Genomic DNA, 112,631 nt, shown 5'->3' on the forward strand with positions numbered 1-112,631 from the left:
TGGCCTGCTTTTACTCCGCCACGATGGCCTGGAATCCGACCGCCGTTGACAGGCGACATCGATCAAGCTTTCGAGCTCGGCCGTCCGGGCCGTCAACTGCTCGATCCGGCCCAGCCTGAAGGCCTCGGCCTGCCGGTCGAGATCGGTCTCCGCGGCTTGCGCGGCGGCGAGCTTGGTGTTCAGCGTCTCCCGTTGGCTCGCCAGCTTGGCGAGCGCCTGTTCCAGTTCGTCGAGCCGGCCGCGATCGGCTCGTGCGTTGACGATGCGGAGCAGGGTCGAGCCTTGCGGGAGAGCGTCGGAAGCGGCCAGTTCCGCCGGTGACGCGACGACCTCTCCCGCGATCGGCGAGCGCAGCGTCATCAGGCGCGCATTGACGACAGCTTCGACACTGGATGTCTGGAGCAGCGTACGCAACGGTACCAGTCCGAAGGTGGCGACAACGGCTGCTCCCAGCAAAACCTTGCTCACCCGCCGGACGGTGGGCGTCAGTACAGGACGCTTGACCGTCTGGGGCACGACGGTTTCGGTCTCGGGCTTGGACACGCCGCCGTCGACATATTGTTTCAGCCGGCTTTGCAGCGCACGCGCGTCCTCAGGTTGCGGGCGGCTGGCTGTGGCTGCCGGAGAAGCCCCCTGGTGAAGCTCGGCTGAAGCCAAATCAGACTTCGCGTCGCCTGTTGTGAGTTCCGCGTCGGATTTCTCGGGCTGCAGAGCTTGATGGGCCATTTTTTACGTCCCGGTTGTCGAACGGAACGATTGGCCAGAGCGATTTCCCAAGGCTTAAACGGGCGGGAGCCAGAGGGATAAGTCAAGAACAGCGGAAACAAACGATGAAGCGAAGGTATTAAACTGTCGATACGAAAGATTTACGCTGTCGCCTCTGATGTCCGTGCCGAAATGGCCGATGTCGCCCAGGCGAGGTCGGCTTTCTAAATCGGCCAGCCGGTGAGGGGGCATCGGTGCAGCTCGTTTTGAAGCGCGGATAAGAAATTCAGATAGGCTCGCAATCATCTGCGGGCGGTCAGTCACCGAAGCATCTCCACATGATCTGATTGCGTCGTCTCGTCTCCGTTTGCTCTGCGGCAAATGCACTTCTCGTTCTCCCGGGTTGCATCCGGCAGATGCTGTGTTCTCCCGTCGGACCTGCTAGGGGAAGGATATTCTCCGTGTTAGCCGGCAGGGTCTCATGCAGCTTTCTCACAATTTCGACGAGCGGATCGATCGCCGCGGCACCCATTCGGCCAAATGGGACAAGATGGAAACCGTCTATGGCGTGCCGGCCGATGGCGGCATCGCGATGTGGGTCGCGGATATGGATTTCCGCCCGCCGGCCTGCGTGCAGAGCGCTCTCGATGGCATGAATGCCCACGGCGTCTACGGCTATTTCGGCGATGACCGCGCCTATCTCGCCGCGATCCGCTGGTGGATGTCGAACCGGCATGGCTGGGAGGTCGAGCCTGCCTCGGTCTTCACGACGCATGGCCTCGTCAACGGCACGGCGCTCTGCGTCGAGGCCTATACCAAGCCGGGCGACGGCGTCGTCCTGATGACCCCGGTCTACCATGCCTTCGCGCGCATCGTGACCGCGTCGGGCCGCCAGGTCGTCGAATGCCCGCTGGCGCAGGAGCATGGACGCTACGTCCTCGACATCCCTGCCTGGGATGCCGCGATGACCGGCAAGGAGCGCATGCTGATCCTCTGCTCGCCGCATAATCCGGGCGGGCGCGTCTGGACCCGCGACGAGCTCCGCGCGATCGCCGATTTCTGCAAGCGCCACGACCTCATCCTTGTCTCGGACGAGATCCACCACGACCTCGTCATGCCCGGCCAGAAGCACACGGTGATGCCGGTCGCCGCGCCCGAGATCATGGACCGCCTGGTCATGATGACGGCGACGACCAAGACCTTCAACATCGCCGGTGCCCATATCGGCAACGTCATCATCCCCGACGAGCGGCTGCGCGAACTCTTCCGCGGGCGCATGGATGCGCTCGGCATCTCCCCGAACTCCTTCGGCATGGCGATGGCCACCGCCGCCTACAGCCCCGAGGGCGCGGCCTGGGTCGATGCGCTCAACCTCTATCTCGACGGCAACCGCCGCATCTTCGATGCCGGAGTCGATGCGATCCCCGGCGTTCGTTCGATGCCGCTGGAATCGACCTATCTCGCCTGGGCGGATTTCTCGGGGACGGGGATGGAGCCGGCCGAGTTCACCGCGCGCATCGAGAAGCAGGCGAAGATCGCCGTCAATCACGGCCCGACCTTCGGCAAGGGCGGCGAGAGCTTCCTGCGCTTCAACCTGGCGACGCCGCGCTGTGTCGTCGAGGAAGCCGTCGCGCGCCTGAAGCTGGCTTTCGCGGATCTGCAATAGGCGGGGCCGCCGCCTCGGCAGGGAAAGGCCTGCGCTGCCGATTGACGGGAGCCGGGCCGCGTGGAACATCGTCGGCACTATTGTAATATGGGGATGGAATGATGAAGCTTACCCTGGCGCTTGCCGCTGCTGTCGTTTGCGCCGTTTCGGTTTCGGCGGAAGCGCAGACCTTGAAGACCATCCAGTCGCGTGGCGTCCTGAATTGCGGGACCGGCGCGAATCTCGCGGGCTTCGCCGTTCCCGACGCGAATGGCGTCCTAACCGGCATCAATGCCGATTATTGCCGAGCGCTCGCTGCGGCGGTCTTCGGCGACAAGTCCAAGGTCAAGTTCATCCAGCTGCCGTCGAAGGACCGGATCACCGCGCTGCAGTCGGGCGAGACCGATCTCATCGCCGCGACCACGACATGGACCATGAGCCGCGACACAACGCTCGGCCAGAACTTCCGTCCGATCTACTACTATGACGGCCAGGGCTTCATGGTGAAGAAGTCGATGAACATCAAATCGGCGAAGGAGCTCAGCGGCGCCTCGATCTGCATCCAGCAGGGCACCACGACAGAACTCAATACGGCGGACTATTTCCGCAAGAACAACATGAAGTTCGAGCCGGTGACCTTCGCCACCAACAACGAGGCGACCGAGGCCTATGAGAGCGGCCGCTGCGACGCCTTCACCACCGATGCGTCCGGCCTCTATTCCGAGCGCATGCGCTTCAAGTCGCCGGGCGACCACATCGTCCTGCCGGAAACGATCTCGAAGGAGCCCCTGGGCTACGTCACCCGCCACGGCGACGACCAGTGGTTCGATATCGTCACTTGGGTCCATTTCGCGCAGATCACGGCCGAGGAGCTCGGCGTGACCCAGGCCAATGTCGACGAGATGCGCGAGAAGTCGGACAATCCTGAGATCAAGCGCCTGCTCGGCAAGGAAGGCACTTTCGGCGAGGGGCTCGGCCTCAAGAACGATTGGGCCTATAACGCCATCAAGGCCGTCGGCAACTACGGCGAGATGTTCGAGCGCAATCTCGGCGGGGGCTCGTTGCTCAAGATCGCGCGCGGCCAGAACGCGCTGTGGAGCAATGGTGGCCTGATGTACGCGGCGCCGATCCGTTAAGCGCGGCACGGTCCGTCGACTGACATGCAGAAGGGCCCGGCTGCGACAAGCAGCCGGGCCCTTCTGCATTCCGTCCCGCGCGTTACGCCTGCCGGCAATCCGCCAGAACCCCTTGCGATCCGCAGCGGACAGGCGGATTGAGGGGAGAGGCTGTTCGAGTCCGAAAGATGAGGGTGAAGGCGATGGCGGCTCCGATCGTTCCGGCAAGCGAAGCTGTGACGGAAAGCGAGGCTTTTCGCCCGCATACCTCGCATTGGGGCGTGTTCTCGGCCCGCATGAAAGGCGGGGAGCTCGAAGTCCGCCCGCATCCGGTCGATCCCGACCCCAACGAAATCATCCAGAATTTCCCGGCGGCCCTGCGCCATCGCGCCCGCATTGCCCAGCCAATGGTCCGTCGCGGCTGGCTGGAGAATGGCCCCGGCCCCGACAGCCGCCGCGGCAGCGACGACTATGTGCCGATGTCCTGGTCAGCGGTGCTCGATAAGCTCGCCGCCGAACTGCGCCGCGTGCGTGACGATCACGGCCCCGGCGCCATCTTCGGCGGCTCCTACGGCTGGGCCAGCGCCGGCCGCTTCCACCACGCCCAGAGCCAGATCCACCGCTTCCTCAACACCTCGACCGGTGGCTATGTGAAGTCGGTCAACAGCTATTCCTCGGGCGCCTCCTCCGTCCTCGTGCCGCATATCATCGGCGATTACGAGGATCTGGTGAAGCGCAACGTCTCCTGGGAGCAGATCGCCGATCACAGCGAGATCGTGCTCGCCTTCGGCGGCATGGCCCTGAAGAACAGCATGGTCGCAGGCGGCGGCACCAGCCGCCATGTCGAGCGCGGCGCGATGGAGCGGGCGCAGGAGCGCGGCTGCGAGTTCGTCCTGGTCAGCCCGCTGCGCAGCGACCTGCCTGCCGAGGCCAGCGCCGAATGGGTAGCCAACGTTCCCGGCAGCGATACCGCGCTGATGCTGGCGCTGGTCCATACGCTCGTCGTCAACGGCCTGCATGACCGCGCCTTCCTCGACCGCTACACCGTCGGCTGGCCGGTCTTCGAGCGCTATCTGCTTGGCGAGACCGACGGGCAGCCCAAGGATGCTGCCTGGGCCGCTCCGATCGCCGGCATGCCCACCGACGAGATCGAGGCGCTGGCGAAGCGGCTGCATGGCAAGCGTGCGCTCGTTGTCGTGGCCCATGCCCTGCAGCGCGCCGCCCATGGCGAGCAGCCGGTCTGGATGGGCATGGTGCTCGCGGCGGCGCTCGGCCAGATCGGCCTGCCCGGCGGCGGTTATGGCTACGGGCTCGGCGCCATCGCCTATTACGGCCGGCGCTACAATGCCGTGCCGATGCCGACCTTCTCGCAGGGCAAGAACCCGATCAGCGATTACATCCCGGTCGCGCGCATCTCAGACATGCTGCTCAACCCGGGCACGACCTATCGCTACAATGGCCAGACCCGGACCTATCCCGAGATCAAGCTGGTCTACTGGGCGGGCGGCAATCCGTTCCATCATCACCAGGACCTGAATCGCCTGCGCGAGGCCTTCGCCCGCATCGATACGCTGGTCGTGCACGAGCTCGCCTGGACCGCGACGGCCCGCCATGCCGATATCGTGCTGCCCTGCACGATGACGCTGGAGCGCGAGGATATCGGCGGCAATCCCAACGACCCGCTTCTGGTGCCGATGCATCCGGTGGTCGCACCCTATGGCGAGGCTCGCGACGACTACGCGATCTTCGCCGACCTTGCCGAGCGCCTCGGCACGGGCGAGGCCTTCACCGAAGGCCGTACCACCAGGCAATGGCTGGAGCATCTCTACGAGCCCACCCGCAAGGCGCTGGCGGCAAAGGGGCTCCCGGCACCGAGCTTCGCCGAGTTCTGGGCGAGCGAGGGCTTCGACCTGCCGCAGCAGCCGGACGACGGCGGCAACCTGCGCGCCTTCCGGGCCGATCCGGATGCTTCGCCGCTGCCGACGCCATCGGGCAAGCTCGAGATCTTCTCGCAGACGATCGCCGGCTTCGGCGAGGCCGATTGCCCCGGCCATCCGACCTGGCTCGGCGCCAGCAACGTGCCGGATGACGCGAACCCTTACGTGCTCGTCGCCAACCAGCCGCGCACCCGGCTGCACAGCCAGTTCGATTTCGGCGGCCATAGCAGCGAGGGCAAGCTCCGCGGCCGCGAGGTCGCGCGCATGCACCCGGAAGATGCTGCGGCGCGCGGCCTCGTCGATGGCGACATCATCCGTATCTCGAACGAGCGCGGGGCTTGTCTTGCCGGCGTCATCATCACCGACGGTATCCGCAAGGGCGTCGTGCAATTGCCGACCGGTGCCTGGTACGACCCGGTCGATCCGACCGAGGACAAGCCGCTCTGCGTCCACGGCAATCCGAACGTCCTGACCCGCGATATCGGCACCTCGGCGCTGGCGCAGGGCTGCACCGGGCAGCTCACGACGGTCCAGGTCATGCGCTTCGACGGCAACCTGCCGCCGATCCAGGCCTTCGATCCGCCGGGTTCGCGTACGGCCGAAGCCGCCGAATAAGCCGTTCCGATACAGGAACCCGCGATCCGCCGCTCCGGAAACCGGCGGCGGATCGCGTGAGAGCCGTTACGCCCGACTATCCGCTGCCTGTCCTTCGCGAGACCGCATGTCCTCCTCCTATATCGATACCTATTATCGCCGCACGCTCGCGACGCAGGAGAGCTATCCGCCGGCCGAAGGCACGCTGAAGACGGATATCTGCATCGTCGGTGGCGGCCTCGCCGGCCTGACCGCCGCGCTCGATCTGGCTCGCGCCGGGCGCTCCGTCCTGCTGTTGGAGGCCGAACGCGTCGCCTGGGGCGCCTCAGGCCGCAATGGCGGCTTCGTCAGCCCGGGCTATGCGACCTCGCTCGCTGCGATCGAGCGTCAGACCAACCGCGACCATGCCGACGAGCTCTATCGCCTGACGATGGAGGGGGTGGAGATCGTCCGCGGCAATATCGAAAGCCTTGCCATCACCGAAGCCGCGCCGTCGCCGGGCATCATGAAGGTTGTCCGCTATGACGGCGGCGCCGGGCTGCAAGTGGTGCGCGACACGCAGGAGAAGCGCTTCGGTCGGAAGCTCCGCTATCTCGGCCGCGACGAGACGCGCGCGCTGCTCAATTCGCCGAAATACCACGCCTCGCTGACGGCCGACGATTCCTTCCATTTCCACCCGCTGAACTATGCCCGCGCGCTCGCCCGCGAGATTGTCCGGCTCGGCGGCAAGATCCACGAGGGCTCATCGGTCGTCTCCTGCGAGCTCGACGGCGCGGTGAAGCGCCTGAAGACCGCCAAGGCGACGATCGAGGCCGATCAGGTGCTGTTCACGACCGGCGGCTATACCGGCTCCGTGCTGCCGGCGCTGCGCCGGGCCTATATCCCGATCGCGACCTATGTGCTGCTGACCGAAGCCGCGCCCGATCTGATCCGCTCGGCGATCCGCATCGGCACCGGCGTCGGCGACGACCGTCGCGCGGGCGACTACTATCGCACCGTCGAAGGCGGCTCGCGCATCCTCTGGGGCGGGCGCATTACCACGCGCACGACCGAGCCGAGCGACGTCGCCGCGATCCTGCGCCACGAGATGGTCACGACCTATCCGCAGCTCGCCGAGCTCAAGATCGAGACCGCGTGGTCGGGCCTGATGTCCTATGCCCGCCACCTCATGCCGCAGATCGGCCAGTATCGGCCGGGCGTCTGGTATTGCACGGCCTTCGGCGGACACGGCATGAACACCACCGCGATCGGCGGCACCGTCATCGCGGAGGCGATCCGCGGCGCCAGCGACCGTTACAAGCTGTTCGCGCCCTTCGGCCTGGTCTGGAATGGTGGCCCCTTCGGCACGGCAGCGGTCCAAATGACCTATTGGAGCTATCAGGCGGCCGACCTGATCCGGGGGCGATAAGCCTTCGATCGCCGCAGCGTCGCACCCACGTTGTCATTCCGGGGCGCGCCGCAGGCGCGAGCCCGGAGCCCACGACTGGGTGAGACTCTTGATGCCGGGCTGCCAGCCGCTCGCCCGGTCGTAGGTTCCGGGTTCTTCGCTGCGCGAAGCCCCGGAATGACAACGTGCGGTGGTTCCAGTCGGTTAGATCAGCGCCAGCAGGTGCAGTCCGACGAAACAGCCGGCCCCGCCAGCGATCAGCAGCAGCGGGTTGACCGGCGTCAGCATCAGCAGGGCCGTCGAGACGAGCGCGATGCTCCGGCCGAGCCACCCGCTGTCGAGGGACTGGATCAGCACGTAGCTTGCCGCCAGGATCATGCCCGCCGCGACCGGCCGTAAGCCCTTTTCGAGGGCGCGCAGCGGGCGGGCGCCCTCGTAGCGCGACCAGATATGGGCAACGCCGTAGATCAGGAAGGCGGTCGGCCCGAAGATGCCGACGGTTGCGGCGAGCGCGCCCCAGAAGCCTGCGATTTGCCAGCCGATCAGCGTCGCCAGCAGCGAGCCCGGCCCGGGCGCCAGGCGCGCGATCGCGAAGGCGTCGACGAATTGCGAGGCGCTCATCCACTGATGCAGATCGACGATCTGGCGGTGCATGTCGGCGATGGCGCTCTGACCGCCGCCGATGGTCACCAGCGAGAGTGGCAGGAAGACGAGGAGGATGCTGAAAGGTAGCGACGGCATCGTGTGACTCAACCGTCCCGATAGGTTACGGCGACGCTGAGCGAGCCGGCGCCGAGCACCGTCCAAAGCAGCGGCCATTTCAGGATTGCGACAGCTACGAAGGTCGCTGCCATGATTGCGAGCGGGAACGCGCGACGCGGTACCCGTCGCGCGGCGGTCAGCCCCATAGCCAGCGACAGGCCGATCGCCGCCGAGGCTGCGCCGCCGAGCGCGACATGTGTGATCTCGTAGCCGCCGAGCGAGGCGAAGAGGCTGCCGATCAGGACGATGACGAAGGCGGCGGGCACGACGATGCCGAGCCAGGAAGCGATGGCGCCGCTGCGCCCGCCGAGCTTGTAGCCGATCCAGATCGCCATGTTGGTGACGTTGACGCCGGGCAGGGCCTGCGCGACCGAAAGCCCGTTGAGGAAGTCCTCCTCGCTCATCAGGCGCCGCCGCTGGACGAATTCCCGGAGCATCCAGCCGCTCAGGCCGCCGCCGAAGCTGGTCAGCCCGATCCGCGCGAAGATCAGGAAGAGTTGCAGCGCGCTCGGGCGCTCGGCGAAGGCATCCGGCATCTGATTCTGCGTCCTGAGACGGCTGACGAATTCAGAAAGCAGGCTTCACGGGAATTGACCAGCACCGAAGCGCATTGCCGGCATGAAGCCATGCTTTGATCGTCGGCAAATCTGAGCGGTCTTCAGCGGGAGGGCGCGTCCGGGCGTCGCAAGGTGCGCCTGACAGCACGTTTCAGCTGGTCGCCGGCCTTGCGCACGAGTTCGCGATTGCCACGCTCGCGCCCGTTGCCGGGCGGCATCGCGGGGAGCGGCAAGGAGGATTCCTTGTCACGCGCCGCTGTGGAACCGGAGGATGCAGCCTCGGCCGGAATGAGCACGAAATCGGGGCCGCTCACCGGCAGCGCTGCCAAGGCCGGATCGACGAAGGCCTTGATCGGCAGATGGTCGGAGGCGACGCGCGCCAGTGGCGTGTCGTGAACCGCGACCGCCGACAGGATTTCCGGGCGGTTGGCGATGATCCGATCCAGCGCCAGCAGAGGTAGCCCGGCCGGGAAGCTCGGCACCGGCACCGGCATCTTGCCGAAGGCCGCATCGAGCGCGCTTAGCGCCGAGCGGCCGCCGAGGCGCCATTCGTTGAGGTCGCCGAGCAGGAGGGTGGGGCGCTCGTCCCGGCTACGCATCAATTCGATGATCATGCGGGCCTGTTGCGAGCGCGAGCGCCTGAGCAGACCGAGATGCGCCGCGACGATGCGCAATGCCGCGCCGCTTTCCAGGTCGATATCGACCACCAGCGCGCCGCGTGGCTCCAGCCCCGGCAACGTGACCTGATGGACATCGCGAACGAGCCCCTGCCGGAACAGCACGACATTGCCATGCCAGCCATGAGCCGCGGCATTGGCGCTTGCGACCGGAACCGGGACGAGCCCGGTTTCTTCCTTCAGCCGGGCGAGATCGAGCAGGCCGTGGCGGGCGCCGAAGCGCTTGTCGGCCTCCTGCAGGGCGATGACGTCAGGCGCGATCTCGCGGATGACATGCCCGATCCGGCCGGGATCGAAGCGGCCGTCGACGCCGACGCATTTATGGACGTTGTAGGATGCGACCAGCGTACCGCCGGCGCGGCCGTCCGCGCCCGCCGGCGCGGTGCCGGTGCGGTTCTTGCGCTGGCGCAGCGAGGCGATGATGCTGGCGGGCAGGCTCTGGTTCTTCTTCTGCATCGCTCCGCCGGCTCGTGCTCCGGACCCGCTCTCATCGAACGGGTTGACGGCTTAGGCGCCTGTGGCGTCAGGGAGATGACCGTGCCGGCTCACAGATAGGGCGAGCCAAGCCAGATCAACCTGTCGATCAGACGCATGACATAGGGCCGGGCGCGCAGGCCGGCAAGCGTAACCGGGCTCGCGCTCGCCATCACCGTCTCGATCCGACGCTCGATCTCGCGGGTGAAACCGTGATCGAGAACTTCGAGATCGATCTCGAAATTCAGGCGCAGCGAGCGCGGGTCGAGATTGGAGGAGCCGACATAGGCCCAGCTGCCGTCGACGGCGAGGAGCTTGGAATGGTCGAACGCCCCGGTGGAGCGCCAGATTCGGCAGTAATTCTTGAGGATCTGGTCGAATTGCGCAGTCATCGCGCGGTCGACCAGCACGAGATTGTTGACCGAAGGCACGACGATGTCGATGGCGACGCCGCGCCGTGCCGCGGTGACGAGCGCGCTGATCAGTTCCTGGTCGGGCAGGAAATACGGTGACATGATTTTCACGGAATCGCGCGCGACCGACAGCGCGCCCATCAAGAGCTTGTGATTGGTTTCGAGATAGGCATCGGGCCCCGAGGGCACCGCGCGCGCCAGCACCGGCATGCCGCTGCGCGCGCCAATCGGAATCTCCCAGGCGGGGCCAGCGAGCGCCTCTCCGGTGGCAAAGCACCAGTCCTCGGCGGCCACTGCGAAGAGATCGGCGACGACCGGGCCTTCGACCTTGAAATGCGTGTCATGGGCGAAGGCGTCGCCGGCGAATTCGCGGGTAAAGCCCTCGCGGATGTTCATGCCGCCCATGAAGCCGACGATGCCGTCTACGACGATGATCTTCCGGTGCGTCCTGAGATTGGCATAGGGCAGCCTCAGCCCCACGATGATGTTGCCGTTGAAGACGCTGACGGCGACCCCACCCTCGCGCAGATGCCCGGCGATGCTGGGTACGGAATAGCGTGCGCCTACCGCATCGATGAGCACGCGCACCGCAATGCCGCGCTTATGGGCCGCGATCAGGGCATCGGCGATGCGCAGGCCAATCGGGTCGCGGTCGAAGATGTAGCTTTCCAGGATGATGCTGCGCTCGGCCGCCGCGATGGCCGCGAGCATCGCGGCATAGGCCTCGTCGCCGGTCTCCAGTACGTCGATGCGGTTGCCGGTGGTCAGTGGATGGCGGGCGACGCGGTCGCCGAGCGTCTTGAGCGCGAGGAAGCGCCGGCCGAAATGCGTCTCGACCGCCTCGTCCTCGACATGGAAATCGGCCGCCGCCATGCCGTGGCCCGGCCGCTGGGCCAGGATCGAGGCGCGGCGAATGCGATTGATCCCGGCGATGGCGTAGAGCAGCGGTCCGACGATCGGCGAGAGAATGATGACGCCGACCCAGCCAATGGCGGCGCGCACCTCGTCCTTCGTCATCACCGCATGCGCGCCGGCGACCGTCGACGTCACGATGGTGATGACGGCGAGGATATGCGGCCAATAGGTCGAGAGAATCCCCCACATGCGGCTGAGGCTAACCCGCGGTGGCGCGATCCGCTATCTCAACCGGATTTGGCCGCCCCGCTGCTCTGCGGATGCATGATCTTCGCCTGTGCGAGCATCTTGACCGTCGCGATCACGGCGATGGCGGAGATCGCGGTCGCCAGCGAGAACAGAACGCCGTAGCCCATCGCGTCGGCGAGCTTGCCGGCCAGCATCGAGCCAGCGAGATAGACCAGCAATTGCGCGCAGGCGAGGATGGTGAAGTTGGTGCCGGGCTGGGCCGAGGTCGTCACCGCCATGAACAGCGAATAGAGCGCGACGATCTCCATGTAGCGGATCAGCGTCTGGAAGCCGGCGGCGCCGAACAGCGGCCAGACGCCGACGACGACCCCGAGCGCATGCGCCGCGAAGAGCGCGAAGCAGATCGTCCGCATGCCTCCCAGCAAGGCGAGTACGAAGGACAGCCCCTGCCGCTTCACCATCCAGGCGGCGATCGCCGAGCCCGCAAGCCCCGCCGTCGTCGCCGAGAGGCCGGAGAGATAGCCGATCTGGTCGAGCGGGATACCGGCATCGACCAGGTAGGAGCCCTCCATTGCCTTCACGAGCCCCTCGCTCGCCCGATAGGTCAGGGCGATCCAGAGGATCTGGCGTGCTTCCGGGCGATCCAGGAAGGCGCGAATCGACGGGCGCGGCGCAGGAGCGGCGCCCGGCACGGGATCATCCTCGCGCATCATTGCAGCCGCGATCAGGGGCAGGAGCGAGATCGCGGCGATGGTCACCAGCATCCCGGTCCAGCCGATATGGTGGTAGAGTACGAGCCCGAGCGTGCCGCCGATCACCACGCCGAAGGCGACCGAGCCACCCTGGATGGCATTGCCGACGGCACGGTCTTCTTCGGGCAGGTATTTCGCGGCATAGCCGTCCGTCGCGATGTCCTGCGTCGAGATCAGCAGCGAGGCGACGAAGCCGATCGCGATGATCGCGTTGACCTCGGTCGGCCCGACCATGATCAGGGCGAGAATGGCGAGGATCGTCAGGCTCTGGGTGATCAAGACCCAGCCGGCCCGATGCGCCCGCGCGAAGGGGCGGATGCGGTCGACCCAGGGCGCCCAGAGGAATTTCAGGACGAGCGGCAGCAGCAGGATGCTCATCGCGCCGATGGCGGTGCGGGAGACGCCGAGCTCGCGCATGATCGGCGGCAGCGCCGCGACGAAGAGATAGGACGGGATCGCCTGCGCCAGATACAAGCCGCCCAGCACGGCGAAGAGCCGATAGCGCTGGCTCGGTGCGAGCGCGGCCGATGGGCAAGCGGGCTCGATGACGCTGCTCATGACTTGGCCCCGTTATACTGGCTGAGCAGGAAGGCGCGCCCGATCGCCTCCTCGCGCTCGGCGACGATCGGGAAGGGCCAAAGCCGGCGGAAAGTCTCCGCCGTCTTCTCGCTGGCATCGGGCCGCACGATCGCGCAGGCGCGGCAGGCGCGCGAAACCCGGTCCCGCGTCGCCTTGAACCAGAGCGCCTGCTCGCGCTCGCCCGCCTGCGAGAGGGCCCGCCCGCCGCCGAAGATCGTCAGCAGCGTATAGGGCTCCTCGCGCTGGCCGATCTGATGGAGCGCGTCGAGATAGGCGCGCTCGTCCTCCGGCTGATAGGGCGGCATGAAGCGCAGCGTCACCACAGCGTCCGCGTCGATCTGAAGGCTGACCATGACTGGGAATGCGTCTCAGAAGGTCTTGCGGAAGCCGACGGTCATCGTGCGGCCCCAACCGTAGTTCGGCAGATTGCGGACCGAGGTCGCGGTCGGGTTCTGGTAAGCACGGTCGAACAGGTTGTTGACCGCGACATAGGCCTCGCCCTCCCAGACCGGCGCGGTGAGTGCGACGTTCATCGTCGCCGCACCCTTCAGCTTGTAGCGGGTGCCACGCAGGTCGATCGCGACGTCGCGGTCCGAGAAGGCCTCGCCCTCGACGCGCAGCTGCATGCCGTTCACGAAGCGGTAGCTGCCATAGAGCATCCCGCGCCACGGCGAACCGATACGATTGTTCGGCAGGTTGCTGTCGAGCTTGCCGTCGCCATTGGTGTCGTAGCGGCCCTCGCGATAGGACAGGACCGTGCCCATGGTGAAGGCGTCGGTGATTGTGACGTCGCCGGTCGCCTCGACGCCCCAGATCCGCTCCTTCTGCTGCGACATGGTGTTGGTGACGGAATCGAAGGTGACGCCGTCGTCGGAGGTGCTGATGAAGCCGGTCAGCGAGCCCTTGAAGCGGTCATAGCTGCCGCGGATGCCGAGCTCGTAATTGTTCACGATCTGCGCCTTCGGCGCGATCGCCGAATAGCTCACCGTCTGCCGGTTTGCCGGCAGGCAGTTCGGAAGCTGGACGGGGCAGGCATATTGCGTCGAGATGCCGGCGCGGCGGGTGAAGGCTCCGACATCCGGCAGCGCGAAACCCTGCGAGAAGCCGCCGAAAATCTCGCTCGTTTCGGAAAGCTTGATCGTCGCGCCGAGATTGGCGGTCACTGCCGAATAGTCGAAATCGCCGCCGACCACCCGCAGAGCCGGCAGCACGAAGGCCTGGTAGCCCTGCGCATTGTTGGCGGCGACGGCAGCGTAAGCCGCCGGGCGGGTATAGTCGCTGACCGAGAGCGAGAAATGCTCGTAGCGCAGGCCGCCGCGCAGCACGACGCGCTCGCCGATCGGGATCTGAAGCTGGCCGAAGCCGGCGGCCGTCGTCTGCTTCAGCGGCGTGAAGACATTCTGCCCATTGGTCAGGGTCTGCCAGGTCTTCTCCTGGATCAGGTCGCCGCCCCAGGTCAGCTTGGCGCCGGGCAGGATGCGGTCGAGCGGGGTGTCGACCGTGACGTTCAGGCCGCCGCGCTGCGAATAGAGCGTGGTCTGGTTGTCCCGGCTCGTCGGCGAGAGCGGGTTGAACGAGTAGTAGACCTGCGAATTGTAGGGGTAGGAAAAGGTCGAGTAATTGAAGCGCTTCTTGATGTCGTTGTAGTAGCCGAGCACGCTGAGCTTGCCGAGCGCGAAATCGGCGTCGCTATAGCGCAGCGACACGGACTTGGTATCCTCCAGCACGCTCTGGCCGTTATAGAGCTGCGTCCGATCCGGCCGCGCGAAGGGCGCGGCGTAGTTGGTGAGGTATTTCGGGTCCTGGTCGAAGCCGATCCAGGAGGCGTTGAACTCGATGCGCTTGCCCCCGGCGAAATCGTAGCCGAGCTTGGCAAGCAAGTTGCCCGCCTTGTAGCGGTCGCCGCCGCCCTGGCCGAGCAGGCCGTCGGAGGGCAGTTCGCGGCCGGCGCCGTCATAGGTGCGGCCTGCGCCGCGGATCTGGCCGGAGAACAGGTAGTCGATCCCGTCAGGCACCTTGCCGGAGACCGTGACCGAGGCTTCCGGCGCCAGCGAGCGGCCGATATTCTGGGTGAAGCCGCGGATCGCGGTATTGACCGTGACGCGCGGCTTGCCCTCGGCCGCCTTCTTCGTGATGAAATTGACCGTGCCGCCGGTGGCACCCGCGCCATAGAGGCTGGAGGCGCCGGCAACGAGCTCGATCCGCTCCACCGTGGTGAGGTCGATCAGCGAAAGGATGCGCGAGACATCGCGCAGCGGCGTGTTCATCGGCACGCCGTCGATCATCACCAGGAGGTCGCGGCCGCGATAGTTCTCCGAGGCGCTGGAGACCGTCTGCGTCGACATCGAATAGCCCGGCACCAGCTTGCCGAGCGCGGCAGCGGCATTCGGGCTGAACTTGAGCTGCTGCTCGATCTCCGTCCGGTCGATGACCTGGATGGATTGCGGCGTCTCGGCCGAGCTGCGTTCGGCGCGGGCGGCGGTCACCGTGATCGTGTCGAGATCGATCGTGGTCGGCGCGGTTGCTGTGCGGCCCGATGCGGCAGAGCTGCCGGACTGTGGCGAAACCTGCGCGACCGCCATCGAGGAGGCGAGGAGGGCCACGAGGCTGGTGGCGAGGCTGATCGGTCTGGTCATGGTTCTACCTGGTGGCGCCGGCAGCGGCTCTGCTCATGTCTTGGGCAGGGTGTCGTTGCCGTTCTGGTGGTTGTTTACTTGGTTTGTTTCAGAATTCGCTCTTTAGAATTATAGTAAGGTGGTTCGATTTCATCGTGGATTTGGTCTTTCGTGGCCGTCGAGATCAATTTCAGTTGTTGCTGTAATGATGTTTCTGCGTTCTAAGCTTGGACATCAGCGAACGCGTTATAGGACTGAGACGAATCCAGTGTCGAAAACGGGAGATGTGGCTGTCGCGACACGCCCCGGACGGGAGACGGTTGCAGAAACGCGGAATTTCGTGCCGTTCTGGCTGGTCTCTGCCGATGTCGGTCGCGACGAGGCGAGCACGCTGTCGCGGCGCATCCTCGGACGCACCGTTGCCCGCGAAGCCGCGGCGCCGGACCTGCCTCTGCCCTTCGCAGCCCGCTGCATCCTGACGACGCGCCCCGATATCGGCCTGCGCTCCTGTTTCGCTCCGGCGGCGCACTGGGTTTGGTCGCGGAGCGGGGGCGGAGGGGGCGTGCGCTACATCCTCGTCCGGCCGGCCGAGGGGCGCGTCGTGATCCGCCAGGGTGACAGGCGCATCGCCTTGCGGGCCCGCGAGGCGGCGGCGCTGGCCCTCGATCAGTCGACCGAGTTCGTCCTGGCTCAGCCCGGCCGCATCGACGTGATCGAGCTCGACCCGGCCCTGCTGCCGTTATTGGCTAAGGAGGGGGCCGCGCTGATGCAGGCCATTCCGCGCTCGAACCCGGGCTTGCAGGCGCTGGCACATTACGGCGCGCTTCTGCTGCGCGGTCTGCTGCCTTTGAACTCGGCCGAGCTGCAGGCCCTCGCCAGGGCCCATGTCCATGATCTCATCGGCGCAGCGCTCATGGATCGCGAGTCGGCGGCACCGGCCGCAACGGCCGACCGGCGGGCCGGCCGCCTCGCCGCGATCAAGGCCGATATCGAAGCCCGGTTGGAGCGGCGCGAACTCGGCGTCGAGATGATCGCGAACTTGCATGGCGTCAGCGCCCGCGTCGTCCAGAAGCTGTTCGAGACGGAGGGCCGGACCTTTTCCGACTATGTGCTGGAGCGCCGGCTCGACCGTGCCTGGCATCGCCTCGTCACGGCCGAGGCTGCGACCCTGACCATCAGCGCTGTCGCCTATGAAGTCGGTTTCGGCGATCTCTCCTATTTCAACCGCTGCTTCCGCAAGCGCTTCGGCCGCCCGCCCTCGCAGATCAAGGCGCAGGCCGTCAGCGGCGAGGCCTGAGAGTCCGTTGGGAACTCAGCTCTCATCCAATCATCTTCGGCTGCTGGAGCCTATTGGCAACATCCCGCCGGCCGAAGCCGAGCAACGCCATTTTCGATGCTGGACGAGCCAGCAATCGCAGCCAGACGCAAACCGAACGGCCTCCGGCAAAACCGGCGCGGTTCATGCGGTCCATGCGAGTGATCATCCCAGAGGACAGAAATAGCCCCGCTTCGCCGGATGAGGCGAGCCGTTTGGCGCAGGATGGTCTTCAGGCTTTCGCCTCGTCATCCGGATGGGGCATTTCGCAGAACTTTCCGCCGAGATAGCGCCCTGCGGGCGACAGCGGATCCAGGGCCGGGGAGCTCGTTTCGACCTTTGCTCGAAACGGCTCCGAACTGTCTTGCGGGTGATAGCCGAGATGGACAGCACCGCCATTATCCACCGCCTTCACCGCGTTGTCGGAGGTGCCGAAGGCGATCGTGTGCCCGACGAAGGGCGCGGTCAGCGCCGCCGTGACGAGCCGCACGCAATCAGCAAAGGACAGATAGGACCAGAGCATCCGGCGATCGGCGGGCTCGGGAAATGACGAGAAGATGCGCAGGCATGCGGTCTCGATGCCGTACTTGTCCCAGTAGAGCCGGCTGAGGCTCTCCACGAAAGTCTTACCGACGCCATAGAGGCAATCGGGCCGGACCGGCGCATCGACCGGAATATGCGCTCCGATCTCATGGAAGCCGATCGCGTGGACGGACGAGGCGTAGATGACGCGCTTGATCCCATGTTTCCGCGCGCCCTCGTAGATGTGATAGGAGCCGCGGATACTGGAGTCGAGGATAACCTGCCATTCGCGTTCGGTCGGTGCTCCCCCGAAATGGACGATGGCATCGCAGCCTTCCGTCGCTGCGATCGTCGCCTCCATGTCGGCGAGATCGAAGATCGCCTCTTCCTCATGTGCGGCGAGCGTGCCGAGCGGCTCGCGATCGGCCAGGCGTATCACCTGTGCGAGCGGTGCAAGGCCGTTACGAAGCTGCGTGCCCAGGCGTCCGGCTGCGCCGGTGATCAGGATGCGGTTGTAGTGGGGCATGCAATCCTCGTTTCAAACGGCCGCATCGCGATGATGCGGCCGTGCTCAGGCCATCAGCATCCAAGGGCGCAATGAGGCATCGACCGGCAATGCTGGCAAGCGGCTGTGCTGCCCTGCACAAGCCACATGCCGCCGGGCGTCAGGCTCACCGTTGACGAGGCAATTCACCGCGCCGGGACGTGGCCAGCACTTCGGCCACGCGATCCTCGGAGAGGCCATAATCGGTGCGTGCCGCCTCTGCCGAGACATAGCCCAGCGCGAGATCGCGCTCCACGCGGTTTGCGGCCCTGTTGGCAGCCGCGCCATAGCCGGCGCCGCCCGGAAAGGCCATCACGACCTTGCGGCCATGCGGCACGAACTGCTTGCCCTTGCCCTTCATCGCCGTGCCGTCGTCGAGCGCGATCGTCGTCGGGGCGCCGCCGCCGCCGCCGCGCCGACCGCGGGCAGGGTGATGGACGCGATCGAACATCGCCTGGATGTCGAACTCGTAGCCCTCCCAGGCGCCGACCTCCATGTGCTGGCCGAGGCCGCCGCGATGCTGGCCCTTGCCGCCGGAATCGGGCCGGAGCTCCTTGCGCCAGACGATGACAGGGCCGACCTGCTCGGTCGCCTCGACCGGCATCGTCATCACGCCGGAAGGGAAGGCCGTAGCATTCATGCCGTCGAGCGCGGGCCGTGCACCGGAGCCGCCCGAGTTAAATGTGAGCACTTCGGCGCGCACGGGATCGGCCGGCCAGGGGCCGTCGCTGCGCGGACGGAGCGAGACCTGGAAGTTGCAGAGGCTGCCGGCGCCCTCAGCCGGAACGAGGCCGGGCAGGAGCTTGTCGAGCGCGTCGTAGATCGTATCCGGCACCATATGGCCGATGATGTGGCGCAGCGCCACCGGCGCCGGCCAGACCGCATTCACGATGGTGTGCTCCGGCGCGGTGATGCGGAACGGCTCCAGCGAGGCCGCGTTGTTCGGGATTTCCGGCGCGATCGCGCATTTCAGCGCATAGCAGGTATAGGCCTTCGTATAGACCAGCGGCACATTGATGCCGTTCTTGTCGACGCCCGAGGTGCCGGTCCAGTCGCAGAGCACGCCATCCGGCTCGATCGAGATCTTCACCTTGAGGTCGATCGGCCGGCTGTAACCGTCGATCCGCATATGGCCGTCTGCCGCGCCCCGCGGCAGCGCCGCGATCTTGTCGAGCGTCGCCTGGCGCGAGTTGGTCAGGATGAAGTCGGAGATACCGGCAAGATCGGCGAGCTTGAACTCGACCATCATGTCGATCAGCCGGCGATGGCCGATCTCGTTGCAGGTCGCGAGCGCATAGATGTCGCCGACGAGCTGGTCGGGCTCGCGGACATTGCCGCGGATGATCGTGACCAGAGTCTCGTTGACCGTGCCACGGTCGACGAATTTCATGATCGGGATATGCAGGCCTTCCTCATAGACCGAGTTGGCATCGGCGCCGAAGCCGCGTCCGCCGATATCGACGATATGGGCCGTGCAGGCGAAGAAGCTGACATGATGTCCATTGTGGAAGGAGGGCGTGACGACGGTGATGTCGTGGAGGTGGCCAGTGCCTTCCCAGGGATTGTTGGTGATGTAGACATCGCCCTCGGCGATGTTGTCACGCCCGATGCGGCGGATGAAATGAGCGACGGCATCGGCCATGGCGTTGACGTGGCCGGGCGTGCCAGTCACGGCCTGTGCCAGCATCTCGCCTTTCTCGTTGTAGACGCCGGCCGAGAGGTCGCCGGCCTCGCGCACCGAGGTCGAGAAGGATGTGCGGATCAACGCCTGCGCCTGCTCTTCGACGACCGAGATCAGGCGGTTCCACATGACCTGATGGGCGACCTTGGAGATCTCAGGCATGGGCGGGCTCCTTCCGCGCGGCGACGGCAGCGGCGGGTGCGGCTTCTGAAAGGCGGATATCGATGCAGCCGTCGTTGAGCGTGACGGCGAAGCGGCTCGACGGCAGGACGATGGTGGTCTCGTCCTCGGTGACGATGCCGGGGCCGTTGATCCGGCTGCCGGCGGGCAGGGCGGTGCGGCTATGGGCTTGCGCCTCCACGCGCCGGCCGAGACCGGCATCGAAGACCGAGCGGCTGCCTTCGGCAGGCGCGTCGCGCACCTGCGAGACCGGCGCGACCGGAGCGACGGCCTCCTGCGGCGTGTGGGCGTTGACCGACCAGACGGTGATCTCGGCGGCGAGGCCCTTCACGGTGCGGCCGAACAGGTTGGCGTATTCATGCTCGAAGCGCCGGAGGATGGCGGTTGGGTCGGCGGCGCGAGCTTCTTCCGGCGTTAGCGTGACCGGGATTTCCCAGCCCTGGCCGGCATAGCGCATATAGATCTTGTATTCGGCCTCGATCACGCCGGCCCAGCCGCAGGAGCGGACGACGCGGGTCGCTTCCTCTTCCATCTCGTCGAAGAGTTTCGTGACGCGTGCCGTGTCGAACTGGGCCAGCCGCATGAACAGCGTGCGGTTGGCCTCGAAGCTGAACGGCGCCCTGAGGAAGCCGATGGCCGAGCCGACACCGGCGCCGGGCGGCACGAGGCATCTGATAATGCCGAGCTTCTCGCACAAGCGGCCGGCATGGAGAGGCGCGGCACCGCCGAAAGCGATCATCGTGTATTCCGACAGGTCTTCGCCGTTCTCGACGGCGTGGACGCGTGCGGCATTGGCCATGTTCTCGTCGACGACCTCGGCCACGCCCCAGGCGCTTTCCTCGGCCGCCATGCCGAGCTTGTCGCCGATCTCCGTTTCCAGTGCGGCAGCCGACTCGTCGGCGAAGAGCGGGATCGTGCCGGCCGCGAAATTATCCGGATCGATCTTGCCGAGTATGACGTCGGCATCGGTGACAGCCGGGCGCTTGCCGCCGCGGCCATAGCAGGCCGGGCCGGGCTCGGAGCCCGCGCTTTCAGGCCCGACGCGGATCTGCTTCATCGAGTCGACATGGGCGAGGCTGCCGCCGCCGGCCCCGATCTCGACCATGTCGATCACGGGGATCGAAATCGGCATGCCCGAGCCCTTCTTGAAGCGATAGGTCCGGGCGACCTCGAAGACGCGGGCGGTCTTCGGCGTATAGTTCTTGATCAGGCAGATTTTTGCGGTGGTGCCACCCATGTCGAAGGAGAGCACCTTCTTCAGCCCGTGCCGCGCCGCGATGTAAGCGGCGAAGACCGCGCCGCCCGCCGGACCGGATTCGACGAGGCGCACCGGGAATTCCGAAGCGCTTTCCAGTGAGATGATGCCGCCGCCGGAATGCATCAGGAAGATCGGACAGGCGGCGCCTTCCGCCGCGAGCCGCCCCTTCAGCCGGACGAGATAGCTCTTCATCAGCGGCTTGATATAGGCGTTGGCGATCGTCGTATTGAAGCGCTCGTATTCCCGCATCTGCGGCGAGACTTCCGAGGAGAGCGAGACCATCGCGCCCGGCAGACGCTTGGTCAGCACCTCTTGGATCAGGCGCTCATGCGCGTCGTTGACATAGGAATGCAGCAGCCCGACCGCGACGCTCTCGTAGCCGGCTTCGCGCAGTTCATCGACCAGGGTTTCGACGGCGGCGCGATCCAGCGGAACCAGGACCTTGCCGCGCGCATCCATGCGTTCCTTGACGGTATAGCGCCGATTGCGTGGCAATAGCGGCTCCGGCAGCGTCAGGTTGAGGTCGTATTGCTCGAAGCGGCTCTCGGTCCGCATCTCGATGACGTCGCGGAAGCCCTCGGTGGTGATGAGCGCGGTCTTGGCGCCGCGCCGCTCGATCAACGCATTGGTCGCCAGCGTCGTGCCATGGATGATCTGCCCGATCGCGGCGGCCGCGATGCCGGCCTTCTCGCAGACGCGGTGCATGCCTTCGATGATCGCATCCTCGGGCGCGGCGTAAGTCGTCAGGACCTTTGTGGAGAACCGCTGCCCACCCTGCTCCAGCACGACGTCCGTGAAGGTTCCCCCGATATCGACGCCCAGGCGGGCCCCGAGAATGGACATGGCTTACGCGCCTCCGTTGTCTGAGAAGCGGAAGATGGAGTGCGCGGCCGATGCCGTCGAATTATTATTTTCTATGTAATTCGATATGGAATATTTATCGCTGCAGTGGAGGCCCGACCACCTCTGCGAGCCGTCGCGCGTCGCGAGCTGGGTCGATGCGATGCATCTGTCGCCCTATGCATTGCTGGCGGTGCTGGCCGTGTTCATGCTGATCCTCGGCTGCTTCCTCGAGGGCATCTCGATCATCGTGCTGACCTCCTCGGTGATGCTGCCGATGGTGCAGGCGGCCGGCATCGACCTGCTCTGGTTCGGCATCTTCGTGGTGATCCTGATCGAAGCGGCGCAGATCACCCCGCCGGTCGGGTTCAACCTGTTCGTGCTGCAGAGCATCACCGGCAAGGACATCCTGGCGGTGACGAAGGCGGCGATCCCCTATTTCTTCATGCTGATGCTGCTGCTGGTCCTGATCACGGCTTTTCCGCAGATCGTCACCATCCTGCCGAAGATGATGGCGGGTTGAATCCAGCGCAAACTCGACGATCTGATGCTTGGTGGCTTCTTATTGCCCGCCGCAGCAACACAACTCATGGAAGCTGGCACGAATGAAACGCCTATTTCGGCGGGGACGAGATTGATTACCGATCCGATCTGGGGGCAACTGGCCCAGGCGGGGCTCTAAGCCTGCCTCGTGACGTACTTTTCGGATTTCTTTGAGAAGGACCGGCCCGGCTTTTGCCGGCGGCAAAATGAAATGGTCGTCCTTCAAGTCTGACAGGTTGAGCGTTGCTCGACGGGTCCGCGCGTGAGAAGCGGGCATCACGGCCACCATGCCTTCTTCGACGAGTGGTCGCGCTTGCACGTTTTCGCCGTACGGGAAGCCACGGCGCCGGAAGGCGACGTCGTATATGCCATCCAGCACTCGCATTCGTCCGGGTGGTCAGGATTGCCGGCTTGGCCCGGGGACGGACGGCCTCGACCTCAACGGCTTAGTCGTTAGGAACCCGAAGACGTCGATCGTCTCCATCCCGTTCTTGACCTGGCGGGCGCTGGTCTACCGAGGGCAGCAGGTGCCGGCAGACATGCCGATTAGTCGAATTCCTTGCGGAACTTGTCGCTGACCGTCGGCCCAGAGCGAAAGCGCCCGATCGAGAAGGGGCCGAGCGGCGTCTGCGTTGCGCCGTCGACGATCATTTCGCTCAGGCACAGGCCCACGCCGGGGCCGATCTGGAAGCCGTGGCCACAAAAGCCGAAGGCGTGAAAGAGCCCGGGCGTCGTCTCACTCGGCCCGATCACCGGGATCATGTCCGGCAGATAGGCCTCGATTCCCGACCAGACGCGGATGACATGGCATTGCGCCAGCATCGGCGCGACGCGCGCCAAGGCCTTCATCGCCGCGAGCGTCTTGACCGGCGGCACCGGGGCCCGGTTGGCCTGCGGATCGGCGGCGGTGCGCGGATAGCCTGCCAGGATGATGTTGCCCCGCGGAATCTGACGAAAGATCACCGAGCCGTCGATAGCCTGCACGGAAGGGCCGATCCGGTAGGGAAAGGGCTCGGTCACGAATTGGGGCGGGCCGGCGGGGAAGAGCGGCGCGGTCTCGCCGAAGCGCTCGGCGATCTCCAGCGCCCAGGCTCCGGCGCAGTTCACCAGCGCACCGCAGCTCAACAGGTCGCCATCCGCCAGTGTCAGGATGAAGCCGCTCCCGGCATTCTCGACCGCGGTAACGCGGGTGTTCTCGCGGATGTCGGCGCCTTGTCTCGCCGCAGCACGCGCGACGGCCGGCGTGGCTAGCCGTGGATTGGCGGTCGCATCGCGCGCCGAATAAGTGGCTGCGATCGCGCGTTCGCCGAGCCAGGGCCAGCGCCGCCTGAGATCGGTGAGGCCGACGCGTTCGATGGAGAGGCCGTAGGACTCGGAAACCTGCGCATAGCTTTCGAGCTTCGTGCGCTCGTCTTCGTCATAGGCGAGATAGAGATGCCCGGTCTGCTCGAACTCGCAATCCTCGCCGATCAGCGCCTCGAAATCCTCCCAGAGCTCCTGGGAACGCAGCGAAAGCGGATACTGGCCGGGAAAGCGGCCCTGCAGACGCAAGTTTCCGAAGTTGACGCCGCTCGACTGCGCGCCGACGACGCCCTTCTCGATCAATGTCACTTTTTGGCCCCGCCGGGCGAGAAAGAAGGCGGTCCAGGCTCCGATCAGCCCGCCACCAACGATGGCGACATCCGTGCTGGCGCGGCTCATGCCGGGTCTCCGGCCGCTGCGAGGGCGATCGGCTTGACCGGGGCCTGGCCGCGCAGCCTTCCAGCGGCCGCGCCGTCATTTCCGGCGCCTGCCGCGACGATTTCCTGAAGCGCAGGCCCGCAGACGCGGCCCTGGCACCGGCCCATGCCGCAGCGTGTCATCGCCTTGACGCGGTTGACTTCGGTCGGCCCGAGTTCCCTGGCCATTGCGGCGCGAACCTCGCCGACCGACACGTTCTCGCAACGGCAGAGCGTGACGGTGTCCGGCAGTGAGGCGATCTGCGCTTTCGGCCAGGCGAAGGCGCTGGCCAGCCCGCGTTGAAATTGGCGCAGCCGCTGTACTCGCCTTGCCAGGTTTCGCGTCGAGGCGACATCCTGCATCTGCCCGAGATCGGCAAGGATCGCGTGGGCGGCGAGCAGGCCGCTGGCTTCCGCCGCATCGGCGCCGCCGATCCTGGCGCCGTCTCCCGCCAGATAGAGGCCAGGTCGCGCCCGGCCCATGCCGTCGATGACAGGCAGGAACAGCCGGAAATCGGCGTCGTAGGCGAATTGCGCTCCGGCGAGATCGGCAAGCTGGGTTTCGGGTTTCAGGCCGTAGCCGAGCGCGATCGCGTCGCAGGCGAAGCGGCGTTCGCAACCCTGGCTGTCACGCAGCACCAACGCTTCGACCCGGTTCGTGCCCTCGATGGCGATGGGCGCGACGCCGTGCAGCAATCTGGTCCCGGCGCGCAGCAAGGCGCCCATATACCAGAGGCCGCGAAACAGCGTGCGCGGCGCAGCCAGGAGCGCGGGCAGGGCCGCTGCCTTGGCCATAAGCGGCGTGGTGTCGGCGAGCACGGCAATCTCGGCACCCATGTCGCGATATTGCTTGGCGGCCAGCGACAGCAGCGGCGACGAGCCCAGGAATGCGACCCGGTTTCCGATCAGGCAGCCCTGGTCCTTCAGCGCGACCTGGGCGCCGCCGAGCGTGAACACGCCGGGCAGCGCCCAGCCGGGCAGCGGAGCGACCCTGTCCATCGCGCCGCTGGCGATGAGCAGCTTGTCGAAGGCAATGGTCTCGGCCCGCCCTTCGCGCAGGAGATGCAGTGTGTTGCCGTCGATCGCCCAGACGAGCGTGCCGGGGCGATAGTCGATATGCGCGACCAGCGCGTCGAAGCGACGATGAAGCGAGGCGTATTTCTTCGCTTCGGAGCCCATCAGGCGATTCATGTCGAGCGCAAGGTCGTCAGCCGGTCGACGATAGCCCTGGCCGCCGGGCCGCGCGCCTTCGTCGATCAAGGTGGGCTTCAGGCCTTTCGCCAAGAGAAGCTCGGCGGCAGCGATGCCGGCCGGGCCGGCGCCGACAATGACGACCTCAGTCATGAGCGGCGGCCGGCAGCTGTGGCTCGGCGAAAAGCACCATCCCGTCAGAAACCGGGGTGGTGCAGGCTCTGATCCGGCCGCCTGCGGCGCTCCAGACCCAGCAATCCTGGCATGCGCCCATCAGGCAGAAGCCGGCGCGTGGTTCGCCTCCGAATTCCAGGCGACGGACGAGGGCACCATCTTGCAGGAGTGCGGCAAGGACGCTGTCGCCGATCGTCGCCCGAATGGCCGTGCCGTCGAAACTGAATGTCGCCGCTGCTCCGTTGCGGACGGCGACGCGGCGGAACAGGGCTTTTGACGGCTCCATGCAGATTCTCGAATTATCTCTATACGATAAAACTTTGCGTATTTTGATAAGTCGTGAGAAAGCTTGTCAAGGCGGCGTGTCGGGGATCAGACCCGCGAAATGGCGTGGGCGGCGGCGATGACCAGGGACGAGAAGCGCGAAACCACTTCTTCGTGGCTGAAGCGCGACGTCGAGGTTGCGATGTTGACGGCCGCCTCCGGCCGGCCGTGGTGGTCGACGATCGGCGCCGCGATCGACGCATCGCCGAGATAGACTTCCTCGAAGGCGGTGGCATAGCCCTGTGCCGCAGACTGGCGCAGCTTTTCGCGCAGCGCGTCGCGCTGCCAGGTGGTCGAGGGCGTATGAGGCTTCGGGTCGGACGCGTCGATGATCGCCATCGCCTCGTCCTCGGGCAGGCGTGACAGCATCGCGATGCCGGGAGCCGTGGCGTAGGCCGGCATGCGGGTACCGATGATCACGTCGGTGTTGAGGACGTGGCGGCTGAGGAAGCGCGAGACGAAGATGATCTGCGTACCCTCGCGCACGGTCAGGTTGACCGTCTCCTCCGTCTGCTTGCTGAGATGCATCAGATAGGGCATCGCCCGGTCCAGCAGGCGGCTGCTGCGCACGAAATGGTAGCCGAGATCCAGCGTCTTCGCGGTCAGCTCGAAGCGTTTGGTCTGCGCATCCTTGTGGAGATAGCCGAGCTTGGTGAGGGTGTGGGTGAAGCGCTGCGCGGCGCTGACGTCCATGCCGGTTTCCGAGGCGACCTGCGAAAGATTCAGCGTCTGGTGTTGCCGGCCGAAGGCTGAGAGCACCCGAAACGCCTTCTCGACGGAATTGACCATCAAGGCGTCGTCCTTCCGCCCCGGCCGCTCGGCCGGCGGTGCTGCGCTCTTGCGGCCGTTCTGTCGCGATTCAGGCATCGTCATCGGTGGCTCTTCTCCTCATCCGTCAATGGCTGGACGCGGCGACCTTGACAAGGTGAGCCGGTCGCGCAGAATATTCAATAGAATTTATCGCATTGCAATAAATACTCATCGGAGAGTGGTAATGAAGGATTCGGTTCTGATCGAGGTGCGCGGCGCAGTCGGCATCCTCACCCTCAACCGCCCCCAGATCCTCAATGCCTGGAACGCCCCGATGCGCTCGCGGCTCGTCGAGTGCTTCGACGAGCTGGAGGCGAACGAGGCGGTGCGGGCCATCATCCTGACGGGCGCCGGCGACCGCGCCTTCGGAGCCGGCCAGGACCTCAACGAGACCAAGACCTTCGATTCCGATCGGGCCGAGGCCTGGATGGGGGAGTGGGAGCGCCTCTACGACCGGATCCGCTCGCTCTCGAAGCCGGTCATCGCCGCGCTGAACGGCGTCGCGGCGGGCTCGGCCTTCCAGGTTGCGCTGCTCTGCGATCTGCGGATCGGGCATGAGGGCGTCACGATGGGGCAGCCCGAGATCAATTCCGGCATCGCTTCGGTGACCGGTCCCTGGATCATGCGCGAGATGATCGGCATCGCCCGCACGATCGATCTGACCCTGACCGGGCGGATGATGGATGCCGACGAGTGTTTCCGTATCGGCCTGATCAACCGCATCGTGCCGAAGGAGAAGGTGATGGAGGCTTCGCTGGCACTGGCTGGCGAGCTCGCGGCCAAGCCTCCGGTCGCCATGCGCCTCAACAAGGCCCGCTTCCGCGAGGTCACGGAGGAGAGCTTCCGCGAATGCCTCGCCGCCGGCATCCGCAACCAGCGCGAAGCCTATGGCACCGGAGAGCCGGCGCGGATGATGGAGGAATTCCTGGCCAAGCGCGCCGCGCGCAAGAGCGCCTGAGGCCGAAAATACCCGACTGACCGACCATCCACGGGGAAATGCGGAAAACCGCTTGAAGGGGAGACCAAGATGACGAGCAGAATCGAGAAGCCGACGAGGCGTACCCTGCTGCAGCTTGCCGGCGGTGCTACCGCCGGTGCGATCACCGCGCCCTATCTGGTCGGCACAGTGCGCGCGGCCACGCAGATCACGGTGGCCGATCCCGGCGGCCCGTTCGGCCCGGCCTTCCGCAAGGCCTTCTACGATCCCTTCGAGAAGGCGACCGGCAACAAGGTGGTCAATGTCGCCCGCGAGGCCGAGCCGACCGCGCAGTTCAAGGCGATGGTCGAGACCAAGTCTTACACCTGGGACGTTTGCACGCTGACGCTGTCGGCCCGCGACATCCTGAAGGCGCAAGGCCTGCTCGATCCGATCGGCTTTACGCATGCCGACGTGCCGAAGCTGATGCCGGAGGCGATCTCGCCGGAATTCATGGGCACGGACGTCTATTCTACGATCTTCGCCTACCGGACCGACAAGGTGAAGAACGCGCCCGCGAGCTGGACGGATTTCTTCAATGTCGAGAAGTTTCCGGGCCGCCGCTCGATGCGAAAGAACCCGATCGACAGCCTCGAACAGGCTCTGCTCGCCGACGGCGTGCCGCTCGACAAGCTCTATCCGCTCGATGTCGAGCGGGCCTTCAAGGTGCTCGACAAGATCAAGCCGCATATCTCGGTCTGGTGGACGGGCGGCGCCCAGTCGACGCAGCTTCTCCAGAGCGGCGAGGTCGACATGACGACGGGCTGGAATGCCCGTCTCCAGGCTGCGATCGATGGCGGCGCGCCGGCCAAGATCATCTGGAACCAGGGTCTGTATTCGATCGAGGGTTGGGGTCTGCCGAAGGGCGGACCGAAAGCGGATGTCGCCCGCCAGTTCATCCGCTTCTGCTCCGATCCGAAGGCCCAGGCAGCCTATACCGATGCACTCGCCTATGGGCCGACGAATCTCGACGCCTATCAGACCATCTCCGCCGAGCGCGCCAAGCTGCTGCCGACCTCGCCAGAGAACCTGAAACAGATGGCGATCGCCAATGAGACCTGGTGGAGCGCCAACCGGGCGAAGGTGACCGAGCGCTTCAACGCCTGGCTCCTGACCTGAGGCTGATGGTGACGAGTGCCGGAATGACCGCTACCGAACCGAAAGCGGCCAAGCTGATTGTGGAAGGCCTGTGCAAGCGTTATGGCGCGACCACGGCCCTCCAGCCCAGCTCGCTCAGCGTCGCCGAGGGCGAGTTCCTCACCTTGCTGGGGCCTTCGGGCTCCGGCAAGACGACGCTGCTGCAGCTCATCTGCGGCCTGGTCGATGCGAGCGAGGGCAGGGTCGTCATCGACGGCCGCGATCAGTCGAGCACGCCTGTGCATCAGCGTGATATCGGCCTCGTCTTCCAGCATTACGCGCTGTTCCCCCACCTGACGGTGGCGGAGAACATCGCCTTTCCGCTCAAGATGCGCGGGCAGCCGGGCGCCGAGATCGCAAAGCGGGTCTCGGGGGCCTTGGACATGGTGCATCTCGGCCATCTCGCCGGGCGCTTTCCGCGTGAATTGTCCGGCGGCCAGCAGCAACGCGTCGCGCTGGCGCGCTGCTTCGTCTACCAGCCCTCGATCATCCTGATGGACGAGCCGCTCGGCGCCCTCGACAAGAAGCTGCGCGAGCACATGCAGATCGAGATCAAGCGGCTGCACCGGGAGAGCGGCGCCACGATCGTCTATGTCACGCATGATCAGGAGGAGGCGCTCGCCATGTCCGACCGGATCTGCCTGATGAATCATGCCAAGATCGAGCAGCTCGGCACGCCGCGCGAGATCTACGAGCGCCCGCGCACCGCTTTCGCCGCCGATTTTATCGGTATTTCCAACATCTTCCGCGGTCGCTGGGATGGCAACGGCTCTCTCGACACGGCCCATGGCCGGTTCGCGCTGCCGCAGGGCGCGCGCTGCGAGACCAAGGATGCGGCACTGGTGATCCGGCCCGAAAACCTCCGCATCGGCGCGCAGGACGGCAATATGGTGAGCGGCCGCGTCAGCGAGATCGTCTATGCCGGCTCCGAGACTCGCGTCATCGCCGCGCTGCAGGACGGCAGCCAGCTCGTGCTGCGCCTGGGCCCCGACGATGCCGTGCCCGCGATCGATGAGGCGATCGTCGCCGGCTGGCCACGCGACAAGGCGGTCCTCGTCGCATGAGCGCGGTCAAAATCGGCAGCGCGCCGGCGCGCGCAATGAGCAGGTTGCGGCCTAATGCGCTCTGGCTGGCGGCGCCCGGCCTGCTTTTCCTCGCGGTCTTCTTCGTCTGGCCGGTCGCACAATTGCTCGGCCTGAGCGCCGTCGACCCCGACAGCGGGGCGCTTTCCGCAAGCTCCTATCAGCGCATCGCCGCGACCGACGTCTATCTGCGCGTTCTCGGCATCACCTTCCGCATCGCCGGCTGGACGGCGCTCTGGTCTCTGTTGGTCGCCTATCCGCTGGCTTATTGGCTGGCGCGCCTGCCGGACATGTTCCGTGGCCGCATGCTGCTCTTCGTCATGGTGCCGTTCTGGACGAGCTATCTCGTCAAGACCTTCGCCTGGATGCTGATCCTCGGCCGTACCGGCGTCATCAACTCGCTGCTGACGGGAGCAGGCGTCGCGGACCAGCCGCTTTCGCTGATCAACAACCAGTTCGGCGTCATGGTCGGCATGGTCCATGCCATGGTGCCCTTGGCGGTGATGACCATGCTGCCGGTGATGACAGGCATCGACCGGCGGTTGGTCCAGGCGGCGCAGACGCTGGGCGCCGCGCCGGTGCGCGCCTTCTGGCTCGTCTATTTCAAGCTCTCCCTGCCGGGCGTCGCCGCGGCCGGGTTGCTCGTCTTCATCTCCTCGCTCGGCTTCTTCATCGTACCGGCCTTCCTCGGCGGGCGGCAGGAAACCATGCTGGCTCAGCTCATCATCACGCAGGTGCAGGAGCTGCTGAACTGGTCTTTCGCAGGCGCCCTCTCGGCGATGATGCTGGCGGCGGCGCTCGTCTCCTGCGTCGTTTACGACCGTGTTTTCGGGCTCTCGACCATCGCGGGCGGTGCGGCCCAGGTCGGGACGGGCCGCATCCGCGATCTTGGGCTGGCGATCCTCTCGGTTGTTGCCGGCGCTGCGGCCAAGCTGGCGGATGTCGTGCGCGCTGTGCTCGGCAAGACGATCTGCGCCAGGCTGCTGCCCGGCTTCTGCTGGCTCGTCATCGCCTTCCTGGTGCTGCCGACGCTGCTCGTCATCCCGATCGCCTTCACCTCGTCGCAATTCCTGCAGTTCCCGCCGCCCGGTTACGGTCTGTCCTGGTTCGAGACCTATTTCAGTTCCCCGCTCTGGATCCAGGCGACGATCCGCTCCTTCATCGTCGCCTTCGTCACGGCGCTGGCCGCGACGGCGATCGGCGGCTTCACGGCGCTGGCGCTGGCGAACAGTCGCACGCGCTGGGGTGGGCTGATCTTCGCTTTCTTCCTCGCCCCGATGATCGTGCCGCGCATCGTCATCGCAGTCGGGCTGTTCTACCTCTTCGCCCGGATGGGCCTGATCGCGACCGATGTCGGCCTCGTCATCGGCCATACGGTCCTGGCGATTCCCTTCACGCTGGTCACTATCGCAGCGGTGCTGAAGACCTATGACCAGCGTCTCGACCAGGCGGCCGCGACGCTCGGCGCCAATCGGGTGCGGACGCTGACCGGCATCACCATCCCGCTGGTCAAGGGCGGCCTCGTCGCCGCCTTCCTCTTCGCCTTCATCACCTCCTTCGACGAACTGACCATTGCGATCTTCGTCTCGGGCGGCATCAAGACCACGCTGCCCAAGCAAATGTGGGACGACATGATCCTGCAGCTCAACCCGACGCTGGCGGCGGTCTCGGTCGTCGTCCTGGTGATCGTGACGGCGATGTTGCTTGTCGCGGAGCGCTTCCGCTCCTCACCTTCCTCCCGTTCCTGACGACCGAAGATCAGCCATGGCCTCCTTCGACGATGATGGTTTTGTCGGCCTCCTGACCGCGCGCGCTGCGGCGGAGCCGGACCGGACCTACGCTCGCTTCTGCGGCGAGCCGGTGAGCTATGCCGAGATCGAGCGGCGCTCGGCGGCTTTCGCTGCCCATCTACGCTCTCAAGGGATCGTAGCGGGCGACCGCGTCGCGGTGATGATGCGCAACTCGATCGCTACGATCGCTGTGGTCTTCGGCCTGGCGCGGGCCGGTGTCGCCTGGGTGCCGGTCAATGCCCAGCAGCGCGGCGAGGGGCTGCGCTACCTCCTGACTCATTCGCATCCGCGCCTCGTGGTCGCCGATGCCGATCTCGCGCCGCAGATCGCAGAGGCGATGGGCGCGAACAGCGCGCTGCCGGTTCTGCTGCATGAGGCGAACGGCGCGCTCGACGCCGTTCTGGCCGGCCACAAGCGGTTCGACGAACCGGTGCCCACGCCGGATGCGGTTTTCGCGATCATGTACACCTCCGGCACCACGGGGCGGCCGAAAGGCGTCATTGTTTCTCATCGGATGCTGCGGCTCGCGGCCGAGAGCGTCGCATTGCTGTCCGAGGCCAAGGCCGGCGAGACTTTCTTCGTCTGGGAGCCGCTCTACCACATCGGTGGAGCGCAGCTCCTGCCGCTGCCGATGATCCGCGACATCACGCTGGCCATGGTCGAACGCTTCAGCGCCAGCCGCTTCTGGGAGCAGATCGTCGAGACAGGTGCGAGCCGCATCCATTATCTCGGCGGCATCCTGCAGATTCTGCTCAAGCAGCCGCCGTCCCCGCTCGACCGGGCGCATGGCGTCAGCATTGCGTGGGGCGGTGGCTGCCCGCCCGAAATCTGGCCGCAATTCCGCGAGCGCTTCGGTATCGAGATCCGCGAGTGCTACGGCATGACCGAGGCCTCCAGCCTGACGACCTGCAACCTCACGGGCGTCCTGGGCTCCGTTGGTCGGCCGATGCCTTGGTTCACGGTCAGGTTGCTCGATAGCGAGGGCAAGCTGGTCGCGACCGGTGAGCGCGGCGAGATCGTGGTCGAAACGAGTATCCCCGGCGCGATCTTCCCTGGCTATCTCGACAATCCCGAGGCGACCGCCAAGGCATTGCGCTACGGCAGGCTCCACACGGGCGATCTCGGTTCCTTCGACGCCGAGGGCAATCTCTATTTCCATGGCCGCATGACCGACAGTGTGCGCTGCAAGGGCGAGAACGTCTCGGCCTGGGAGGTCGAGCATGTCGCGGCCGAACACGATGCAGTCGAGGACTGCGCGATGATCGGCGTTGCGGCCGATGTCGGCGAGCAGGATATCAAGCTCTTCGTCAAGCCGCGCGAGGGCGCTACCATCGACCCGCAGGTGCTGTCCGGTTGGCTCGGCCTGCGCCTCGCGCCCTATCAGAACCCGCGCTACATCGCCGTCGTCGACGAGTTCGAGCGTACGGCGAGCCAGCGCATCATGAAGCACAAGCTCTCGCCCCGGCTCGACGATTGTTGGGACCGGGCAGCGATGACGACGGGGCGCTGACATGACCGGCTGCGACATCCTGGTTTCCGGAACCGGGGGCTTTGCCGCGCGCATCGCCTTCGACATTGCCGCCACGGCCGAACAGCCGGTCGAGGTCGTCATCGCCGGCCGCAACCGCGAGCGGCTGAACTGGCTGCGCACGGCAGCCAATGCCCGCGCTGCGCTGTTCGGCAGGAAGGCTCGCTTCATAACCCACGCGGTCGATCTGCTTGCTCCGGGCGCCTCCGACGAGATGCTCGCTGCGACAGGGCCGCGCATCGTCGTGCAGGGGGCCTCGATCCAGACCTCGCAGGTGATCGCCCAGTCCGGCAACGCGTGGACGCAGCTCGTTGCCGAAGGGGGCCTGAGCGCCACCGCGGTGTTTCAGGCGCTGCTCTCGTCGCGCGTTGCCTCTGCGATCACGCGTGCCGGCAAGCCGGTGACACTGATCAATTGCGGCTTTCCTGATGTGGTCAACGGCATGATCCGCGCCATGGGCCACGACGTCGCCTGCGGCATGGGCAATGTCGCGATCCTGTCGAATGTCTTCGCCGGCTCCGCCGCAACGCCTCCGGGGGCGGACGTCAAGGTCCTCGCCCATTACCAGAACCTCGCCGCCTGGCGCCGTCGGCCGGACGAGCGCGGCGGGCGCGCGCCGCGGGTCTGGCTCGATGGCGTCGAGGTTGCGGATGTCTATGCGCGTTTCGAGGATATCCAGCTCACGCCGGAGCCGGTGATCGAGATTTCGGGCGCGAGCGGCGTTCCGATGATGCTTGCCATGGCTGCAGGGCGTTCCTGGAAGGGCCATGTGCCGGGGCCGAACGGATTGCCCGGAGGCTATCCGGTCCGATTGGTGGGAGAGAGGCTGGACCTCGACTTGCCGCCGGGCCTGGGCCGCGAAGAGGCTATCGCCTGGAACGCCTCCTTCGAGGCCCGGAACGGCCTCGTCGTTTCCGCCGAGGGCAAAGCAAGCTTCACCGGAATCCTCGGCGACAGGATCGCCGGCCACGTTCCAGCGCTACGCGACGGCTTCGACGTCCGCGATCTCGAGGCTGTTTGCGAGACCCTTCTTGAGCTGCGCTCGGCCCTCATGCAGCAGGCTTAGCTGGCCGGTTCAGTGCCCAATCGCCCCAGGCGTTGCCTTCTCTCGCTTTGGTCTGTGGCTCGAAAGACCCGATGTCGCGGGGTGGCACCCACGAGCACAATGAGCAGACCGGTGTGCTGAGAAGGCATGAAGCGATGAGCTGGGCGTAGCGGAGCTTGTGGGATCAGCGACATTCGCAGCAATTTCGCAATTCAAACCGTGAAGGATCATGGTTTGCTACCGCTCGATCATCTGCCCTAGGCGGTCTCGACATCGGCCACGATTCTGTTCGCAAAACGTGGTCGGCTGCGTGACCGGCATTCGTTCGCTTCTCTGGACCCCGCATGATCGGCCCCCGCAGCTCCTTGTTCAGTGAGCTCAGGCCTTGCTCGTGACCGGTGCGGAATTTGTACAATGGCAAGCGACACTTTCTGTCGCCTCCAAAAATCGTTTGCGGCGGCATCCTTTCAATCTTTCGAAAGCACGCAACCCTACCTTGTTCGGCGCTAGGGGGCTGGCAAGGGATTGACGCTTGACGACCGAGTCCGCGATCCGATCGTTTACCGTCGACAGTGTTCTACTGAACGCTGTCCTTGAGCATGTGGATCAAGGGATCCTCATGGTCGATGCCAATGGCTACGTCGCCGTTTGCAATCAACGCGCGATGGATCTGCTAGGCCTGCCTTCCGACCTTATGCACTCGAACCCGTCGTTCGAGGCGGTCAAGCGTTGGCAAATGGAGCAGGGGGAGTTCGGAACGGTCACCGACAAGCTGCTCCGAGCGATCAAGTACGAAGGGATAAACGTCGAGATATTGGACTATGAACGCCAGCGGCCCGACGGAACGGTGCTGGAAATTCGAACCAATCGCCTCCCTAACGGCGGTATGGTGCGCACCTTCACCGATATCACCATACGCAAGGCCGCAGAGACTGCGATCCGCGTGAGCGAGGAGCGCTTGCGGCTCGCGCTTAAAGCTAGCCGGATGGCAGCTTGGGAACTCGACCTTGAGACCAAGTGGGTCGATAGGTCAGAAAATTCCATGACGTTGCTGGGACTGTCGTCGGGTCCATCAGCCGATTTCATGGCGCGGGTGCCGGCGGACGATCATGAACGCATTGCAACCTTTTGGCAGGCTGTCATGGCGGACGGCAGCGGCGCAACAGAGGTGCGCTACCTGCTCCCCACGGGCGTACAAACCTGGCTTGCACTGCGGGCGGAGCGAAAGGACGAGAAGCGGCTTATCGGCCTGACCTTCGACATCGCGGATCGCAAGGCCGCAGAGGGTGCAATCTGGCAAACTGCCAACCACGATCCCCTAACGGGACTTGCGAACCGAGCACTCTTCCAGGTTTGCCTAAACGAGGCGCTGGAGCGAGCTGAGGCCTCCGGATCAGGCGTAGGCCTGCTTCTGCTCGATCTCGATGATTTCAAAGACGTCAACGACACGCTTGGTCATGCAGTGGGGGACCTGTTGCTGCAGGAGACGGCGCTCAGGCTCAGGACATTTGTAGGGGAAGGCGATACGGTCGCTCGCCTCGGCGGCGATGAGTTCGCGATCGTCCTCGCTGGCATAGAGTCTGGCCGGGAGGCGGTCTCGCGGGCGGCAGAGATCGTGGAGGCGTTACGCGCTCCGTTCCAGCACGAGACGCGGGCGCTCTCGACGACGGTCAGCATTGGGTTGGCTTCCTTCCCCGAGCATCATCGTGATCCCGTTGAGCTGATGAAGGATGCCGACATCGCGCTTTACCGGGCTAAGGAACAAGGGCGTTGCCAGGCGGTGGTCTATACGAGCGCTGCTCGCGAGACGATGGAACAGCGCGTCACCATTGCTCACGACGTGCGTATTGGCATCGCGGCTCAGCAGTTCGTTCCGTTCTATCAGCCGAAGGTGTCGCTGACGGGAGGCGGGATCGTCGGGTTCGAGGCGCTGGCGCGCTGGAAGCACCACGTCAAAGGCATACTCACGCCCGCATATTTTGGTTCGGTGTTTTCGGAGCAGGCCATCTCGCTCGCTCTGGGAGAGCAGATGATCCGCCAGGTGGCCGGCGATATCCGATCCTGGCTGGATCTCGGGCTGGAATGCGGCCGCGTCGCCGTGAACTTGTCGACCGCTGAGATCGCAGATCCGAAGCTCGCAAGAAGGATCCTGCACATTCTGGAGGATGCGCATGTCCCGACTGCCCACTTCGAGGTTGAAGTTACGGAAACGGCCTTCCTCGGGCGTAGGACGGCAGTAGCCTCATCGGTGCTCAACGAATTGCACGAAGCCGGCGTTTCGATCGCGCTTGACGATTTTGGGACAGGTTTTGCGTCGCTGCTTCATCTGAAGCAGTTCCCCGTCGACCACATCAAGATCGACCAGAGCTTCGTGCGTAACGTGATAACCAATGGCAGCGACACCGCGATCGTGACGGCGATCGTCAGTCTCGGTCACGCTATGGGGATGCGCACGACGGCAGAAGGCGTCGAGACTATCGAGCAGGCCGCTCGCCTTCGCGATACGGGGTGCGACTCCGCGCAAGGCTATCTCTATGAAAAGCCCCTGGAAGGGGCTCGTGTTCCGGCAATCATGCGGGATTGGGATAAGGCTCAGGCGGGCATCCTGTCGCGGCAGAGAAACTCAATGCCACCAGGCAGCTCGGAAGTTCCGACAAAACGTAGGTCTGCATTGCCTCCCCACTAGCTTACACTGGCAGTTCTCGCACTGAACGTCCGTGAACCGTGGACGACAGACTAGGCTCCAACGTCGCGGGATCGACCTCGTCGAAGGCTGATCTGCTCGTCGTCGGCTCCGGCGTGGGCCTCAATTCTCAGGAGCGCGGTCAGCGTGGGGTTCAGGGGCTCGACGAGGGTGGCTGGCTCGGTCGGGTATGCGTTTGAAGCCCGAAAAAGCCTGAGCCGACACACTGTGGGTCCAATTGCCGACAAGCTGCCCACTCGACAAACTTTGCGATTTCCACACAGGGGCATGGGACGGCCGGAAGACTCGACTCGCCTTCCGATCGGGAGCGTTCTATAAAAGAACAAAGAGAGAACAGTTGCCGTGCCCCATGCCCGAGACCGCTCCCACCCTGTCCGATCTGCGTCGCAGCCTTACTGAGGCCGCTCTTCGGAGCGGCCCGGCAGCGGCCGGTCGGATCGGCTTGGGCGTGCCCGGCTTGGACGAGGTCCTGAACGGCGGGCTCGCGCGGGCGGCTTTGCATGAAGTCTACGCCGCGGAGGTGGCCGATCTCGCCGCCGCGACCGGTTTCGCGCTCGGCCTCGCATTGCGGGCCGGACAAACGGAGGAGAAGCCCGCCGAGCGGCCCATCCTCTGGGTGCGGCAGGATTTCGTCGACGCCGAAGCCGGGAGGCTCCATGCGCCGGGGCTGAACGAGCTTGGCCTTGATCCGGCGCGCCTGCTGTTGGTGCGGGCGCGCGACGGCGAGGGCGTGCTGCGGGCGGGCGCGGAAGGCGCGCGCTGCCCGGCATTGGGCGCCGTGCTGATCGAGCCCTGGGGCGAGCCGCGCCCTTTCGACCTGACGGCAAGCCGGCGCCTCGCTTTGGCGGCGGAAGCCTCGGGCGTGCCGGTGCTGCTGTTGCGCGTCGCGGCCGCCGAGGCGCCGAGCGCGGCGCGCACGCGCTGGCAGGTGAGGGCGCTCGCCTCGCGGGCGCTGGAGGCGAATGCGCCGGGTGCCCCGGCCTTTGCCCTGAGATTGCTGCGCCAGCGCGGCGGCGCGGCCGAGCGTGAGTGGCGTGTGGAGTGGGACCGTGACCGACATTGCTTTGCGGAACACAGCCTTTTCGACCGAGCTTCCCGGACAGACCATGTCGCGCCGCTATCTCGCCCTCTGGTTCCCCTTTCTGGCGACGGACAGGTTGCGGCGGACGGGCGCGATTCCGGCCTCCGGCGCGCCGGCTGAGAAGCCGCATGTTCTGACCGAGATGCGGGGCAATGCCTTGCGCATCGTCGATTGCGATAAGCGCGCCGTCGATCTGGGCCTGACGCGGGATATGACGCTGGCCGATGCCCGTGCCCGCATCCCCGATCTCGTCGCGCTGGAGACGCAAGCCCAGGCCGACCACGAGTTCCTCGAAGCGCTCGCCGGTTTTTGCGACCGCTTCACGCCGCTGGTCGCGCTGGACGAACCGGATGGCCTGATGCTCGACATCACCGGCTGCGCCCATCTCTTCGGTGGCGAGACCGGGCTCGGCAATCTTGCCGGGCGCTCCATGCAGCGCATTGGCCTCAAGCTGAAAGCCGCCATCGCCGGCACGCCCGACGCCGCCCGCGCCTGTGCTCGTCATGGCCGGGGCGGCATCGTCCCGCCCGGCCAGGAGGAGGCGTGGCTCCGTCCGCTGCCGACTGCCGCGCTCGATACCGACGCCGAGACCGTGATCGCGCTCTCCCGCGCCGGCTTGAAGACGCTCGACCATCTCGCGGAACGGCCTTCGGAAACGCTTTCCGCCCGATTCGGCGAGGCGTTGGCGGTCAAGCTCCGGCGCATCCTTGGTCACGAGGACCGCCGCATCACGCCGTTGCGCCCGCCGCCCGATTGCGTGGTCGAGCGCCATTTCGCCGAGCCCTTCGCCGATACCGCGAGCCTCGAGGCCGTCGTCGTCAGGCTGATAGGGGAAGCGGCGCGGGTGCTCGAAGCGCGTGGCGAGGGCGGGCGCGTCTTCGAACTCGGTTTCTTCCGCAGCGACGGCGCGGTGCGCCGCCTCGCCATCGAGACCGGCCGCCCGTCGCGCGACGCCAAGGCGCTGCTCCGGCTCTATCGCGAGCGCGTCGAGGCGCTGACCGACCCGCTTGATCCCGGCTTCGGCTTCGATGCGATCAAGCTCGGCGTGCCGCTTTGCGAACCGCTCGACACGTCCCAGCACAGCCTCGACGGCCGCGCCATCGAGGAGGAGGCGGTGGCCGATCTCGTCGACCGGCTCGTCACCCGCTTCGGCCGCGACCGGGTGCTGCGCTTCGTGGCGCAGGATACCCATCACCCCGTCAGGGCGGCGAAAGCGCTTTCCGCAGCTGCGCCGTTGTCGGAGGCCGAATGGTCTGCACCCGAACCGCAGGAGCCACCAGTCCGCCCGCTCCAGCTCTTCGAGCCGCCTCAGCCGGTCGAGGCCATTGCGGAAGTGCCTGACGGGCCGCCGATCCGCTTCCGCTGGCGGCGCCTCATCCATGACGTCGCCCGCGCCGAAGGTCCCGAGCGCATCGCCCCCGAATGGTGGCGCGATGGCTCGGACGAGCCGATGCGCGACTATTACCGCGTCGAGGATGCGCAAGGCCGCCGCTTCTGGCTCTACCGCATCGGCTTCTACGAGGCCGATAGCGCCCCGCCGCGCTGGTTCCTGCATGGGCTCTTCGCATGAATCAGATTGGGAATACCTTCGCCGAACCTGTTGCCGCTACGCATTTTTCCTTCCTGCGCGGTGCCTCGCCGGGACCGCATATGGTGCTGACGGCGCTGCTGCTCGGCTATTCCGGCATCGGCATCGCCGACCGCAACACGGTGGCGGGCGTCGTGCGGGCCTGGGCGGCGCTGAAGCAGTTGCGCGAGGATGGCCTGCCGGCGCCCGACAAGGTCCGGGAAGGCGGCAGCCCCGGAGAGTATTACTGGGCCGAGAATCCCGAATTCGCCGCCCTGCCTTTCTCGCCGGCGCAGATGAAGGCGAAGGCGGAGCGCTTCAAGCTCGCGACCGGCACCCGCCTCGTCTTCGCCGACGGCACGCCCGACATCGTCGTTTATCCCGTCAATCGCGCCGGCTGGGGCCGGCTCTGCCGCCTGCTCAGCCACGGCAACCTCAAGGATGGCGTGAAGAAGGGCGAGTGCCACCTCGTTCTCGATGATCTCCTGAACGATGCCCGCGACCTGCTGCTGATCCTGATGCCCGCGCGCAGCCTCGATGGCCTGTCCGCATTGCTCGCCCGGCTCGACGATGCCGCTCCCGGCGCGGTCTGGCTTGCTGCCAGCATGCACCGGCGCGGCGACGATCGCCGCCGCCTCGCGCGGCTCAAGGCGATCGCGGCAGCGACCCGCACGCCGCTGATCGCGACCAATGACGCGCTCTACGATTCCATTGGTCAGCGCGACCTGCAGGACGTGCTGACCTGCATCCGCGAGGGCACCCCCATCGAGCGGGCCGGACGCCTGCTCGAATCCAATGCCGAGCGCCATCTCAAGCTGCCGCAGGAGATGGCTCGCCTCTTCCGCGACGCGCCCGAGGCCATTGCCGAGGCGCAAGCCTTGTTCTCCCGCATCGAGTTCGATCTCGGCCAGCTGAAGTATGAGTATCCCGACGAGCCGATTCCGCCCGGCTGGAAGGATCAGGATTGGCTGGTAGAGCTGGTCCGCCGCTGCTGTCTGATCCGCTATCCTGACGGCATTTCGGACAAGGTTCAGGGCTTGCTGGCGAAGGAGCTCGCCCTCATCGAGAAGCTCGAATACGCCCGCTATTTCCTGACGATCCGCCAGATCGTCGAATTCGCCAACAGCAAGGGCATCCTCTGCCAGGGCCGTGGCTCGGCCGCCAACTCCGCCGTCTGCTACGTGCTTGGCATCACCGCCGTCGATCCGGACGAGAACGACGTGCTGTTCGAACGCTTCATCTCCACCGAGCGCAAGGAGCCCCCCGATATCGACGTCGATTTCGAGCATGAGCGGCGCGAGGAGGTGATCCAGTGGATCTATGAGAAATATGGCCGCCATCGCGCCGGAATCGCCGCGACTGTGATCCATTACCGGCCCCGCAGCGCCATCCGCGAGGCCGGCAAGGTGCTGGGCCTGACCGAGGACGTTACTGCCCGCATCGCCGATACGAATTGGGGGAGCTGGGGCAGCGAGATCGGTGATGCCCGCGTCCGCCAGGCCGGGCTCGATCCGACGAACCCGACGATCCGTCGCGCTGTCGACTTCGCCACCCGCCTGCTCGGCTATCCCCGTCATCTCTCGCAGCATGTCGGCGGCTTCGTCCTGTCGCGCGGGCGCCTCGACGAGACCGTCCCGATCGGCAATGCCGCGATGGATGACCGCACCTTCATCGAATGGGACCGCGACGACATCGACGAGCTCGGGCTGATGAAGGTCGATGTGCTCGCGCTCGGCATGCTGACCTGTATCCGCAAGGCGTTCGATCTGATCAGAGAGAACGGGGGACAGGATTACGCGCTCGCCGATCTCAAGGATGGCGACGAAGCGACCTACGACATGCTCTGCGAAGGCAAGTCGCTCGGCGTCTTCCAGGTCGAGAGCCGCGCCCAGATGAACATGCTGCCGCGGCTCAGGCCGCGGGAGTTCTACGATCTCGTCATTCAGGTCGCGATCGTTCGCCCCGGCCCGATCCAGGGCAATATGGTCCACCCTTACTTGAAGCGGCGGGTGGGGATCGAGAAAGTCGTGTTTCCATCACCGAAGCCGCCCCATCCTGAGAACGAGCTTTATGAGGTTCTGAAGAAAACCGAGGGCGTGCCGCTCTTTCAGGAGCAGGCCATGCGGCTCGCCATGGTCGCCGCCAAGTTCTCCGACATCGAAGCCAATGGCCTGCGCAAGGCGATGGCGACCTTCCGCAATGCCGGAACCATCGGCAATTACGAGACGATGATGGTCGAGCGCATGGTGGAGCGCGGCTATGAGCGCGATTTCGCCCAGCGTTGTTTCGAACAGATCAAGGGCTTCGGCAGCTACGGCTTCCCGGAAAGCCACGCGGCTTCCTTTGCCAAGCTGGTCTACATCTCCTCTTTCCTGAAGAAGCATTATCCGGCCGCTTTCGCCGCCGCACTGCTGAATTCCCAGCCGATGGGTTTTTACGCTCCCGCTCAGATCGTCCGCGAGGCGGAGGAGAACGGCGGCGTCGAGGCGAGGCAGGCCGAAGTCAATTCCAGCTTTTTGGACAACAGCTTGGAAGCCGTTTCGGAATCAAGTTCTTACCGCGATCGGCCGCACCGGGAGGGCGGGAGAGATCCCTTCGCACTGCGCCTCGGCTTCCGCCAGATCGACGGCTTCAAGGATGAGTGGGGCAAGGCCATCGTGAAGGAACGGGAAGCCGGTGGTCCTTATCGCGACGTCGAGGAGTTGATGCGGCGCGCCGATCTCCCCGCCCGCGCCATGCGCCTGCTCGCCGATGCCGATGCCTTCCGTTCGCTCGGCCTCGATCGTCGCGAGGCTCTCTGGGCGGTGCGCCGCCTGCCGGAAGATCCCGTTCTGCCACTCTTCCAGGCTGCACAGGCCCGCGAACTGGGTACGGAGCGGAGCATGGCGCTGCCGGTCATGCCGCTGGCCGAGCATATCGTCGCCGACTACCAGACCGTCCGGCTCTCGCTGAAGGGGCATCCAATGCAACTCCTGCGCCCGCGCTTCCGGCGCGAGGACGTGCTGAGCTGCGCCGAAACCGAGGCGAAGCCCGATGCCGCCTTCGTTCGCACGGCCGGCATCGTGCTGGTGCGCCAGCGGCCGGGCAAGGGCAACGCCATCTTCGTCACGCTGGAGGACGAGACCGGCATCACCAATGTCGTGATCTGGGCGCGATTGTTCGAGCGTTTCCGCCGCGAGGTCATGGGCGCACGACTGATGCTGGTCGAGGGCAGGGTGCAGAAAAGCGTCGAGGGCGTCACCCATCTCATGGCCCAGCGCATCGCCGACCGTTCGATCGACCTGTTATCGCTGTCGGATACGCATCGCGCCGAGGTTCCGATGCCGGTCGACGAGCTGAAAAACCCGCCGTTGCCGCGCCATCGCCACCCCCGCAATGTGCGCATTCTCCCGAAATCTCGGGATTTCCATTGAGCTTCGTCTCGCGTGAGGCCGTGTTCATCCGTCCGCTAAAACAAACTTCTACAACAGAAGTAAAATAAGAAAAAACACGCTACCTGCTGTAAATTGAACCTTTGCCGCCATGGGTATAAGTGGTTTGTTCGATTTAACGAACAGGCGGCCAAGACCATGGCGAACGGCTTCGGCTCGGACGAACCCAAGGCGACAACGCCGGCGGAGGCGCTGCTGGAGCGTCGCGCGGCTGCGCTCGATGCGGCGTTCGGCAAGGCGGACGTCCCCGCGCGTCTTGCCGGCATCGTCGCGCAGGCCGCTGGCCCCGTCGTCTTCACGACCTCCTTCGGCCTCGAAGATCAGGTCCTCACCCATGTCATCGGGACGGCGAAACTGCCGGTCACGTTCGCCACGCTCGATACCGGCCGGCTCTTCCCCGAAGTCTATGCGCTCTGGCAAGAGACCGAGGAGCGTTATGGCATCGTGATCCGCCCGTACTATCCGCGTCATGACGCGGTCGAGCTTCATGTCCGCCAGAATGGCATCAACGGCTTCTATGCCTCGCGCGATGCCCGCAAATCCTGCTGCGACATTCGCAAGGTCGAGCCGCTCGGCCGGGCGCTCGCCGGTGCCGATATCTGGCTGACCGGCCTGCGCGCCGATCAGTCGGCCGCGCGCGGCGGGGTCAAGCTGGCGGAGGCCGATGCGGCCCGCGGCCTCGTCAAGGCGAGCCCCTTGATCGATTGGACGCGCGAGCGCGCGCTGGCTTTCGCCGAAGAGAATGCCGTGCCGCTCAACCCGCTTCATGCGCGGGGCTTCGTATCGATCGGCTGCCAGCCCTGCACCCGCGCCATCCTTCCCGGTGAGCCCGAGCGGGCCGGGCGCTGGTGGTGGGAGGACGACGCGGCCAAGGAATGCGGCCTGCATGTTGGACAGGACGGAAATCTGGCACGCGTGAAACCCGCGTCGGTGGAGGCCCGCGCATGATCCAGCTCAGCCATCTCCAGAAGCTTGAGGCGGAAGCGATCTTCATCATCCGCGAGGTCGTGGCGACTTGCGACAAGCCGGTGCTGCTCTATTCGATCGGCAAGGATTCCGCCGTCCTGCTGCATCTCACGATGAAGGCGTTCTATCCGGCCAAGCCGCCGTTTCCGCTGCTCCATGTCGATACGACCTGGAAGTTCCGCGAGATGATCGCCTTCCGCGACGAGACGGCAAAGCGGCTCGGGCTTGATCTCATCGTCCATATCAACCGGGAGGGCGTCGAGGCGGGGATCAATCCCTTCGCCTCCGGCTCGCGCGTCCATACCGACGTTATGAAGACGCAAGGGTTGAAGCAGGCGCTCGACCTCCACAAGTTCGATGCGGCCTTCGGGGGGGCCCGCCGTGACGAGGAGAAGAGCCGGGCCAAGGAGCGCGTCTTCTCGCTGCGCTCGCCCGAGCATCGCTGGGACCCGAAGAACCAGCGCCCCGAGCCCTGGCAGCTCTTCAACACCCGCAAGCACCGCGGCGAGAGCTTTCGCGTCTTTCCGCTCTCGAATTGGACCGAGCGCGACGTCTGGGACTACATCGCGCTGGAGAATATCCCGGTCGTGCCGCTCTATTTCGCCGCGCCGCGCCCAGTGGTCAGGCGCGACGGCGCCTGGATCATGCGCGACGACGAGCGCATGGAGCTTCTCCCCGGCGAGACGGTCGAAACCCGCATGGTCCGCTTCCGCACGCTGGGATGCTATCCGCTGACCGGCGCTGTCGAGAGCGAGGCGGCCAATCTCACCGACATCATCGCCGAGATGCGTTCGTCGCGATCCTCCGAGCGGCAGGGGCGCGTCATCGACCATGACGGCTCGGGCTCGATGGAGCAGAAGAAGCAGGAAGGCTATTTCTGATGGGCTTCGCCATCGCCAGGAACCTGGCCAAGAAGAATCCGAAGGCACTGCGACCGGCCCAGAATCTTCTCCCCGCCAACGATACGCCGGCAGCCAGCGAAACCGGACATCACTCGCTCTTACGCTTCATCACCTGCGGCTCGGTCGATGACGGCAAGTCGACCTTGATCGGTCGCATGCTCTACGAGGCCGGCGCGGTCTTCGACGATCAGCTCAGCGCGCTCGACACTGATTCCCGCAAGTTCGGCACACAAGGCGAAGCGCCCGATTTCGCGCTGCTGGTCGACGGTCTCTCGGCCGAGCGCGAGCAGGGTATCACCATCGATGTCGCCTATCGCTATTTCGCGACGCAGACGCGCAGCTTCATCGTCGCCGATACACCCGGCCACGAGCAATATACCCGCAACATGGCGACGGGCGCCTCGACGGCCGATCTCGCCATCATCCTGGTCGATGCGCGCAAGGGCCTGCTGCCGCAGACGCGCCGCCATTCCTTTATCGTTTCGCTGGTCGGCGTCCGCCATGTCGTGGTCGCCATCAACAAGATGGATCTCGTCGACTATGACGCGGCCGTCTTCGAGCGGATCGCGGAGGACTATCGCGCGGCGGTGAAGAGCCTCGGCTTCGCCTCGATCCGCTTCATCCCGGTCTCGGCTCGGGATGGCGAGAACGTCATGCGCCCGTCCGCGCTGATGCCCTGGTATGATGGCCCGGCGCTGCTGCCCTATCTCGAAAGCGTGGCGATCACGCGCGCTATGCCGGCCGACGAAGGCTTCGTCCTGCCGGTGCAATGGGTCAACCGGCCAGATCTCGACTTCCGCGGCTATGCTGGTACGCCGATCGCCGGGCGCGCCCGCGTCGGCGATCCTGTTGTCGCATTGCCCTCCGGTCGCACCAGCCGCATCGCGCGCTTGATCGGCGCTGCCGGCGAGGCGAGCCAGATCGCCGCCGGCCAGGCCAGCACGGTGACGCTGGAGGACGATATCGATATCTCGCGCGGCGACGTCATCGCCGCGGTAGGCTCGGCGCTTCCGGTGAGCCGTGGCCTCAAGGCGCGCCTGCTCTGGACCGGCGAGCGCGCCATGCTCGAAGGCGGCCAGTTCCTGGTGAAGCTCACGACGCAGAGCGCCAACGCCACGGTCGAGGCGCTGCATCACAGCATCGATATCGCGGGTTTCCAGCCGCTGCCGGCACAGAGCCTGGGCATGAACGGCATCGGACTGGTGACCTTACGCCTCGATCGTCCCTTGGTCTCGCTGCCTTATGCCCGCAGCCACGAGCTCGGCGGCTTCATCTTGATCGATCGCATCAGCAACGAGACCGTGGCCTTCGGCTTCGTCGAGCCGGGCGACGGGGCTGTCCAGCAGGCCGTGGGCGAGGGCGGGGCGCTGGCGCGAACGAGGCGTGGCGTCATCCGCATCGTCGGCCGGCCGGGTACGCCGGATCGAAGGGCCTGGTTGGCCGGGGTGAGCTGGCGCGTCCTGAGCACGGCGGGTTTGTTTGCGGCGGCCTTTGCGCTGACGGCCAATGCGGCGGCGTCTTTGGCGCTGGCCTTCGGCGATATCCTGCTGAGGCCGGGCTTGCGGGCGCTGCACATGCGGCTCTGGCGGAAGGCACCGGCCGGGGTGCTGCAGGACGGGGCGGGGATCTGAGGAGCGGCGCCAGCGGCTTCTGCCGTCGGCGTCGGGGATGTTGCGGCTGCCACGGGTCGACGTAGCGACCGGGTGGCGGAACTCAGGCCGCCTGCGTGTAGGTCGCGGCCGTGCTGTTCGAGGCCGAGAGCTGCGACGCGCTGCCATAGGCCTGCGACGCATTCTGGAGGGCTTCCGGCGGCGGCCCGTGACGGTGATGATGATGCGCGCCGGCCTGCTGCATCGAGGACTGGAAGGACTTCACCTCGTCCTGCGAGACCGAGCCGTCGCCGTTCTGGTCCAGCGAGCTGAAGAGCTTGTTCAGCTGGTCGCTGTTCAGGCGGCTGTCCTTGAAGGCCGCGCTGAACTCGTCCTTGCTGATTCCGCCATTGGCATCGGTGTCGATCGCGTCGAAGGCCGACTTGTTATCCTTGTCGGCGTCGCTGTCGGAAGCTGTCCCGGCCTTCTGCGTTCCACCCGCCTGAAGCGAGAACAGGAAGGACTGCAGGAGGCTGTCCGCCTTCTTGGCCTTGTCCTTGAACGCATCCGACTCGGCCTTGCTGATCGAGCCGTCGCCGTCGGCGTCGATCTTCTTGAAGAGCTCCTCGCTCTTGCTGCTGTCGGCGCCTTTGGGGGCCGCGCTCTCGAATTCATCGAGGCTGATGCCGCCGTCGCTGTTGCTGTCGATCTGTTCGAAGCTGGGTGGTTTTTGGTGCGGCCGGAAGCCGCCCCCGATACTGCTGATACTGGACATGGAGATACTCCGGAGACGCCGCGATCCTGCGGCGCTCCAGGAGTCTCGGCCCGGAATCTTGGTGAATGCCTAATGAATCGGATTGCGTGAGTTTTCTTCCCACGAGTCGATCCGCGGCAGTTTGACGCAAGATCGATTCAGCCCGCGACCACCGCCGTCGCTTCGATCTCGACCAGGGCCTCCGGCTCGACCAACGCCGCCACCGCGACCACCGCCATGGCGGGGAAATGCCGGCCGAAAGCCTCGCGGTAGACCGGTCCCAGCTCCTTGAGGCTGGCGCGGTAGGCGGCGATATCGGTGACGTACCAGGTCAGGCGCACGATATCCTCGATGCGCCCGCCGCCGGCCTCGACCACGGCCTTGATATTGAGGAAGGTCTGGCGCAACTGGCCGATGAAGCCCTTGGCGAAGACGCCCTCAGCGTCCCAGCCGACGAGGCCGCCGGTGACCAGCACGCGGCCTTCGGCCACCATGCCATTGGCATAGCCGCGCGGCTGCGGCCAACCTTCGGGTAGGATGGCGCGGGATTGCGAATGGTCGGACATGGCGTGTCGCCTCGGTTTCGGCCGTTCAGGCTCTGTTGGAAGAAAGATCAGCTCTCGCCCTGCGCGATCTGACGCAGCGCGAAGCGCTGCAGCTTGCCGGTCGCCGTCTTCGGCAGAGCCGGGACGAAGGCGATGGCGCGCGGGTACTTATAGGGCGCGATGCCGGCCTTCACATGCTCCTGCAGCGCCTTGACCAGCGCCTCGTCGCCCGTGACGCCCTCGCGCAGCACGATATAGGCCTTCACGATCTGCCCGCGCTCGGGGCAGGGCGCGCCGACCACGCCGCATTCCGCCACGGCCTCATGCGTCAGCAGGCAGGCTTCGACCTCGGGACCTGCGATATTGTAGCCGGCGGAGATGATCATGTCGTCGGAGCGGGCCTGGTACCAGAAATAGCCGTCCGCATCGCGCAGATAGGTGTCGCCGGTGATGTTCCAGCCGTCGAGCACGTATTTCGCCTGCCGCTCGTCGGCGAGATAGCGGCAGCCGGTCGGGCCGCGCACGGCGAGGCGTCCGGGCGTGCCGTCCGGCACGTTCTCGCCATTCTCATCGACGATCTTCGCCTCGTAGCCCGGCACCGGAATCCCGGTCGAGCCCGGCCGGATCTTCTCGCGAGGCGCGCCGATGAAGATGTGCAGCATCTCGGTCGCGCCGATGCCGTCGAGCAGCGGCATGCCGGTGCGTGCCTGCCAGGCGTCGAAGGTCGCCTTGGGCAGAGCCTCGCCGGCCGAGACGCAGGTCCGCAGCGAGGAGATGTCGCGTCCGTCGAGCTTGTCGAGGATGGCGCGGTAGGCGGTCGGCGCCGTAAAGACGATGCTGACCTCGTAGCGTTCGATCGCGTCGATCAGATCGGCCGGTCCGGCCTTCTCAGGCAGCACCATCGCCGCGCCCATCCGCATCGGGAAGAGCACGAGCCCACCGAGCCCGAAGGTGAAGGCGAGCGGCGGTGACCCGGTGAAGCGGTCATCCGGCGAGGCCTTCAGCACGCGGGCGCCATAGCAATCGCAGATCGCCAGCATGTCCTGATGGAAATGCATGGTGCCTTTCGGCTCGCCGGTCGTGCCGGAGGTGAAGGCGATCAGGCAGACATCGTCTCGCGCGGTGTCGACAGCCTTGAAATGCTCATAGCCCGGCTGTGCCATCAGCGCTTCGAGCTCGCTGCCGCCGCTGCCGAAGGCGACGATGCGGGCCAACTCCGGCACCTGCGCCTTGGCGGTTTCCAACTCGGCCGTGAGGCGGTGATCGCAAAGCGCGAGCGTGATCTTCGCCTTGCGCAAGGGATAGGCGAGCTCGCCCGCACGCAGCATCGGCATGGTCGCGACCGCGACGCCGCCGGCTTTGATCACCGCGAGATAGGCGGCGACCATCATCGGCGTATTGCCGGCGCGCAGCAGCACGCGGTTGCCGCTGACCATGCCGAGATCGCGGGTCAGCACATTGGCGATGCGGTTCACCGCCTCAGCGAGATCGGCATAGCTCCAGTGCAGATCGTTGGCGATCACGGCTGTGCGCCCGCCACGGCCGGCGGCTATATGCGTGTCGAGCAATTCGGCGACGCAGTTCAGCCGCTCGGGATAAGCGAGCCCTGCTTCTTCCACCCTCAAATCGGGCCAGCTCTCGCGCGGCGGCAGATTGTCCCGCGCGAAGCTGTCCTGATGCCCCGATCTCGCGAATCCGGTTGCTGTCATTGCGTTCCCCTGCAAGAGCCGGAACCGATCAGGTCCCCTCGGCCTGATCGGCGAATCCGCCTCTAACGATCTGCTCTTCCGGCATGGGCTTTCAGAAGATCGCGTGCGATCACGATCTTCTGGACTTCCGAGGCGCCCTCGTAGATGCGCAGCGCTCGGATTTCCCGGTACAATTCCTCCACCTTGACGCCTTTGGTGACGCCGAGCCCGCCATGGATCTGGACGGCGCGGTCGATCACCTTCTGGGCGTTCTCGGTGGCGACGAGCTTCGCCAGCGCCGCCTCGCGGGTGACACGGGCCGCGCCGCCGTCCTTGGTCCAGGCGGCGCGATAGACGAGGAGGGCGGCGGCATCGACTTCGGCCGCGCTCTCGGCGATGGCCGCTTGCGAGAGCTGAAGGTCGCCGAGCGTGCCGCCGAACAGCTTGCGGCCATTGGCATGGGCCAGCGTCTCGTGCAGCGCACGGCGCGCGAAGCCGAGCGCGGCGGCGCCGACCGTCGAGCGGAAGATGTCGAGTGTCGCCATCGCGACCTTGAAGCCGTCGCCCGGCCCCCCGATGCGGTTTTCGAGCGGTATGCGGCAGCCTTCGAAGCGCAGCGTCGCCAGCGGATGCGGCGCGATCACCTCGATGCGCTCGGCGATCGTCAGGCCGGGCGTATCGGCCTCGACCAGGAAGGCGGAAAGCCCGCGGGCACCGGGCGCCTCGCCGGTACGGGCGAAGACGACGTAATGGTCGGCGATGCCACCATTGGAGATCCAGCTCTTTTCGCCGTCGATGCGGACATGGCTGTTGCCGTCCGGCGTCGCGGTCGTCGCCATCGCTGCGACGTCGGAGCCGGCCTCCTTCTCGGAGAGGGCGAAGGCGGCGATGCGCTTGCCGGCCGCGACATCCGGCAGGATGCGCCGCTTCATTGCCTCCGATCCGGCGATCGAGATCGAGCCGGTGCCCAGCCCCTGCATGGCGAAGGAGAAATCGGCGAGCCCGTCATGCGCGGCCAGGATCTCACGGGCGAGGCAGAGCGTGCGCACGTCGAGCTTGTCGGTGAGCCCACCATAAGCCGCCGGCACGGCTGCCTTCAGGAAGCCCGCCGCTCCTAAGGCAGCGACCCGCGCCCGGCAGGCCTCGTCGACATCGTCATGGGGCAGGTCGGTGAGATAGGAACCGGCCCAGCCGGAAAGCTCCGTGGCGAAGGCGCGGTGCCTCTCCTCGAAGAACGGCCAGTCCAGCGTGTCGCCGAGGATGTCGAGGCCGAGATGGGAGGCGCTGTCCATCTCAGTTGCCCTCGAAGACAGGCTTCTGCTTCGCGGCGAAAGCGTGATAGGCGCGGGAAAAGTCCTCGGTCTGCATGCAGAGCGCCTGCGCCACGGCCTCGGCCTCGATCGCGCTCTCGACCGACATCGCCCATTCCATTTCGAGCATGCGCTTGGTCATGGCATTGGCGAAGGTCGGGCCGTCAGCCAGCTCGGCGGCGAGCGTTTGCGCTTCGGACAGCACAGCTTCCGAAGCGCAGATGCGGTTGAGGAAGCCCCAGCGCTCGGCTTCCTCGCCCTTGAGGACGCGGCCGGTATAGAGCAGCTCGGCGGCGCGGCCCTGGCCGATGATGCGCGGCAGCATCGCGCAGGCGCCCATGTCGCAGCCGGCGAGCCCGACGCGGTTGAACAGGAAGGCGATCTTGCTGCCGGCCGTTCCGAGCCGCAGGTCGGAGGCCATCGCGAGGATGGCGCCGGCGCCGGCGCAGACGCCGTCGATCGCGGCGACGATCGGCTGCGGACAGGCCCGCATCGCCTTGACCAGCTCGCCGGTCATCCGGGTGAACTTGAGCAGGTCCTTGGTCTCCATCGCGACCAGGGGCCCGATGATCTCGAAGACGTCGCCGCCCGAGGAGAAGTTGCCGCCGGCGCCGGTGACGACGATCGCCTTGACGTCTTCTTCCTTCTGCGCGGCGAGGAAGAAATCCGTGAGTTCACGATAGCTTGCGAAGGTCAGCGGATTCTTTTTCTCAGGCCGATTCAGCGTCACGGTCGCGACCTTGCCAGAGACCGAAAGGCTGAAATGCTCCGGCTTGAAGCCCGCTACAGGAAGAGTGGTGGTATTGGCGATCTGGGCCATCAGGCGTCTCCCTTGGCGGCTTCTTCGGCCCGCCCCGCGATGGCGCGATGCAGCGAGGTCTTGGTTTGTCCGAGCAGCCGGAAAAGCTGCCCGCGATCGGCCTGCTCAAGCCCGGCGAAGAGCTCGGCGATCCATTCCTCATGGCGCTCTGCCATGGCCCGGAAGACTTTTCGGCCTTGGGCCGTCAGGGTCAGGATCTGCACGCGCCGGTCCTGCGGCGCCGCGCGCTTGTCGACCAGCCCGTCGACGATGAGCCCGGCGACGACGGCGGTGACATTGCCGTTCGAGACCATCAGCCGTTGCGAGACCTCGCCGACGGTCATGCCGACCACGGTCTTGTCGAGCTGCGCCATCAGGTCGAAGCGCGGCAGCGTCGTCTTGAACTCCTCGCGCAGGCGGTTGCGGATCTCCGTCTCGATCAGGGTCGAGCAGGTCAGCAGCCTGAGCCAGAGGCGCAATTCGTCCTTGTGGTCGCCGGGGCGTTCGCTGGCCTTGGTCTCGCGGTCGAGGATCAGGGAAGAGGAGGGCGTCTCCATGTCAGAACTCCCCGCCATTGACGAGCAGGGACTGCCCGGTGACGGCGTCGCTGCCCGGCCCGCAGAGATAGAGCACGGCGGCCGCGACCTCTTCAGGCGCGATCAGCCGGCCCTGCGGGTTGTCCTTGATCATGGCCGCCAGCGTGTCCTCGCGGCTCTTGCCTGTCTTGGCCGCGACATTGTCGATGCTGGCGGTCGCCATGTCCGTGTCGGCATAGCCTGGGCAGACCGCATTGACGGTGACGCCGGAGCGCGCCGTCTCCAGCGCCAGCGACTTCACCAGCCCGACCACGGCATGCTTCGCCGCCACGTAGGCGCTCACATAGGGATAGCCGCGATGTCCGGCAGTCGAGGCGATGGCGATCAATCGCCCGCGGCGGTGCTCCAGCATGGCCGGCAGCGTGGCGTGGAACAGGTTGACCGTGCCGATCAGGTTGATGTCCAACATGCGGCGGAAGCGCTCGCTGTCGCTGCGCATGAACGGGCCAGTCTCGACCGCCCCCGCATTGGCGACGGCGATGTCGAAGGCGTGCAGGCGGGAAAGCTGGTCGAGCGCGGCGGAGACCGAAGCTTCGTCGCGTACGTCGCAAGCGGCGAAATCGGCTGCGACCCCGGCTGCGACGGCCTCCCGCAGGGTCGCTTCGTCGCGCCCAAGGATGCTGACCCGGGTCCCAGCCGCCGTCAGCGTGGCGGCAATGGCCCGGCCGATGCCGCGTCCGCCTCCCGTCACCAGCGCGCGCTGTCCTTGCAGAGTCATGGCGTTCGACCTCCGGCGCCGAATATATTTTAAGTCTGAAGGAATTTGCAAGCGGCCTGACGATGGAGCGGGGAGATGAGTATCTTGCGGCGCAAAAAGCCCGCGAGATACGGCGTTTTGCGATGCCGGGCGGCTGCGCGCGATGCGGGATCGCTGCAAAAGCCTCTTGAACTCAAAAATATTTTAGGCTTAAAATAATTTTGCAAGCCGGGTCGGCCGGCTCCCGAATGGAGGCGTCGATGCGTATCGCGGTCGTGGGTGGAGGGCCTGCGGGGCTCTATTTCGCATTGCTGATGAAGCGGGACTGGCCGGAGCTGACGGTCGACGTCTTCGAGCGCAACCAGGCCGACGATACGTTCGGCTTCGGCGTGGTCTTCTCCGACCAGACGCTCGATACGTTCAAGGTGGCGGATGCGAAGAGCTATGCCGCGATCCGCGACAACTTTGCATACTGGGACGATATCGAGATCCGCTTCAAGGGCGACAGCTACCGCGTGCCGGGCAACGGCTTTTGCGGCTGCTCGCGCCGCTCGCTCCTGATGCTGGTGCAGGCGAGGGCGCGCGAACTCGGGGTCAACCTGCATTTCGGCGACGAGATCGCCGATGTCGAGACGCTGAAGCGTGACTACGACCTCGTCGTCGCCGCCGACGGTGTCAACAGCCGCTTGCGCGAGAATTGGCGCGAGCGTTTCAAGCCCCAGACCGACCTGCGGCCGAACAAGTTCACCTGGATGGGCTCGACTCGTCCCTTCGACGCTTTCACTTTCTTCTTCAAGGAGACTGAGCACGGGCTCTTCATCGCCCATTGCTACCAGTACGAGACCGGGCGCTCGACCTGGGTGCTGGAGACCGATCCCGAGACCTTTGAGAAGGCTGGACTCGGTGCCCTGGACGAGGCGCAGTCGGCCGCCTTCCTCGAAGGCGTCTTCGCCGAGGAACTCGAAGGCCACAAGCTCATCACCAACCGCTCGCTCTGGCGCAATTTCCCGATGATCCGCTGCCGCAACTGGGTGGTCGAGAACGTCGTGCTGATCGGCGACGCCAAGGCGACGGCGCATTTCTCGATCGGCTCCGGCACCAAGCTCGCGATGGAGGACGCCATCGCCCTGCACAGGGCGATGGGGCAGGCGAAGCTCGATGTCGCGGCCGGCCTCAAATTGTTCGAGACGCAGCGCCGCGAGGAGGTCGAAAAGACCCAGCATGCGGCCGACGTCTCGCTGGTCTGGTTCGAGGAATTGAAGCGCTTCTGGGATTTCGAGCCGTTGCGCTTCGCCTTCGGTCTGATGACCCGCTCCAAGGCGATCACCTATGACAATCTGGCGTTACGGGCGCCGGAAATGGTCGAAGCCGTCGACAAGCTCGTCGCGGATGGCCTCGGCGATCTGGCGAAGCGACGCAAGGATGGCTCGCCCGTTCCGCCGGCCTTCCAGCCCTTCAAGCTGCGCGAGATGCGGGTCGAGAACCGCATGACGGTCTCGCCGATGTGCCAGTATTCAGCGCAGGACGGCCTGCCGGGCGATTGGCACCTGATGCATTACGGCTCGCGCGCCATCGGCGGTCCCGGCCTGATCTTCACCGAGATGACCTGCGTCGCGCCGGACGCCCGCATCACCCCCGGCTGCACCGGCCTGTGGAATGACGAGCAGGAAGCCGCCTGGCAGCGCATCACCGCTTTCGTCCATGCGAATTCCGCTGCGAAGATCTGCCTCCAGCTCGGCCATGCCGGGCGTAAAGGTGCGACCAAGCTGATGTGGGAGGGCATGGATCGGCCGCTGCCGGAAGGCGCTTGGCCGATCATCTCGGCTTCACCCTTGCCCTATTATCCGGAAAGCCAGGTGCCGCGCGAAATGACCCGCGCCGACATGGACCGGGTCACGGCAGAGTTCGTCGCCGCCGCCGAACGCGGCGAACGCGCCGGCTTCGACATGCTGGAGCTGCATTGCGCCCATGGCTATCTGCTGGCGAGCTTCCTCTCGCCGCTGACCAACAAGCGCACCGACGAATACGGTGGCTCGATCGAGAACCGCTTGCGCTATCCGCTCGAGGTCTTCCGGGCGCTGCGCGAGGCTTGGCCGCGCGAGAAGCCGATGTCAGTGCGTATTTCCGCGACCGACTGGGCCGAAGGCGGCCTCTCGGCTGCGGATTCCGTCGCGATCGCCGAGACTTTCGCCGCCGAGGGTTGCGATCTCGTCGATGTCTCGACCGGCCAGACCGCGCGGGAATCGCGCCCCATGTACGGCCGCATGTTCCAGACACCGTTCTCGGACCGCATCCGCAATGAGGCAGAGATCGCGACCATGTGTGTCGGCAACATCACCACGGCTGATCAGGTGAACACCATCATCGCCGCCGGCCGGGCCGACCTCGTCGCGCTCGGGCGCCCGCATCTGGCCGATCCGTCCTTCGTGCTGCGCGCGGCGGCCTGGTACGGCGTCGATACGGACCAGCCGGTGCAGTACGCGCCGGGCAAGGACCAGCTCATGCGCAACACGCCGCGCGAGCGTCAGGACCTGGAAGAGCTCAAGCTCAAGGCCAAGCCGAGCCGCCACGCCGTGGCGCATTGAGATTGGTCGTCTGCTGCTGAGCCCCTGCCGTCATTCCAGCGCTCCCGCCGGGGCGAGCGCGGAATGACGATGACGAGCCTGCAGAATTATTTGCCCTCGGCGTGGCTTCTGCTTCCCGCAGGCGAGACGTCGGGAATGGTCGGGGTGGTCGGCTTGCGCTCTGCGAAGGGGTTCGCTTCCGGCGGCTTCACCCGCAGGCGGAAGGCGAGGTAGATGCCCGTCGCGAGTGACAGCGCGCCGAGATAGACCAGCAGGCCTTGTGGCCCCATGACCTGCATGAAGGCGGTTGAGACCAGGGGGCCGATGGCCGAGCCCGTCGCCCAGAGGAAGAGCAGCTGCGCGGACAAGCCCAGCGCGCGCTCGCGGCCCAGCCGGAAATACGCATGGGCGACGGCGACCGTGTAGATCGGCATCGAGCCGGCGCCGATCAGCGCGAACAGCCCGAATTGCCAGAGCCGGCTATGCGGCAGGGAAAACCAGAGCACGGCGCCGAGCGCCAGCGTGCACAGCACGACCGATGCGGTGGCACTCAGCATGATCTTGCGGCTTTCCACCCGGTCGGCCAGCAGGCCAAGCGGCCATTGCAGGACCAGTGCGCCGATCTGGATGCCGGCGGTGAGCAGGATTGCCCATTTCTGGTTGAGCCCGATCAGAATGCCGTAGGCCGGCGCGACATTGGTAAGCGCACCGCCCATCAGGCCGACATAGAGGCAGCCGATGAAGGCGGCCGGCGCATACTGCCAGATCGTGTTGAGCCGCACCGAGATCACCGCGCCCGATTCCGGGCCTTTTGCGCGGGTCATCGCGACGGGGATCAGCGCCAGCGAGAAGGCGGCGCTGGCGAACAGGAAGATATCGCCCGACTGCATCGAGACGTAGCCGGTGCCGATCTGCGAGCCGATCAGCGCGAGCCGGTTGAGGATCTGGTAGAGGCCGAAGATGCGGCCGCGCTGCCCGGCCGAGGCCTGCCCACTGATCCAGCTCTCGATGCAGATGGCATGGCCGGCGCCCGCGAGGCCCATGCCGAGCCGCGACACCACCCAAAGATCGACAGGCCAGAGCGAGAAGCTCAGCGTCAGCGCGCCCTGCATGGCCGCAAAGACCGCGAAGGCACGGATATGCCCGACGCGGCGGATAAAGGCGGGGATCACGAAGCAGCCGGCGAGGAAGCCGACCGAATAGGCCGAGCCGACGAGGCCGATCAGCAACGGCGCCTTCTGCGCCAGCGCCATCTTGAGCGGGATCGCGGTGTTCACGATGGTCGCGGCGATCTGCAGGATCAGCGCGCCGCTGACGATCGCGCCCAGGGCGGCGACGGAACTCGTCTTCGGCTCGGCTGGCTGGCTCACGGCGGTTCCGGCCTCCGGCGCAGCCGCCGGGGAAGCCTCGGGGTCCGGCGACGGCAACTCATGCGGTTGCGATGCTTGCGACATATCCGATTCGAGGGCCGGTTTGGGAAAAATGGGCTGAGATTGCAGCTTTGCCGGAAAAGATGGGCCAATCGGGGCAGTCCGTGAAAAATCCTCGTCTTTCTTCCTTCATCCTCCGGACTCGATCGTGCCGTTTTTCGATGGTCATACAGCGCCGTGCCGACGCCCGTTCCGTCGCGTGCGAACCGAGAAAATTTATCGATGCGGTTCACCGGCGATTAACCAAGGCAGCGCCTTATCGATACGGAACGAAGTTTGGGTTCTCCCGGCATGCTCTGTCTCACTGCGACGTGCATCGCGTCTCCGCTTGTCGGGGCGCGTGCGGCGACGCTGTGCCTGCGGCCGCCGGGCGTGGCGTAAGCGTATCGAGAGTGCGGCGGATGACCTATGCGACCTATGTACGGGAAGGTGGCGCGCCTTATGTGCGGCCGCGCCGTCGCCGTCGGCCCCTGCTGAAGGGGGCCCTCGTGGCGCTCGCCTTGAGCGGCGGCGCGATGTCCGGCTTTTGGATGCTGGGGCAGGGTGCGCCTGGTTCCGATGCCGGCAATACGCTCTCCGCGACCGCTCGCAAGGCACCGAACGCCCGCGTCGCGCAGCAGCCGGCTCCTGCCTATAGCGGCCTGCTCGATCCGGCTCTGTCGGGCGGCAAGGGGGCTTCCTTCGTCCAGGGCGCTCCGGTCCGTTCCGCCTTCCAGCCGGCCGCTCAGCCGCCGTCATCCTCGCTCGCCGCTGTCGCTCCCGCCGCCGAGCCCGCCTTGCCGTTGCCGCCCCAGCCGCCGGTCACGCTGGCGGAGAAGGCCGCGCCCATGCCGGTGCCGCGCCCGCTCGACCTGCTCCCGAAGGCCGAGCCTCAGCAAATCCAGCCGCAACAGCTTCAGCCGCGCGTCGCCCAGCCGACGACGCCGCGCCGCAACAGGACCGCGGCCGCGGCGCCGACGCCCGAGGACAATCGCAACTTCTTCGAGAAGCTCTTCGGCGTGCAGAAGCAGGCCGAGCCGGCCGGCACCGCGCTCGCCTATGCCGCGCCGCAGGATGACATCGTCGATCGCGGCCGCATTACCCGCCTCAGCCCCTCGGTCGGTACGCCGACGCGCACGGCCGAGGCTGGCACGGCGATCTACGATATCGCCGCCAAGATGGTCTATCTGCCGAATGGCGAGCGGCTGGAGGCCCATTCCGGCCTCGGCGAGATGATGGACGACGTCCGCTACGCCCATGTCCGGATGAAGGGCGTCACCCCGCCGCATACCTATACGCTGACCGAGCGCGAGGCGCTGTTCCACGGCGTGCGCGCCATCCGCCTGAACCCGGTCGGCGGCAGTGGCGCGATCCATGGCCGCGCCGGGTTGCTCGCGCACACCTACCTCCTCGGGCCGCGCGGCGACTCGAACGGCTGCATCTCGTTCAAGGACTATGACCGCTTCCTGCAGGCCTTCCTGCGCGGCGAGGTCAAGCGCATCGTCGTGGTCGCCAGCCTCTGAGCGTCGGGAGCGGGGCCGAGACCTGGTGACGCTGTATTGCTGGCGCGAGCTGTAACCCTTGTCATTCCGGGGCTTCGCGTCAGCGAAGAACCCGGGACCCACGACCGGGTGAGCTGCTCGCAGCCGAACACCTGATGTCTCACCCAGTCGCGGGTTCGGGGTTCGCGCCTCCGGCGCGCCCCGGAATGACAAAGGGCGTGATCAGGGCAATTCAGGTAGCAGGCCCTATGGTTGCCGCTGACGACTGGCCATCCGCAGCGCCGCCCCGGCCGCAGCGAGAACGCAACCCAGCACGAAGGGCGGAACGAAGACCGTGAGGGCTTCGGTATCCTCCCAACGAAAGCGGAACCGGGTGAGGCTGCAGCCGCCCGAATGCAGGCCGCAGGCGAAGAGGTTGAGCGCGACCCAGCCTGCGAAGGTGACGAGGCAGAGAATAGCCCCGCCTCCGATCAGGAACCAGCTCGCGAGCCGCATTCAGGCCGTTCCGTGAAGCCGCGGCGCCGTCAGCCGCGCGCGGCCTTTGGCGCCTTCTTAGCGGCTGGTTCGGCCTCGGCCGCCTTCTTGGCAGGGGCCTTCTTCGCGGCAGGCTTCTTCGCCGGAGCCTTGGTCTTCGTTGCGCCGGCAGCGGCTTTCGCCTTGCCCTTGGCGCCGCCCTTCGCTTCCGCCTTGGCGTTCGCCAGCTCGATCGCCTGTTCCAGCGTGATGCTTTCGGCGGTCATCGTCTTGGGCAGGGTCGCGAAGATCTTGCCCCAGGCGACATAAGGGCCGTACTTGCCGGCCTTCACCTCCAGAGCGCCACCAGCGGGATGGTCGCCCAGCGCCCGGCCCGGCGTCGCCGCCGCGCGGCCGCGCCCGCCGCCGCTCTCCTTGGCGACGATCAGGTCGATGGCGCGGTTGGCGCCGAGTTCGAGCACGTCGTCGTCCTTGTCGATATTGGCGTAGACCTTGCCGTACTGGACGTAAGGTCCGAAGCGCCCGATGCCGACGAGGATCGGCTCGCCGCTCTCGGGATGGCGCGCCACTTCGCGCGGCAGGGACAGCAGGGCCAGTGCCTTCTCCAGCGTGACGCTCGCCGGGCTCATGCCCTTGGGCAGGCTGGAGCGCTTGGGCTTCTCGCCCTCGCCTAGCTGGATATAGGGGCCGAACCGCCCGTCGCGAAGCGTGACTTCGAGATTGGTCACCGGATCGGTGCCGAGGATGCGCACGCCCGGCGCGCCCTGGCCGCCCTCGGCCGAAGCCTCGCCATCGGCGGCTGGGACGGAGAGGGGGCGCGTATAGCGGCATTCCGGATAGTTCGAGCAGCCGACGAAGGCGCCGAACTTGCCGAGCTTCAGCGAGAGCTGGCCGGTGCCGCAGGTCGGGCAGACGCGCGGATCGGAGCCGTCGGCCTTCTTCGGGAAGATATAGTCGCCGAGGATGCCGTTCAGCGCCTCCAGCACGTCGCCGACGCGCAGGTCCTTGGTCTCGCCGATCGAGGCCTGGAACTCGTCCCAGAACGCGCGCAGCAGCGCCTTCCAGTCGATCTCGGCGTTCGAGACGCGGTCGAGATTCTCTTCGAGATTCGCCGTGAAGTCGAACTCGACATAGCGCTTGAAGAAGCTCTCCAGGAACGCCGTGACCAGCATGCCCTTGTCCTCGGGCACGAGGCGCTTCTTCTCGATGCGGACATATTCGCGGTCGCGCAGGGTCGAGAGCGTCGCGGCATAGGTCGAGGGCCGGCCGATGCCGAGCTCTTCCATGCGCTTGACCAGGCTCGCTTCCGAGAAGCGCGGCGGCGGCTCGGTGAAATGCTGGTCGGCGGCGATCGCGCGCTTCTTCAGCGCGTCGCCCGATTTCATCGCCGGCAGCTTCTTGCTGTCCTCGTCTTCTTCGTCGTCTCGGCTTTCTTGATAGAGCGTCAGGAAGCCGTCGAAGAGCACGACCTGTCCGGAGGCGCGCAGTTCGAGATTGCGGGCGCCGACCTTGGCCGCGATATCGACCGTGGTGCGCTCCATCTCGGCCGATTCCATCTGGCTCGCGATGGTACGCTTCCAGATCAGTTCGTAGAGCTTGGCCTGTTCGGGTTCGAGATGGCGCGCGACCATCGCCGGCAGGCGGCCGAGATCGGTCGGGCGGATCGCCTCGTGGGCCTCCTGAGCGTTCTTGGCCTTGACCGTGTATTTGCGCGGGGCGTTCGGCACGTATTTCTCGCCGAATTCCTTGCCGATGACACGCCGCGCCGCAGCGATCGCCGAGCCGTCCATGTCGACGCCGTCGGTACGCATATAGGTGATGAGGCCGACGGTCTCGCCGCCGATATCGACGCCTTCATAGAGCCGCTGCGCGAGCTGCATCGTCCGCGCCGGAGCGAGGCCGAGCTTGCGCGAGGCTTCCTGCTGCAGCGTCGAGGTCTGGAAGGGCGGCTGCGGGTGGCGCTTGACCGGCTTGGCCTCGACCTCGCTGACGGTAAAGAGCGCGGTTTCCAGCGCCGCCTTGAAGGCCTTGGCCTCTTCTGCATTGCCGATATCGAGACGGGCGATCTTCTTGCCGTCGGCGCCGACGAGACGGGCCTCGAAGGTCTGGCCGGATGCGGTCGCGAGCGTGGCCACCAGCGACCAGTATTCGCGGGCCCGGAACGCTTCGATCTCGCGTTCGCGGTCACAGACCAGGCGTAGCGCCACCGACTGCACGCGGCCGGCCGAGCGAGCGCCCGGGAGCTTGCGCCATAGCACCGGCGAGAGCGTGAAGCCGACGAGATAGTCGAGCGCGCGGCGCGCCAGATAGGCATCAACCAGCGCCTGGTCGATCGCGCGCGGATTGGCCAGCGCCTTCTGCACGGCGTCCTTGGTGACGGCGTTGAAGGTGACGCGCTCGACCGGGATGCCCTTCAGCACGCGCTTCTGGTTCAGCGCCTCCAGCACATGCCAGGAGATCGCTTCGCCCTCGCGATCCGGGTCGGTGGCGAGGATCAGCTTCTCGGCGCCCTTCACGGCGCGCGCGATCTCGGCGACCTGCTTGGCGCCGCGGCCCTCGATCTCCCATTTCATCGAGAAGTCGTTATCGGGCTCGACCGAGCCGTCCTTGGCCGGCAGGTCGCGGATATGCCCGAACGAGGCGATCACCTCGTAGTCGGAGCCCAGATACTTGTTGATCGTCTTGGCCTTGGCCGGCGACTCGACGACGAGGAGCTTCATGATTTTCGTGTCTCGATAACAGCCCTGATCAGAGCGCGGAGCCGGCCCTAACGGACGGTCCCGCGACCCGCAAGACCGCTGCGGTTCGGAAGATGCGCGCGAAAGTGGTTCAGCGCGCCGGCTCTGTCAAACCCCGAATGGATGACGACGACGATCGCCGGCCCGCTGATGCAGCGGTGAGACATGGGGGCGATCGTCGGCTTTGCAAGCGGGGCCTCAGCCCCGCGCCGCCACCAGCCTATCGATGAAGGCGTCGGTCTGGGCGCCATTGATCCAGCGCAGCACCGCGACGACGTCCTGCTCGGGATCGACCCAGATCACGTTGCTGCCGGCGCCAAGTGCCGAGAAGGACGAAGCCGGCACGCCCGGACGCGCCGCCAACCACCAGAGATAGCCGTAGTTCGTCAGGGTGGGCGAGGGCGTCAGCATGCGCTTGACCCAGTCCCGCGACAGGATCTGCCGGCCGCCCCAGTCGCCCTGCCGGCCGATCAGCAGGCCGAAGCGGGCATGGTCGCGCGCCCCGATGAACAGCCCGCCGCCCCAATGGCCGCCGCCCGGCACCGACTGGATCGAGCGGCCGTCGATCTCGGTGAAGGAGGTGCTGTAGCCCTCCCAGCGCCAGTCCGCCGAGGCACCGATCGGGTCCATCACCCGCTCGCGTAGAACCTCCGGCAGCGGCCGGCGGAAGCGTTCGAGCAGGGCGTAGCTCAGCACGTTCACCCGCACGTCGTTATATTCGTAGAAGCTGCCGGGTGCCTTGAGCTCGCGACGCTGACCCTTGCGGCTGTTGTCTGCGCCGGGGCCGATCTGGCGGTTGTGGTCGACCTGGTCGGATTTGCCGAAGATCTCGCCCTGCCATTCGCTCGACTGCTGCAGCAGGTGGCGCCAGGTGATCTGGCCGTTATGTGGGCCGGAAAAGACCGGGCCGGCAACTGTCTTGCCGACCGGCTCCTCGACGTCCTTGATCAACCCGTCGTCGAAGGCGATGCCAGCCAGCACCGACAGATAGCTCTTGGCGATCGAGAAGGTCATGTCGGCGCGCGCTGTGTCGCCCCATTCGGCAACGATGCGCCCGCCCTTCAGGATGAGCCCGGCCGGGCCGCCGCGCTCGCGCACCGGGCCGACGATCTCGGTCCAGGGGCCGCGCTCGTTCCATTCGACATTCCCGACATAGCTGCCGTCCGGATAGTACAGGCTGCGCGGCCAGGGGCTCTCTTGCTCGCGGGCGAAATCGACCGCAGCCTTCAGCCTCTCCGGGTCAAAGCCTGCCTTGGCGGGCGCGATCGTCTGCCAGAGGGCGCCGTTGGAGGCGGGGACGAAGGTTTCGTTCGGGCTGGGCACGGCATCTTCTCCGGCAAGCGAATGACCGGGTTTCGCCGAAAGCTCCGACAGGTGCAAGCAGCCCCCGGCTTCGTTGCGGTCGATGCAGCGCCGTCATGAGGCGAACGCGCATTGAAATAGATGTAGACACAATTATTGTTACTGCATCAAAGAAGAGGCCGCCATGGAAACCGCCAGCCCTCAAGAGATGATCGGGCGCACGATCGCCCGCACCGCCCGGCTTTGGCGCCGCGCTGTGGACGTGCGGCTGCAGGCCTACGGTCTCACCGAGGCGACGTGGTTGCCGCTCTTGCACCTGTCGCGGGCGTCGGCCCCGATGCGCCAAAAGGACCTGGCGCTCTCGCTGGCCCTCGACGGCTCGACGGTGGCGCGACTGCTCGACAACCTGCAGGAGGCCGGGCTGGTCGACCGGCGCGAGGACGAGATCGATCGCCGCGCCAAGACGATCCATCTGACCGCTGCGGCGGAGGATTTGGTGGCGCGGGTTGAGGCGACCTCCCGGGAGGTCAGGCTCGCGACGATCCGCAATATTCCGGAGGCCGATATCGCGCGCACCGCGGCGGTGCTGGAGCAAATCTGCGACGTCCTGGCCGCATTGCCTGAGCGGGAAGCGGCATGAGCACCGTCCTTCCGCCCGGCGCCGTGCTGGCCTCGAAGCGCCCCGCGCCGCTCTGGCTTCTGGCTCTCATCACCTTCAGCGGCACGCTGGCCATGCATGTCTTCGTGCCGGCGCTCCCGCTCGCGGCGCATGATCTCGGCGCAAGCGCCGGTTCGCTGCAATTGACGATCAGCTGCTACATTCTGGGGCTGGCGCTGGGCCAGCTCTTCTACGGGCCGATTTCGGATCGTTATGGCCGTCGGCCGGTGCTGATGGTCGGGCTCGCCGTCTATACGGCCGCCAGCGTCGCCGCGGCGCTGACGCCCGGCATCGAGGCCTTGATCGCGACCCGCTTCCTGCAGGCGCTTGGGGGCTGCGCCGGCCTCGTCCTCGGCCGGGCCATCGTGCGCGATGCGTCGGGCATGACCGACTCGACCCGGCGACTGGCGACGATGAACCTGATCGTCGTGCTTGGCCCGGGGATCGCACCGCTGATCGGCACCGCCGTCTCGGAGACGGTTGGTTGGCGCGCGATCTTCTTCTTCCTGACGGCGATGGGGCTGGCGAACATGCTGCTGACCTGGCGCGTCCTGCCGGAGACGGCCCGACCCGGCGCGGGCGTCGATTTCGGAACTGTGCTGCGCGGCTATCGGCGCCTGCTCCGCTCCCCGGCCTTCCTCGGCTATGCGATCGGAGGCGGCTTCGCGACGACGCCGATGTACGCTTTCATCAGCGCGGCGCCCTTCATCTTTACCCGCCAATTGGGCCGGCCGGCCCATGAGGTCGGCACCTATCTCGCGCTCGTCATCATCGGCGTCTGGCTGGGCAACCTCTGCTCCAGCCGCCTCGTCGGCCGCGTCAGGGTCGGCAAGCTCGTCGTCGGCGGCAGCGCGATCGGCCTGCTCGGCGCTTTGCTTCTTCTGGGCACGGCGCTGTCGGGCCATCTCAGCCTGGCTTCCGCATTGGCCGGAGCCACGCTCTTCACCTTCGGTGCGGGCATGGCCAGCGCGCCGGCTCTCGCTGAGGCCATGAGCGTCGATCCGCAACTGGCCGGCTCGGCATCGGGCTTCTACGGCTTCATCCAGATGGCGATCGGCGCGCTCGCCACCTCGCTGGCTGGCCTCGGCAGCGACCCTGCGCTCGCCGCAGGCGCCGTGCTGGCCGTTGCGGCGCTCAGCGCGCAGCTCTGCTTCGCGCTGGCCCTGCGGGCGCGCCGTCTCGCCGCTGTCACCCATTTGGCAGCCAGACCGGCGGAATGAGGGCGGGACAGCCTTGCCTTTCGCCAAGCGCGAACCTTGCGCGGGACGCGACTCGCGCCTAAACAGCCTGCTTCAAATGACATCGCCAGCACCGCTCTATCCGCACCGCCATCTCCTCGGGATCGAGGGGTTGTCCCATCTGGACATCGAAGCGCTATTGGACAGGGCGGAGGACTATGTCTCCCTTTCCCGGCAGGTCGAGAAGAAGACCACGGCTCTGCGCGGACGCACGCAGATCAACCTGTTCTTCGAGCCCTCGACCCGGACGCAGGCCTCCTTCGAGCTGGCCGGAAAACGCCTTGGCGCCGACGTGATGAACATGTCCGTCGCCTTTTCCTCGGTGAAGAAGGGCGAGACGCTGATCGATACCGCGGCGACGCTCAGCGCGATGCGCCCGGACATCATCGTCGTGCGCCACCATGCGGCCGGCGCGGTCAACCTGCTCGCCCGCAAGGTCGGCTGCTCCGTGATCAATGCCGGCGACGGCGCCCATGAGCATCCGACGCAAGCCCTGCTCGATGCGCTGACGATCCGCCGCAACAAGGGCCGCATCCAGGGCCTGACGGTGGCGATCTGCGGCGACATCCTGCATTCGCGCGTCGCCCGCTCCAACATCATCCTGCTGAACGCGCTCGGTGCGAAGGTCCGCCTGATCGCCCCGACGACGCTGCTGCCGCCCGGCATCGAGCGCATGGGCGTCGAGATATTCACCGACATGAACAAGGGGCTGGAAGGCGCCGACATCGTCATGATGCTGCGCCTCCAGCTCGAGCGCATGAACGGCGCCTTCGTGCCCTCGGCGAAGGAGTATTTCCGCTATTACGGGCTCGACCAGGAGAAGTTGTCGCGCGCTCAAGCTGACGCGCTGGTGATGCATCCCGGCCCGATGAACCGCGGCGTCGAGATTTCATCGGCCGTAGCCGACGGAGCGCAGTCGCTGATCCGCGAGCAGGTCGAGATGGGCGTCGCCGTCCGCATGGCGGTGCTCGACGCGCTGGCCCAGCACCTGCCGAATGTCTGAGCGTAAAGAGACCGAACATGGCTGACACGCAGGACATCGCAATCGTCAACGCGCGCCTGATCGACCCGGCCACCGGGCGCGAGGGCGCGGGCTCCGTTCTGATCCGCAGCGGTGCGATCGCATCGGTCGAATGGCAGGGTGCTCCCGCCACGGGCGAGGATGTGCATCGCATCGATGCCAAGGGGCAGGTGCTGACGCCCGGTCTCGTCGACCTGCGGGCCTTCCTCGGTGAGCCCGGCGCCGAATTCCGTGAGACGCTCGGCACAGGCTCGCAGGCTGCTGCCGCCGGCGGCGTCACCACGGTCGTCTGCCGTCCGGATACGAATCCGGTGATCGACGACCCCGCGATCATCGACTTCGTCAAGCGTCGCGCCCGCGACAAGGCCGTCGTCAACGTTCTCTCCTGCGCTGCCCTGACCAAGGGGCTGGAGGGCAGGGAGATCACCGAGTTCGGCCTGCTGCTGGAAGCGGGCGCGGTCTCCTTCTGCGATGGTGCGAAGGGCCTGCGCAATCCGCAGGTCATGCGCCGCGCCATGATCTATGCCCGCAATTTCGACGCCCTCATCATGAACCATGTCGAGGATCCCGAGCTGCGCGGTTCCGGCGTGATGAATGACGGCGAATTCGCCAGCCGCAAGGGCCTGCCCGGTATCCCGATCGAGGCCGAGACGGTGATGCTGGAGCGCGACATTCGCCTCGCCCGCGCCAGCGGCGCCCGCTACCACGCCGCGATGATCTCCTGCGCGGAATCGGTCGAGCTGGTGCGCCGCGCCAAGCAGGACGGCGTGCGCGTCACCTGCGGCGTCTCGATCAACAACCTCACCCTCAACGAGAACGATGTCGGCGAGTACCGGACCTTCTGCAAGGTCACGCCGCCTTTGCGCCATGAGGATGACCGCATCGCCATGGTCGCGGCACTCGCCGAGGGCGTGATCGACGTCGTCGTCTCCGATCACGACCCGCAGGACGTCGAGACCAAGCGCCAGCCCTTCGCCGAATGCGCCGACGGCGCCCTCGGCATCGAGACAATGCTCTCGGCTGCGCAGCGCCTGGTCCAGGCGGGCCAGATCGGCCTGCCGCAGCTTCTCGCCGCACTCTCGGCCCGGCCTGCCGCGCTGATCGGCCTTGCCGCCGGCAAGCTCGCCGTCGGCGCGCCCGCCGACCTCGTCCTGTTCGACCCCGAGGCGCCCTTCGTCGTCGACAAGCGCAAGCTCAAGTCCCGCGCCAAGAACTCGCCCTTCGACGAAGCGCGGCTGGAAGGCATCGTGGCGGCAACCTTCGTCGGCGGCCGGGTGGTCTACGAGGCCGAGCCGGGCTGAGTCCGCTAATTATGCACTGCGGGTCATCCCGGGCGTAGCGAAGCGCAGGCATGGATCCCGGATCGGCGCCGCCTTGCGGCTTGTCCGGGATGACGGCGCACTTTCTATTCGCGACGGCGGGTTCTATCGTGGCTGCGCTGAACCGGGCGAGGGGTTGAATGCCTGAGACGTTGAACTGGGGCCTTTCCGTCCCCGCCACGCTGATCGCCATCGTCGTCGGCTATCTCTTCGGCTCGATTCCCTTCGGCATCATCCTGACCAGGCTCGCCGGCGGCCCCGACCTGCGCAGCATCGGCTCCGGCAATATCGGCGCGACCAACGTCCTGCGCACCGGCAACAAGAAGCTCGCGGCGGCGACGCTCGTCGGCGACATGCTGAAGGGCACGGTGGCGGTTCTGGTCGGCGCCTATTTCCTCGGCGGGCCGCAAGCTGCGCTGGTGGCGGGCGTCGGAGCCTTTCTCGGCCATCTCTTCCCGGTCTGGCTGGGCTTCAAGGGCGGCAAGGGCGTCGCGACCTATATCGGCGTGCTGATCGGCGTGAAGGCCTCGGTCGCGCTCGCCTTTGCCGTGATCTGGCTGGGGCTGGCCTATCTGTTCCGCTATTCCTCGCTCTCGGCGCTGATCGCCAGCGTGATCGCGCCGTTGCTGCTCTGGTTCTGGGCCGAAATGCCCCAGGCGGCGCTGGTCATGGCCGTCCTCTCCGTCCTGCTCTGGATCATGCATCGGGAAAACATCGCCCGGCTGCTGGCCGGGAGCGAAGGCAAGATCGGCCAGAAGGGCTGACTGGCACATGGCTGGGATCGTCCTCTCCGATCGCCAGCGTCTCGATTGGTTGCGGTTGATCCGCAGCGAGAGCATCGGCCCGCGCAGCTTCCGCTCCCTGATGAACCGCTTCGGCGGCGCGTCGGCGGCGCTCGATGCGCTTCCTGACCTCGCCCGGCAGGCCGGCCGGCACATCCGGATCTGCCCGGCGGATGAGGCGCAGCGCGAGTTCGAGAGGCTCTCGCGCCTCGGTGGCCGCTTCATCGCGCTCGGCGAAGCCGACTACCCCATTCCGTTGCAGGCGATCGATTCGGCCCCGCCCTTGCTGGCCGTGCTCGGGCATGCCGCGATTCTGCAACGGCCCGCCGTGGCGCTGGTCGGCTCGCGCAATGCCTCGGCCGCCGGCATGAAGTTCACCGCGCGGCTTGCCCGCGATCTCGGCGAGGCTGATTTCACGGTGGTTTCGGGTTTGGCGCGCGGCATCGACACCGCCGCGCATGAAACGAGCCTGGAGACGGGCACCGTCGCGGTGCTGGCAGGAGGGCTCGACGAGATCTATCCGCCGCAGAACATCCCGCTCGCCCGGCGCATCGTCGAGCGCGGCGCAATCGTCAGCGAAATGCCGCTCGGCTGGGTCGCCCGTGCGCGTGATTTTCCGCGGCGCAACCGTCTGGTCTCGGGGCTGTCGCTGGGCACGGTGGTGGTCGAGGCAGCGCGCCGCTCGGGCTCGCTGATCACCGCGCGTTTTGCCAACGAGCAAGGGCGGCAGGTCTTCGCGGTGCCGGGCTCGCCGCTCGATCCGCGGGCCGAGGGCGGCAATCATCTCATCCGCGAGGGGGCGACGCTCTGCGCCGAATCGGCCCATGTCATCGAGGCGCTGCAGCCCATGCGGCAGCGGGAGCTCGATCTGTCGGTCCCCACTCGCGCCATGCGCGAGGCTGCCGGCGCGCCGGCTTCAGAGGCGATGTGGGACGAACTCGACCTGCCTGAAATCACGCCAGCGCCGGCCTATTCCCGGCGCGAGGACGGTTTCGAGGCCGAACCCTCGTCATTGCGTCCGACAGGCGGCGCGCCTGATTCCGGCCGGGTCCTGCTCGATCTGCTCGGCCCGGCACCGATCGCGCTCGACGATCTTGTCCGCGCAAGTGGGCTTGCAGCCGGCGAGGTCGGCCATGTTCTCGTCGAGCTGGAACTGGCCGGCGCGATACGGCGCCATCCCGGCGGGACCTTGTCGCGCAATCTGCCTTGAACCGCCTTCCTGAGCCGCCCTCGGCTTGGCGGCTCAGTGCTTCTCGCTGCTGGGGGCTCCGAGGCGCTCGATCTCGGCGGAGGCCTCGATCCTGGCCATTTCCAGGAAATAGCTGAGGGCGCTGAGCTTGGTGTTGCGGGCCATGATGCGGAGCTCGGCCGCCATGCCTTCGATGAAGGACGCGGCTTCCAGCGGCGACATCGGCCGGTGCGGGACTTCGTCGTCATCGCTCTCTTGTGCCACGCATTCGAGCGAGACCAGCTTGGAAACTTTGTGCTTCATAGCGAATGGATTCCCTCCCATACTGGGGGCCCAACTCGTCCGGCGGGTTTTCGATCCCTAACGAATATGCAATTCTAGATTGCAAATATGAATGAATTTCAAGCGATAGTATATTAGACGAGAAGATAGACCGCAGCCGGCAGCGTCGCCAGCGCGATCAGCGTCTGGAGGGTGGTGATCTCCGCCATCAGGGGCGCATCGCCGCCCAGGTCTCGTGCCAGGAAATAGGCGGCCGTCGCGGTCGGGACCGCGCCCGCAACCACCGTCATCGCCAGGGCGGGGCCGGTGACGCCGAACCAGCTGGCATAGAGCCAGGCGAGCACCGGCATCAGCACGAGCTTGAGGCCGACAGCCACGCCATGGGCCAGGCGCGGCCGCGCCAGCTTGCTCAGATCGAGCGCCGAGCCGACCACGAGGAGGCCGATGCCGAGCGAGGCGCGCCCGAGCACGTCCAGATAGCCGGTAAAGGCGCTGGGGAGCATCCATTGAACCTGATTCAATGCGAGGCCGACGGCCGAGGACCAGATGAAAGGGTTGTAGAGGATCGAGCGGATCGTCGCGCCGAGGCTCATCGGCCTGCCGCTCGCGAATCGAGCGAGCACGAACACGCACATCACATTGAGCAGCGGAATCATCGAGGCGACGGCGATTGCCATCAACGTCGTCCCGGTGCGGCCCTGCAGCCCGGCGGCCAGAGCGAGCCCGACGAAGGTGTTCCAGCGCACCGATCCCTGGAAAATGGAGGTGAAGGCGGGGCCGCCGATCCCGGCCCGTTCCAGCAGCGGGCGTGCGAACAGGAGCAGGGCTGCGACGCTCAGGATGGCGAGGATCAGGCTCGAGCCCATGCCGAGGACCGGCATGCTGCGCAGATCGGCCATGGCCAGCGTATGAATCACGACGGCCGGAAAGAGGAGTTGATAGGTCAAACGCTCGACGCCAACCCAATGCGCGGGCGAGACGATGTTGCGCGCCTTCAGGAACCAGCCCGTCGCGATGACGAGGAAGACGGCGATCAGGCTATCGAGCATGGCGGAAGCCGAACAGGAGGGAAGGGGGCCGCGGCGGGAACAATGGGGACTGGCAGCCGTTCTAGTTCTCGAACTGACCTGTCCCTGTCATGCCCCATCCGGGCCGGCAAGGACGCGGGAGAAGGCCTGATCTGTCCGTGCCGCAATGCTGCCGCGATTGGTTCAGGTCCCATTCAACCGGATCGCGCCATCCTTCCTGGCAAGGTTGGAGTGATCTCGTGAAAGGAGATGCCGTCATGATGTCTCTGAAGAAGAAGGCTGCCATTGCGCTGACCGTAGCCAGCGTCGCTGCAGGCACCGTCGCCGTTCCCGCCATGGCGAAGGACGTGCGCGGTTTTGATGCGGCGCGCCTCGACAAGGCGCAGGTGGAATATTCGCAGTACCGCTATCGCCATTGGCGCGGCGCGTCGCGCGGTGCGGCGGTGGCCGGCGCCGTCGGTCTCGGCATTCTGGGCGCGGCAGCGATCGCGGCTCAGAACCGCGCCTATGCGGCGCCGGGCTACTATTACGACGATGACTATTACGCGCCGCCGGCGCCGGTCTATGTCGCCCCGAGGCGGTACTACAACCCCTATGGCTATTACGACTTCCGCGACTATCGCTGAGATCGGTCGCAACTGAGCCTGCAAGGCCCGCGCAATCCGCGCGGGCCTTTCTTTGTGAGGGGATTATTCGGATTTCGGCGTCATGGATGACGCCTGGATCTGCTCACAGGGGGATGGACATGATGAAATCGCTTCGAAGCGCGGGGATCGCGGGCCTTGCACTGGTCGCGCTGGCCTGGGCTGCCGCCGAGCCGGCGGTCGCGCAGTACTATGGCGGGCAGGGCTATGGCTACGAACGCCCGTCGCGGGATGGTTACGAGCGTCGCGATTACGAACGCCGCGATTCCCGGCGTTACGACGATCGCGGCCCCCGTTATGGCTCGGGCGATGACTATGGCCGTGGCTACGGTCGTACGCAAAATCCAATGGCCGGCATGACGCTCGAGGAGCAGAAGCGCGCGGTCAAGAACGAGCGCGAGGCGCAGAAGAAGGCGATCAAGCGCGGCCAGCTCTTCCGCTAGGTCGGCACGGGCTCAGGCCTGCAAGCGAGCTGTTCACGAAGGCCGTTTCGCCATCCGGCGGGCGGCCTTCAGTCGTATTGGTCCTCCTCCTCGGCCTGCTGCGGGCCGAGCCGGCCCAGCCGGTCGAGCGCGCCCTGAAGGATGTAGGCGGCCGCCATCTTGTCGACGACGGCGGCGCGCTTGGCGCGCGAGGCATCGGCGTCGAGCAACGTGCGCGTCACCGCCAGCGTCGACATGCGCTCGTCCCAGAACACGATCGGCAGGACGGTGAGCGGCAGGAGATTGCGCACGAACGCACGGGTGGACTGCACGCGCGGTCCCTCGGTGCCGTCCATGTTGAGCGGCAGGCCGATCACCAGCCCGGCCACCTGATGCCTATCCGCGATTTTCAGAAGCGCCGCCGCGTCGAGACCGAACTTCACCCGCTGGATCGTCTCCAGCGGCGAGGCGATCTGCCGTTCGAGGTCCGAAAGGGCGAGGCCGATCGTCTTGGTCCCGAGGTCGAGCCCGAGCAGGCGCGCATGCGCGGGCAGGTCGACGAAGGCTTCGAGCGGGACGACGGCGCTGGTCATGGCACCGCGGTATCACGCGCCGGCCTGCCTCGCGAGCGATACCTTCCACGATGTGTTCGGCAAATGGCGGGTTTCCGGTCTCTGTAGCGCGGAAGTCATCGCGCATGGCCGGCTGTCACGTTATATGCGCCGGCTTGGTTGGCGGCGTAGCCGCTTGAGAAGGATGCCTCCCGTGCCGGCGCGGATTTCGCTGCAAGTTCCCGACAAATCCCTGCTCGACGCCTATCAGGCGGCTCTGCGCGGCGGCTGGTCGCCGAACACGACGCGCAACGTCGCACCGCAGCAGCTTGCCGAGATCGCTGCCGATCCCGACGCATTCCTCGCCGAGATACGCGGCGGGCCGGGCCGCATCAAGTTGCCGGATGGCCGCGAGGTCGATCGCATTCCCGGGCCGACGCGCTGGATTTTTGCCGAGGATCGCCCGGAGCGGCCCTTCATCGGCTCGATTAACCTGCGCTGGCAGGAGCAGGACGGCCGCCCGATCCTGGCCCTGCCGGAGCATGTGCTCGGCCATGTCGGCTACACCATCCTGCCGGCCTTCGCCGGCCACGGCTATGCCACCGCGGCGCTCGCAGCGATGCTCGGCGTGGCGCGCGAGGCAGGCCTCTCCGAGATCACCATCACCTGTGACGCGACCAACCAGGCCTCACGTCGCATCATCGAGAAGAATGGCGGGCGATTGGTCGAGACCTTCGTCGCGCCGCTCTATGGCCCCGATCAACGCCTCCGTTTCCTCGTCAGCACCGCACCATGACCGATATCGTCATCACCGAATTCATGGACGACACCGCCGTCGCCAATCTCAAGGCGCGCTTTTCGGTCCATTACGACCCCGAGCTCTATGCCGACCCGGACGGGATGGCGCAGCTCTTCGCCGATGTCCCGGCCGTGATCGTGCGCAACCAGACGCAGGTTCGCGGCAAGGTTCTGGAAGCGGCGAAGAAGCTCAAGGTTATCGGCCGCCTCGGCGTCGGCCTCGACAACCTCGACATGGAGGCTTGCGCCGCGCGCGGCATCCGCGTCTTCCCCGCGACCGGCGCCAACAGCCTCTCCGTGGTCGAATACGTCATCGGCACGACGATGACCCTGTTGCGCGGCGCTTATTTCGCCAATGCTGCGATGGTCGCCGGCGAATTCCCCAAGACCAAGCTGATCGGTCGCGAGATCGCCGGCAAGCTGATGGGCCTCGTCGGCTTCGGCTCGATCGCCCGCGATGTCGCCCATCACGCCCGCGCCATCGGCATGGAGGTTGCTGCCTACCATCCGCGTCTGCCCGCCGACGATCCTGCCTGGAGCGGCGTGAGGCGGCTGGAACTCGACGAATTGCTGGCCGAGGCCGACGTCATCAGCCTGCATGTCCCGCTGACCGCGGAAACCCGCGGGATGATCGGTGCGAAGGCCTTCGCCCGAATGAAGCCGGACGCGATCCTGATCAACACCGCGCGCGGCGGCATCATGGACGAGGCGGCTCTGGTCAAGGCACTCAAGGCCGGCAAGCTCGGCGGCGCCGCGATCGACGTCTACGAGCAGGAGCCGCTCGGCAAGGACGCCGCCAAGGTCTTCGCAGGGGCGCCGAACCTGATCCTGACCCCGCATATCGCCGGCAACACGCTGGAATCGAACGGGCGCGTGTCCGGTCTCGTCGCCGAGAAGGTCATGGCGGCGCTGGACGAGCGAATCTAGCGCGATTCGGACTGCAGGGAGCGATGGCTTTCGCTCCCTGCGGACCCGTGGGCGGATCGAATGATCGCCTCGCGGCCCCTTGTCATGGCCAGACAGGTGCGCCGTCCAGCCCCGCGGTTTCCGGTAGACCGCAGATCAGGTTCGCATTCTGCAGCGCCTGACCGGCAGCCCCTTTGCCGAGATTGTCGACAACGCCCATCGCAATCACCAGGTCGCGCTCTGGATCAGCCGCATAGCTGACGAATGCGAGGTTCGAGCCGGTCGCCCATTTGGTCTGCGGCGGCTTGTCGGTGACGCGGACGAACGCCCGCTCGGCATAGAAGCGCCGCGCCGCATCCAGGCATTGCTCCGTGGTGGCGCGGCCGCGACAGTAGATGGTGGCGAGGAGGCCACGGGTCATCGGCACCAGGTGGGGCGTGAACACAAGGCCGGCCGCGCTGCCGCCACTCAGCCGTTCGATCGTCTTGGCAATCTCAGGCATGTGGACATGCTTGAGCAGGCCATAAGGCACCAGATTCTCGTTGCTCTCGGCATAGCCGAACTTGCTGTCGCCGCCGCGCCCGGCGCCGGAGATGCCTGTCTTGGCGTCGATCACGATGTTGCCGGGCTCGATCAGCTTGTTGACCAGCAGAGGGGCCAGCGCGTTCAGCGTCGCCGCAGGAAAGCAGCCGGGGTTGGCAATGCGGGTCCGGCCCTCGATCTGCGCCGGCCAGATGTCGGCCAGGCCGTATGCCCAGCCCTCGACATAGCGGTGGTCACCGCCGATATCGACGATCTTCACGTCCTGGGGGACACGTGCCAGCGCCTCGGCCGAAGCGCCCGTGGGCAGCGACGCAAAAAGCACGTCGAGCTTCGGCAAGGTCGCCGGGTCCCATTTCTCGATCACCAGTTCGGCCAGCTTGGTCGGCACACCGGGGAAGCGATCCCTCAACCGGCTGCTGGCACTGCTGTCGCCGGCCGCGTAGACCAGCTCGAAAGACGGGTGGCTCGCGATCAGCCGCAGCGCTTCGCCGCCGCCGAAGCCACTGATGCCAACTATGCCGACGCGGATGCTCATGATGATGTCCTTCTGGGGTTCGGGCAAAAGAAAACCCCCGGAGCCGAGGGCTGCGGAGGTTCGGGAACACGGGCCGGGGGCCGCTTCGTCGGATGAAACCTACAGTAAGGCTGTCATCATGCGGAAGGGCACTGATCGACGCGCAGCCAGAAGAGCCGCCGCTTGTTGGAAGCAGCGTCGGCGTCGATCACAGAGGTTCCGGTTTCCGAGCATCTCCAATGACACTGTCGCTGCCTACATTCACCGTCAAGCGGAAACTCCGCTTCCGTTCGAATGCGGATGCTACGCGCTCAGCTCGCGTTCCAGCTCGCCGTCACAAGCTCACACGAAATCGAACCGATCGACATCGACCAGCCCCTTGTCGGTGATCTTGAGATGCGGGATCACCGGCAGGGTCAGGAAGGCGACCTGCAGGAAGGGCTCGGCCAGCACGACGCCGAGCGCTTTCGCCGCCGCGCGGAGCTTCTCAAGATCGTGCCGCACCACCTCGAAGGGCTGCTCGCTCATCAGCCCCGCGACCGGCAGCGCCAGCTCTGCCGTGACCTCACCGCCATCGGCCACGGCGAAGCCGCCGCCGGTCTCGATCAGCCGGTTTGCCGCTGCCGCCATCGAAGCCTCATCCACGCCGACGACGCAGAGATTATGGCTGTCATGCCCGACCGAAGAGGCGATGGCGCCGCGCTTCATGCCGAAGCCATGGACGAAGCCGGTGGCGATGCCGCCGTTCTTGCCGTGGCGCTCGATCACGGTGACCTTGATCGCGTCCTGCGCCAGATCGGGCAGGGCCTCGCCGTCGCGCGCGGGCAGGGCCATCGACAAGCGCTCGGTGATGATCCGCCCCGGCACCACGCCGATCACCGGCGTCTCGCCGTCGCGGGCCTTCACACGGAAGGATGCCGGCGTGACAGGCCGGCATTTCACGCTGCCGTGCCCAACGGGCGCAACCGAGCATCGATCCGCGAACAGCGCCTCCTCGACGGGCCGGCCCCCGGTCAGGACCTGCTTCACCGAACAGGCGGCGAGGTCCTCGATCAGCACGATATCGGCGCGCTTGCCCGGCCCGATGAAGCCGCGATCGAACAGCCCGAAATTCCGCGCCGCTGACAACGAGGCGATGCGGTAGGTCGCAAGCACATCCGCGCCCTCGGAGATGGCGGTGCGAATCATGTAGTCGAGATGGCCTTCCTCGCCGATATCGAGCGGGTTGCGGTCATCCGTGCAGAAGGCGAGGAAGGGCGAGGCGTCGCGCGAGATCAGCGGGATGAGCTGATGCAGGTCCTTCGAGACCGAGCCCTCGCGGATCAGGATCGCCATGCCCTTGGCGAGCTTTTCGCGGGCTTCGTCGGCGGTGGTCGTCTCATGGTCGGTGCGGATGCCGGCGGCGAGATAGGCGTTGAGGTCCATCCCGCGCACCAGCGGCGCATGGCCGTCGATATGGCGATGCGAGAAGGCTTCGAGCTTTGCGAGACAACCGGGATCGCGATGGATCACGCCTGGAAAGTTCATGAACTCGGCGAGCCCGATCACCTTGGGATGATCCATCATCGGCGTCAGGTCGGCGGCTTTGAGCTGCGCACCCGCCGTCTCCAGATGCGTCGCCGGCACGCAGCTCGACAGGTTGACGCGCAGGTCCATCCGCATCGCCTCGGCGCAGGCGAGGAAATAGCGGATGCCCTCCGCGCCTAGCACGTTCGATATCTCGTGCGGGTCGCAGATCGCGGTGGTGACGCCATGCGGCAGCACGCAGCGCTCGAATTCGAGCGGCGTCACCAGCGAGGATTCGATGTGCAGATGCGTGTCGATGAAGCCGGGCACGGCGATGAGGCCCTTGGCGTCGATGACGCGCTTGCCTTCGTAGGTGCCGTAGGTCCCGACGATGGTGTCGCCGCAGATCGCGATATCGCTCTCGACCAACGCGCCGGTGACGAGGTCGAGGAGCGTCGCGCCTTTGATGACGAGATCGGCCGGCTCGTCGCCATGCCCTTGCGCGATCCGGCGGGCGAGTTCCTGGCTGGAGACCTTGGCGGCGTCGGTCATGGGGCGATTCCGTGCGTTCGACATGGCGCCAGCCTGCCTCTCTCTGCCTGCAATGTCGACTTGGTCGGCGGGCTGGATCAGCCTAGATAGGGGCCGGCATTTCGAAAGCCTGGAGCCTTCGCATGAAACTCACCTGGTACGGCCATTCCGCTTTCCGCGTCGATCTCGACGGCGCCGCCATCCTGATCGACCCGTTCTTCACCGGGAACCCGGCCTTCGATGGGGATGTCGCGGCGATCTCCCAGGGCGTCAGCCATATCGTGGTCACCCATGGCCATGGCGACCATGTCGGCGACACGCTCGACGTCGCCGCCAAGACCGGCGCGACCGTGATCACGAACTATGACCTCGCCATGCATCTGGCCTCGCAGGGGCTCAAGAACTTCAGCCCGATGAACACCGGCGGCACGGTCGATCTCGGCCCGTTCAACGTCACGCTCGTCCGTGCCGATCATTCGGCCGGGATGGGCGAGGGCGGCGTCAACGTCCCCGTCGGCAACGCCAATGGCGCGATCATCAAGGCCAAGGGCGAGAAGACGCTCTGGCACATGGGCGATACCGACATCTTCTCGGACATGGCGCTGCTCAGCGAAATCCATGGCGTCGAGGCCTGCATCTGCCCGATCGGCGACCGCTTCACCATGGGCGGCAAGGTCGCCGCGCTCGCCATGACCCGCTTCGTCAAGCCGAAGGTCGCGATTCCCGCCCATTACGGCACCTTCCCGATCATCGACCAGAATGCCGATCGCTTCGTCGAAGGGCTGAAGGGCAGCAGCGTCGAGGTGATCCTGCCGAAGAAGGGCGAGGCGTTCGCGGTCTGAGCCGGAGAAACCGGCCGGATCGCTCAATGCTGATTTACGTTTGCCCGTTCGCCGCGCTATAGCGCGGCGAACCGTTTTCCGGCGCGTCATTCGCGCCCTATCCAGGAGTCCGCCATGTCGGTCGATCTCGCCACCGTCAAACGCGTCGCGCATCTCGCGCGCATCGCCGTGCCGGAGGCCGATCTGCCCAAGCTGCAAGGCGAGCTCAACGCCATCCTCGGCTTCGTGGAGCAGCTCAACGAGGTGAATGTCGACGGCGTCGAGCCGATGACCTCGGTGACGCCGATGGCGATGAAGCAGCGTGAGGACGTGGTCACGGATGGCGAAATCGCCGATGCGATCGTCGCCAACGCCCCGGCCTCCGAAGACGATTATTTCATGGTGCCGAAGGTGATCGAGTAAGCGCGCGGCGCTCGTTCGATCATCCCGGATGCGCGTTGCGATCCGGGCCTCTGCCACCAGATAAATTCCGGAACTCTCCCGTGACCGATCTCACCCGCCTGACGCTCACCGAGGCCCGCGACGGCCTCAAGGCCAAGACCTTCTCCGCCACCGAACTGACGAAGGCGCATATCGCCGCCGTCGAGAAGGCCCGCGCCCTCAACGCCTATGTGCTGGAAACCCCCGAGCATGCCCTGAAGCAGGCGGCTGCCTCCGACGCGAAGCTCGCCAAGGGCGAAGCCGGCCCGCTCGAAGGCCTGCCGCTCGGCATCAAGGACCTGTTCGCGACGCAGGGCGTGCGCACCACCGCCTGCTCGAACATCCTCGGCAATTTCGTGCCAGCCTATGAATCGACGGTCACGAGCCAGCTCTGGCGCGACGGCGCGGTGATGCTCGGCAAGCTCAACAACGACGAATTCGCCATGGGCTCGTCGAACGAGACCTCGGCTTTCGGCAATGTCGTGAACCCCTGGCGCCGCAAGGGCTCCAATGTCGGCTCCGGCGCTGGTGGCGCCGTCGAGGGCAACCATCTCGTGCCGGGCGGCTCGTCCGGTGGCTCAGCTTCGGCCGTCGCCGCCGATCTCTGCCTTGCCGCGACCGCGACCGATACCGGCGGCTCGATCCGCCAGCCGGCCGCCTTCACCGGCACGGTCGGCATCAAGCCGACCTATGGCCGCTGCTCGCGCTGGGGCACGGTCGCCTTCGCCTCCTCGCTCGACCAGGCCGGGCCGATCGCCAAGACGGTACGCGACGCCGCCGTGATGCTGCGCTCGATGTCGGGCCATGATCCGAAGGACACCACCTCGGTGAACATGGCCGTGCCGGATTACGAGGCGGCCGTCGGTCGCTCCGTGAAGGGCATGAAGATCGGCATTCCCCGCGAGTACCGTCTCGATGGCCTCAACGCCGAGATCGACGCGCTCTGGCAGCAGGGTATCGAATGGCTGAGGGCCGCCGGCGCTGAGATCGTCGAGATTTCGCTGCCGCATACCAAATACGCCTTGCCGGCCTATTACATCGTCGCTCCCGCAGAGGCCTCCTCGAACCTCGCCCGCTATGACGGCGTCCGCTACGGCCTGCGTGAGCAGGGCAGGGACATCGTCGAGATGTACGAGAAGACCCGAGCCGCGGGCTTCGGCGCCGAGGTCAAGCGCCGCATCATGATCGGCACCTATGTGCTCTCGGCCGGCTATTACGACGCCTATTACGTCCGGGCGCAGAAGATCCGCACCCTGATCAAGCGCGATTTCGAGACGGTCTACGCGCAAGGCATCGATGCCGTGCTGACGCCTGCCACGCCGTCCGCCGCCTTCGGCATCGGCGAGAAGGGCTCGGCCGATCCCGTCGAGATGTATCTGAACGACGTCTTCACGGTGACGGTGAACATGGCGGGCCTCCCCGGCATCGCCGTGCCTGCCGGCCTCGACGCGCAGGGCCTGCCGCTGGGCCTGCAGCTCATCGGCCGCCCCTTCGACGAGGAGACGCTGTTCTCGCTCGGCGAGGTCATCGAACAGGCGGCCGGCCGCTTCGCCGTCTCCGAGCGTTGGTGGGGCTGAGCCGGTTTCGGCTTTGCTGAGGTCGCTTTGAACCGCCCTGGTTGCCCCGGACAGGCGGCGAAGCCGTGTCGATCCGGGGGCCATGCCTGAACCGTCCCGGACGTGATCCCGGGTCTCCCTTGGCTTGCCCGGGATGACAGGCCCTTTCCTTGGTCGTTAGGGTAGGCAACTTTCCCAGGGAAACGGCGATGATCTTCAGCCGCGTTATGGCCTATGCCTGTCTGACGGCGCTTGCCGGCATATTCGCCGTCGTCGTCGCGCTGATGATCCTGCTGACCATTGTCCAGCTCCTGCGGGGAGAGGCGATCCCCGATCCAGCTGCGCGAGCCATCGGAGCCGTTGTTGCCGCCGGCCTCGCACTTGTCTGCCGGGCGGTGGCGAAGCGGCTGATCTGACCGCTTCCCGCTCGAATTCGGACGGCGGTGCTTGTATAGAGGGATACGAAAAAGGGGCCGCTGAGCGGCCCCTTTTCATTATCGGCTGTCGTGGCGTGCAGCGGCCTCAATGAGCCGCTGTCGGTGCCACCGGCGGCTGAGCCTGCGCCTTGCGCCGCTTGCCGCCGAGATCCGCCAGCCAGCGCACCATCACGTAGAACACCGGCGTGAAGATCAGGCCGAAGAAGGTCACGCCCAGCATGCCGGAGAACACCGCGATGCCCATCGCCTGGCGCATCTCCGCGCCGGCGCCGACCGAGATCGTAAGCGGCAGCACGCCGAGGATGAAGGCCATCGAGGTCATCAGGATCGGCCGCAGGCGGGTCCGGGCGGCAGCGATCGCCGCGTCGCGGCGATGCATGCCCTCGTCCTCCGCCTGCTTGGCGAACTCGACGATCAGGATCGCGTTCTTCGCGGCGAGGCCGACGAGCACCACCAGGCCGATATCGACCAGGATGTTGCGGTCCAAGTTGGCGTAGTTCACCCCGAACATTGCCGCCAGGATACACATCGGCACGATAAGGATGACCGAGAGCGGCAGGAGCCAGCTCTCGTAGAGCGCCGCCAGCAGCAGGAAGACGAACACCACCGCAAGGCCGAAGGCGATGATCGCCGTATTGCCCGCGAGCTTCTCCTGCAGCGCGATCTCGGTCCATTCGAAGCCGAAGCCGGCCGGCAGCCGCTCCGCCGCGATCTTCTCGACCGCCGCGATGCCTTGGCCGGTCGAATAGCCGTGCGCCATCGCGAGCTGCACTTCCGCCGCCGGATACAGGTTGTAGCGCGGCACGCGATAGGCGCCGGTCGTGTCGTGGAAGGACGCGATCGAACCGATCGGCACCATCTCGCCATCCGCGTTGCGGGTCTTGAGATTGGCGACGTCGCGCGTGGTCAGGCGGAAGGGGTTGTCCGCCTGCGCCGTGACGCGATAGGTCCGGCCCAGCAGGTTGAAGTCGTTGATATAGGCCGAGCCCATATAGATCGACAGCGTCTCGAAGATGCGCGTCACCGGCACGCCGAGCATCTCCGCCTTGGTGCGGTCGATATCGGCGTAGATCTGCGGCGTCTTGGTCGAGAACAGCGTGAAGGGCTGCTGGATGCCCGGGACCTGCCCGGCCGAGCCGGCGACGATCCAGGCCGCGCCTTCGAGCGCTGTCAGCCCGCGCCCGCCGCGATCCTGCACATAGCCCTTCAGGCCGCCGCCGGTGCCGATGCCCGGAATTGCCGGCGGTTCGATCAGCAGGGTGAAGGCTTCCGAGATGCCGAACATCTGCTGCCGGAGATCGGCGAAGATGCCCTGCGTCGTCAGCCCGGCCTTCACGCGGTCGGCGAAGGGGGCGAGCGTCACGAAGGCCACGCCGGTGTTGGGCGCGATGGTGAAGGTCGCGCCGTCGAGGCCGGCGAAGGCGACGGTATGCGCAACGCCGGGGCGGGACAGCAGGATCTCGTTGGCCTTGCGCAGCACGTCGTCCGTACGCTGCAGCGAGGAGCCGGGCGGCAGCTGGATCACGGCGATGAAATAACCGCGGTCGAGCTGCGGCACGAGGCCGGTCGGTGTCCTGCGGATGTCCCAGACGGTCGCCGCGATCAGGCCGGAATAGACGATCAGAAGGATCACCGCGATGCGGATCAGCCGCGAGGTGACGCGCCCATAGGTGCGCGACAACCAGTCGAAGCCGGCGTTGAAGTAATGGAAGAACCAGCGGACCGGCGCGCCGAGCTTGTAGAAGAAGCCGTGCTGCTCGTGCTCGTCATGCTTCTTGTGCGCCTTCAGCAGCACCGCCGACATCGCTGGGGAAAGCGTCAGCGAGACGAAGCAGGAGATCGCCGTCGAGGCCGCGATCGTCACCGCGAACTGCTGGTAGAAGGTACCCTGCAGGCCGCTGATGAAAGCTGTCGGGATGAACACCGCACAGAGCACGAGCGCGATCGCCAGCAGCGCGCCGCCGACCTCGTCCATGGTCTTGTGCGCGGCTTCCTTGGGCGTGAGCCCCTCGGCGAGATAGCGCTCGACATTCTCCACGACGACGATCGCGTCGTCGACGACGATGCCGATGGCGAGAACCAGCGCCAAGAGCGAGATCGTGTTGAAGGAGATGCCGATCGCGCTCATCACCAGGAAGGTGCCGACCAGCGAAACCGGGATCGCGACGATCGGGATGATGGCGGCGCGCCAAGTCTGCAGGAACAGGATGACCACGATCACGACGAGCACGATCGCTTCGAGCAGCGTGTGCACGACTGCGTCGACAGATTCGCCGATGAACTCGGTCGGGTTGTAGATGATGCGGTGCTCTAGGCCGACCGGGAACTGCTTGGCCATCTCGGCCATGGTCGAGATCAGCTTGTCCGAAGTCGCGAGCGCGTTCGAGCCCGGCCTCTGGAAGACGCCGATGGCGACCGTGTTCTTGTTATCGAGATAGGCGTTGGTGGTGTAGTCCTGCGAGCCGAGCTCGACGCGCGCGATATCGCGCACGCGGATCGTGCCGCCATCGGCGTCGGAGCGGACGACGATGTTCTCGAATTCCGAGATGTCCGTCAGGCGGCCGAGCGTGTTGACCGAGAGCTGGAAGGCCTCGTCGGACTTCGCCGGCGGCTGGTTGAGCGCGCCGGCCGCGACCTGCACGTTTGCGGCCCGCAAAGCGGCGACGACGTCACCGCCGGTCAGGTTACGCGCTGCGACCTTGGCCGGGTCGAGCCAGATGCGCATCGAGAAGTCGCGTGCGCCGAAGACCTGCACGTCGCCGACGCCGTCGACGCGGGTCAGCACGTCCTTCACGTAGAGCGAGGCGTAGTTGGAGATGTACTGCGCGTCCCGCGACCCGTCCGGCGAGATCATGTTGATGACCATCAGGAAGTCGGGCGAGGCCTTGCGCACCTGGATACCGAGCGCGCGCACGTCCTGCGGCAGACGCGCCTCGGCCTGCGAGACGCGGTTCTGCACCAGCACCTGTGCCTGGTCGATATCGGTACCGCCCTTGAAGACGACATTGATCGTCACCCGCCCGTCGCCGGTCGACTGCGATGTGATGTAGAGCATGTCGTCGACGCCGTTCACCTCCTGCTCGATCGGCGTCGCCACCGTGGCGGCGACCGTCTCGGCCGAGGCGCCGGGATAGGTTGCGGTGATCGAGACCGTGGGCGGCGCGATTTCGGGATATTCTGCGATCGGCAGCGAACGCTGCGCGATGGCGCCGGCGATCGTCAGCAGCACCGAGAGCACGGTGGCGAAGATCGGCCGGTCGATGAAGAAATGGGCGAAGCGGAACATGGGGATGTCCTGGCCGGAATAAGGCGGGCGGGCGCCCGGTGGCGCCCGAGATTCAATACCGGGCCGGAGACGACCCGAAAGGCATGCGCCGGCTTTCGGGGAGAGCCGGCGCGGCAGGCGCTCAGTTGGTCGTCGCGACCTTGATCTCGCCGGGCTGCGGCGTCACGGGAACGCCCGGGCGGACCATCGGATTGGCGTTGCCACCGACGATCACCTTGTCCTCGGGCGTCAGGCCGGAGCGGATCACGCGAAGGCCCTCGCTGAGTGGCCCGAGCACCACCGACTTCGGCACGACCTTGTTCTCGGGGCCGACCGTCAGCACGATCTTATGGGCCTGATCGGACGCGATCACCGTGTCGGGCACGAGCAGCGCATCGGATTCGCCCGCGAAGAAGCGCAGGCGGCCAAAGACGCCGGGCGTCAGGAACTGGTCCTTGTTCTCGAACACCGCGCGGCCGCGGATCGTCGCCGAGCGGGCATTGAGCGCGTTGTCGAGGAAGTTGACCTTGCCGCGGCGGCCCCATTTGGACTCGTCGGAGAGGCGCACCTCCACAGGGGTTCCTGCATCCTTGCTGGCGCCGTCGCGCGGATTGCTCATCCGCGCATAGCGCAGATAATCGGCTTCCGAGACGTCGAAGGTGAAATAGATCGGATCGACCGCGACGATGGTCGTCAGCAGCGAGGCGCCCGACTGGCCGCCCGCGATCAGGTTGCCCGGATCGACGCGGCGGTTCGAGATGCGGCCGGCGATCGGCGCGCGCACCTCGGTCCATTCGAGATTGAGCTGGGCATTCTTGAGTGTGGCCTCGGCGCCCTGCTGCGTGCCGATCGCGCTGTTCAGGTTGGCGCGGCGCTGGTCGACGTCGCGCGCCGTGATCGTGCGGTTCTGCGTCAGGCCCTCGGCGCGCTCGACCTCGTTCTGGGCGAGCTCGACCTGCGCCTTGGCGCGGGCAACGTCTGCGCGAGCCACGTCGACGGCCAGTTTGTAAGGCCGCTGATCGATGGTAAAGAGCAGGTCGCCCTTCTGGATGAGCGCGCCGTCGCTGAAATGGACGCTGTCGATGAAGCCGGAGACGCGGGCGCGCACCTCGACCTGATCACTGGCCTCGAAGCGGCCGGTATACTCGTCCCAGTTGGTGATGCGCTTGGCGAGCGGGTTGGCGACCTGAACCGGAGGAGCTGGCGGGGCTCCCTGAGCGGCAGCGTCGAACGCGGTGAGCGCGGTCGACGTGAAGGCGGCGGTGAGCACCAGACCGATGAAACGGCTGCGTGACATGACGGAACTCCGGGGTAACGAGCCGGCACAACCAATGGGGGTTTCCGGCATTTTGCGCAAGAAGGGGCGGCCAGTGACGAATGTCAAGAACCATCACTCGTCAAGAGGCGCGATATTGCGCCACATAAGCCACATTCCCGCCATCTGGTTGCAGGAGCGCAACGCGGCGGGCCGATTTCGCCGCTCGCGAGTGCCGTGCCGGCGCAACGGAAGCTTGCCGCCCGCCCGCCGACATCGTAACGCGTAAGCGAATATAGCAGCCGGAAGAGTCCAGATGAACGCGCATGCCCGCCCCGCCGACCCGAAGAAGCTGATCAAGGGCGCGACCGGCGATTGGGAGATTGTGATCGGCATGGAGATCCATGCCCAGGTCACCTCCAATGCCAAGCTGTTCTCAGGCGCCTCGACCGGTTTCGGCGCCGAGCCGAACGAGCATGTCAGCCTCATCGACGCCGCCATGCCCGGCATGCTGCCGGTGATCAATGCCGAATGCGTGAAGCAGGCGGTGCGCACCGGCCTCGGCCTGAACGCGCAGATCAACAACCGCTCGGTCTTCGACCGGAAGAACTACTTCTATCCGGACCTGCCGCAGGGCTACCAGATCAGCCAGTACAAGAGCCCGATTGTGGGTGAGGGCGAGATCGTCGTCGATCTCTCGCCGACCGAGCAGATTACCGTCGGCATCGAGCGCCTGCATCTCGAGCAGGATGCCGGCAAGTCGATCCATGACCAGCATCCGACGATGAGCTTCGTCGACCTCAACCGCTCGGGCGTGGCGCTGATGGAGATCGTCTCCAAGCCGGACCTGCGCTCGGCGGACGAGGCGAAGGCCTATGTCTCCAAGCTGCGCACCATCCTGCGCTATCTCGGCACCTGCGACGGCGATATGGAGAAGGGCAATCTCCGCGCCGACGTGAACGTCTCCGTGCGCAAGCCGGGCGATCCGCTGGGCACGCGCTGCGAGATCAAGAACGTCAACTCGATCCGCTTCATCGGCCAGGCGGTCGACACCGAGGCGCGCCGCCAGATCGGCATCATCGAGGATGGCGGCACGATCGACCAGGAAACCCGCCTCTACGATCCCGGCAAGGGCGAGACCCGCTCGATGCGCTCCAAGGAAGAGGCGCATGACTACCGCTATTTCCCCGATCCGGACTTGCTGCCGCTCGAATTCGACGACGCCTTCGTCGAGAGCCTGAAGGGCGCGCTGCCGGAACTGCCGGACGCCAAGAAGGCTCGCTTCATCGCGACCTACGGGCTCTCGCCCTATGACGCCTCGGTGCTGGTCGCCGAGCGCGATCAGGCCGATTATTTCGAGGAAGTCGCCAAGGGTCGCGACGGCAAGGCCGCTGCCAACTGGGTGATCAACGAATTGTTCGGCCGCCTGAACAAGGAAGGCAAGGACGTCACGACCTCGCCGGTCTCGGCTGCCCAGCTTGGCGGCCTCGTCGACCTGATCGGCGAGGGCGTCATCTCCGGCAAGATCGCCAAGGATCTGTTCGAGATCGTCTGGACCGAGGGCGGCGACCCGCGCGAGATCGTCGAGACCCGCGGCATGAAGCAGGTCACCGATACCGGCGCCATCGAGAAGGCGGTCGACGAGATCATCGCGGCGAACCCCGACAAGGTCGAGCAGGTCAAGGCCAAGCCGACCATGCTGGGCTGGTTCGTCGGCCAGGCCATGAAGGCCTCGGGCGGCAAGGCCAACCCGCAGGCCCTGAACGAGATTCTTAAAGCAAAGCTCGGCATCGAGTGATCATGTGACGCCCGCCGATCTCGTCATCCGCGACGCCGAAGCCGCCGATCTTCCGGCGGTCAGGGCGCTTTTGGTCGAGACCTGGCATGCCACCTATGACGGCATCTACGGCTGGCAGCGTGTCGCCGAGATCACCAATGCCTGGCACTCCCTCGAGAACCTCAAGGCGCAGCTAGGCCGCGGCGAGGGCGTCTTCCTCGTCGCGCTGGTCGGCGAGGAGATCGTCGCCACGGCCTCCGCCCGGCAGGAGCGCGATGGTGCTGCCCTGCTGACGCGGCTCTATGTCCTGCCGAACCGGCAGGGCGTCGGCATCGGCCGCACCTTGCTGCAGGTCGCGCTCGCTTGCTTTCCCGAGGCGCCCGTGGCGCGGCTCGAGGTCGAGAGCCAGAACGAGCCGGCCATCACCTTCTACGAGCGCATGGGCTTCTTCCTGCAGCGACAGGCGCGTTTCGACGGACGCGACGACACGCCTAACACGCTGCTGATGGCGAAACGGCTGTTCGTCGCCTGACGCAGGCAAACAACGAACGAGATGGGCCTATGACGAAAACCGACGCTTCCGAGATCTGCATGCGCGAGGCGGTCAGGGCGGACGTGCCGCGCGTCGCGACGCTCATCATGCATGGCGCCTCCGTGCAGAAGCGCACGCCCGAGCAGATCGCGACCGAGGCGCAGGATCCGGTCTATCTCAGCGCCTTCGACGTGATCGCGGCCAATCCCTACAACGCGCTCTTCGTCGCCGAGCTGGAGGGCAAGGTGGTCGGCACCTACCAGATCACCGTCCTGCCGGGCATGGCCGAGCGCGGGCGCATCCGCGCCAAGATCGAGAGCGTCCATGTCGCGCCGGAATGCCGGGGCCAGGGCATCGGCGCGATCATGATGCGCCATGCGATCGCCTTCGCGGCGGAGAAGGGTGTCGGCCTCGTCGAGCTGACCTCGCACAAGGCCCGGCCAGATGCGCATCGCTTCTACAATAGCCTCGGCTTTCAGCAGAGCCACGAGGGCTTCAAGATGGCGCTCTCGCTCTGAGCGAGCACGCCGTGAGGGCATGGCGCGGTCGCGTCGAAAGCGGGCCGTACCCCCTTCCGGGCCTTTCGGATGCTTCCTAGGTTTCGGGGCGAGGCCTCCCGCCTGAAAGGAAGCGACCGATGTCCGAAGCCCCCGCCAAGCCGATCGACCTCTACTACTGGCCGACGCCGAACGGCTTCAAGATCACGATCATGCTCGAAGAGACCGGGCTGCCCTACACCATCGTCCCGGTGAATATCGGCAAGGGCGACCAGTTCAAGCCGGACTTCCTGGCGATCTCCCCGAACAACCGCATGCCCGCGATCGTCGATCCCGACGGGCCGGGCGGCAAGCCGATCTCGGTCTTCGAATCAGGCGCTATCCTGCAATATCTCGGCCGCAAGACCGGCCAGTTCTATCCGAAGGACGAGCGTGGCCGCGTCGAGGTCGACGAGTGGCTGTTCTGGCAGATGGGCGGCTTCGGCCCGATGCTCGGCCAGACCCATCATTTCCGCATCTACGCGCTTGAGAAGGTGTCCTATGCGATCGAGCGCTACACCAACGAAGCCAACCGCCTCTACGGCGTGCTGAACAAGCGCCTCGAAGGCCGTGACTACATCTGCGGCGATTACTCGATCGCCGACATGGCCTGCATCGGCTGGGCCCGCGGCTGGGAACGCCAGGGCCAGGACCTCAAGCAGTTCCCGCATGTCGCGCGTTGGCTGGAGACGATGATGGCGCGGCCCGCCGTGCAACGCGGCGTCAAGGTCGGCGAGGAGCTGCGCAACCCCGCCGGCATCAGCACGCCCGAGGAAAAGGCGATCCTCTTCGGTCAGAAGGCGCGTTGATCCGCCTTCCTTCTCCCCTCGGGGGAGAAGGTGGCAGCGCGAAGCGCTGACGGATGAGGGAAGAGTAGCGCTGATGGCCCTCATCCGTCTGCTTCGCAGACACCTTCTCCCCCGAGGGGAGAAGGAAGAAACCCTCAATTCATCCGGTTCCACTTCACCGAGCGGCAGATCAGGCCGCCCATGACGCAGCCGGCGGTCGTCAACGTGCTGCCCGAGAGCGTCATCGTGCCCGAATAGGTCTTGCCGTCCTCGGGGTTGAAGGCGCTGCCGCTCCACTTGTTCGTGCCGTTCGGCTTCATGTCGTAGAAGATGCGCTGGCCGACCTTGGCCGGACCCTTCTCGTCCTTGAGCCACGAGAGCGAGCCGCAGAGCGCGTCGCCACATTTCGTGAAGCGCACGCGCGAGGCGCCGGTGTCGCGCTCCCAGGTGCCGACGACTTCCTGAGCCGCCGCAGCCGAGACGCTTCCCAGCAGCCCGAGCGCAGCGAAGGCTGCAAGCTTCCATCCGGTTCCGTGATGCATCCGTTCCTCCCGTGTTCGACCAGCTATGTCTGCATGGTTCAGATATGAACCATATCCGGGATTTGGCTTGCCTCCAAGCTGCCGCTGCGGAAGACGTTTCCACTGCTTCCGCAGCGCAAGGTGAATCCATTCTCAACGCGCAAGCTCGTGACGTTAGATCAGGTCATTGAAATCATGTCGATTTTCAGGATTCCGAGATGAATCCTTTGTTGATTTAACCGGCTGATTACGTCTCGTTGAGACTCGATTCATCGCGAAATTTAGGACGCATTTTAAAGATCGGACCCACTCTCAAACGCATCAGCCGGGGCCTTTGGACGGGTGCCCGGCGCAAAGACAAAAGGGTGGTTTGTCATGGCACGCATGGAGATGAGCGCTGTTCCTGCTTCGCTGGTGATTCCGGCGGAGGTGTCGGCGGAAGCCTATTACGAACTGGGCCTGATGCATGCTTCGGGGCGGGCAGGAGCCGTCGACCTGGTCAAGGCGCAGATGTGGTTCAACGTCGCCTTTGCCCGTGGCTGTGCCCGTGCAGCGGCGCACCGCCAGGAGCTGGCGCTCGAAATGGACCGCGACCAGATCGCTTCAGCCCTGCGCGAGGCACGTGCTTTCCTCACGCGGCACTGAGGCCACTCTCGGCACCCGGAAGGATGGCGCCTGTGGCGCCGTTCAGAACGCAGCGACGCCGCCCGAGGGCGGGGGCTGGTTGCCCCTGCAATCCCCGGTAATGGAATCGGGTGTCACGGACAGGATTTGACACAGCAGCGCCAGGCAACTGGCGAAGGCGAGACCAATGAGCAGCATAGGCAGGCTCCTCGTCGTCAACGCCTCAATCTAGCATCGAATTGATCTGCCGGCTCATCGATTCCGGGCATGACGGCCCTGCGCACGAGCCTTGTGGGGTGCGAAGGCGGCAGCTATAAGCGCGCCGCATTTCCTTTTCCGTACCCGTTCCAAGGATCGATCGATGGCTGTCCAGCGTACCTTCTCCATTCTCAAGCCCGACGCGACGAAGCGCAATCTCACCGGCGCGGTCAACGCGGTCATCGAGAAGGCTGGCCTGCGCATCGTCGCGCAGAAGCGCATCCAGATGACCAAGGCCCAGGCCGAGACCTTCTATGCCGTGCACTCGGCCCGTCCGTTCTTCGGCGAGCTCGTCGAGTTCATGACCTCCGGCCCGGTGATCGTGCAGGTTCTGGAAGGCGAGGACGGCATTGCCAAGTATCGCGAAGTGATGGGCGCCACCAACCCGGCCAACGCTGCCGAGGGCACCGTCCGCAAGCTCTTCGCCCTCTCGGTCGGCGAGAACACCGTGCACGGCTCGGACGCGCCGGAGACGGCCGCGATCGAGATCGCGCAGTTCTTCTCGGGCAACGAGATCGTCGGCTGATTTCAGCCGCCTGCTGAATAAGCGAAAGGCGGGCCGGTTTCCGGCCCGCCTTTTCTTTTGGTCGGTTGCGCGCCGCGGCTGGGGAAGTTCCCGCCGCGACGTCGCGGCTCCTTAGAGCCCGAAGGAGTAGTTCGATCCCGTGTCGAACGAGTAGCTCGCCGACAGGCCGAAGGTGAGCGAATCGCGCGAGCCGAAGGGCCTGACGATCGGGGAGCGCGTGGCATCGCCGACGAGGCGCTTGTACTCGACATAGGCCGTCGTCTTGAGCTGGTCCGACCAGCTATAGGTCACCTGCGCCAGGGCGCCGTAGCTGTGGACGCCGGCATTGAAGCGCTGCAGCAGGCCGCCCGTGCCGGGCATGGCGCCGCCGGTGCCGAAATAGGTCCGGACATAGTCGGCGGAGGCGATCCGCATGCGTGGGCCGATGCCGAGCGTCCAGGGGCCGAGCGTCGAGAAGGCATCCAGCTTGAAATCGGCGACGATGCCGTCATGCGCGACAATGCCGCGGCGCACATCGACGCGGCCGCGCAGCCAGGATGTCGGGTAGAACTCGGCGAAGCCGCCGGCTTCGGCGCCGAACTTGGTCGCGGGCACGGCGACGAGGGCGGGATTGACCTTGGCCGAGCGCTTCCACAGCAGGTCGCCCGAGAAGCCGATGCGCCAGCCTTGGCCGGAGAACACGCCGATGCTGAGCATGGCGTCGTCCTCGGCACTCCACCAGGTGCTCTTCAGGCCCTTGCCCAGCGAGATGATCGGGCGCGCCCGGAAAACGTAGTCATCCGAGCCGGTATAGTCGGGCTGGTAGCGCACGCCGGCGCCCAGCGTGAGGTACCAGTTCTGCGCCGACTGGGGCGAGGTCAGGGTCGAGTAGTCCTTCGACTGGGCCTTGGCCTGGCCCGGCAGCAAAAGGGCGAGGCAGGTCGCAAGACCAGCCAGATACGCAACGCAACGCATGATCCAGAACTCCGACGCGACGGCGTCTTCGATAAGCGATGCCTGCAATCTGGCGGACGAGGTTTAATGCGCGGTTAAGGTTCCCATTTCGTTATCTTCAGTATTTTCAAGCAGTTGATCTTTCGGAACCTTTTACTCGGCGTCGATTCTCGGGGCGTTCTGGTTTCTGCGTGAGCCGGCGGTCGACGGCGTCGCAGGGTTCGAGGCTCTTTCGCGGAGGCGGTCACTTTTTCGCCCGGCTGCCGGTTCACGCTTCGTGGTATGCGGAAAACCATTGTCCTCACCCTCGCTTTGCTCTCCGCCGGCTGCGCCGGCCAGGGCGATCGTCGCTCGCGTGATGAAGCCAATTGCGACAGCTACGGCTTCAGCCGCGGAACGGATGGATATGCCAACTGCCTGATGACGGCGGATCGCGATTGGAAGCGCGACCAGACTAGGCGCGTCGAGCGCTCGGAGGAGACGGCCTATCCGGAATAGCGATCCCACGGATCTCCACCGTGGAGGGAAGGTGCCGGGTTGGCGCTGGTTTTAGCGAGCCTCGGAAGGTTCGGCCTCGGGCGGGGGGCTTTCGGGGCCGATGAATTCGAGGATCGCTTTCGAGAACGCCATTATGGCGGCTTCCCGGTTCTCGACGCACATCGCCCGCGCGAGATCGGCGAAGTCTTCCGGGCCGATCTGAACCACGACCTTGGAGTTGCCGCGTCCCGAGGCTATGGCGCCGCTGACCGTGACACCGCTTTTTTTCAGGCCGTCGGTACCTCTGCCGACCCACGTCCCGTGGCCGATTCGAACGCGGCCCTCGTACTGCCAGCGGCCGCCGCCTTGCAGGGGCGCTCGCCAGAGCTGGCTGTGTTCGCTCATCATCTCACCTTCGATTTGGCCGGTTGCCTCATGAAGCAGTCGGGCTGCGAAATCCAGACGAGAGTCTGCGATGCGGCGACGCTAGGCAGGCGGTCCGCGAGATCGAGATCGGATGCGACGACAGGTGGTTTTGAATACAGCGTATTCATCGAGGATGGGGAGAATGATCGCGGGCCAGGAACTCGGTCGAAAAGGCCCTCCAGAAGGAGCGGCGATCATGGAACTGGCGATCCTCTGGCTGCTTTGCGCAGCCATCTTTCTCGAATTGGTCGAGCGCGCGCCCGAGATCGACTTCGACTAGAGCCGCAGCCCGAAAGCGGAGCGCGTTTTCGGAAAGAGCTCATACCGGGCTATGGAAATGGATCGTTAGGGTGACCGGAGACGACGCGTCGTGGCGATCTAGCCGTCTCCCAGGAGCAACCAGGCCGCCCAGCCCAGAAAGACGATCCACGCTGTCATCGTCACGGTGATGCCGCCCAGGAGCAGCAGGCCCACGGCCCTGCTTCCCGCCTTGTCCTTGTCTCGCTCGGGATCGTCCATCATATCGTACCGTGACCAGCTGGCGGTCGGAGCGCCGTCGGGCGCGAGGACCGCTGCTTCCGTTCGGAAGCTTGACGCGATCGGCTATCGGCGCAGCAACCCCCAAATGGGTGTAGGTGGGTCGCAGCACTGGCGCGGCAGCCGCACCGCTCATGAAATCGGCAATCCCGCCCGGCTTGGCCTCTTGACCTGCGGCCCGCTCTATGACCATGCCGGAGCACGGGCTCGGCATCGTGGTCTTCGATGCGCTCGTTCTCGAAGGGCAGGCGAAGTCATGAAGATGCGGCGGATGGGTGCGGTCGTTCTGGCCGGTGGACTGTCGATTCTGGCGAGTGTTTCGGCCTATGCCGCAAGCAGCTCGACGACCTTGCCGCCGCCGGATCCGACGGCGAAGAACCTGACCCCCTACATGATCCAGCTGCGCGCCTTCGACGCCTGCCTGATCACGCAATCGCAGCTGATGGGCACGACGCGCGAGGCGGTCCACACCCCTTGCAGCTGCTACGCGAAGGGCACGGTCAACGCGATGACCAAGGACGAGATCCAGGCCTTCCGCGACACCGGCTATTTCAACGACACGGCCCGCCAGAAGGGCCTGCAGTTCATCGATCAGTGCAAGCTGAAGCGTCCGTTCTGAGCTGACGGCCGAGCCGGCTTGCCGGCTCGACCCTCTCGGGACAAAGCGCCTTGCTGCTGACAGACTCCTGACAGAAGCTGTCAGCGCGGCTGAGCCATTCTGCCGCAGGTCCACATCACAGCCCGTTCGATCGTTCCGGTCGAACGGCATGGGTGCTGGGCCGGGAGACGAGTGGGGAGACGCCGCCGTGCAGCGCGCTGAACGATTGCTCGACATGATTCAGAGCCTGCGTCGCCGCAGGCGCCCCGTGACGGCAGAGACGCTGGCTTCCGAGCTAGATGTCTCCGTTCGCACTGTTTACCGCGACATCGGCGCCCTGGTGCGCCAGGGTGTACCCGTGCGCGGCGAGGCCGGCATCGGCTACGTCCTCGACGCAGGCTTCGACCTGCCGCCACTGATGCTCTCGCCCGACGAGATCGAGGCCGTGCTGGTCGGCATGCGCTGGCTGAGCGAGCGCGCCGACCCCGTGCTGGCGCGCGCCGCCGAGGATGTCGTCAGCAAGGTCGCGGCGGTGCTGCCGCCGCATCTGCGGCCGATCCTGCTCGACGGCGCTCTGTTCGCGGCCTCGCATCCCGGCGACGTGCAGGCCGATCAGGTCGATGTCGCGGCGGTGCGTGCTGCCATCCGCAACGGTCGCAAGCTCTCGATCCACTATAGCGACGAGAGCGGCCAGGCGACGCAGCGCATGATCTGGCCGATCGGCATGACCTTCTACGAGCGTGTCCGCATCGTCATCGCCTGGTGCGAGCTCCGTCAGGCCTTCCGCCATTTCCGCACCGACCGCCTGACCGGCCTGGTCGCGCTGGAGGAGCGCTATCCGGCTCGCCGTGCCGATCTCTTCCGCCGCTGGCAGAAGGAAGAGGAGAAGGCGAAGGAGGAGTGGGAGCGCTGCAAGCGCGAGGGCGACAGCGCGGCTCAGCCGCGGATGACGGCCCCGCCTTCCAGCCTCGCCCGGCCGGAGGCAACCTCCGCCAGCGCCGCCGGGTAGAGCTTGTGCTCCTCGACGAGGACGCGCTTCGCCAGCGTCTCCTCGTCGTCGCCGGGCAGGACCGGCACCTTCGCCTGCAGGATCACCGGCCCGGCATCGAGCTCCGGCACGACGAAATGCACCGAGCAGCCATGCTCGGAAACGCCGGCTTCAAGCGCCTGCTGATGCGTATGCGTGCCCTTGAACAAGGGCAGCAGCGACGGGTGGATATTGATCATCCGCCCTTCCCAGCGCGCCACGAACCAGGGCGTCAGGATGCGCATGAAGCCGGCCAGCACGAGCAGGTCGATCTGGTTCACCCGCAGCAACTCGTCGACCGCCCGCTCGAAGGCCTCGCGGTCCTTGCCGAAGGGGCGGTGATCGACGGTCGCGGTGGCGATGCCGAAGCCGCGCGCCCGGTCGAGTCCGGCGACATCGGGAATGTTCGAGATGACGAGCGCGATCTGCGCCGGATAGCCCGACGCCTGCGCCGCTTCCGCCAGCGAGACCATGTTGGAACCGCGCCCGGAGATGAGCACCCCGACGCGCTTGCGGGGAAGGGCGGTGCTCACAGCGGAAGCTTGCCGCGATAGCTGACCTGCTCCTCGCCGGCCGCAACCGGCACGATTTCGCCGAGCTTCACCGGCGCCTCGCCGGCGGCCTTCAGCGCGGCAAGCACCTCGTCCGCCTTATGGGCTTCAGCCGCGACGATCATGCCGATGCCGCAGTTGAAGGTGCGCAGCATCTCGCGCTCGGCGACGCCGCCGGTCTTGGCGAGCCAGCCGAACACAGCCGGGACCGGGATCTCGGCCAAGTCGAGCGCGACGCCGAGGCCGTCCGGCAAGACGCGCGGGATATTGTCGGGGAAGCCGCCGCCTGTGATATGCGCCAGCGCCTTGATGCCGTCGGTCGCCTTCAGCGCCTGCAGCAGCGGCTTCACATAGATGCGGGTCGGCTCCAGTAGGGCTTCGGCGAGGCTCTTCTCGGGGGCGAAGGGGGCGGGCGCATCCCAGCCGAGGCCGCTCAAAGCGACGATGCGGCGCACGAGCGAATAGCCGTTCGAATGCACGCCGGAGGAGGGCAGGCCGAACACCACGTCGCCGGGCCTCAGATCCTCGCGCGGCAACAGCGTGCCGCGTTCGGCCGCGCCGACGGCGAAGCCGGCGAGGTCGTAATCCTTCTCGGCATACATGCCGGGCATCTCGGCGGTCTCGCCGCCGATCAGCGCGCAGCCGGCCTGGCGGCAGCCATCGGCGATGCCGCGCACGATCTCGACGCCGACCTTCGGGTCGAGCTTGCCGGTGGCGTAATAGTCGAGGAAGAGCAGGGGCTCGGCGCCCTGTACGATCAGGTCGTTGACGCACATCGCGACGAGGTCGATGCCGATCGTCGCGTGCAACCCGCTTTCGATCGCGATCTTGACCTTGGTGCCGACGCCGTCATTGGCCGCGACCAGGATCGGGTCGTTGAAGCCGGCGGCCTTCAGGTCGAACAATCCACCGAAGCCGCCGATCTCGGCGTCCGCGCCCGGCCGGCGCGTCGCGCGCACCAGCGGCTTGATCTCGTCGACCATGGCATTGCCGGCATCGATATCGACGCCTGCCTGCGCATAGGTCAGTCCGTTTGCGCCGGGCTTGCTCATTGCGTTTCGCCTTCCTTGCGTGCTCGCGGGAGCGATAGGCAAGCGCGCCCGCCATGGCAAGGTGTCAGGGCCGGCTTTGGCGATTTCTCACAGGCGGAAACGCGCCATTCCGGCCGGGCACGGGGGCTCAGACGGAGGAGCATTGGTCTTTCCGGCGGTTCGCGCGACACTGTCGCCATGACGATCCCCAACCTGATCACCATCGGTCGCCTGTTCCTGGTGCCGCTGGTCATCGTCATGATCGCCGGCGCGAACTGGGAGACGGCCTTCATCCTGTTCGTCGTCGCCGGCATCTCGGATGCGGTCGATGGCTTCCTGGCCAAGCGTTGCGGCATGGCGAGCGAACTCGGCGCCTGGCTCGATCCGGCTGCCGACAAGGCCTTGATCGTCTCGATCTACATTACGCTCGCCGTCGTCGGCGCGATCCCGGTCTGGCTCGTCGTGCTCGTCGTCGCGCGTGACCTGATGATCGTGGCGGCCGTGATCCTGTCATGGCTGCTCGGCAAGCCGCTGGCGATCGCGCCCATCGTCGTCAGCAAGCTCAACACCGCTGCCCAGATCGCGTTCGCGGCGCTGGGGCTGGGCTCGCGCGCCTTCGGCATCGAACTTGGGTCGGTCGCGCTGGCCTGTGAACTCCTTGTCGCTCTGTTGACGGTCGCCTCGATGACGGCCTATCTCGCCTTCTGGCTGCGCCATATGGCAGGTTGACGGGGGCTCTATCCGCCCGAGTGGCTTGGAACCGCAGGCCCCGATGCACATCTGACAGGTTCCGCCGACTGTAAGACGCGAGAGAGGCTGATCGATGACGTTGCAGCGCCAGATCGGCTTCTGGGTTGGCTCCCTTCTTGTCTTCATCCTGTTCCTGGTGGTGTTGCGGGACGTTCTGCTGCCCTTCATCGCGGCGCTGGCGCTGGCCTATCTGCTCGATCCGCTCGCCGACCGGCTGGAGCGCATGGGCATGAACCGGCTGGCGGCGACGATCGTCATCCTCGTGGTCTTCCTGCTCATTTTCGTGCTGGCACTGGTGCTGCTGGCGCCCCTGCTCGGACAGCAACTGGCCGGCCTCGTCGCCCGCCTGCCGGGTGATGCAGCCAAGCTTCAGGCTCTGGTGCTGGAGAAGGGTGCGCCCTGGCTCGAGCGCTTCGGTGGTACCGATCTCACCAAGGAAGCGCAGAACTCGCTGGGCAATCTTGTCGGCGACGGCATGAAATGGGTCGGCGGCCTGCTGCAATCGCTCTGGAGCGGCGGCACCGCCATCGTCGGGGTTTTCTCGCTTCTGGTGCTGACGCCGGTCATCGCCTTCTACCTGCTGGTCGACTGGGACCGCATGGTCGCGACCGTCGATAGCTGGCTGCCGCGCGACCATCGCGACACCATCCGCGGCCTGCTCCACGAGATGGACATGGCGATCGCCGGCTTCCTGCGCGGGCAGGCGCTGGTCTGCGTGCTGCTCGGCGGCTTCTATGCGATCGGCCTCAGCATCATCGGCGTCAATTTCGGCGCGCTCATCGGCATCATCTCGGGCCTCCTCTCCTTCATCCCTTATGTCGGTTCGCTGACCGGGCTCGTGCTCTCGGTCGGCGTCGCGACAGTGCAGTTCTGGCCGGACTGGACCTGGCCGCTGGCGACGCTCGGCGTCTTTCTCGCCGGACAGTTCCTCGAAGGAAACATCTTCCAGCCGAAATTCGTTGGCGATTCCATCGGCGTGCACCCGGTCTGGCTGATGTTCGCGCTGCTCGCCTTCGGCTCGCTGTTCGGCTTCGTCGGCCTGCTGCTGGCAGTGCCGTTGTCTGCGGTGATCGGCGTGCTCTGCCGCTTCGCACTCGGGCAATATCTCGCCAGCAACCTCTATCGCGGCATCCATCCGCAGCCGAAAAAGATCGACGTGACGATCGATATCGAGCGCTGAGTTGTCGATGTCCGAGTTGCCCCCGCGTCCGCGTCAGCTTGCCTTCGATCTCCCGGTCGACAGCCGCCATGGCGTCGAGGATTTCCTCGTCGGCGCTTCCAACGAGGCCGCCTATGGCCTCATCGAGCGCTGGCCGGCCTGGCCCGAGGCCTGGCTGCGCCTCACTGGGCCGGAAGGCGCCGGCAAGACCCATCTCGCCGCCATCTGGGCGCGCGCCGCCCATGCCTGGACGATTCCCGCCAAGGAATTGAATGAGGCGCAGGTGCCGCATCTCGTTTCCGGCGGCGCGCTGGTGATCGAGGATTGCGATGCGGGCGCCCTCGACGAGCACGCCCTGTTCCATCTGATGAACGCGATCAAGGCGCGCGGCGGTTCGCTACTGCTGACGGCAAGGCGACCGCCCGATCTCTGGGGTCTGAGCGTGCCGGACCTGCTCTCGCGGCTCCGGCTGGCGCCGGCTGCGACGATCGAGCCTCCGGATGACGGGCTGCTGCGGGCGCTGCTGGTCAAGCTCTTCATCGACCGCCAGCTCGTGGTCGACATCGCCGTGATCGACGCTCTAGCCATGCGGATGGAACGCTCCTTCGCCGCCGCGCGACAGGTCGTCGACCGGCTCGACCGGCTGGCGCTGGAACGCGGTCGCAGGGTCACGCGTCTGCTGGTTCAGGAGGCCCTGGCGGAACTGTTTCCTGAGGAGCCGGGTTGAAGCCGGCTATATTTGCGTGGCTGGTGCCTCAAATCATGTCGCTTGTCATCGAACCGTCACGCTAGGATGGCTTCAACGGCGGCATGAGCGGAAAAATGACCAGGACCCGAGCGAAGAGCATGCCTCTCGAGATCGCGATCGACGAGCCGGAGAAGCTCTCCAGCGAGGCTGATCCGGCGCCGCTGCGTCAGCAGCCGGAGCGCTTCATGAACCGGGAGCTCTCCTGGCTCCAGTTCAACCGCCGCGTCATGGAGGAGGCCTCGAATCGCAGTCACCCGCTCCTGGAGCAACTGCGCTTCCTGTCGATCTCCGCGAACAATCTCGACGAATTCTTCATGGTCCGCGTCTCCGGCTTGCGCGAGCAACTCAAGGCCGGGGTGGTCACGCGCAGCCAGGACGGCCTGACGCCGGCCGGTCAGCTCGCGGCCATCGGCGAGGCCGTCGCGGCGCTGACCGCCGACCAGCAGGCGCGGTGGGCGGAACTGCGCCACGACCTGCACGAGAACCGTATCCATCTGCTCCAGCCTGGCGATATCGGCGCGCAGGACCGGATCTGGCTGGAGGATTATTTCCTCAACTACATCTTCCCGGTGCTGACGCCGCTGGCGATCGACCCGGCGCATCCTTTCCCCTTCATCCCCAATCTCGGCTTCACCATCGCCCTTGCGCTGGAGCGCAAGCACGACGGGCGCCAGCTCGACGCGCTGATCCGCGTGCCCACCAAGATCGACCGTTTCATTGAGTTGCCTGACTTGGCGCGCGAGGGGCTGCATCGCTTCATCGCGCTCGACGACGCCGTCTCGCTCTTCATCAGCAAGCTCTTCCCGGGCTACGAGGTGAAGGGCGCCGGCTCCTTCCGCATCATCCGCGACTCCGATCTCGACATCGAGGAGGAGGCGGAGGATCTCGTCCGCGTCTTCGAGACCATGCTGAAGCAGCGCCGGCTCGGCGTCGTCATCCGGCTCGAACTCTCGACCGGCATGCCCGACCATTTGCGCCGGATGATCGTGCGCGAGCTCAAGGTCGACAGCGACGAGGTCGTCGAGGTCAACGGCATGATCGGCCTGAACGAGCTCTCGCAGCTCGTCGGCACCGACCGGCCGGACCTGAAGTTCAAGCCTTACAATGCCCGCTTCCCCGAGCGCATCCGCGAGCATGGCGGCGACTGCTTCGCCGCGATCCGCCAGAAGGACCTGCTCGTCCATCACCCCTATGAGAGCTTCGACGTCGTCGTGCAGTTCCTGCAGCAGGCGGCGCGCGACCCCAATGTCGTCGCGATCAAGCAGACGCTCTACCGCACCTCGGCGAACTCCCCGATCGTCAAGGCGCTGACGGAAGCGGCCGAGGCCGGCAAGTCGGTCACCGCGCTGGTCGAGCTCAAGGCCCGCTTCGACGAAGAGGCGAATATCCGCTGGGCCAAGGAGATGGAGCGCGCCGGCGTCCAGGTCGTCTACGGCTTCATCGAGCTCAAGACCCACGCCAAGCTGTCATTGGTCGTGCGCCGCGAGGCGGGGCAGCTCGTCAGCTACTGCCATATCGCGACGGGCAACTATCATCCGATCACGGCGCGCATCTATACCGATGTCTCCTTCTTCACGGCCGATCCCGTACTGTCGCAGGACGTCGCCCGCATCTTCAACTTCATCACCGGCTATGCAGAGCCCGCCGGCCTGGAGCGCATGGCGGTCTCGCCGACCAGCCTGAAACAGCGCCTGCTCGGCGACATCGCCGAGGAGGTCGCCCATGTGAAGGCCGGCCGCAAGGGCGCGATCTGGGGCAAGTGCAACTCGCTGGTCGATCCCGAGATCATCGACGCGCTCTATGATGCCAGCCAGGCCGGCGTCGAGATCGACTTCGTCGTGCGCGGCATTTGCTGCCTCAGGCCCGGCGTGCCCGGCCTCTCGGACAATATCCGGGTCAAGTCGATCATCGGCCGCTTCCTGGAGCACACCCGCATCTACGCCTTCGGCGCCGGCCATGGCATGCCGTCGCCCAAGGCCAAGGTCTACATCTCCTCGGCCGACCTGATGCCGCGCAATCTCGACCGCCGCGTCGAGGCGCTGACTCCGATCCTGAATCCGACTGTGCATCAGCAGTTGCTGGACCAGATCATGTTGGCCAACCTGCTCGACAACGAGCAGAGCTGGACGATATTGCCCGATGGCGGCTCGCGCCGCATTGTCCCCGCGCCGAACGAAGAGCCGTTCAATGCGCATAAGTACTTCATGACGAACCCGAGTCTGTCCGGACGTGGAAAATCGCTCTCCAATTCAAGTCCCCGCTCCCTCTCGCGCCGAGGGGGACGTAAGGCCTGAACTCCGGCATGCGCCGGGGCGGCTCGCGCTCTCCCATACCATCGCCATCGTCGATATCGGTTCGAACTCGGTCCGTCTCGTCGTCTACGAGATGCTGGCCCGCGCCCCGTCGCAGGTCTTCAACGAGAAGGAGATGGCCGGTCTCGGCCGGCAGGTCGCCTCGACCGGCCGTCTCGCCGACGATGCCGTCGCCAAGGCGATCAACGCGCTGGTGCGCTTCCGCATCCTCTGTGAAGCCATGCATGTCGGCGAGATCCGCGTCATCGCGACGGCTGCCGCGCGCTATGCCAGCAACGGTCCGGAATTCATCGCCCGCGCCGAGGAGGCGATCGGCCAGCCGATCGAACTGATCTCGGGCGGGCGCGAGGCCGTTCTCTCCGGCCTCGGCGTGATCTCGGGCTTCGACAATCCCGACGGCGTCGTCGGCGATCTCGGCGGTGGCAGCCTGGAGCTGATCTCGGTCAAGGACGGCGTAGTGGGGCAGGGCGCCAGCGTCCCGCTCGGTGGCCTCGCCCTGCTCGACCGCTCGAAGGGCTCGCTCAAGGCGGCCGAGAAGATCGTCAAGGACGAGCTCGACAAGCTGCCGCAGCTCGCCGCTATGAGAGGTCGTGATTTCTATGCGGTCGGCGGTACCTGGCGTGCGCTCGCCACGCTGCATCAGCATCGCGCGGCCTATCCGCTGAACGTGATGCACGGCTATTCCGTGCCGACCCGCGACGTCGCCGATTTCGTCAAGCTGGTCGAGCGGGCCGATATCTCGGTGCTCGACGCGATCGATTCCGTGTCTTCGGCTCGCCGCCCGCTGCTGGCCTATGGCGCATTGGTGCTCGACGAGCTGATCAAGCGCGGCCGGCCGCGCGAGATCATCATCTCGGCACAGGGCGTGCGCGAAGGCCTGCTGCACGAGCAGCTTTCGCCGGAGGAGCAGAGCGCCGACCCGCTGATGCAAGCGGCGCGCGACTACAACTTGCTGCGCGCCCGCGACCCGCGCCATGCCGCCGAGCTGATCAATTGGACCCGCGGCATCCTCGAAACGGCCGGCCTGCCGCAGGACGAGCCCTCCGGCCGGATGATCGAAACCGTCTGCCTGCTCTCCGATATCGGCTGGCGCGCCCATCCCGATTATCGCGGCGAGCAGAGCATGAACGTCATCGCTCACGCCTATTTCACCGGCATCGACCATGTCGGGCGGGCCTTCCTGGCGCTGACGATCTTCCATCGCTATGCCGGGATGAAGGCGAGTTCGCCGGCCGCGGCTGGGCTCAAGACGCTGCTGCCGCCGCAGATCCTGGCGCGAGCGCTGCTGATTGCGGCGATCTTTCGCGTCGCCTATCTGCTCTCGGCCGGCATGTCGGGCATCCTGCCGCGCATCCCGGCGACTTGCGTCGACAACCGCCTGCTCCTGCGCTTCCCCGACGACCTGTCGGCGCTGGCGAGCGAGCGTGTCGAAGGGCGGCTCAAGCAGCTAGCGAAGCTGCTCGGCCGCGATTTCGAGATCGGCAAGCTCTGAAGTTGGTGGTGAGCTGTTGACTCACCCCACAGCACGCAAGCGCGCGAAGCCGGCATCAAGATCGGCCTTGAGGTCTTCGATATCCTCCAGCCCGATATGGATACGGATCGTCGGCCCCCTGAAGTCCGGCGTCGTCGCGGTGCGGTAGTCCTTGCAGTCGAAGGGCAGCACGAGACTCTCGTAGCCGCCCCAGGATGCGCCGATCCCGAACAGCGTCAGCCCGTCCAGCATCGCTCCGACCGCCTTCATCGAGACGGGCTTCAATTCGAAGGTGAAGAGCGAGGAGGCGCCGGTGAAGTCGCGCTTCCAGATTTCGTGCCCGGGCGCACCGGGCAGGGCAGGGTGAAGAACGCGGGCGACCTCGGGACGCGCCTGCAGCCATTCCGCCATGGCGATGCCGGCCGGCATCTGCTCCTTCAGGCGAACGGCCATCGTGCGCATGCCGCGCAGCGTCAGGAACGCGTCTTCCGGGGCAACGATGAGGCCGAGCTGGCCCCAGGCCGCGCGCAGCTTCTTGTAGAGCTCCGGCGTGCGGGCCGAGACGGTGCCGATCAGCACGTCCGAATGGGCCGCATAGTACTTGGTGCCGGCCTGCACCGAGAGATCGACGCCGAATTTGTGGCTGTCGAAAAAGAGCGGCGTCGCCCAGGTGTTGTCCATCGTCACCAGGATGCCGCGCTCGCGCGCCACCGCGACGATCGCCGGGATATCCTGCATCTCGAAGGTCTGCGAGCCCGGCGCCTCGGTCCAGACAGCCTTCGTGTTGGGCTTGAACAGTCTGGCGATATCGCCGCCGATGAGCGGGTCGTAATAGGTCGTCTCGACGCCCATCCGCTTCAGGAAGGTGTCGCAGAAGATCCGCGTCGGCCGATAGACGCTGTCCGTCACCAGGACATGATCGCCGGCCGAGAGCAGGGTCAGGAAGGCGAGGGTGCAGGCCATCAGCCCCGACGGCGTCACGACGACGCCAGCGCCGCCCTCGATCGTGTTGGCGGCGGCGATCAGCGCGTCGATCGTCGGGTTGCCGTCCGTGCCGTAGGTGTAGCGTGCCTTGCGCACGAGGAAGTCCTCGGTGTTCGGATAGACCACCGTCGAGCCTCGTACGATAGGCGCATTGACAAAGCCGTAGCTGTCGGCGGGGTCGCGGCCGGCCAGGACAAGGCGCGTGCGCTCGCCGAGGCGCGCAAATTCAGGCGAGGTCAGCTTTTTCATGGGACGGCACGGCCAGAAATTGGGAAAATCATGGTCAGGCTTGACCACTCCCCACAAACTCGCATGTGATATATGCAGGGAACAAGGGGCGCCTCATGCGTATGGCGGTTGCTTGACGCTCATGAGTCGCTCTGGCAATCGACTCGAGGATATGGGGACGCCGCGCGAAAGCGGGATGAACCGGGCGGCGAAAAAGCTGCCGGCGGCGGGACCAGAAATATCTTCCGGCATCAGCCGGATCAGGGGTTCCAACGGGAGAGTACCGATGAAAAAGTTTGTGGCGGCCGCGCTTGCGGCAGGGTTCGGCATGGCGCTGTCCGCGACCGGGGCTTCGGCCCAGGCGACGCTGGCGCAGGTGAAACAGCGCGGCATCCTCAACTGCGGCTCGAATACCGGCCTCGCCGGCTTCGGCGTGCCGGATGCGCAGGGCAACTGGAAGGGTCTCGACGTCGATCTCTGCCGCGCCATCTCGGCGACGATCTTCAACGATCCCAACAAGGTGAAGTTCATCCCGCTCTCGGCGAAGGACCGTTTCACGGCGCTCCAGTCGGGTGAAGTCGACGTGCTCGTCCGCAATTCGACCTGGACGATGACCCGCGACGCCTCGCTCGGCTTGCTCTTCACCGGCGTGAACTACTATGACGGCCAGGGCTTCCTGGTTCGCAAGAAGCTCGGCGTGAACTCGGCGCTGCAGCTCAACGGCGCCTCGGTCTGCACCCAGCAGGGCACCACGACCGAGCTCAACCTGGCCGACTACTTCCGCGCCAACAACCTCAAGTACGAAGTTGTCGCCTTCGCGACCTCGGACGAGACGGTCAAGGCCTATGATGCCGGCCGCTGTGACGCTTTCACCACCGACGCCTCGGGCCTCTATGCCGAGCGCCTGAAGCTGACGAACCCCGACGAGCATCAGGTCCTGCCGGAGATCATCTCCAAGGAGCCGCTCGGACCCGCCGTCCGCAACACCGACCCGCAATGGTTCAACCTGGTGAAATGGGTCCATTTCGCCATGCTGAACGCCGAGGAGCTCGGCGTGACCCAGGCGAATGTCGACGAGAAGCTGAAGTCCGACAATCCTGAGATCAAGCGTCTGCTCGGCACCGAAGGGAAGTTCGGCGAGCAGGTCGGCCTGACCGCCGACTGGGTCGTCCGTATCGTCAAGCATGTCGGCAATTACGGCGAATCCTTCGAGCGCAACGTGGGCCAGGGCTCACTGCTCAAGATCGCCCGCGGCCAGAATGGTCTCTGGACCAAGGGCGGCCTGCAATACGCCCCGCCGGTTCGCTAAGAGGCATGCGGGGCGCCGGTTTGACCGGCGCCCCGTTTCATATCCGCGTGCCGAAACGGCCTTTGCCGGCGATATGCGCGATGTGAATGTCCGGTTGCTGCATGGTGTCGCTACGGTCGTTCAGGACCCATTCTGCCCTTTTGAAGGCAAGGGGAACACTCCTCGTCGCGATGGCATGTGCGGCCATGGCGGCCCTCGCGCCGGATGAAGGACGCGCGGCGCCGGCAGGCGGCGTGCTGGATAAGGTCAAGCAGCGCGGCGCTGTGATTTGCGGTGTGGCACCTTCGTTGGCCGGCTTTTCCCTGCCTGATAAGCAGGGGCGCTGGACTGGGCTCGATGTCGATCTCTGCCGTGCGGTCGCTGCCGCGATCTTCGACGATCCGGAGAAGGTAACGTTCGTCCCGCTCCTGTCGAAGGATCGCTTCACGGCGCTCCAGACCGGCGAGGTCGATCTGCTGTCGCGGACCTCGACCTGGTCGATGGCGCGCGATACCGCGCTCGGCCTCAACTTCACCGGCATCAATTTCTACGGCGGCGAAGGCTTCATGGTTCGCAGCAAGCTCGGCCTGAGCTCGGCGCTGCAACTCGCTGGAGCCTCCGTCTGCGTGGAGCAGGGGACCACAACCGAGCTCAATGTGGCCGACTTCTTTCGCGGCCATGGCTTGAAATACGAAATCGTCGCCTTCAAGGGCAGCGACGAAACGCTCGACGCCTATGCCAACGGTCGTTGCGATGCCTTTGCCTATGATCGGGCCGGCCTGGCGATCCAGCGGATGGGCCTGGCGGCGCCGCAGGAGCATGTGATCCTGCCCGAGACGATCTCGAAGGAACCGCTCGGCCCGGCCGTCCGTCATGGCGACGACCAATGGTTCGATCTGGTCAAATGGACGCTCTTTGCCATGGTCGATGCCGAGGAGCTGGGGGTGGGGCAGGGCAATGTCGATTCCATGCGGGCGTCGGAGCGGCCGGATGTCCGCAGATTGCTCGGCCTGGAGGGCGATTTCGGTGAACCGCTCGGCCTGAATCGTGATTGGGCCTATCGGATTGTTCGCCATGTCGGCAATTATGGTGAATCTTTTGAAAGAAACCTCGGTCGGGACTCGCCTCTGAAGATCGAACGTGGCCAGAATGCGTTGTGGACTCGGGGCGGCCTGCAATACGCTCCGCCGATCCGCTGAAAGAGCGGGCAAAGGCCCGTTCCGAAAAAATGAAACGGGGCTACAAGGCCCTGCACGAGACGAGGAAATCGAGGCAGGGTTCGGGTTGCTTGGCCCGGGACTTGCTGGCCAGCCGAGGGCGGGACGAACCCGCTCCGAACAGGGGAAGTGCATGAAGATCGTCATCGTGCCGGCGGCAGCCGGCGCCGGATATCCATCGCAGCGCATGGCGCCGATTGGAATCGAGGGCTGAGGGAAGGGCGCCGGCCTGCCGGCTTAGGCGTCATCCACGAGACCAGAAGAGTGGCACGGGCAACAAGACGACGGCAGCGCAACCGCAGCGCCGCAGGATCGCCGGCCACGACAAGCGAAGCAAAAAGGGCGTGACAGGTGTCGAGCATTCCCAGCGAACAGGTATCACCGGGCAAGGCGTCGTTATTCTACGACCCGAAGATCCGCGGCTATGTCTATCAGGCCGCTCTGGTAGCGATCGTCGTCTTCCTGATCTGGTCGGCGGCATCGAACGCGATCGAGAACCTGCGCGCGCAGAAGATCGCCTCCGGCTTCGGCTTCTGGCACAACGCGGCCGGCTTCGACATCAACCAGAAGCTGATCCCGTTCTCGGCCTCCGGCGGCTCGACCTATGGCGACGCCTTCATCGTCGGCCTCTTGAACACGTTGCTCGTCGCCGGTCTCGGCATCGTCCTGGCGACCTTCCTCGGCTTCTTCATCGGCGTCGCCCGGCTGTCCAACAACTGGGTCATCTCGAAGCTCGCGATGATCTATGTCGAGGTCATCCGCAACATCCCGCTGCTGCTGCAGCTCTTCTTCTGGTACAACGCGGTGCTGAAGCCGCTGCCGAACCCGCGCCAGTCGATCGAGCTGCCGGCCGGCGCCCTGCTCAACAACCGCGGCCTCTACCTTCCCGATCCGCAGCTCGGACCCGGCGGCAGCCTGATCGTCTGGGCCTTCCTGATCGGCCTCGTCGCCACCTTCGTCTTCCGCCACTGGGCCCGCAAGCAGCAGGCGGCGACCGGCCGGCAATATCCGATCGGCTGGGTCGCGCTCGCCCTGATCGTGGTCCTGCCGCTGCTGGTCTATTTCGTCACCGGCCGGCCGGTCTCCTTCATCTATCCGGAGCTCGCCGGCTTCAACCTGCGCGGCGGCATCCAGATCTTCCCCGAATTCGTTGCGCTGCTGATCGGCCTGACGACCTATACGGCGGGCTTCATCGCCGAGGTCGTGCGCGCCGGCATCCTCGCGGTGTCGAAGGGGCAGACCGAGGCGGCCCATGCGCTGGGCCTGCGCAACGGGCCGACGCTGAAGCTCGTGGTCATCCCGCAGGCGATGCGCGTCATCATCCCGCCGCTGACCTCGAACTACCTCAACCTGACCAAGAACTCGTCGCTGGCGGTGGCGATCGGCTATCCCGATCTCGTCCAGGTCTTCACCGGCACGGTGCTGAACCAGACCGGCCAGGCGGTCGAGGTCGTGGCGATCACGATGGCGGTCTATCTGACGATCTCGCTGGTGACGTCGCTGTTCATGAACATCTACAACAAGCGCATGGCGCTGGTGGAACGGTGAGGGCTGCGCGATGACCGACGCAACGACCGAAAACGCGCCCTACGCCTTCGTCCGCAGGGAAACGCTCCAGCAGGAGCCGGCGCCCCTCTCCGTGGCCGGGCCCCTGGCCTGGATCCGGACGAACCTGTTCTCCAGCCCGCTCAACGCGATCCTGACGCTGCTCTGCGTCTGGCTCGTCGTTGACACCGTCCCCGGAATGGTCCGCTTCTATTTCCTCGACGCGGTCTGGACCGGCACGAATCGCGACGCCTGCCTCGCCGACAAGATCGGGCGCCCGGTCGGCGCCTGCTGGGCCTATGTCGCTGATCGCACCCAGTACTTCATCTACGGCTCCTATCCGGTGGCGGAGCGCTGGCGCGTCAACATCGTCTTCGTGATGTTCGCGCTCGGCGTGGTCTGGCTGCTCTGGAACAGGGCGCCGCTGAAGAAGGTCGGTGTCTTCTTCTTCTTCGTCATCATGCCGGCGAGCGCCTTCATCCTGCTGCTCGGCGGAGACCGGGCGGAGAGCTTCCTGCGCTTCCTGATCCTCGTCACCTTCGCGCTGGCGGTGCTCTATCTCGTGCTCTCCTTCGTGCCGAGCTTGATGACGTTCTGGATCGGCGAGGGGCAACTCGCGGTCGAGGAGGCCATGCCGGCCTGGCAGCGTTTCTACCGGCCCAAGCGCCTGATCCTGATGGCGCTCGTCATCTTCGGAATCCTGGCGCTCCTCGCCGATAGGGTCGGGCTGCCGCGCGTCGATACCGGCCTCTGGGGCGGCATGACCGTGACCTTCCTGATCTCGGCGGTCGGCATCGTCTTCTCGCTGCCGCTCGGCGTGCTGCTCGCGCTTGGCCGCCGTTCGAAATTGCCGGCGATCCAGCTGCTCTCGGTGATCTTCATCGAGTTCGTGCGTGGCGTGCCGCTGATCACCGTGCTGTTCATGGCCAACACCATGCTGCCGCTCTTTGTGCCGCAGGAATGGTCGCCGGACCGCTTGCTGCGTCCGCTGATCGGCGTCGCGCTCTTCGCTGCCGCCTATATGGCGGAGGTGGTGCGCGGCGGCCTGCAGGCCATGCCGAAGGGCCAGTACGAGGGCGCGATGTCGCTCGGCCTCGGCTACTGGCAGATGATGCGCCTGATTATCCTTCCGCAGGCCCTGCGCATCGTGATCCCCGGCATCGTCAACACCTTCATCGGGCTGTTCAAGGATACGACGCTGGTCACCATCGTCGGCATCTTCGACTTCCTGCGCACCATCGAGGCGACGCTGATCGATCCGACCTGGGCGACGCCCACGACCCGGTCGACAGGCTACGCTTTCGCCGCCATCTTCTATTTCCTGTGCTGCTGGGGAATGTCGCGCTATTCGATCGCGGTCGAAAAGCGCCTCGCCGCCGGCCAAAAACGTTGAGAGGGACGACAACCATGGCAATGGCAGAAACCAAGACGACCGGCTCCCGCCCCGCGGCGCTGAAGCAGACCTCGCTGAACACGGCGACCGCGGTCGAGATGATCGGCGTCAACAAGTGGTATGGCGAGTTCCACGTCCTGCGCGACATCAACCTGAAGGTCGGCCGCGGCGAGAAGCTGGTCATCTGCGGGCCTTCGGGCTCGGGCAAGTCGACCATGATCCGCTGCATCAACCGCCTGGAGGAACACCAGAAGGGCCAGATCATCGTCGACGGCACGGAGCTGACCAACGATCTCAAGAAGATCGACGAGATCCGCCGCGACGTCGGCATGGTCTTCCAGCACTTCAACCTGTTCCCGCATCTGACGATCCTCGAGAACCTGACGCTGGCGCCGATCTGGGTGCGCAAGATGCCGAAGAAGGATGCCGAGGAGATCGGCATGCACTATCTCAAGCGCGTCAAGATCCCCGAGCAGGCTCACAAATATCCGGGCCAGCTCTCGGGCGGCCAGCAGCAGCGCGTGGCGATCGCCCGCTCGCTCTGCATGAGCCCGAAGATCATGCTGTTCGACGAGCCGACCTCGGCGCTCGACCCGGAAATGGTCAAGGAGGTGCTCGACACCATGGTCTCGCTGGCCGAGGAGGGCATGACCATGCTCTGCGTCACCCACGAGATGGGCTTCGCCCGCCAGGTCGCCGACCGCGTCATCTTCATGGATGCCGGCCAGATCGTCGAGATGAACACCCCCAACGAGTTCTTCAAGAACCCGCAGCACGAGCGCACCAAGCTCTTCCTCTCGCAAATCCTGCACTGAGGGACGCAAGCCCCGTCATCCATTGCAAGCGCGCCGGTTCTCGCCGGCGCGTTTTGCGTTTTGGGGTATGTCGGGGAAGCTTCACTCAGGCCGCGACGTCGCGCCGTTTCGGAACGAATCCTCACCTGCCCCGTTTGTGACGGGAACGGAGGATACGCCATGAAACGTCTTGTTCCCGCCCTGTTTGCCGCTCTTCTGATGAGTGGCGGGGCCTATGCTCAATCGATCAATGTGGGTCCCGGCGGCGTCAGCGTCGATACGCGCTCGCCGCGCGAGCGGGCCATCGATCGGGACATCCGCGAGGAGCGGCGCGACCGTTACGAGCGCCACCGCGAGCGCGAATGGCGCCGTGCCAACTACCGCCGCGGCGATTGCCGCACTGTGACGACCGAGCGCGAAACACCGCGCGGCGTCGTGCGCCGGACCACCCGCGTCTGCGATTGAGTTCAGCCGCGCCGCCAAGCGCAGCATCCGCCCATGAAAAGGCCCGCGACGCCGAGCATCGCGGGCCTTCTGCTTGAAGTCGAGCTTACTTGCCGTCGCGCGCCTTCACGGCCTGGTCGGGGAAGTCCGAGAACAGCCCGTCGAGGCCGAGCGCGAAGAAGGCCTTGTACTCGGCGCCGGCGTCGCCCTTGAAGTCGGAGGTCAGGCGCTTCGGCTCGCTGCGGAAGGTCCAGCTATGGACCAGCAGGCCGGCGGCGTGGGCGTCCTTCACCACATTGGTCGGAGCGATCAGCGTGCGATCGCGCTCGTCGATCGTGCCGTCGCCATTGAGATCCTGCGGCTTGCCGTCGGCACCGATCGTCTGCTTGGAGCCGATCAGATAGGGCTTCCAGGGGCCGACGCCGTCGGCATAGGTCGCGATCTCCTTCAGGCCATCGGCCGAGAGCATGTCCTGGAAGGTGCGCTTGTCGCCGAGCACGGCGAAATCATAGGGGCGGTCGAAGGGCGCGACCAGCGTGACCTTGCCGTCCTTGTCGACACCGTCGCCGTCGACGAGCTGGACGAGGCGCAGTTGCGTCTTCGGGCGCAGGTATTTCAGGTTGGCGGTCTCGAAGCTCTGGATGAAGACCGGCGCCGTCTTGTCGGTCCAGCCGGCGGCCTTGAGCATGTCCAGGAGCTTGTCCTCGAAGGCGAGGCCGAGAGCGGCGTGATAGGTCGGATGCTTGGTCTCGGGATAGATGCCGATGGTGCGGCCGGTGCGGGCGCTCTCGGCCTTGGCGAGGTCGATCACCTCCTGGAAGGTCGGGATCTGGTACTTGCCGTTATGCGACTGGTCACGATCTGCGAAGGCCTGCTTGGCCTTCAGCGTCTTGATCTCGGCGGCGGTGAAGTCGTTGGCGAACCAGTCGGTTGTGTCGACGCCGTCGACCTTGCGGGTGGTCTTGCGACTGGCGAATTCCGGGCGGTCGGCGACATCGGTCGTGCCTGATAGCATCGGCTCGTGGCGGACGATGAGGACGCCGTCCTTGGTCGAGACGAGGTCCGGCTCGATGAAATCCGCGCCCTGCTGGATCGCGAGCTTGTAACCCTCGATCGTATGCTCCGGCATGTACCCGCTGGCGCCGCGATGGCCGATGACGAGCGGCTTCTGGCCCGACAGCGTCGGGGCCCCCTGCGCGAACACGGCCGGAGCCTGGAAGGCCAGCGCGGCGAGAAGCGTCGTCGAGAGAAGGAGGTTCTTTGTCATGATCTGGCCCAGCCTCACGGAAATGCGGGCGACCTTAAGAAGGCGGATATGACATCGCCATGAAGGCCGATGGTTTGGATTTGAGGGGAGTTCGTTGGTCGGCGGATGTGGCAACGGCCCTGTGGGGAGTCGGAAAGAGGCGCGGACTTGGGTCGGCTTTCGACCCACAGCTGCCTCAGGCACCCCGTTAGGTATGAACTGCTGCTGCGATTGAAATTTAGATGTCCACGCAGCGATACTGGAGACAACCACCTCCTGACCAACTCGTCGCAATGGCCGCCTTCTTTGCAGTTCTGATAGCAACCTTCATAGGGGGAGTTTCCGGTCTTATTGCCTTATCCGCGATGTTTCCGGTGGTTGCGGTGGGCTTCGCATTCGCATTCAAGACGCTCTGGTGGCTTCCGCTCGCTCTTGCCGCACCCACGACGATCATCATCCTTCCAATGATTCATACGTTCGTGCCGAACCCGTTTCTTAGAACCGCAGCGCTGGTCCTTGGTGGTGTGGCGAGCGGGGTAGCCACGATCTACGCCGTGTTGGATGGGCTTGCAGGAGGCGTGGACAGCACGCGTCATCAGGCCATCTTCTGTGCGGGGAGTATTGCTGGAGTAGCCGCGGCTGCTGCTTTCGATAGCATCGCCAGAGAGATCGACTGATCGCCAATCAGGCGGCATGGTGAGTTCTGCAAACGTCCCTAGCAGTCGTTCGCCCTCCCAACTGCCTTCCGCTTCCCACAGACAAGAAACCCGCCCCGGCGGATGCCGGCGCGGGTTTGGTTCAATCGCCGATGTGAGCGGAACCGTCGGCGGCAACGCCGCAACCGCACCCCTCCCACGCAATCTCAGCGGCGATGGGTCTCGAGGGTGGTCTTGGCGTCGAGGCGCTTGGAGGCCGGCGGGGTATAGTCAGGCTGCTGCTGGGTGGCGCAGGCGGCGAGGCCGAGCGCGACGAGGCCGAGGACGAGGATGCGGCTGGCGCTTTTCATGTGTGGATATCCCGTTGACCGCGACATGCGGTTGCATCGTCTTTCCGCTTGTGGAACGACCGCGTCAAGAGTGTGACGCTGGGGGCTTTATGTCCCTGTGTCATGCTTGAAACGTCGAAAATCGTTCGACACCGTCTTGAGGGCATCCCGGAGTGCGTCCGGCGAGGCCAGGATTGAAGCGTCATGACCCCAGCCGCCCGGATCAGCGCCGCCATCGAGGTGCTCCAGGATATCGTCGAGCGCCGCCGGCCTGCCGCCGATTCCCTCAAGGACTGGGGCCTGTCGCGCCGTTTCGCCGGCTCGAAGGATCGCGCGGCCGTCGCCTCGCTGGTCTACGACGCGCTGCGCCGCAAGGCGTCCTCCGGCTACGCGATGGCGTCCGAGACGCCGCGTGCGCTCGTCCTCGGCATGCTGGCGGGCTTGCGGGGGCTTGGCGTCGCCGAGATCGCGGAGCTCTGCTCCGGCGAGAATCACGCGCCGCAGCCGTTGAGCGACGACGAGACGGCGCTGCTCACCGCGTTCTCGGTCGAGGGCGCACCCGAATGGATGCAGGCGGACGTACCGGAATGGCTCTGGCCGTCTTTCCACGCGGGGCTGGGAGAGCA

At 65.9% G+C, this 112,631-nt stretch carries 100 protein-coding genes and 2 pseudogenes (1 of these 102 running past the window's edge); 58 read left to right on the plus strand and 44 right to left on the minus strand.

Annotation, left to right across the window (positions count from 1 at the left end; translation table 11 throughout):
- Window positions 1–726: pseudogene (locus tag Q0Q36_RS05740) on the minus strand (hypothetical protein); the annotation flags it as partial.
- Window positions 727–1,186: 460 nt separating this feature from the next.
- Here Q0Q36_RS05740 and Q0Q36_RS05745 point away from each other — a divergent pair.
- The 4 genes from Q0Q36_RS05745 (at window position 1,187) to Q0Q36_RS05760 (ending at window position 7,404) form a co-directional block, all read left to right on the plus strand.
- On the plus strand, window positions 1,187–2,371 hold the full coding sequence (locus tag Q0Q36_RS05745; protein ID WP_293796290.1) for a MalY/PatB family protein: 1,185 nt from the start codon (window positions 1,187–1,189) through the stop codon (window positions 2,369–2,371).
- A 98-nt stretch (window positions 2,372–2,469) separates the two neighbouring features.
- Complete coding sequence (locus tag Q0Q36_RS05750) at window positions 2,470–3,486, plus strand: amino acid ABC transporter substrate-binding protein (RefSeq protein ID WP_293796291.1); 1,017 nt, start codon at window positions 2,470–2,472, stop codon at window positions 3,484–3,486.
- 182 nt (window positions 3,487–3,668) lie between these two features.
- The gene (locus Q0Q36_RS05755; protein WP_293796292.1) at window positions 3,669–6,017 is read left to right on the plus strand and encodes a molybdopterin guanine dinucleotide-containing S/N-oxide reductase; all 2,349 of its coding nucleotides are present in this window, start codon (window positions 3,669–3,671) and stop codon (window positions 6,015–6,017) included.
- 106 nt (window positions 6,018–6,123) lie between these two features.
- Window positions 6,124–7,404: an FAD-binding oxidoreductase gene (locus Q0Q36_RS05760; protein ID WP_293796294.1), complete on the plus strand. Its 1,281-nt coding sequence runs from the start codon at window positions 6,124–6,126 to the stop codon at window positions 7,402–7,404.
- Window positions 7,405–7,587: 183 nt separating this feature from the next.
- Here the strand turns inward: Q0Q36_RS05760 and Q0Q36_RS05765 are convergent, their stop codons facing one another.
- From Q0Q36_RS05765 to Q0Q36_RS05795, 7 genes and pseudogenes are all read right to left on the minus strand, one after another.
- The gene (locus tag Q0Q36_RS05765; RefSeq protein WP_293796295.1) at window positions 7,588–8,124 is read right to left on the minus strand and encodes a chromate transporter; all 537 of its coding nucleotides are present in this window, start codon (window positions 8,122–8,124) and stop codon (window positions 7,588–7,590) included.
- 8 nt (window positions 8,125–8,132) lie between these two features.
- Entirely contained in the window at window positions 8,133–8,681 is a 549-nt protein-coding gene (locus Q0Q36_RS05770; protein WP_293796296.1) for a chromate transporter, read from the minus strand.
- A gap of 356 nt (window positions 8,682–9,037) precedes the next feature.
- Window positions 9,038–9,835, minus strand: a pseudogene (locus Q0Q36_RS05775) (endonuclease/exonuclease/phosphatase family protein); the annotation flags it as partial.
- Between the two features lie 89 nt (window positions 9,836–9,924).
- Complete coding sequence (locus tag Q0Q36_RS05780; protein ID WP_293796297.1) at window positions 9,925–11,370, minus strand: phospholipase D-like domain-containing protein; 1,446 nt, start codon at window positions 11,368–11,370, stop codon at window positions 9,925–9,927.
- A 38-nt stretch (window positions 11,371–11,408) separates the two neighbouring features.
- Complete coding sequence (locus Q0Q36_RS05785; protein ID WP_293796298.1) at window positions 11,409–12,680, minus strand: MFS transporter; 1,272 nt, start codon at window positions 12,678–12,680, stop codon at window positions 11,409–11,411.
- Window positions 12,677–13,054 (minus strand): hypothetical protein, encoded by a 378-nt coding sequence (locus tag Q0Q36_RS05790; protein WP_293796299.1) that lies wholly within the window; start codon window positions 13,052–13,054, stop codon window positions 12,677–12,679. The genes Q0Q36_RS05785 and Q0Q36_RS05790 overlap by 4 nt, the downstream gene beginning before the upstream one ends.
- Before the next feature lie 15 nt (window positions 13,055–13,069).
- The gene (locus tag Q0Q36_RS05795; RefSeq protein WP_293796300.1) at window positions 13,070–15,337 is read right to left on the minus strand and encodes a TonB-dependent receptor; all 2,268 of its coding nucleotides are present in this window, start codon (window positions 15,335–15,337) and stop codon (window positions 13,070–13,072) included.
- A gap of 265 nt (window positions 15,338–15,602) precedes the next feature.
- Between Q0Q36_RS05795 and Q0Q36_RS05800 the strand changes: the two genes are divergently transcribed.
- A complete protein-coding gene (locus Q0Q36_RS05800) occupies window positions 15,603–16,613 on the plus strand; it encodes a helix-turn-helix transcriptional regulator (protein ID WP_293796301.1) in 1,011 nt (336 codons plus the stop codon).
- 250 nt (window positions 16,614–16,863) lie between these two features.
- Here Q0Q36_RS05800 and Q0Q36_RS05805 read toward each other — a convergent pair whose 3' ends face one another.
- From Q0Q36_RS05805 to Q0Q36_RS05815, 3 genes are all read right to left on the minus strand, one after another.
- Window positions 16,864–17,679 carry an NAD(P)-dependent oxidoreductase gene (locus Q0Q36_RS05805; RefSeq protein WP_293796303.1) on the minus strand — a complete coding sequence of 272 codons (816 nt, stop codon included), beginning with the start codon at window positions 17,677–17,679 and terminating at the stop codon, window positions 16,864–16,866.
- Between the two features lie 145 nt (window positions 17,680–17,824).
- On the minus strand, window positions 17,825–19,540 hold the full coding sequence (locus Q0Q36_RS05810; protein WP_293796304.1) for a hydantoinase B/oxoprolinase family protein: 1,716 nt from the start codon (window positions 19,538–19,540) through the stop codon (window positions 17,825–17,827).
- Window positions 19,533–21,659 (minus strand): hydantoinase/oxoprolinase family protein, encoded by a 2,127-nt coding sequence (locus tag Q0Q36_RS05815; protein ID WP_293796306.1) that lies wholly within the window; start codon window positions 21,657–21,659, stop codon window positions 19,533–19,535. The genes Q0Q36_RS05810 and Q0Q36_RS05815 overlap by 8 nt, the downstream gene beginning before the upstream one ends.
- A gap of 85 nt (window positions 21,660–21,744) precedes the next feature.
- Between Q0Q36_RS05815 and Q0Q36_RS05820 the strand changes: the two genes are divergently transcribed.
- Window positions 21,745–22,179: a TRAP transporter large permease subunit gene (locus Q0Q36_RS05820; protein WP_293796307.1), complete on the plus strand. Its 435-nt coding sequence runs from the start codon at window positions 21,745–21,747 to the stop codon at window positions 22,177–22,179.
- 39 nt (window positions 22,180–22,218) lie between these two features.
- Here the strand turns inward: Q0Q36_RS05820 and Q0Q36_RS25090 are convergent, their stop codons facing one another.
- The 5 genes from Q0Q36_RS25090 to Q0Q36_RS05840 all read right to left on the minus strand — a co-directional run bounded on the left by Q0Q36_RS25090 (window position 22,219) and on the right by Q0Q36_RS05840 (window position 26,479).
- Window positions 22,219–22,584, minus strand: coding sequence for a LysR substrate-binding domain-containing protein (locus tag Q0Q36_RS25090; protein WP_367187159.1), 366 nt, complete (start codon window positions 22,582–22,584; stop codon window positions 22,219–22,221).
- A 161-nt stretch (window positions 22,585–22,745) separates the two neighbouring features.
- Window positions 22,746–23,900, minus strand: coding sequence for an FAD-binding oxidoreductase (locus tag Q0Q36_RS05825; RefSeq protein ID WP_293796308.1), 1,155 nt, complete (start codon window positions 23,898–23,900; stop codon window positions 22,746–22,748).
- Window positions 23,897–25,261 carry an NAD(P)/FAD-dependent oxidoreductase gene (locus Q0Q36_RS05830; RefSeq protein ID WP_293796310.1) on the minus strand — a complete coding sequence of 455 codons (1,365 nt, stop codon included), beginning with the start codon at window positions 25,259–25,261 and terminating at the stop codon, window positions 23,897–23,899. The genes Q0Q36_RS05825 and Q0Q36_RS05830 overlap by 4 nt, the downstream gene beginning before the upstream one ends.
- Window positions 25,254–25,568, minus strand: coding sequence for a (2Fe-2S)-binding protein (locus tag Q0Q36_RS05835; protein ID WP_293796311.1), 315 nt, complete (start codon window positions 25,566–25,568; stop codon window positions 25,254–25,256). The genes Q0Q36_RS05830 and Q0Q36_RS05835 overlap by 8 nt, the downstream gene beginning before the upstream one ends.
- A gap of 86 nt (window positions 25,569–25,654) precedes the next feature.
- Window positions 25,655–26,479, minus strand: coding sequence for an IclR family transcriptional regulator (locus tag Q0Q36_RS05840; protein WP_293796312.1), 825 nt, complete (start codon window positions 26,477–26,479; stop codon window positions 25,655–25,657).
- 121 nt (window positions 26,480–26,600) lie between these two features.
- On the opposite strand from Q0Q36_RS05840, the gene Q0Q36_RS05845 reads away from it, so the two are divergent.
- From Q0Q36_RS05845 to Q0Q36_RS05905, 13 genes are all read left to right on the plus strand, one after another.
- A complete protein-coding gene (locus Q0Q36_RS05845) occupies window positions 26,601–27,374 on the plus strand; it encodes an enoyl-CoA hydratase/isomerase family protein (protein WP_293796313.1) in 774 nt (257 codons plus the stop codon).
- A 69-nt stretch (window positions 27,375–27,443) separates the two neighbouring features.
- Window positions 27,444–28,511, plus strand: a complete 1,068-nt coding sequence (locus tag Q0Q36_RS05850; RefSeq protein ID WP_293796315.1) for an ABC transporter substrate-binding protein — start codon at window positions 27,444–27,446, stop codon at window positions 28,509–28,511.
- A 23-nt stretch (window positions 28,512–28,534) separates the two neighbouring features.
- Complete coding sequence (locus Q0Q36_RS05855; protein WP_293796316.1) at window positions 28,535–29,593, plus strand: ABC transporter ATP-binding protein; 1,059 nt, start codon at window positions 28,535–28,537, stop codon at window positions 29,591–29,593.
- Window positions 29,590–31,359, plus strand: a complete 1,770-nt coding sequence (locus tag Q0Q36_RS05860) for an ABC transporter permease subunit (protein ID WP_293796319.1) — start codon at window positions 29,590–29,592, stop codon at window positions 31,357–31,359. Before Q0Q36_RS05855 ends, Q0Q36_RS05860 begins: the two co-directional genes overlap by 4 nt.
- Before the next feature lie 16 nt (window positions 31,360–31,375).
- Window positions 31,376–32,911 carry a class I adenylate-forming enzyme family protein gene (locus Q0Q36_RS05865; RefSeq protein WP_293796321.1) on the plus strand — a complete coding sequence of 512 codons (1,536 nt, stop codon included), beginning with the start codon at window positions 31,376–31,378 and terminating at the stop codon, window positions 32,909–32,911.
- A gap of 1 nt (window position 32,912) precedes the next feature.
- The gene (locus tag Q0Q36_RS05870) at window positions 32,913–33,995 is read left to right on the plus strand and encodes a hypothetical protein (protein ID WP_293796322.1); all 1,083 of its coding nucleotides are present in this window, start codon (window positions 32,913–32,915) and stop codon (window positions 33,993–33,995) included.
- Window positions 33,996–34,506: 511 nt separating this feature from the next.
- Window positions 34,507–36,660, plus strand: coding sequence for an EAL domain-containing protein (locus tag Q0Q36_RS05875; protein WP_293796323.1), 2,154 nt, complete (start codon window positions 34,507–34,509; stop codon window positions 36,658–36,660).
- A 466-nt stretch (window positions 36,661–37,126) separates the two neighbouring features.
- The gene (locus Q0Q36_RS05880; protein WP_293796325.1) at window positions 37,127–37,879 is read left to right on the plus strand and encodes a hypothetical protein; all 753 of its coding nucleotides are present in this window, start codon (window positions 37,127–37,129) and stop codon (window positions 37,877–37,879) included.
- Complete coding sequence (locus Q0Q36_RS05885) at window positions 37,785–39,329, plus strand: DNA polymerase Y family protein (RefSeq protein ID WP_293796327.1); 1,545 nt, start codon at window positions 37,785–37,787, stop codon at window positions 39,327–39,329. The genes Q0Q36_RS05880 and Q0Q36_RS05885 overlap by 95 nt, the downstream gene beginning before the upstream one ends.
- Window positions 39,326–42,739 carry an error-prone DNA polymerase gene (locus tag Q0Q36_RS05890; RefSeq protein ID WP_293796329.1) on the plus strand — a complete coding sequence of 1,138 codons (3,414 nt, stop codon included), beginning with the start codon at window positions 39,326–39,328 and terminating at the stop codon, window positions 42,737–42,739. Before Q0Q36_RS05885 ends, Q0Q36_RS05890 begins: the two co-directional genes overlap by 4 nt.
- Window positions 42,740–42,895: 156 nt before the next feature.
- A complete protein-coding gene (locus Q0Q36_RS05895; protein ID WP_293796331.1) occupies window positions 42,896–43,705 on the plus strand; it encodes a phosphoadenylyl-sulfate reductase in 810 nt (269 codons plus the stop codon).
- Complete coding sequence (cysD, locus tag Q0Q36_RS05900; protein ID WP_293796333.1) at window positions 43,702–44,604, plus strand: sulfate adenylyltransferase subunit CysD; 903 nt, start codon at window positions 43,702–43,704, stop codon at window positions 44,602–44,604. Before Q0Q36_RS05895 ends, cysD begins: the two co-directional genes overlap by 4 nt.
- Window positions 44,604–46,256: a GTP-binding protein gene (locus Q0Q36_RS05905; protein WP_293796335.1), complete on the plus strand. Its 1,653-nt coding sequence runs from the start codon at window positions 44,604–44,606 to the stop codon at window positions 46,254–46,256. The genes cysD and Q0Q36_RS05905 overlap by 1 nt, the downstream gene beginning before the upstream one ends.
- 82 nt (window positions 46,257–46,338) lie before the next feature.
- Here the strand turns inward: Q0Q36_RS05905 and Q0Q36_RS05910 are convergent, their stop codons facing one another.
- The 7 genes from Q0Q36_RS05910 to Q0Q36_RS05940 all read right to left on the minus strand — a co-directional run bounded on the left by Q0Q36_RS05910 (window position 46,339) and on the right by Q0Q36_RS05940 (window position 52,624).
- A complete protein-coding gene (locus tag Q0Q36_RS05910) occupies window positions 46,339–46,989 on the minus strand; it encodes an EF-hand domain-containing protein (RefSeq protein WP_293796337.1) in 651 nt (216 codons plus the stop codon).
- Between the two features lie 137 nt (window positions 46,990–47,126).
- On the minus strand, window positions 47,127–47,534 hold the full coding sequence (locus tag Q0Q36_RS05915; RefSeq protein WP_293796339.1) for a RidA family protein: 408 nt from the start codon (window positions 47,532–47,534) through the stop codon (window positions 47,127–47,129).
- 47 nt (window positions 47,535–47,581) lie between these two features.
- Window positions 47,582–49,222 (minus strand): benzoate-CoA ligase family protein, encoded by a 1,641-nt coding sequence (locus Q0Q36_RS05920; protein WP_293796341.1) that lies wholly within the window; start codon window positions 49,220–49,222, stop codon window positions 47,582–47,584.
- Window positions 49,223–49,284: 62 nt separating this feature from the next.
- The gene (locus Q0Q36_RS05925) at window positions 49,285–50,493 is read right to left on the minus strand and encodes an acyl-CoA dehydrogenase family protein (protein WP_293796343.1); all 1,209 of its coding nucleotides are present in this window, start codon (window positions 50,491–50,493) and stop codon (window positions 49,285–49,287) included.
- 1 nt (window position 50,494) lies between these two features.
- Window positions 50,495–51,331 (minus strand): enoyl-CoA hydratase family protein, encoded by an 837-nt coding sequence (locus Q0Q36_RS05930; protein WP_293796345.1) that lies wholly within the window; start codon window positions 51,329–51,331, stop codon window positions 50,495–50,497.
- On the minus strand, window positions 51,331–51,867 hold the full coding sequence (locus Q0Q36_RS05935; protein WP_265058999.1) for a MarR family transcriptional regulator: 537 nt from the start codon (window positions 51,865–51,867) through the stop codon (window positions 51,331–51,333). Before Q0Q36_RS05935 ends, Q0Q36_RS05930 begins: the two co-directional genes overlap by 1 nt.
- A 1-nt stretch (window position 51,868) precedes the next feature.
- Window positions 51,869–52,624, minus strand: coding sequence for an SDR family NAD(P)-dependent oxidoreductase (locus Q0Q36_RS05940; RefSeq protein WP_293796354.1), 756 nt, complete (start codon window positions 52,622–52,624; stop codon window positions 51,869–51,871).
- Window positions 52,625–52,863: 239 nt separating this feature from the next.
- Here Q0Q36_RS05940 and Q0Q36_RS05945 point away from each other — a divergent pair, with 239 nt between their 5' ends.
- Window positions 52,864–55,188, plus strand: a complete 2,325-nt coding sequence (locus Q0Q36_RS05945; protein ID WP_293796356.1) for a bifunctional salicylyl-CoA 5-hydroxylase/oxidoreductase — start codon at window positions 52,864–52,866, stop codon at window positions 55,186–55,188.
- An 86-nt stretch (window positions 55,189–55,274) separates the two neighbouring features.
- On the opposite strand, the gene Q0Q36_RS05950 is transcribed toward Q0Q36_RS05945, so the two are convergent.
- The gene (locus tag Q0Q36_RS05950; RefSeq protein WP_293796358.1) at window positions 55,275–56,537 is read right to left on the minus strand and encodes an MFS transporter; all 1,263 of its coding nucleotides are present in this window, start codon (window positions 56,535–56,537) and stop codon (window positions 55,275–55,277) included.
- Between the two features lie 461 nt (window positions 56,538–56,998).
- On the opposite strand from Q0Q36_RS05950, the gene Q0Q36_RS05955 reads away from it, so the two are divergent.
- Complete coding sequence (locus Q0Q36_RS05955) at window positions 56,999–58,099, plus strand: DUF2778 domain-containing protein (protein WP_293796361.1); 1,101 nt, start codon at window positions 56,999–57,001, stop codon at window positions 58,097–58,099.
- 225 nt (window positions 58,100–58,324) lie between these two features.
- On the opposite strand, the gene Q0Q36_RS05960 is transcribed toward Q0Q36_RS05955, so the two are convergent.
- The 3 genes from Q0Q36_RS05960 to Q0Q36_RS05970 form a co-directional block, all read right to left on the minus strand.
- Window positions 58,325–58,573, minus strand: a complete 249-nt coding sequence (locus Q0Q36_RS05960; RefSeq protein ID WP_293796364.1) for a hypothetical protein — start codon at window positions 58,571–58,573, stop codon at window positions 58,325–58,327.
- 29 nt (window positions 58,574–58,602) lie between these two features.
- On the minus strand, window positions 58,603–61,272 hold the full coding sequence (topA, locus tag Q0Q36_RS05965; RefSeq protein ID WP_293796366.1) for a type I DNA topoisomerase: 2,670 nt from the start codon (window positions 61,270–61,272) through the stop codon (window positions 58,603–58,605).
- 216 nt (window positions 61,273–61,488) lie between these two features.
- Entirely contained in the window at window positions 61,489–62,613 is a 1,125-nt protein-coding gene (locus tag Q0Q36_RS05970) for a serine hydrolase (protein WP_293796368.1), read from the minus strand.
- A 163-nt stretch (window positions 62,614–62,776) separates the two neighbouring features.
- Between Q0Q36_RS05970 and Q0Q36_RS05975 the strand changes: the two genes are divergently transcribed.
- The 6 genes from Q0Q36_RS05975 (at window position 62,777) to dprA (ending at window position 68,820) form a co-directional block, all read left to right on the plus strand.
- Window positions 62,777–63,232 (plus strand): MarR family transcriptional regulator, encoded by a 456-nt coding sequence (locus Q0Q36_RS05975; protein WP_293796370.1) that lies wholly within the window; start codon window positions 62,777–62,779, stop codon window positions 63,230–63,232.
- Window positions 63,229–64,470, plus strand: coding sequence for a multidrug effflux MFS transporter (locus Q0Q36_RS05980; RefSeq protein ID WP_293796373.1), 1,242 nt, complete (start codon window positions 63,229–63,231; stop codon window positions 64,468–64,470). The genes Q0Q36_RS05975 and Q0Q36_RS05980 overlap by 4 nt, the downstream gene beginning before the upstream one ends.
- A 76-nt stretch (window positions 64,471–64,546) precedes the next feature.
- A complete protein-coding gene (locus Q0Q36_RS05985) occupies window positions 64,547–65,491 on the plus strand; it encodes an aspartate carbamoyltransferase catalytic subunit (RefSeq protein WP_293796374.1) in 945 nt (314 codons plus the stop codon).
- Window positions 65,492–65,508: 17 nt separating this feature from the next.
- Window positions 65,509–66,810, plus strand: a complete 1,302-nt coding sequence (pyrC, locus tag Q0Q36_RS05990; protein WP_293796375.1) for a dihydroorotase — start codon at window positions 65,509–65,511, stop codon at window positions 66,808–66,810.
- A gap of 158 nt (window positions 66,811–66,968) precedes the next feature.
- Window positions 66,969–67,592 carry a glycerol-3-phosphate 1-O-acyltransferase PlsY gene (gene plsY, locus Q0Q36_RS05995; protein WP_293796377.1) on the plus strand — a complete coding sequence of 208 codons (624 nt, stop codon included), beginning with the start codon at window positions 66,969–66,971 and terminating at the stop codon, window positions 67,590–67,592.
- Window positions 67,593–67,608: 16 nt separating this feature from the next.
- Window positions 67,609–68,820 carry a DNA-processing protein DprA gene (gene dprA / locus Q0Q36_RS06000; RefSeq protein ID WP_293796503.1) on the plus strand — a complete coding sequence of 404 codons (1,212 nt, stop codon included), beginning with the start codon at window positions 67,609–67,611 and terminating at the stop codon, window positions 68,818–68,820.
- 33 nt (window positions 68,821–68,853) lie between these two features.
- Here the strand turns inward: dprA and Q0Q36_RS06005 are convergent, their stop codons facing one another.
- Window positions 68,854–69,102 (minus strand): hypothetical protein, encoded by a 249-nt coding sequence (locus Q0Q36_RS06005; protein WP_293796379.1) that lies wholly within the window; start codon window positions 69,100–69,102, stop codon window positions 68,854–68,856.
- 113 nt (window positions 69,103–69,215) lie between these two features.
- The gene (locus Q0Q36_RS06010; protein WP_293796381.1) at window positions 69,216–70,130 is read right to left on the minus strand and encodes an AEC family transporter; all 915 of its coding nucleotides are present in this window, start codon (window positions 70,128–70,130) and stop codon (window positions 69,216–69,218) included.
- A 236-nt stretch (window positions 70,131–70,366) separates the two neighbouring features.
- Here Q0Q36_RS06010 and Q0Q36_RS06015 point away from each other — a divergent pair, with 236 nt between their 5' ends.
- A complete protein-coding gene (locus Q0Q36_RS06015) occupies window positions 70,367–70,735 on the plus strand; it encodes a hypothetical protein (protein WP_293796383.1) in 369 nt (122 codons plus the stop codon).
- Window positions 70,736–70,854: 119 nt separating this feature from the next.
- Window positions 70,855–71,196 (plus strand): hypothetical protein, encoded by a 342-nt coding sequence (locus Q0Q36_RS06020; protein ID WP_293796385.1) that lies wholly within the window; start codon window positions 70,855–70,857, stop codon window positions 71,194–71,196.
- Between the two features lie 68 nt (window positions 71,197–71,264).
- Here Q0Q36_RS06020 and ruvX read toward each other — a convergent pair whose 3' ends face one another.
- Window positions 71,265–71,768: a Holliday junction resolvase RuvX gene (gene ruvX / locus Q0Q36_RS06025; RefSeq protein WP_293796388.1), complete on the minus strand. Its 504-nt coding sequence runs from the start codon at window positions 71,766–71,768 to the stop codon at window positions 71,265–71,267.
- Between the two features lie 172 nt (window positions 71,769–71,940).
- Between ruvX and Q0Q36_RS06030 the strand changes: the two genes are divergently transcribed.
- The gene (locus tag Q0Q36_RS06030; RefSeq protein ID WP_293796391.1) at window positions 71,941–72,522 is read left to right on the plus strand and encodes a GNAT family N-acetyltransferase; all 582 of its coding nucleotides are present in this window, start codon (window positions 71,941–71,943) and stop codon (window positions 72,520–72,522) included.
- Window positions 72,519–73,451, plus strand: a complete 933-nt coding sequence (locus Q0Q36_RS06035; RefSeq protein WP_293796394.1) for a hydroxyacid dehydrogenase — start codon at window positions 72,519–72,521, stop codon at window positions 73,449–73,451. The genes Q0Q36_RS06030 and Q0Q36_RS06035 overlap by 4 nt, the downstream gene beginning before the upstream one ends.
- Window positions 73,452–73,533: 82 nt before the next feature.
- Here Q0Q36_RS06035 and argC read toward each other — a convergent pair whose 3' ends face one another.
- Both argC and ade read right to left on the minus strand, forming a co-directional pair.
- On the minus strand, window positions 73,534–74,508 hold the full coding sequence (gene argC / locus Q0Q36_RS06040) for an N-acetyl-gamma-glutamyl-phosphate reductase (RefSeq protein WP_293796397.1): 975 nt from the start codon (window positions 74,506–74,508) through the stop codon (window positions 73,534–73,536).
- A gap of 321 nt (window positions 74,509–74,829) precedes the next feature.
- Complete coding sequence (gene ade, locus Q0Q36_RS06045; protein ID WP_293796400.1) at window positions 74,830–76,545, minus strand: adenine deaminase; 1,716 nt, start codon at window positions 76,543–76,545, stop codon at window positions 74,830–74,832.
- A 122-nt stretch (window positions 76,546–76,667) separates the two neighbouring features.
- Between ade and Q0Q36_RS06050 the strand changes: the two genes are divergently transcribed.
- The 4 genes from Q0Q36_RS06050 to Q0Q36_RS06065 all read left to right on the plus strand — a co-directional run bounded on the left by Q0Q36_RS06050 (window position 76,668) and on the right by Q0Q36_RS06065 (window position 79,758).
- A complete protein-coding gene (locus Q0Q36_RS06050) occupies window positions 76,668–77,366 on the plus strand; it encodes a metal-dependent hydrolase (protein WP_293796403.1) in 699 nt (232 codons plus the stop codon).
- Window positions 77,367–77,480: 114 nt separating this feature from the next.
- Window positions 77,481–77,768 (plus strand): Asp-tRNA(Asn)/Glu-tRNA(Gln) amidotransferase subunit GatC, encoded by a 288-nt coding sequence (gene gatC / locus Q0Q36_RS06055; protein ID WP_199087433.1) that lies wholly within the window; start codon window positions 77,481–77,483, stop codon window positions 77,766–77,768.
- A gap of 80 nt (window positions 77,769–77,848) precedes the next feature.
- Window positions 77,849–79,363, plus strand: a complete 1,515-nt coding sequence (gene gatA / locus Q0Q36_RS06060) for an Asp-tRNA(Asn)/Glu-tRNA(Gln) amidotransferase subunit GatA (protein WP_293796408.1) — start codon at window positions 77,849–77,851, stop codon at window positions 79,361–79,363.
- Between the two features lie 188 nt (window positions 79,364–79,551).
- Window positions 79,552–79,758, plus strand: a complete 207-nt coding sequence (locus Q0Q36_RS06065) for a hypothetical protein (RefSeq protein ID WP_293796410.1) — start codon at window positions 79,552–79,554, stop codon at window positions 79,756–79,758.
- A 106-nt stretch (window positions 79,759–79,864) separates the two neighbouring features.
- On the opposite strand, the gene Q0Q36_RS06070 is transcribed toward Q0Q36_RS06065, so the two are convergent.
- Window positions 79,865–83,065 (minus strand): efflux RND transporter permease subunit, encoded by a 3,201-nt coding sequence (locus Q0Q36_RS06070; protein WP_293796412.1) that lies wholly within the window; start codon window positions 83,063–83,065, stop codon window positions 79,865–79,867.
- 121 nt (window positions 83,066–83,186) lie between these two features.
- Window positions 83,187–84,341: an efflux RND transporter periplasmic adaptor subunit gene (locus tag Q0Q36_RS06075; protein WP_293796414.1), complete on the minus strand. Its 1,155-nt coding sequence runs from the start codon at window positions 84,339–84,341 to the stop codon at window positions 83,187–83,189.
- Window positions 84,342–84,615: 274 nt separating this feature from the next.
- Between Q0Q36_RS06075 and gatB the strand changes: the two genes are divergently transcribed.
- From gatB to Q0Q36_RS06095, 4 genes are all read left to right on the plus strand, one after another.
- A complete protein-coding gene (gene gatB / locus Q0Q36_RS06080) occupies window positions 84,616–86,097 on the plus strand; it encodes an Asp-tRNA(Asn)/Glu-tRNA(Gln) amidotransferase subunit GatB (RefSeq protein ID WP_293796417.1) in 1,482 nt (493 codons plus the stop codon).
- Window positions 86,098–86,101: 4 nt separating this feature from the next.
- Entirely contained in the window at window positions 86,102–86,608 is a 507-nt protein-coding gene (locus tag Q0Q36_RS06085) for a GNAT family N-acetyltransferase (RefSeq protein WP_293796420.1), read from the plus strand.
- 29 nt (window positions 86,609–86,637) lie between these two features.
- Window positions 86,638–87,126: a GNAT family N-acetyltransferase gene (locus Q0Q36_RS06090; protein WP_293796423.1), complete on the plus strand. Its 489-nt coding sequence runs from the start codon at window positions 86,638–86,640 to the stop codon at window positions 87,124–87,126.
- Between the two features lie 119 nt (window positions 87,127–87,245).
- The gene (locus Q0Q36_RS06095) at window positions 87,246–87,953 is read left to right on the plus strand and encodes a glutathione S-transferase N-terminal domain-containing protein (RefSeq protein WP_293796424.1); all 708 of its coding nucleotides are present in this window, start codon (window positions 87,246–87,248) and stop codon (window positions 87,951–87,953) included.
- 134 nt (window positions 87,954–88,087) lie between these two features.
- On the opposite strand, the gene Q0Q36_RS06100 is transcribed toward Q0Q36_RS06095, so the two are convergent.
- Window positions 88,088–88,474 (minus strand): DUF2147 domain-containing protein, encoded by a 387-nt coding sequence (locus Q0Q36_RS06100; RefSeq protein WP_293796426.1) that lies wholly within the window; start codon window positions 88,472–88,474, stop codon window positions 88,088–88,090.
- A 354-nt stretch (window positions 88,475–88,828) separates the two neighbouring features.
- Between Q0Q36_RS06100 and Q0Q36_RS06105 the strand changes: the two genes are divergently transcribed.
- Together Q0Q36_RS06105 and ndk are read left to right on the plus strand one after the other, a co-directional pair.
- A complete protein-coding gene (locus Q0Q36_RS06105) occupies window positions 88,829–89,098 on the plus strand; it encodes a hypothetical protein (RefSeq protein ID WP_248311519.1) in 270 nt (89 codons plus the stop codon).
- A 340-nt stretch (window positions 89,099–89,438) separates the two neighbouring features.
- Entirely contained in the window at window positions 89,439–89,861 is a 423-nt protein-coding gene (ndk, locus tag Q0Q36_RS06110) for a nucleoside-diphosphate kinase (protein WP_293796436.1), read from the plus strand.
- Window positions 89,862–89,972: 111 nt separating this feature from the next.
- Here the strand turns inward: ndk and Q0Q36_RS06115 are convergent, their stop codons facing one another.
- Window positions 89,973–90,815 carry a MipA/OmpV family protein gene (locus tag Q0Q36_RS06115; protein WP_293796439.1) on the minus strand — a complete coding sequence of 281 codons (843 nt, stop codon included), beginning with the start codon at window positions 90,813–90,815 and terminating at the stop codon, window positions 89,973–89,975.
- A gap of 261 nt (window positions 90,816–91,076) precedes the next feature.
- Here Q0Q36_RS06115 and Q0Q36_RS06120 point away from each other — a divergent pair, with 261 nt between their 5' ends.
- Window positions 91,077–91,292 carry a hypothetical protein gene (locus tag Q0Q36_RS06120; protein ID WP_293796441.1) on the plus strand — a complete coding sequence of 72 codons (216 nt, stop codon included), beginning with the start codon at window positions 91,077–91,079 and terminating at the stop codon, window positions 91,290–91,292.
- Window positions 91,293–91,343: 51 nt separating this feature from the next.
- Here the strand turns inward: Q0Q36_RS06120 and Q0Q36_RS06125 are convergent, their stop codons facing one another.
- The gene (locus Q0Q36_RS06125; protein ID WP_293796442.1) at window positions 91,344–91,679 is read right to left on the minus strand and encodes a hypothetical protein; all 336 of its coding nucleotides are present in this window, start codon (window positions 91,677–91,679) and stop codon (window positions 91,344–91,346) included.
- 160 nt (window positions 91,680–91,839) lie between these two features.
- On the opposite strand from Q0Q36_RS06125, the gene Q0Q36_RS06130 reads away from it, so the two are divergent.
- The gene (locus Q0Q36_RS06130; RefSeq protein WP_293796443.1) at window positions 91,840–91,977 is read left to right on the plus strand and encodes a hypothetical protein; all 138 of its coding nucleotides are present in this window, start codon (window positions 91,840–91,842) and stop codon (window positions 91,975–91,977) included.
- Between the two features lie 98 nt (window positions 91,978–92,075).
- On the opposite strand, the gene Q0Q36_RS06135 is transcribed toward Q0Q36_RS06130, so the two are convergent.
- Window positions 92,076–92,219 (minus strand): hypothetical protein, encoded by a 144-nt coding sequence (locus Q0Q36_RS06135; RefSeq protein WP_293796444.1) that lies wholly within the window; start codon window positions 92,217–92,219, stop codon window positions 92,076–92,078.
- A gap of 271 nt (window positions 92,220–92,490) precedes the next feature.
- Between Q0Q36_RS06135 and Q0Q36_RS06140 the strand changes: the two genes are divergently transcribed.
- Window positions 92,491–92,853, plus strand: a complete 363-nt coding sequence (locus tag Q0Q36_RS06140) for a hypothetical protein (RefSeq protein WP_142115313.1) — start codon at window positions 92,491–92,493, stop codon at window positions 92,851–92,853.
- 187 nt (window positions 92,854–93,040) lie between these two features.
- Window positions 93,041–93,841 carry a YafY family protein gene (locus Q0Q36_RS06145; RefSeq protein ID WP_293796446.1) on the plus strand — a complete coding sequence of 267 codons (801 nt, stop codon included), beginning with the start codon at window positions 93,041–93,043 and terminating at the stop codon, window positions 93,839–93,841.
- On the opposite strand, the gene purN is transcribed toward Q0Q36_RS06145, so the two are convergent.
- Together purN and purM are read right to left on the minus strand one after the other, a co-directional pair.
- A complete protein-coding gene (gene purN / locus Q0Q36_RS06150; protein WP_293796449.1) occupies window positions 93,769–94,392 on the minus strand; it encodes a phosphoribosylglycinamide formyltransferase in 624 nt (207 codons plus the stop codon). The genes Q0Q36_RS06145 and purN overlap by 73 nt on opposite strands.
- Window positions 94,389–95,462 (minus strand): phosphoribosylformylglycinamidine cyclo-ligase, encoded by a 1,074-nt coding sequence (gene purM / locus Q0Q36_RS06155; RefSeq protein WP_293796450.1) that lies wholly within the window; start codon window positions 95,460–95,462, stop codon window positions 94,389–94,391. Before purM ends, purN begins: the two co-directional genes overlap by 4 nt.
- Before the next feature lie 177 nt (window positions 95,463–95,639).
- On the opposite strand from purM, the gene Q0Q36_RS06160 reads away from it, so the two are divergent.
- The 5 genes from Q0Q36_RS06160 to ppx all read left to right on the plus strand — a co-directional run bounded on the left by Q0Q36_RS06160 (window position 95,640) and on the right by ppx (window position 101,902).
- On the plus strand, window positions 95,640–96,170 hold the full coding sequence (locus Q0Q36_RS06160) for a CDP-alcohol phosphatidyltransferase family protein (protein ID WP_293796451.1): 531 nt from the start codon (window positions 95,640–95,642) through the stop codon (window positions 96,168–96,170).
- Window positions 96,171–96,264: 94 nt separating this feature from the next.
- Window positions 96,265–97,371, plus strand: a complete 1,107-nt coding sequence (locus tag Q0Q36_RS06165; RefSeq protein WP_293796452.1) for an AI-2E family transporter — start codon at window positions 96,265–96,267, stop codon at window positions 97,369–97,371.
- A gap of 7 nt (window positions 97,372–97,378) precedes the next feature.
- Window positions 97,379–98,077, plus strand: a complete 699-nt coding sequence (locus Q0Q36_RS06170; protein ID WP_293796453.1) for a hypothetical protein — start codon at window positions 97,379–97,381, stop codon at window positions 98,075–98,077.
- 119 nt (window positions 98,078–98,196) lie between these two features.
- Window positions 98,197–100,392: an RNA degradosome polyphosphate kinase gene (locus Q0Q36_RS06175; protein ID WP_293796455.1), complete on the plus strand. Its 2,196-nt coding sequence runs from the start codon at window positions 98,197–98,199 to the stop codon at window positions 100,390–100,392.
- Window positions 100,328–101,902: an exopolyphosphatase gene (gene ppx, locus Q0Q36_RS06180; RefSeq protein WP_293796456.1), complete on the plus strand. Its 1,575-nt coding sequence runs from the start codon at window positions 100,328–100,330 to the stop codon at window positions 101,900–101,902. The genes Q0Q36_RS06175 and ppx overlap by 65 nt, the downstream gene beginning before the upstream one ends.
- 21 nt (window positions 101,903–101,923) lie before the next feature.
- Here ppx and metC read toward each other — a convergent pair whose 3' ends face one another.
- Complete coding sequence (gene metC, locus Q0Q36_RS06185) at window positions 101,924–103,114, minus strand: cystathionine beta-lyase (protein ID WP_293796457.1); 1,191 nt, start codon at window positions 103,112–103,114, stop codon at window positions 101,924–101,926.
- A 265-nt stretch (window positions 103,115–103,379) separates the two neighbouring features.
- Between metC and Q0Q36_RS06190 the strand changes: the two genes are divergently transcribed.
- Complete coding sequence (locus Q0Q36_RS06190) at window positions 103,380–104,402, plus strand: amino acid ABC transporter substrate-binding protein (protein WP_293796458.1); 1,023 nt, start codon at window positions 103,380–103,382, stop codon at window positions 104,400–104,402.
- 37 nt (window positions 104,403–104,439) lie between these two features.
- Here Q0Q36_RS06190 and Q0Q36_RS06195 read toward each other — a convergent pair whose 3' ends face one another.
- Window positions 104,440–104,589, minus strand: coding sequence for a hypothetical protein (locus Q0Q36_RS06195; protein WP_293796459.1), 150 nt, complete (start codon window positions 104,587–104,589; stop codon window positions 104,440–104,442).
- Between Q0Q36_RS06195 and Q0Q36_RS06200 the strand changes: the two genes are divergently transcribed.
- From Q0Q36_RS06200 to Q0Q36_RS06220, 5 genes are all read left to right on the plus strand, one after another.
- Window positions 104,588–105,580: an amino acid ABC transporter substrate-binding protein gene (locus tag Q0Q36_RS06200; RefSeq protein ID WP_293796460.1), complete on the plus strand. Its 993-nt coding sequence runs from the start codon at window positions 104,588–104,590 to the stop codon at window positions 105,578–105,580. The two genes, Q0Q36_RS06195 and Q0Q36_RS06200, sit on opposite strands and share 2 nt — an antisense overlap.
- Before the next feature lie 369 nt (window positions 105,581–105,949).
- The gene (locus Q0Q36_RS06205) at window positions 105,950–107,146 is read left to right on the plus strand and encodes an amino acid ABC transporter permease (RefSeq protein WP_293796461.1); all 1,197 of its coding nucleotides are present in this window, start codon (window positions 105,950–105,952) and stop codon (window positions 107,144–107,146) included.
- Window positions 107,147–107,156: 10 nt separating this feature from the next.
- Window positions 107,157–108,536, plus strand: coding sequence for an amino acid ABC transporter permease (locus Q0Q36_RS06210; RefSeq protein WP_293796463.1), 1,380 nt, complete (start codon window positions 107,157–107,159; stop codon window positions 108,534–108,536).
- Between the two features lie 98 nt (window positions 108,537–108,634).
- A complete protein-coding gene (locus tag Q0Q36_RS06215) occupies window positions 108,635–109,351 on the plus strand; it encodes an amino acid ABC transporter ATP-binding protein (protein ID WP_257731984.1) in 717 nt (238 codons plus the stop codon).
- Window positions 109,352–109,510: 159 nt separating this feature from the next.
- A complete protein-coding gene (locus Q0Q36_RS06220; RefSeq protein ID WP_293796465.1) occupies window positions 109,511–109,795 on the plus strand; it encodes a hypothetical protein in 285 nt (94 codons plus the stop codon).
- An 85-nt stretch (window positions 109,796–109,880) separates the two neighbouring features.
- Here Q0Q36_RS06220 and Q0Q36_RS06225 read toward each other — a convergent pair whose 3' ends face one another.
- Window positions 109,881–111,041, minus strand: a complete 1,161-nt coding sequence (locus Q0Q36_RS06225; RefSeq protein ID WP_293796467.1) for a glycerophosphodiester phosphodiesterase — start codon at window positions 111,039–111,041, stop codon at window positions 109,881–109,883.
- Between the two features lie 221 nt (window positions 111,042–111,262).
- Between Q0Q36_RS06225 and Q0Q36_RS06230 the strand changes: the two genes are divergently transcribed.
- Window positions 111,263–111,697, plus strand: a complete 435-nt coding sequence (locus Q0Q36_RS06230) for a hypothetical protein (protein WP_293796469.1) — start codon at window positions 111,263–111,265, stop codon at window positions 111,695–111,697.
- A gap of 185 nt (window positions 111,698–111,882) precedes the next feature.
- On the opposite strand, the gene Q0Q36_RS06235 is transcribed toward Q0Q36_RS06230, so the two are convergent.
- Complete coding sequence (locus Q0Q36_RS06235; protein ID WP_199091326.1) at window positions 111,883–112,026, minus strand: hypothetical protein; 144 nt, start codon at window positions 112,024–112,026, stop codon at window positions 111,883–111,885.
- A gap of 183 nt (window positions 112,027–112,209) precedes the next feature.
- On the opposite strand from Q0Q36_RS06235, the gene Q0Q36_RS06240 reads away from it, so the two are divergent.
- On the plus strand, window positions 112,210–112,631 hold the beginning of the coding sequence (locus tag Q0Q36_RS06240) for an RsmB/NOP family class I SAM-dependent RNA methyltransferase (protein ID WP_293796470.1). 877 nt of this gene lie beyond the right edge of the window; 422 of the gene's 1,299 nt are visible here — the first part of the coding sequence; it begins with the start codon at window positions 112,210–112,212; its stop codon lies beyond the right edge, outside the window.

The sequence above is a fragment of the uncultured Allobosea sp. genome (genome assembly GCF_945957345.1).
Classification (GTDB): Bacteria; Pseudomonadota; Alphaproteobacteria; order Rhizobiales; family Beijerinckiaceae; genus Allobosea.

What these genes read in the sequence shown, in the direction of transcription:
- gatB (WP_293796417.1), top strand. Translation starts at nt 84,616, where the DNA reads ATGAACGCGCATGCCCGCCCCGCCGACCCGAAGAAGCTGATCAAGGGC.
- Q0Q36_RS06125 (WP_293796442.1), bottom strand. Translation starts at nt 91,679, where the DNA reads ATGATGAGCGAACACAGCCAGCTCTGGCGAGCGCCCCTGCAAGGCGGC.
- Q0Q36_RS05910 (WP_293796337.1), bottom strand. Translation starts at nt 46,989, where the DNA reads ATGTCCAGTATCAGCAGTATCGGGGGCGGCTTCCGGCCGCACCAAAAA.
- Q0Q36_RS06065 (WP_293796410.1), top strand. Translation starts at nt 79,552, where the DNA reads ATGATCTTCAGCCGCGTTATGGCCTATGCCTGTCTGACGGCGCTTGCC.
- Q0Q36_RS05945 (WP_293796356.1), top strand. Translation starts at nt 52,864, where the DNA reads ATGCGTATCGCGGTCGTGGGTGGAGGGCCTGCGGGGCTCTATTTCGCA.
- Q0Q36_RS06210 (WP_293796463.1), top strand. Translation starts at nt 107,157, where the DNA reads ATGACCGACGCAACGACCGAAAACGCGCCCTACGCCTTCGTCCGCAGG.
- Q0Q36_RS06135 (WP_293796444.1), bottom strand. Translation starts at nt 92,219, where the DNA reads ATGATGGACGATCCCGAGCGAGACAAGGACAAGGCGGGAAGCAGGGCC.
- gatC (WP_199087433.1), top strand. Translation starts at nt 77,481, where the DNA reads ATGTCGGTCGATCTCGCCACCGTCAAACGCGTCGCGCATCTCGCGCGC.
- Q0Q36_RS06130 (WP_293796443.1), top strand. Translation starts at nt 91,840, where the DNA reads ATGATCGCGGGCCAGGAACTCGGTCGAAAAGGCCCTCCAGAAGGAGCG.
- Q0Q36_RS05785 (WP_293796298.1), bottom strand. Translation starts at nt 12,680, where the DNA reads ATGAGCAGCGTCATCGAGCCCGCTTGCCCATCGGCCGCGCTCGCACCG.
- Q0Q36_RS05750 (WP_293796291.1), top strand. Translation starts at nt 2,470, where the DNA reads ATGATGAAGCTTACCCTGGCGCTTGCCGCTGCTGTCGTTTGCGCCGTT.
- Q0Q36_RS05765 (WP_293796295.1), bottom strand. Translation starts at nt 8,124, where the DNA reads ATGCCGTCGCTACCTTTCAGCATCCTCCTCGTCTTCCTGCCACTCTCG.
- Q0Q36_RS05770 (WP_293796296.1), bottom strand. Translation starts at nt 8,681, where the DNA reads ATGCCGGATGCCTTCGCCGAGCGCCCGAGCGCGCTGCAACTCTTCCTG.
- ruvX (WP_293796388.1), bottom strand. Translation starts at nt 71,768, where the DNA reads ATGACCAGCGCCGTCGTCCCGCTCGAAGCCTTCGTCGACCTGCCCGCG.
- Q0Q36_RS06015 (WP_293796383.1), top strand. Translation starts at nt 70,367, where the DNA reads ATGATGTCTCTGAAGAAGAAGGCTGCCATTGCGCTGACCGTAGCCAGC.
- Q0Q36_RS06170 (WP_293796453.1), top strand. Translation starts at nt 97,379, where the DNA reads ATGTCCGAGTTGCCCCCGCGTCCGCGTCAGCTTGCCTTCGATCTCCCG.
- Q0Q36_RS05850 (WP_293796315.1), top strand. Translation starts at nt 27,444, where the DNA reads ATGACGAGCAGAATCGAGAAGCCGACGAGGCGTACCCTGCTGCAGCTT.
- Q0Q36_RS05805 (WP_293796303.1), bottom strand. Translation starts at nt 17,679, where the DNA reads ATGCCCCACTACAACCGCATCCTGATCACCGGCGCAGCCGGACGCCTG.
- Q0Q36_RS05925 (WP_293796343.1), bottom strand. Translation starts at nt 50,493, where the DNA reads ATGGACAGCGCCTCCCATCTCGGCCTCGACATCCTCGGCGACACGCTG.
- Q0Q36_RS06200 (WP_293796460.1), top strand. Translation starts at nt 104,588, where the DNA reads ATGGCGGCCCTCGCGCCGGATGAAGGACGCGCGGCGCCGGCAGGCGGC.
- Q0Q36_RS05915 (WP_293796339.1), bottom strand. Translation starts at nt 47,534, where the DNA reads ATGTCCGACCATTCGCAATCCCGCGCCATCCTACCCGAAGGTTGGCCG.
- Q0Q36_RS05830 (WP_293796310.1), bottom strand. Translation starts at nt 25,261, where the DNA reads ATGACTGAGGTCGTCATTGTCGGCGCCGGCCCGGCCGGCATCGCTGCC.
- ndk (WP_293796436.1), top strand. Translation starts at nt 89,439, where the DNA reads ATGGCTGTCCAGCGTACCTTCTCCATTCTCAAGCCCGACGCGACGAAG.
- argC (WP_293796397.1), bottom strand. Translation starts at nt 74,508, where the DNA reads ATGAGCATCCGCGTCGGCATAGTTGGCATCAGTGGCTTCGGCGGCGGC.
- Q0Q36_RS05810 (WP_293796304.1), bottom strand. Translation starts at nt 19,540, where the DNA reads ATGCCTGAGATCTCCAAGGTCGCCCATCAGGTCATGTGGAACCGCCTG.
- Q0Q36_RS05960 (WP_293796364.1), bottom strand. Translation starts at nt 58,573, where the DNA reads ATGCGGCTCGCGAGCTGGTTCCTGATCGGAGGCGGGGCTATTCTCTGC.
- Q0Q36_RS06075 (WP_293796414.1), bottom strand. Translation starts at nt 84,341, where the DNA reads ATGTCACGCAGCCGTTTCATCGGTCTGGTGCTCACCGCCGCCTTCACG.
- Q0Q36_RS05760 (WP_293796294.1), top strand. Translation starts at nt 6,124, where the DNA reads ATGTCCTCCTCCTATATCGATACCTATTATCGCCGCACGCTCGCGACG.
- Q0Q36_RS05845 (WP_293796313.1), top strand. Translation starts at nt 26,601, where the DNA reads ATGAAGGATTCGGTTCTGATCGAGGTGCGCGGCGCAGTCGGCATCCTC.
- Q0Q36_RS06160 (WP_293796451.1), top strand. Translation starts at nt 95,640, where the DNA reads ATGACGATCCCCAACCTGATCACCATCGGTCGCCTGTTCCTGGTGCCG.
- Q0Q36_RS05780 (WP_293796297.1), bottom strand. Translation starts at nt 11,370, where the DNA reads ATGTGGGGGATTCTCTCGACCTATTGGCCGCATATCCTCGCCGTCATC.
- Q0Q36_RS06020 (WP_293796385.1), top strand. Translation starts at nt 70,855, where the DNA reads ATGATGAAATCGCTTCGAAGCGCGGGGATCGCGGGCCTTGCACTGGTC.
- Q0Q36_RS05870 (WP_293796322.1), top strand. Translation starts at nt 32,913, where the DNA reads ATGACCGGCTGCGACATCCTGGTTTCCGGAACCGGGGGCTTTGCCGCG.
- cysD (WP_293796333.1), top strand. Translation starts at nt 43,702, where the DNA reads ATGATCCAGCTCAGCCATCTCCAGAAGCTTGAGGCGGAAGCGATCTTC.
- Q0Q36_RS06090 (WP_293796423.1), top strand. Translation starts at nt 86,638, where the DNA reads ATGACGAAAACCGACGCTTCCGAGATCTGCATGCGCGAGGCGGTCAGG.
- Q0Q36_RS05755 (WP_293796292.1), top strand. Translation starts at nt 3,669, where the DNA reads ATGGCGGCTCCGATCGTTCCGGCAAGCGAAGCTGTGACGGAAAGCGAG.
- Q0Q36_RS06010 (WP_293796381.1), bottom strand. Translation starts at nt 70,130, where the DNA reads ATGCTCGATAGCCTGATCGCCGTCTTCCTCGTCATCGCGACGGGCTGG.
- Q0Q36_RS06190 (WP_293796458.1), top strand. Translation starts at nt 103,380, where the DNA reads ATGAAAAAGTTTGTGGCGGCCGCGCTTGCGGCAGGGTTCGGCATGGCG.
- Q0Q36_RS05840 (WP_293796312.1), bottom strand. Translation starts at nt 26,479, where the DNA reads ATGACGATGCCTGAATCGCGACAGAACGGCCGCAAGAGCGCAGCACCG.
- Q0Q36_RS06225 (WP_293796467.1), bottom strand. Translation starts at nt 111,041, where the DNA reads ATGACAAAGAACCTCCTTCTCTCGACGACGCTTCTCGCCGCGCTGGCC.
- Q0Q36_RS06195 (WP_293796459.1), bottom strand. Translation starts at nt 104,589, where the DNA reads ATGGCCGCACATGCCATCGCGACGAGGAGTGTTCCCCTTGCCTTCAAA.
- Q0Q36_RS05985 (WP_293796374.1), top strand. Translation starts at nt 64,547, where the DNA reads ATGACATCGCCAGCACCGCTCTATCCGCACCGCCATCTCCTCGGGATC.
- topA (WP_293796366.1), bottom strand. Translation starts at nt 61,272, where the DNA reads ATGAAGCTCCTCGTCGTCGAGTCGCCGGCCAAGGCCAAGACGATCAAC.
- Q0Q36_RS25090 (WP_367187159.1), bottom strand. Translation starts at nt 22,584, where the DNA reads ATGCGAGTGCTGGATGGCATATACGACGTCGCCTTCCGGCGCCGTGGC.
- Q0Q36_RS05865 (WP_293796321.1), top strand. Translation starts at nt 31,376, where the DNA reads ATGGCCTCCTTCGACGATGATGGTTTTGTCGGCCTCCTGACCGCGCGC.
- Q0Q36_RS05940 (WP_293796354.1), bottom strand. Translation starts at nt 52,624, where the DNA reads ATGACTCTGCAAGGACAGCGCGCGCTGGTGACGGGAGGCGGACGCGGC.
- Q0Q36_RS06215 (WP_257731984.1), top strand. Translation starts at nt 108,635, where the DNA reads ATGATCGGCGTCAACAAGTGGTATGGCGAGTTCCACGTCCTGCGCGAC.
- Q0Q36_RS05920 (WP_293796341.1), bottom strand. Translation starts at nt 49,222, where the DNA reads ATGACAGCAACCGGATTCGCGAGATCGGGGCATCAGGACAGCTTCGCG.
- Q0Q36_RS06095 (WP_293796424.1), top strand. Translation starts at nt 87,246, where the DNA reads ATGTCCGAAGCCCCCGCCAAGCCGATCGACCTCTACTACTGGCCGACG.
- Q0Q36_RS06230 (WP_293796469.1), top strand. Translation starts at nt 111,263, where the DNA reads ATGTCCACGCAGCGATACTGGAGACAACCACCTCCTGACCAACTCGTC.
- Q0Q36_RS05885 (WP_293796327.1), top strand. Translation starts at nt 37,785, where the DNA reads ATGTCGCGCCGCTATCTCGCCCTCTGGTTCCCCTTTCTGGCGACGGAC.
- Q0Q36_RS05795 (WP_293796300.1), bottom strand. Translation starts at nt 15,337, where the DNA reads ATGACCAGACCGATCAGCCTCGCCACCAGCCTCGTGGCCCTCCTCGCC.
- Q0Q36_RS06100 (WP_293796426.1), bottom strand. Translation starts at nt 88,474, where the DNA reads ATGCATCACGGAACCGGATGGAAGCTTGCAGCCTTCGCTGCGCTCGGG.
- Q0Q36_RS05930 (WP_293796345.1), bottom strand. Translation starts at nt 51,331, where the DNA reads ATGGCCCAGATCGCCAATACCACCACTCTTCCTGTAGCGGGCTTCAAG.
- Q0Q36_RS06220 (WP_293796465.1), top strand. Translation starts at nt 109,511, where the DNA reads ATGAAACGTCTTGTTCCCGCCCTGTTTGCCGCTCTTCTGATGAGTGGC.
- Q0Q36_RS05895 (WP_293796331.1), top strand. Translation starts at nt 42,896, where the DNA reads ATGGCGAACGGCTTCGGCTCGGACGAACCCAAGGCGACAACGCCGGCG.
- purM (WP_293796450.1), bottom strand. Translation starts at nt 95,462, where the DNA reads ATGAGCAAGCCCGGCGCAAACGGACTGACCTATGCGCAGGCAGGCGTC.
- plsY (WP_293796377.1), top strand. Translation starts at nt 66,969, where the DNA reads ATGCCTGAGACGTTGAACTGGGGCCTTTCCGTCCCCGCCACGCTGATC.
- Q0Q36_RS05975 (WP_293796370.1), top strand. Translation starts at nt 62,777, where the DNA reads ATGGAAACCGCCAGCCCTCAAGAGATGATCGGGCGCACGATCGCCCGC.
- metC (WP_293796457.1), bottom strand. Translation starts at nt 103,114, where the DNA reads ATGAAAAAGCTGACCTCGCCTGAATTTGCGCGCCTCGGCGAGCGCACG.
- Q0Q36_RS05820 (WP_293796307.1), top strand. Translation starts at nt 21,745, where the DNA reads ATGGAATATTTATCGCTGCAGTGGAGGCCCGACCACCTCTGCGAGCCG.
- Q0Q36_RS06140 (WP_142115313.1), top strand. Translation starts at nt 92,491, where the DNA reads ATGAAGATGCGGCGGATGGGTGCGGTCGTTCTGGCCGGTGGACTGTCG.
- Q0Q36_RS05860 (WP_293796319.1), top strand. Translation starts at nt 29,590, where the DNA reads ATGAGCGCGGTCAAAATCGGCAGCGCGCCGGCGCGCGCAATGAGCAGG.
- Q0Q36_RS06165 (WP_293796452.1), top strand. Translation starts at nt 96,265, where the DNA reads ATGACGTTGCAGCGCCAGATCGGCTTCTGGGTTGGCTCCCTTCTTGTC.
- Q0Q36_RS05890 (WP_293796329.1), top strand. Translation starts at nt 39,326, where the DNA reads ATGAATCAGATTGGGAATACCTTCGCCGAACCTGTTGCCGCTACGCAT.
- Q0Q36_RS05835 (WP_293796311.1), bottom strand. Translation starts at nt 25,568, where the DNA reads ATGGAGCCGTCAAAAGCCCTGTTCCGCCGCGTCGCCGTCCGCAACGGA.
- Q0Q36_RS06105 (WP_248311519.1), top strand. Translation starts at nt 88,829, where the DNA reads ATGGCACGCATGGAGATGAGCGCTGTTCCTGCTTCGCTGGTGATTCCG.
- Q0Q36_RS05745 (WP_293796290.1), top strand. Translation starts at nt 1,187, where the DNA reads ATGCAGCTTTCTCACAATTTCGACGAGCGGATCGATCGCCGCGGCACC.
- ade (WP_293796400.1), bottom strand. Translation starts at nt 76,545, where the DNA reads ATGACCGACGCCGCCAAGGTCTCCAGCCAGGAACTCGCCCGCCGGATC.
- Q0Q36_RS06035 (WP_293796394.1), top strand. Translation starts at nt 72,519, where the DNA reads ATGACCGATATCGTCATCACCGAATTCATGGACGACACCGCCGTCGCC.
- Q0Q36_RS06070 (WP_293796412.1), bottom strand. Translation starts at nt 83,065, where the DNA reads ATGTTCCGCTTCGCCCATTTCTTCATCGACCGGCCGATCTTCGCCACC.
- Q0Q36_RS06175 (WP_293796455.1), top strand. Translation starts at nt 98,197, where the DNA reads ATGCCTCTCGAGATCGCGATCGACGAGCCGGAGAAGCTCTCCAGCGAG.
- Q0Q36_RS05825 (WP_293796308.1), bottom strand. Translation starts at nt 23,900, where the DNA reads ATGAGCCGCGCCAGCACGGATGTCGCCATCGTTGGTGGCGGGCTGATC.
- pyrC (WP_293796375.1), top strand. Translation starts at nt 65,509, where the DNA reads ATGGCTGACACGCAGGACATCGCAATCGTCAACGCGCGCCTGATCGAC.
- Q0Q36_RS06050 (WP_293796403.1), top strand. Translation starts at nt 76,668, where the DNA reads ATGAAACTCACCTGGTACGGCCATTCCGCTTTCCGCGTCGATCTCGAC.
- Q0Q36_RS06005 (WP_293796379.1), bottom strand. Translation starts at nt 69,102, where the DNA reads ATGAAGCACAAAGTTTCCAAGCTGGTCTCGCTCGAATGCGTGGCACAA.
- Q0Q36_RS05980 (WP_293796373.1), top strand. Translation starts at nt 63,229, where the DNA reads ATGAGCACCGTCCTTCCGCCCGGCGCCGTGCTGGCCTCGAAGCGCCCC.
- Q0Q36_RS05935 (WP_265058999.1), bottom strand. Translation starts at nt 51,867, where the DNA reads ATGGAGACGCCCTCCTCTTCCCTGATCCTCGACCGCGAGACCAAGGCC.
- Q0Q36_RS05815 (WP_293796306.1), bottom strand. Translation starts at nt 21,659, where the DNA reads ATGTCCATTCTCGGGGCCCGCCTGGGCGTCGATATCGGGGGAACCTTC.
- Q0Q36_RS05855 (WP_293796316.1), top strand. Translation starts at nt 28,535, where the DNA reads ATGACCGCTACCGAACCGAAAGCGGCCAAGCTGATTGTGGAAGGCCTG.
- Q0Q36_RS06115 (WP_293796439.1), bottom strand. Translation starts at nt 90,815, where the DNA reads ATGCGTTGCGTTGCGTATCTGGCTGGTCTTGCGACCTGCCTCGCCCTT.
- Q0Q36_RS06120 (WP_293796441.1), top strand. Translation starts at nt 91,077, where the DNA reads ATGCGGAAAACCATTGTCCTCACCCTCGCTTTGCTCTCCGCCGGCTGC.
- Q0Q36_RS05905 (WP_293796335.1), top strand. Translation starts at nt 44,604, where the DNA reads ATGGGCTTCGCCATCGCCAGGAACCTGGCCAAGAAGAATCCGAAGGCA.
- Q0Q36_RS05790 (WP_293796299.1), bottom strand. Translation starts at nt 13,054, where the DNA reads ATGGTCAGCCTTCAGATCGACGCGGACGCTGTGGTGACGCTGCGCTTC.
- Q0Q36_RS06235 (WP_199091326.1), bottom strand. Translation starts at nt 112,026, where the DNA reads ATGAAAAGCGCCAGCCGCATCCTCGTCCTCGGCCTCGTCGCGCTCGGC.
- Q0Q36_RS05955 (WP_293796361.1), top strand. Translation starts at nt 56,999, where the DNA reads ATGACCTATGCGACCTATGTACGGGAAGGTGGCGCGCCTTATGTGCGG.